General features: G+C 58.0%; 97 protein-coding genes and 4 pseudogenes. 63 read left to right on the top strand and 38 right to left on the bottom strand.

Going from position 1 to position 113,743, the window contains the following annotated elements; genetic code table 11:
* Positions 1-1,212: 1,212 nt before the first annotated feature.
* From Q363_RS32995 to Q363_RS32985, 3 genes are all read right to left on the bottom strand, one after another.
* Positions 1,213-1,956, bottom strand: coding sequence for a class I SAM-dependent methyltransferase (locus Q363_RS32995; protein ID WP_035359045.1), 744 nt, complete (start codon positions 1,954-1,956; stop codon positions 1,213-1,215).
* 74 nt (positions 1,957-2,030) lie between these two features.
* Positions 2,031-3,521: a hypothetical protein gene (locus tag Q363_RS32990; RefSeq protein ID WP_035359044.1), complete on the bottom strand. Its 1,491-nt coding sequence runs from the start codon at positions 3,519-3,521 to the stop codon at positions 2,031-2,033.
* Positions 3,518-4,933, bottom strand: coding sequence for a sigma-54 dependent transcriptional regulator (locus tag Q363_RS32985; protein ID WP_051979665.1), 1,416 nt, complete (start codon positions 4,931-4,933; stop codon positions 3,518-3,520). The genes Q363_RS32990 and Q363_RS32985 overlap by 4 nt, the downstream gene beginning before the upstream one ends.
* A 402-nt stretch (positions 4,934-5,335) precedes the next feature.
* On the opposite strand from Q363_RS32985, the gene Q363_RS32980 reads away from it, so the two are divergent.
* The 10 genes from Q363_RS32980 to Q363_RS32935 all read left to right on the top strand — a co-directional run bounded on the left by Q363_RS32980 (position 5,336) and on the right by Q363_RS32935 (position 15,552).
* Complete coding sequence (locus Q363_RS32980; protein WP_245632638.1) at positions 5,336-6,826, top strand: protein O-mannosyl-transferase family; 1,491 nt, start codon at positions 5,336-5,338, stop codon at positions 6,824-6,826.
* 132 nt (positions 6,827-6,958) lie between these two features.
* Positions 6,959-7,447 carry an A24 family peptidase gene (locus Q363_RS32975; protein ID WP_245632637.1) on the top strand — a complete coding sequence of 163 codons (489 nt, stop codon included), beginning with the start codon at positions 6,959-6,961 and terminating at the stop codon, positions 7,445-7,447.
* Positions 7,448-7,528: 81 nt separating this feature from the next.
* Complete coding sequence (locus tag Q363_RS32970) at positions 7,529-8,722, top strand: CpaE/TadZ family protein (protein WP_245632636.1); 1,194 nt, start codon at positions 7,529-7,531, stop codon at positions 8,720-8,722.
* Between the two features lie 35 nt (positions 8,723-8,757).
* On the top strand, positions 8,758-10,038 hold the full coding sequence (locus tag Q363_RS32965; RefSeq protein ID WP_035359042.1) for a TadA family conjugal transfer-associated ATPase: 1,281 nt from the start codon (positions 8,758-8,760) through the stop codon (positions 10,036-10,038).
* A gap of 17 nt (positions 10,039-10,055) precedes the next feature.
* Positions 10,056-11,027: a type II secretion system F family protein gene (locus tag Q363_RS32960; RefSeq protein WP_035359041.1), complete on the top strand. Its 972-nt coding sequence runs from the start codon at positions 10,056-10,058 to the stop codon at positions 11,025-11,027.
* Positions 11,028-11,036: 9 nt separating this feature from the next.
* Positions 11,037-11,948, top strand: coding sequence for a type II secretion system F family protein (locus tag Q363_RS32955; RefSeq protein ID WP_035359040.1), 912 nt, complete (start codon positions 11,037-11,039; stop codon positions 11,946-11,948).
* Positions 11,949-12,224: 276 nt separating this feature from the next.
* Positions 12,225-12,644, top strand: coding sequence for a DUF192 domain-containing protein (locus tag Q363_RS32950; RefSeq protein WP_084081005.1), 420 nt, complete (start codon positions 12,225-12,227; stop codon positions 12,642-12,644).
* A 30-nt stretch (positions 12,645-12,674) separates the two neighbouring features.
* Positions 12,675-13,547 carry a TadE/TadG family type IV pilus assembly protein gene (locus Q363_RS32945; protein ID WP_169747233.1) on the top strand — a complete coding sequence of 291 codons (873 nt, stop codon included), beginning with the start codon at positions 12,675-12,677 and terminating at the stop codon, positions 13,545-13,547.
* Complete coding sequence (locus Q363_RS37225; protein ID WP_051979664.1) at positions 13,544-13,993, top strand: TadE/TadG family type IV pilus assembly protein; 450 nt, start codon at positions 13,544-13,546, stop codon at positions 13,991-13,993. Before Q363_RS32945 ends, Q363_RS37225 begins: the two co-directional genes overlap by 4 nt.
* Before the next feature lie 11 nt (positions 13,994-14,004).
* Positions 14,005-15,552 carry a pilus assembly protein TadG-related protein gene (locus tag Q363_RS32935; RefSeq protein ID WP_035359038.1) on the top strand — a complete coding sequence of 516 codons (1,548 nt, stop codon included), beginning with the start codon at positions 14,005-14,007 and terminating at the stop codon, positions 15,550-15,552.
* A 311-nt stretch (positions 15,553-15,863) separates the two neighbouring features.
* Here Q363_RS32935 and Q363_RS32930 read toward each other — a convergent pair whose 3' ends face one another.
* Complete coding sequence (locus tag Q363_RS32930) at positions 15,864-17,300, bottom strand: hypothetical protein (RefSeq protein ID WP_035359037.1); 1,437 nt, start codon at positions 17,298-17,300, stop codon at positions 15,864-15,866.
* A 283-nt stretch (positions 17,301-17,583) separates the two neighbouring features.
* Here Q363_RS32930 and cpaB point away from each other — a divergent pair, with 283 nt between their 5' ends.
* The 6 genes from cpaB to Q363_RS32900 all read left to right on the top strand — a co-directional run bounded on the left by cpaB (position 17,584) and on the right by Q363_RS32900 (position 23,798).
* Complete coding sequence (cpaB, locus tag Q363_RS32925; RefSeq protein WP_035359036.1) at positions 17,584-18,432, top strand: Flp pilus assembly protein CpaB; 849 nt, start codon at positions 17,584-17,586, stop codon at positions 18,430-18,432.
* On the top strand, positions 18,432-20,012 hold the full coding sequence (locus Q363_RS32920) for a pilus assembly protein N-terminal domain-containing protein (protein WP_245632635.1): 1,581 nt from the start codon (positions 18,432-18,434) through the stop codon (positions 20,010-20,012). The genes cpaB and Q363_RS32920 overlap by 1 nt, the downstream gene beginning before the upstream one ends.
* Positions 20,013-20,028: 16 nt before the next feature.
* Positions 20,029-20,502: a DUF192 domain-containing protein gene (locus Q363_RS32915; RefSeq protein WP_084081003.1), complete on the top strand. Its 474-nt coding sequence runs from the start codon at positions 20,029-20,031 to the stop codon at positions 20,500-20,502.
* A gap of 253 nt (positions 20,503-20,755) precedes the next feature.
* On the top strand, positions 20,756-20,959 hold the full coding sequence (locus Q363_RS32910; RefSeq protein ID WP_035359035.1) for a Flp family type IVb pilin: 204 nt from the start codon (positions 20,756-20,758) through the stop codon (positions 20,957-20,959).
* A 130-nt stretch (positions 20,960-21,089) separates the two neighbouring features.
* A complete protein-coding gene (locus Q363_RS32905; RefSeq protein ID WP_064742771.1) occupies positions 21,090-22,151 on the top strand; it encodes a glycosyltransferase family 2 protein in 1,062 nt (353 codons plus the stop codon).
* Positions 22,152-23,798, top strand: a complete 1,647-nt coding sequence (locus Q363_RS32900; RefSeq protein WP_035359034.1) for an ArnT family glycosyltransferase — start codon at positions 22,152-22,154, stop codon at positions 23,796-23,798.
* 69 nt (positions 23,799-23,867) lie between these two features.
* On the opposite strand, the pseudogene Q363_RS41770 reads toward Q363_RS32900, so the two are convergent.
* Positions 23,868-24,010 (bottom strand): annotated as a pseudogene (locus Q363_RS41770) (IS3 family transposase); the annotation flags it as partial.
* Between the two features lie 154 nt (positions 24,011-24,164).
* Here Q363_RS41770 and Q363_RS47355 point away from each other — a divergent pair.
* Positions 24,165-24,578: pseudogene (locus Q363_RS47355) on the top strand (transposase); the annotation flags it as partial.
* 205 nt (positions 24,579-24,783) lie between these two features.
* Here the strand turns inward: Q363_RS47355 and Q363_RS32890 are convergent.
* Complete coding sequence (locus tag Q363_RS32890) at positions 24,784-25,527, bottom strand: SDR family oxidoreductase (protein WP_035359030.1); 744 nt, start codon at positions 25,525-25,527, stop codon at positions 24,784-24,786.
* 384 nt (positions 25,528-25,911) lie between these two features.
* On the opposite strand from Q363_RS32890, the gene Q363_RS32885 reads away from it, so the two are divergent.
* The 3 genes from Q363_RS32885 (at position 25,912) to Q363_RS32875 (ending at position 28,483) form a co-directional block, all read left to right on the top strand.
* Complete coding sequence (locus tag Q363_RS32885) at positions 25,912-26,550, top strand: TetR/AcrR family transcriptional regulator (protein WP_051979663.1); 639 nt, start codon at positions 25,912-25,914, stop codon at positions 26,548-26,550.
* A gap of 188 nt (positions 26,551-26,738) precedes the next feature.
* Positions 26,739-27,599 carry an alpha/beta fold hydrolase gene (locus Q363_RS32880; RefSeq protein ID WP_084081002.1) on the top strand — a complete coding sequence of 287 codons (861 nt, stop codon included), beginning with the start codon at positions 26,739-26,741 and terminating at the stop codon, positions 27,597-27,599.
* A gap of 122 nt (positions 27,600-27,721) precedes the next feature.
* Positions 27,722-28,483, top strand: a complete 762-nt coding sequence (locus Q363_RS32875) for an alpha/beta fold hydrolase (protein ID WP_035359028.1) — start codon at positions 27,722-27,724, stop codon at positions 28,481-28,483.
* Positions 28,484-28,980: 497 nt separating this feature from the next.
* On the opposite strand, the gene arsB is transcribed toward Q363_RS32875, so the two are convergent.
* Entirely contained in the window at positions 28,981-30,096 is a 1,116-nt protein-coding gene (arsB, locus tag Q363_RS32870) for an ACR3 family arsenite efflux transporter (RefSeq protein ID WP_051979662.1), read from the bottom strand.
* Positions 30,097-30,099: 3 nt separating this feature from the next.
* Positions 30,100-30,492 carry an ArsR/SmtB family transcription factor gene (locus tag Q363_RS32865; RefSeq protein WP_245632634.1) on the bottom strand — a complete coding sequence of 131 codons (393 nt, stop codon included), beginning with the start codon at positions 30,490-30,492 and terminating at the stop codon, positions 30,100-30,102.
* A 104-nt stretch (positions 30,493-30,596) separates the two neighbouring features.
* Here Q363_RS32865 and arsM point away from each other — a divergent pair, with 104 nt between their 5' ends.
* From arsM to Q363_RS32850, 3 genes are all read left to right on the top strand, one after another.
* Positions 30,597-31,538 (top strand): arsenite methyltransferase, encoded by a 942-nt coding sequence (gene arsM, locus Q363_RS32860; protein WP_035359025.1) that lies wholly within the window; start codon positions 30,597-30,599, stop codon positions 31,536-31,538.
* 64 nt (positions 31,539-31,602) lie between these two features.
* Positions 31,603-32,082 carry an arsenate reductase ArsC gene (locus Q363_RS32855; protein ID WP_035359023.1) on the top strand — a complete coding sequence of 160 codons (480 nt, stop codon included), beginning with the start codon at positions 31,603-31,605 and terminating at the stop codon, positions 32,080-32,082.
* Positions 32,083-32,123: 41 nt separating this feature from the next.
* A complete protein-coding gene (locus Q363_RS32850) occupies positions 32,124-32,540 on the top strand; it encodes an arsenate-mycothiol transferase ArsC (RefSeq protein ID WP_035359022.1) in 417 nt (138 codons plus the stop codon).
* Positions 32,541-33,165: 625 nt separating this feature from the next.
* Here Q363_RS32850 and Q363_RS32845 read toward each other — a convergent pair.
* On the bottom strand, positions 33,166-34,614 hold the full coding sequence (locus tag Q363_RS32845) for a DUF3011 domain-containing protein (protein WP_035359021.1): 1,449 nt from the start codon (positions 34,612-34,614) through the stop codon (positions 33,166-33,168).
* A gap of 593 nt (positions 34,615-35,207) precedes the next feature.
* Between Q363_RS32845 and Q363_RS32840 the strand changes: the two genes are divergently transcribed.
* The gene (locus Q363_RS32840; RefSeq protein WP_211256482.1) at positions 35,208-40,424 is read left to right on the top strand and encodes a beta strand repeat-containing protein; all 5,217 of its coding nucleotides are present in this window, start codon (positions 35,208-35,210) and stop codon (positions 40,422-40,424) included.
* 112 nt (positions 40,425-40,536) lie between these two features.
* On the opposite strand, the gene Q363_RS45145 is transcribed toward Q363_RS32840, so the two are convergent.
* The 12 genes and pseudogenes from Q363_RS45145 to Q363_RS32790 form a co-directional block, all read right to left on the bottom strand.
* Positions 40,537-40,806, bottom strand: a complete 270-nt coding sequence (locus Q363_RS45145; RefSeq protein ID WP_051979660.1) for a GH39 family glycosyl hydrolase — start codon at positions 40,804-40,806, stop codon at positions 40,537-40,539.
* Entirely contained in the window at positions 40,803-41,150 is a 348-nt protein-coding gene (locus tag Q363_RS45140; RefSeq protein WP_245632633.1) for a hypothetical protein, read from the bottom strand. Before Q363_RS45140 ends, Q363_RS45145 begins: the two co-directional genes overlap by 4 nt.
* Before the next feature lie 240 nt (positions 41,151-41,390).
* A pseudogene (locus Q363_RS32830) lies at positions 41,391-41,600 on the bottom strand (outer membrane beta-barrel protein); the annotation flags it as partial.
* Positions 41,527-41,862 (bottom strand): annotated as a pseudogene (locus tag Q363_RS47525) (outer membrane beta-barrel protein); the annotation flags it as partial. The pseudogenes Q363_RS47525 and Q363_RS32830, both read right to left, overlap by 74 nt.
* Before the next feature lie 175 nt (positions 41,863-42,037).
* Complete coding sequence (locus Q363_RS32825; RefSeq protein ID WP_245632632.1) at positions 42,038-45,505, bottom strand: hypothetical protein; 3,468 nt, start codon at positions 45,503-45,505, stop codon at positions 42,038-42,040.
* A 188-nt stretch (positions 45,506-45,693) separates the two neighbouring features.
* Complete coding sequence (locus tag Q363_RS32820; RefSeq protein ID WP_035359017.1) at positions 45,694-47,730, bottom strand: vWA domain-containing protein; 2,037 nt, start codon at positions 47,728-47,730, stop codon at positions 45,694-45,696.
* The gene (locus Q363_RS32815) at positions 47,730-48,617 is read right to left on the bottom strand and encodes a DUF58 domain-containing protein (RefSeq protein ID WP_035359016.1); all 888 of its coding nucleotides are present in this window, start codon (positions 48,615-48,617) and stop codon (positions 47,730-47,732) included. Before Q363_RS32815 ends, Q363_RS32820 begins: the two co-directional genes overlap by 1 nt.
* On the bottom strand, positions 48,617-49,645 hold the full coding sequence (locus Q363_RS32810; RefSeq protein WP_035359015.1) for an AAA family ATPase: 1,029 nt from the start codon (positions 49,643-49,645) through the stop codon (positions 48,617-48,619). Before Q363_RS32810 ends, Q363_RS32815 begins: the two co-directional genes overlap by 1 nt.
* Before the next feature lie 15 nt (positions 49,646-49,660).
* Positions 49,661-51,853, bottom strand: a complete 2,193-nt coding sequence (locus Q363_RS32805; protein WP_035359014.1) for a tetratricopeptide repeat protein — start codon at positions 51,851-51,853, stop codon at positions 49,661-49,663.
* A complete protein-coding gene (locus Q363_RS32800) occupies positions 51,853-52,815 on the bottom strand; it encodes a hypothetical protein (RefSeq protein WP_245632631.1) in 963 nt (320 codons plus the stop codon). Before Q363_RS32800 ends, Q363_RS32805 begins: the two co-directional genes overlap by 1 nt.
* Entirely contained in the window at positions 52,812-55,094 is a 2,283-nt protein-coding gene (locus Q363_RS32795; protein WP_035359013.1) for a glutamine amidotransferase, read from the bottom strand. The genes Q363_RS32800 and Q363_RS32795 overlap by 4 nt, the downstream gene beginning before the upstream one ends.
* Before the next feature lie 35 nt (positions 55,095-55,129).
* Entirely contained in the window at positions 55,130-55,933 is an 804-nt protein-coding gene (locus Q363_RS32790) for a DUF4159 domain-containing protein (protein WP_035359012.1), read from the bottom strand.
* A 170-nt stretch (positions 55,934-56,103) separates the two neighbouring features.
* Here Q363_RS32790 and Q363_RS32785 point away from each other — a divergent pair, with 170 nt between their 5' ends.
* The 25 genes from Q363_RS32785 (at position 56,104) to hypB (ending at position 83,189) form a co-directional block, all read left to right on the top strand.
* The gene (locus Q363_RS32785; protein WP_035359011.1) at positions 56,104-57,534 is read left to right on the top strand and encodes a multicopper oxidase family protein; all 1,431 of its coding nucleotides are present in this window, start codon (positions 56,104-56,106) and stop codon (positions 57,532-57,534) included.
* Positions 57,535-57,559: 25 nt separating this feature from the next.
* On the top strand, positions 57,560-58,387 hold the full coding sequence (locus Q363_RS32780; protein WP_035359010.1) for a DUF4159 domain-containing protein: 828 nt from the start codon (positions 57,560-57,562) through the stop codon (positions 58,385-58,387).
* 458 nt (positions 58,388-58,845) lie between these two features.
* Positions 58,846-60,555, top strand: coding sequence for an aspartate-alanine antiporter-like transporter (locus tag Q363_RS32775; RefSeq protein WP_084080999.1), 1,710 nt, complete (start codon positions 58,846-58,848; stop codon positions 60,553-60,555).
* Between the two features lie 209 nt (positions 60,556-60,764).
* Positions 60,765-62,264: an aspartate ammonia-lyase gene (locus Q363_RS32770; protein ID WP_245632630.1), complete on the top strand. Its 1,500-nt coding sequence runs from the start codon at positions 60,765-60,767 to the stop codon at positions 62,262-62,264.
* A 51-nt stretch (positions 62,265-62,315) separates the two neighbouring features.
* On the top strand, positions 62,316-63,386 hold the full coding sequence (locus Q363_RS32765; protein ID WP_035359008.1) for a type II asparaginase: 1,071 nt from the start codon (positions 62,316-62,318) through the stop codon (positions 63,384-63,386).
* Positions 63,387-63,411: 25 nt separating this feature from the next.
* Complete coding sequence (locus tag Q363_RS32760; RefSeq protein WP_169747232.1) at positions 63,412-64,842, top strand: OprO/OprP family phosphate-selective porin; 1,431 nt, start codon at positions 63,412-63,414, stop codon at positions 64,840-64,842.
* Between the two features lie 335 nt (positions 64,843-65,177).
* Positions 65,178-65,279, top strand: a complete 102-nt coding sequence (locus tag Q363_RS47350; RefSeq protein WP_425387825.1) for a DUF6893 family small protein — start codon at positions 65,178-65,180, stop codon at positions 65,277-65,279.
* Between the two features lie 151 nt (positions 65,280-65,430).
* Positions 65,431-66,474 (top strand): NADH-quinone oxidoreductase subunit B family protein, encoded by a 1,044-nt coding sequence (locus tag Q363_RS32755; protein ID WP_035359007.1) that lies wholly within the window; start codon positions 65,431-65,433, stop codon positions 66,472-66,474.
* Between the two features lie 56 nt (positions 66,475-66,530).
* The gene (locus Q363_RS37210; protein ID WP_051979656.1) at positions 66,531-68,138 is read left to right on the top strand and encodes a PAS domain-containing sensor histidine kinase; all 1,608 of its coding nucleotides are present in this window, start codon (positions 66,531-66,533) and stop codon (positions 68,136-68,138) included.
* 46 nt (positions 68,139-68,184) lie between these two features.
* Positions 68,185-68,835 carry a response regulator transcription factor gene (locus tag Q363_RS32745; protein WP_035359107.1) on the top strand — a complete coding sequence of 217 codons (651 nt, stop codon included), beginning with the start codon at positions 68,185-68,187 and terminating at the stop codon, positions 68,833-68,835.
* A 204-nt stretch (positions 68,836-69,039) separates the two neighbouring features.
* Entirely contained in the window at positions 69,040-70,104 is a 1,065-nt protein-coding gene (locus tag Q363_RS32740; RefSeq protein ID WP_035359006.1) for an NADH-quinone oxidoreductase subunit B family protein, read from the top strand.
* 24 nt (positions 70,105-70,128) lie between these two features.
* Positions 70,129-71,934: a nickel-dependent hydrogenase large subunit gene (locus tag Q363_RS32735; RefSeq protein WP_035359005.1), complete on the top strand. Its 1,806-nt coding sequence runs from the start codon at positions 70,129-70,131 to the stop codon at positions 71,932-71,934.
* A 98-nt stretch (positions 71,935-72,032) separates the two neighbouring features.
* Positions 72,033-72,626: a NifU family protein gene (locus Q363_RS32730; RefSeq protein ID WP_035359003.1), complete on the top strand. Its 594-nt coding sequence runs from the start codon at positions 72,033-72,035 to the stop codon at positions 72,624-72,626.
* Between the two features lie 2 nt (positions 72,627-72,628).
* Positions 72,629-73,291 (top strand): DUF5947 family protein, encoded by a 663-nt coding sequence (locus tag Q363_RS32725; RefSeq protein WP_035359002.1) that lies wholly within the window; start codon positions 72,629-72,631, stop codon positions 73,289-73,291.
* Positions 73,284-73,931, top strand: coding sequence for a DUF6084 family protein (locus Q363_RS32720; protein ID WP_035359001.1), 648 nt, complete (start codon positions 73,284-73,286; stop codon positions 73,929-73,931). Before Q363_RS32725 ends, Q363_RS32720 begins: the two co-directional genes overlap by 8 nt.
* Positions 73,928-74,983 carry a hypothetical protein gene (locus tag Q363_RS32715; protein WP_051979655.1) on the top strand — a complete coding sequence of 352 codons (1,056 nt, stop codon included), beginning with the start codon at positions 73,928-73,930 and terminating at the stop codon, positions 74,981-74,983. Before Q363_RS32720 ends, Q363_RS32715 begins: the two co-directional genes overlap by 4 nt.
* Entirely contained in the window at positions 74,980-75,804 is an 825-nt protein-coding gene (locus Q363_RS32710; protein WP_211256481.1) for a hydrogenase maturation protease, read from the top strand. Before Q363_RS32715 ends, Q363_RS32710 begins: the two co-directional genes overlap by 4 nt.
* A 127-nt stretch (positions 75,805-75,931) precedes the next feature.
* Positions 75,932-76,213 (top strand): HypC/HybG/HupF family hydrogenase formation chaperone, encoded by a 282-nt coding sequence (locus Q363_RS32705; RefSeq protein WP_035359000.1) that lies wholly within the window; start codon positions 75,932-75,934, stop codon positions 76,211-76,213.
* A gap of 72 nt (positions 76,214-76,285) precedes the next feature.
* Positions 76,286-77,419 (top strand): hydrogenase formation protein HypD, encoded by a 1,134-nt coding sequence (gene hypD, locus Q363_RS32700; protein WP_035358998.1) that lies wholly within the window; start codon positions 76,286-76,288, stop codon positions 77,417-77,419.
* Positions 77,347-78,474 (top strand): hydrogenase expression/formation protein HypE, encoded by a 1,128-nt coding sequence (gene hypE, locus Q363_RS32695; RefSeq protein ID WP_084080998.1) that lies wholly within the window; start codon positions 77,347-77,349, stop codon positions 78,472-78,474. The genes hypD and hypE overlap by 73 nt, the downstream gene beginning before the upstream one ends.
* 26 nt (positions 78,475-78,500) lie before the next feature.
* Positions 78,501-79,667: an SIS domain-containing protein gene (locus Q363_RS32690; RefSeq protein ID WP_245632629.1), complete on the top strand. Its 1,167-nt coding sequence runs from the start codon at positions 78,501-78,503 to the stop codon at positions 79,665-79,667.
* Positions 79,654-79,893 carry a Uxx-star family glutaredoxin-like (seleno)protein gene (locus Q363_RS32685; RefSeq protein ID WP_035358996.1) on the top strand — a complete coding sequence of 80 codons (240 nt, stop codon included), beginning with the start codon at positions 79,654-79,656 and terminating at the stop codon, positions 79,891-79,893. Before Q363_RS32690 ends, Q363_RS32685 begins: the two co-directional genes overlap by 14 nt.
* Positions 79,894-82,173, top strand: coding sequence for a carbamoyltransferase HypF (gene hypF, locus Q363_RS32680; RefSeq protein ID WP_035358995.1), 2,280 nt, complete (start codon positions 79,894-79,896; stop codon positions 82,171-82,173).
* Positions 82,166-82,540, top strand: coding sequence for a hydrogenase maturation nickel metallochaperone HypA/HybF (locus Q363_RS32675; protein ID WP_035358994.1), 375 nt, complete (start codon positions 82,166-82,168; stop codon positions 82,538-82,540). The genes hypF and Q363_RS32675 overlap by 8 nt, the downstream gene beginning before the upstream one ends.
* Complete coding sequence (hypB, locus tag Q363_RS32670) at positions 82,506-83,189, top strand: hydrogenase nickel incorporation protein HypB (protein ID WP_035358993.1); 684 nt, start codon at positions 82,506-82,508, stop codon at positions 83,187-83,189. The genes Q363_RS32675 and hypB overlap by 35 nt, the downstream gene beginning before the upstream one ends.
* A gap of 6 nt (positions 83,190-83,195) precedes the next feature.
* Here the strand turns inward: hypB and Q363_RS32665 are convergent, their stop codons facing one another.
* Complete coding sequence (locus Q363_RS32665) at positions 83,196-84,155, bottom strand: oxidoreductase (RefSeq protein WP_245632628.1); 960 nt, start codon at positions 84,153-84,155, stop codon at positions 83,196-83,198.
* A gap of 116 nt (positions 84,156-84,271) precedes the next feature.
* On the opposite strand from Q363_RS32665, the gene Q363_RS32660 reads away from it, so the two are divergent.
* On the top strand, positions 84,272-85,108 hold the full coding sequence (locus Q363_RS32660) for a sulfite exporter TauE/SafE family protein (protein ID WP_035358992.1): 837 nt from the start codon (positions 84,272-84,274) through the stop codon (positions 85,106-85,108).
* Entirely contained in the window at positions 85,105-85,506 is a 402-nt protein-coding gene (locus Q363_RS32655; RefSeq protein ID WP_051979653.1) for a DUF1634 domain-containing protein, read from the top strand. Before Q363_RS32660 ends, Q363_RS32655 begins: the two co-directional genes overlap by 4 nt.
* Positions 85,507-85,540: 34 nt before the next feature.
* On the opposite strand, the gene plsX is transcribed toward Q363_RS32655, so the two are convergent.
* The 4 genes from plsX to tssD form a co-directional block, all read right to left on the bottom strand.
* The gene (gene plsX / locus Q363_RS32650; protein WP_035359102.1) at positions 85,541-86,596 is read right to left on the bottom strand and encodes a phosphate acyltransferase PlsX; all 1,056 of its coding nucleotides are present in this window, start codon (positions 86,594-86,596) and stop codon (positions 85,541-85,543) included.
* 39 nt (positions 86,597-86,635) lie between these two features.
* A complete protein-coding gene (gene rpmF / locus Q363_RS32645) occupies positions 86,636-86,821 on the bottom strand; it encodes a 50S ribosomal protein L32 (protein ID WP_035358991.1) in 186 nt (61 codons plus the stop codon).
* Positions 86,822-86,884: 63 nt separating this feature from the next.
* On the bottom strand, positions 86,885-87,469 hold the full coding sequence (locus Q363_RS32640; RefSeq protein ID WP_035358990.1) for a YceD family protein: 585 nt from the start codon (positions 87,467-87,469) through the stop codon (positions 86,885-86,887).
* A gap of 78 nt (positions 87,470-87,547) precedes the next feature.
* Positions 87,548-88,021, bottom strand: coding sequence for a type VI secretion system tube protein TssD (gene tssD / locus Q363_RS32635; protein ID WP_035358988.1), 474 nt, complete (start codon positions 88,019-88,021; stop codon positions 87,548-87,550).
* Between the two features lie 168 nt (positions 88,022-88,189).
* On the opposite strand from tssD, the gene Q363_RS32630 reads away from it, so the two are divergent.
* Positions 88,190-88,489 (top strand): hypothetical protein, encoded by a 300-nt coding sequence (locus tag Q363_RS32630; RefSeq protein WP_035358987.1) that lies wholly within the window; start codon positions 88,190-88,192, stop codon positions 88,487-88,489.
* A gap of 19 nt (positions 88,490-88,508) precedes the next feature.
* On the opposite strand, the gene Q363_RS37205 is transcribed toward Q363_RS32630, so the two are convergent.
* The gene (locus Q363_RS37205; RefSeq protein ID WP_051979652.1) at positions 88,509-89,084 is read right to left on the bottom strand and encodes a methyltransferase family protein; all 576 of its coding nucleotides are present in this window, start codon (positions 89,082-89,084) and stop codon (positions 88,509-88,511) included.
* Between the two features lie 21 nt (positions 89,085-89,105).
* Positions 89,106-89,612, bottom strand: a complete 507-nt coding sequence (locus Q363_RS32620) for a PadR family transcriptional regulator (RefSeq protein ID WP_084080996.1) — start codon at positions 89,610-89,612, stop codon at positions 89,106-89,108.
* A gap of 38 nt (positions 89,613-89,650) precedes the next feature.
* Between Q363_RS32620 and Q363_RS32615 the strand changes: the two genes are divergently transcribed.
* Both Q363_RS32615 and Q363_RS32610 read left to right on the top strand, forming a co-directional pair.
* Positions 89,651-90,148: a hypothetical protein gene (locus Q363_RS32615; RefSeq protein WP_035358985.1), complete on the top strand. Its 498-nt coding sequence runs from the start codon at positions 89,651-89,653 to the stop codon at positions 90,146-90,148.
* Positions 90,149-90,262: 114 nt separating this feature from the next.
* Complete coding sequence (locus tag Q363_RS32610; protein ID WP_035358984.1) at positions 90,263-90,775, top strand: DinB family protein; 513 nt, start codon at positions 90,263-90,265, stop codon at positions 90,773-90,775.
* Positions 90,776-91,383: 608 nt separating this feature from the next.
* Here the strand turns inward: Q363_RS32610 and Q363_RS32605 are convergent.
* Together Q363_RS32605 and Q363_RS32600 are read right to left on the bottom strand one after the other, a co-directional pair.
* Complete coding sequence (locus Q363_RS32605) at positions 91,384-92,370, bottom strand: NAD(P)H-quinone oxidoreductase (protein ID WP_035358983.1); 987 nt, start codon at positions 92,368-92,370, stop codon at positions 91,384-91,386.
* Between the two features lie 743 nt (positions 92,371-93,113).
* Positions 93,114-93,758 (bottom strand): thiamine phosphate synthase, encoded by a 645-nt coding sequence (locus Q363_RS32600; protein WP_051979651.1) that lies wholly within the window; start codon positions 93,756-93,758, stop codon positions 93,114-93,116.
* 254 nt (positions 93,759-94,012) lie between these two features.
* Here Q363_RS32600 and sthA point away from each other — a divergent pair, with 254 nt between their 5' ends.
* Positions 94,013-95,410 (top strand): Si-specific NAD(P)(+) transhydrogenase, encoded by a 1,398-nt coding sequence (gene sthA, locus Q363_RS32595; protein ID WP_035358982.1) that lies wholly within the window; start codon positions 94,013-94,015, stop codon positions 95,408-95,410.
* Positions 95,411-95,461: 51 nt separating this feature from the next.
* Positions 95,462-96,358, top strand: coding sequence for an ROK family protein (locus Q363_RS32590; RefSeq protein ID WP_035358981.1), 897 nt, complete (start codon positions 95,462-95,464; stop codon positions 96,356-96,358).
* Between the two features lie 91 nt (positions 96,359-96,449).
* Here the strand turns inward: Q363_RS32590 and Q363_RS32585 are convergent, their stop codons facing one another.
* Together Q363_RS32585 and Q363_RS32580 are read right to left on the bottom strand one after the other, a co-directional pair.
* On the bottom strand, positions 96,450-97,406 hold the full coding sequence (locus Q363_RS32585; protein WP_084080995.1) for an aldo/keto reductase: 957 nt from the start codon (positions 97,404-97,406) through the stop codon (positions 96,450-96,452).
* 215 nt (positions 97,407-97,621) lie between these two features.
* A complete protein-coding gene (locus tag Q363_RS32580) occupies positions 97,622-98,809 on the bottom strand; it encodes an alpha/beta hydrolase (protein WP_211256480.1) in 1,188 nt (395 codons plus the stop codon).
* Between the two features lie 173 nt (positions 98,810-98,982).
* Here Q363_RS32580 and Q363_RS32575 point away from each other — a divergent pair, with 173 nt between their 5' ends.
* Positions 98,983-99,849, top strand: coding sequence for an NAD(P)H-binding protein (locus Q363_RS32575; protein ID WP_035358980.1), 867 nt, complete (start codon positions 98,983-98,985; stop codon positions 99,847-99,849).
* A 40-nt stretch (positions 99,850-99,889) separates the two neighbouring features.
* Here Q363_RS32575 and mutM read toward each other — a convergent pair whose 3' ends face one another.
* On the bottom strand, positions 99,890-100,696 hold the full coding sequence (gene mutM, locus Q363_RS32570) for a bifunctional DNA-formamidopyrimidine glycosylase/DNA-(apurinic or apyrimidinic site) lyase (protein ID WP_035358979.1): 807 nt from the start codon (positions 100,694-100,696) through the stop codon (positions 99,890-99,892).
* A gap of 529 nt (positions 100,697-101,225) precedes the next feature.
* Here mutM and Q363_RS45135 point away from each other — a divergent pair.
* On the top strand, positions 101,226-101,819 hold the full coding sequence (locus tag Q363_RS45135) for a YncE family protein (protein ID WP_245632627.1): 594 nt from the start codon (positions 101,226-101,228) through the stop codon (positions 101,817-101,819).
* 180 nt (positions 101,820-101,999) lie between these two features.
* Here Q363_RS45135 and Q363_RS32560 read toward each other — a convergent pair whose 3' ends face one another.
* Entirely contained in the window at positions 102,000-104,147 is a 2,148-nt protein-coding gene (locus tag Q363_RS32560) for a spermidine synthase (protein WP_035359097.1), read from the bottom strand.
* A gap of 153 nt (positions 104,148-104,300) precedes the next feature.
* Here Q363_RS32560 and Q363_RS32555 point away from each other — a divergent pair, with 153 nt between their 5' ends.
* Entirely contained in the window at positions 104,301-106,121 is a 1,821-nt protein-coding gene (locus Q363_RS32555; RefSeq protein ID WP_169747231.1) for a VWA domain-containing protein, read from the top strand.
* A 3-nt stretch (positions 106,122-106,124) separates the two neighbouring features.
* On the opposite strand, the gene Q363_RS32550 is transcribed toward Q363_RS32555, so the two are convergent.
* Positions 106,125-106,784, bottom strand: coding sequence for an NAD-dependent epimerase/dehydratase family protein (locus Q363_RS32550; protein WP_035358977.1), 660 nt, complete (start codon positions 106,782-106,784; stop codon positions 106,125-106,127).
* Positions 106,785-106,896: 112 nt separating this feature from the next.
* On the opposite strand from Q363_RS32550, the gene Q363_RS32545 reads away from it, so the two are divergent.
* The 3 genes from Q363_RS32545 to Q363_RS32535 all read left to right on the top strand — a co-directional run bounded on the left by Q363_RS32545 (position 106,897) and on the right by Q363_RS32535 (position 109,209).
* The gene (locus Q363_RS32545) at positions 106,897-108,207 is read left to right on the top strand and encodes an adenylosuccinate synthase (RefSeq protein WP_035359096.1); all 1,311 of its coding nucleotides are present in this window, start codon (positions 106,897-106,899) and stop codon (positions 108,205-108,207) included.
* Positions 108,208-108,219: 12 nt separating this feature from the next.
* On the top strand, positions 108,220-108,507 hold the full coding sequence (locus Q363_RS32540; RefSeq protein WP_035358976.1) for a putative quinol monooxygenase: 288 nt from the start codon (positions 108,220-108,222) through the stop codon (positions 108,505-108,507).
* Positions 108,508-108,681: 174 nt separating this feature from the next.
* A complete protein-coding gene (locus Q363_RS32535; protein WP_425387827.1) occupies positions 108,682-109,209 on the top strand; it encodes a nuclear transport factor 2 family protein in 528 nt (175 codons plus the stop codon).
* A 68-nt stretch (positions 109,210-109,277) separates the two neighbouring features.
* On the opposite strand, the gene Q363_RS41760 is transcribed toward Q363_RS32535, so the two are convergent.
* A complete protein-coding gene (locus Q363_RS41760; protein WP_157468129.1) occupies positions 109,278-109,580 on the bottom strand; it encodes a hypothetical protein in 303 nt (100 codons plus the stop codon).
* A 31-nt stretch (positions 109,581-109,611) separates the two neighbouring features.
* Positions 109,612-110,220, bottom strand: a complete 609-nt coding sequence (locus Q363_RS32530) for an HIT family protein (RefSeq protein ID WP_051979649.1) — start codon at positions 110,218-110,220, stop codon at positions 109,612-109,614.
* 345 nt (positions 110,221-110,565) lie between these two features.
* On the opposite strand from Q363_RS32530, the gene Q363_RS32525 reads away from it, so the two are divergent.
* Complete coding sequence (locus tag Q363_RS32525; protein WP_035358975.1) at positions 110,566-112,503, top strand: 30S ribosomal protein S1; 1,938 nt, start codon at positions 110,566-110,568, stop codon at positions 112,501-112,503.
* 115 nt (positions 112,504-112,618) lie between these two features.
* Here Q363_RS32525 and Q363_RS32520 read toward each other — a convergent pair whose 3' ends face one another.
* Entirely contained in the window at positions 112,619-113,530 is a 912-nt protein-coding gene (locus tag Q363_RS32520) for a hypothetical protein (RefSeq protein ID WP_035358974.1), read from the bottom strand.
* Positions 113,531-113,743: the final 213 nt, after the last annotated feature.

Here is a 113,743-nt window from a genome sequence, read left to right as displayed (position 1 = left end):
TACTCTAAAGCGAGAACGCCGCATGTCGAGTCACCTCAAACTTGCGCGATGGTACCGACTTTGCTGCTGGGCCCTGGACCCGCTGATTCCTTCTAAAAACGCCACCTGTAAAAGGGCAATATACAGCGAATTATGGCAAATCACTGTGACGCACATCACAGTGCCATGGTGTACGTAGTTTGCGCTGAGCAACCAGCCGCAGTTAGCCGTCCGGATAAGGTGGCTGACGTACCGCGTCACATCGCGGTCTCACCGAAATGCACCCCGTCGGGTCGAGACACAGTGGGACCCTTGGTACGCAGGCGGAGCAGAGCCAGAAGAACTCCGTATCCACCGATCCCCGCTCAACTGCATAGAGAACTCCGGCGTTGAGGGACCTGAACTCTGTGCGGCAGGCAGGATTGACACAGCAACTAACCATGAGCCACCTCTACCGCCAAATCTAGGAGGCTTCGAAAAACAAAGCTGTGATGGAGATCACAGGGCTGCATAGGTTCGGATGCCGGAGTTGATTTGAACGGTTCGAGGGCCGCCCACGCGCCTGGTGAGCTAGATAGAATTCGCAATCTCTTGTCGCATCGGACGCTGCAAGGTTGAGGGAGCCGTGCCAGAGTGCCTCTCGTCGTGAAGATCGGCACCTTTGTCGATGATTGAATGCGCCCGGCTCCAAGCATTGCGTATCGCCCAGCCATGCAGACCTTATACTCCTGAGTTGAGGGACGAATGTCTAAGCTGAAGCTCGCGGCGCCGGCTCCTTTGTTCCCGTGATTAAAGTCATATTTGAGTAAGGTTTTAGGCCTTTAGCGCAGAGTAGAGCCAGGAGAGGCCATGAGCAGGGAAGCGTCGTTGTGGCGAGCTGAGGTGGTGACTACCAGATAGGCGGGCACTTTTCGCGGAGTGTGGCAACTGCGTACCCTGCGAACTCCCGACCGGGCCAGCCATCGTCATGGAGCACTGGTGGCTCCGTTCCGACGGCGCCATCTGGGAGCCCTGCGTCCTGACCCGCTGCGGCCGCAAACAGCGGCGAGGCCAGGGGGAAGCCCAAACACACACAGCAGAAGGATGACTAACAGGCGACTCATAGGTCGATTTGTAGCGCAGGGATGTTGCCTTGCCAGATCTGGTCTTGTGCAGGATGTCAGCATTCTGGTGTATGCTCACGTCGGCGATGAACTTCATAACGCTCGCCAAGGTGATCTTTCGCCCTATCGCTCATGCCTCTACCGTTGATGCTACGCGGTAACGCACCCGCGATAGCCAGGACACCACGCCGACTGGCAGCGGCCGCAATAGGAGTAGTCGAAATTTCCATGCCATATTTCCCGCCTTATCCAGATACTGTGCATCCTGGCACTGGAGCGCTCGTGTCTCTGGAGACAAGCACTTCATGCCAGATGGATTGGCAAAGAGAATCGGATTATAGCGATACCATGGGGAAACCTCCATCTTGTCGACCAGATGTGGCCGCACGCAATCGAATGGAAAATAATTATGACTGCGGAACATCTGCGCCCAATAGGACGGACGCCTCTCATTGATATGTCTTTCTCCCCCCTGCCCAGGCTGCGCCGCCGAAAACAGCACGATATCGCTTAGTTGGCATAAGGAACTGATCAGCTCTTCGGCCGCTGACGGGTGCAGATGCTCGGCTACTTCTAGGCATTGCGCTAAACCAAACCGTCTACCGACCACCAGCGGCTTTTCTAGATCGCAAGCGATAAACCGTTCCGGATCGATTAATAGTCGGGACTTATCGACATAGCTGCCGTCATAGCCGCACACATCACTCAGCCCCATTTCATTCCATATCGACAACCAGCCGCCCTCTCCGCAACCGACGTCAACCACGCTCGGCGGATCGATCGTTTGACGAACAATGGGCAACATGGTCCGAGCCGAAGAGCGGGCTGTCTTGTTCACCCAATCAAAGAACGTCTGATCGTAGACGTGCGCCATTCTAACTCTCCTCTTTGCGGCCTGGACAAATTACCTATTCGTCGAAATAGCTTGCTCAAAGCATCTAAATATATTTATGGAACTCGCACGAATATCGTGGAGTTGTTATCAGAGTAGATAGCTTTCCAGTTAGGCAATAACTGTAGAACAAAAACCATCGGTGAGTTTCTGGACAACAGGCAGAAATCTATGTGGTACTTGTCAAGAAGCAAGTCAGGGGCACCCTTGAGCGTAGCCCATTTTTCAAAGTCTCCGAGAACGCCCGTCTGCTCGAAGATATCGCCGCGGCCGTCAACAAAGACCGGATAATGTGGCGCTGCCCAGATTAGATAGCCGCCATAGACATAGTCGTTTAGCATCCGCCCGGAGATGTCGTGAGTGTTCATGAATTCCACCGCCTTGACAGGACTCTGTTCCTCTATTTGTCGTGTCAGATTCTGACGGTTTGGAAATGCCCAGAAAGTGATGAGCAGAGATATAGCGATCAATACTGCATTTGGCAAAGGGCGATCCTGCGTGGCGTTATACCCGTCCCAAGAGCTTGAGAGGAGACGCGATAGAATCGGCGCAACTAAGATGCCGAAAGGGAAGAGCATGCGCTGATGGCTGGCAGCCAACCAGATGCCCAGCGCAAACAACAGCAACTCATGCCAAAACAAGTTCGATTGGCGAACAATCAAGAGAAGAAAGATTGATCCAATCAGTCCCAGCAATGCGAGACCACGTGGGTCACCTAGCTGCAATGGCTGCCACTCGACGACTTGATTGAGATTGATAGGCAGGTGCAGCATCGTCTCTAAGGGGTTTAATACCTGCTTCACCCCGATGGGATTCAAGAACAGTGCCGCAAGTGACATGACCAGCGCCAACACAAGCATTCGGCGAGAGAGTGGATGCCACCGTTGCGAAACGAGCAGGCCCCACTGAAAATCGAATAGGGAACTGAAGAGGTACGCTCCGGCCACCAAGAGTCCAAGAAAGAAGGAACCATGGCAGTTCACCCAAACGGTGAACAGCGGAGGCAATCCCAGGAACCAGCGCGGATTGCGAGTTTGCCCCAGGTGTATGAGCAGTAACTCGACGACCAACAGAAGATACCCGATCATCTGCGGCCGCACGGCAAGGCCTACTGTCGCAAACAGCCAGATTGTCAGGGCACCGACGAAAGCTACTTTGGCATTTTCTGAATAGAGCCAGCATAGGCCGTACCCAGCGACGAGCAAGGCCGCGGTGAAGAGGCATAACCAGAGCATCAGGCCAGGGTAGCCGCCAAATCGATAGGCACCGTAGATGAACACCTGCGATAGCCATTCGTGCGCTGTATAGGGATGGTGATTGGTGGTGTAAGAAAATAGATCCGTGGTGGGGATTCTATGGGTTGTCCAGATGATCTCACCCATCTTCAGGTGCCACCACGTATCGGGATCATTAAAGCGCGATCGCACCGTCAACGCAGCAAGAGCAACGAGAACCCCAGCCAGCATCGCGGGGAACGAAAAGACCTTTCGCAGGGGCTGAACGCGCGTGCCCTCAATTTGCTCGATGACCAAGGGCAGGGAGTTCATACCGTTTCCATGGCAGACCTATGTGCTTCGACGATAGAAGCGTCTGCTTCAGAAAGCATGTCTGGTTCAGCGATCCGGATCAACCGATGCAGGTATGCGCGAGAGATATTCAGGCTGCGAGCCGCGAGAGTCTTGTTTCCGCGACACTCCCGAAGGGCTGTCATAGCCAGTTTGATCTTGTAATCTCGAAGCTGTCGTTCAAAGGAGTTTGACGGCTGAAAGTCAGCGATGCTAACTACGTTTTGCTCCTGAATACTGCAGGGCAGATCTTCCAACAGCAGGTGGTCGCCGCGGGAAAGGATAATGGCTCGCTGAATCACGTTCTCCAATTCACGCACGTTCCCCGGCCACACATAAGCTTGCAGCGCGGCCATCGCACTGGGCTCAACACCAACCATGGGCTTCTGGTACATATCAGAATATTGCCGCAGAAAGTGTGCAACGATCTGGGGTATGTCCTCAGGATGATCCTGAAGTGCCGGAGCATCGATGCGCATTACATTGATTCGGTAATAGAGATCCTGCCGAAAAGTACTCCGAGTTACCATGTCATCAAGGTTCTGATGGGTGGCAAATATCAAGCGAGCACGCAAAGGGATGAGACGATTACTGCCTAGCCGGCTGAATTCCCGCTGTTGAAGTACCCGAAGAAGTTTCACCTGCGTGGAGAGGCTGAGCTCACCGATTTCATCGAGAAACAGTGTTCCGTCCTCCGCCTGTTCCATGTAACCTACGCGCGTACCTACCGTGCCGGTGAAGGCACCCTTCTCATGTCCGAATAGTTCAGCCTCTATCAGGCTTTCAGGAATGGCTCCGCAGCAAACGGCCACGAAGGGCCTGGGGGATCGAATGCCCATGTTGTGAATGCCATTGGCTATCAGTTCTTTGCCGGTGCCGCTTTCGCCGGTCACGAGCACGGAGGCGTTAATATTGGCGACGCGCTGCATCAGATCATAGACTCGCTGCATATGCGGACTAGACCCGATCAATCGATGGCTGCAGTTGGTTGCTCCGAGTCGTTGCTGTACATTCTGGAGTTCCCGCTTGAGCGAGGAGCTCTCGTATGCTCGAATCAGCATTGTCTTGAGGTCGCGAATAGAGGGTGGTCTTCGACAGTAGCCGTAAGCCCCCAATCGGACAAGCTCGACGGCAGTGGAACGAAGAGCATCACTGGCTATGACGATCAATGGCACTTGAGTTGTAAGGATACGCAGTGAGCACTGCAATCCCTGCTCCAACGATTCCTGATGGGAATCCAGGTCCAGGAGTACTAAGTTGCAATCCCCGATAGACACCATGTGCTTGATTTGGTCTTCGGTTGGAGCCAGAAAGACTTCGAATTCGTTGCCCAAAGCAGATGAAAGAAGTGACTGCAGCGTGCGATCTACAGAAAATAACGCAATTTGGATCATCGATCAGGTTCTCCCCAATTCCGTGAGGTACAACCAGCCCAGAATTAATCCCAAACTTGTGGCAAAGGAGTCGTCATTTCCCAGTCGCTCTTTACCCGTTCGCCAACACAGAAACCGTCATTTGGCTTGAGCTTCGACCGGAAGTGATAACCTTTCGCTACTAAGTCGGTGAGATTATGGAAGTTAGTCGATCCCGCCTGAAATGTCGAGTTAAATCGACAGGTAACTTTGGTAATAGCGGTTCTTTTACGAGTCTTAGTCTCGATCATGTCCGGTTGGTACCTGAGTTGCTGCTTACCAGACATGATTTGGTGGCGGAAGCTAGAGCCCTTGTTATTGGCATGCGCGGTTGCCGTCAGCCGATTCGCATTTCGTAGCCACGATCTCTACGATCTGGATTCAGTGAACTTCGCTCTGGCGATGGAACGCTTCGATCCACGAGTCCACCAACCGCATCCTCCTGGATATTTCCTTTATGTAACCCTGGGCCGCGTGCTGAACTGGGCCGTTCACGACGCCAACCTCGCGCTTGTTATTTTGAGCATCGCCGCCAGTTGCGGGACGATCCTCGTAATCTACAGGCTGGCTATCGAGTGGTTTGGCCTAAGTGAGTCGCGGTTCGCGAGCATCCTGTTCTTATGCTCTCCCATAGGCTGGTTCCACGGCATCGTGGCGTTAACCTACAGCGTCGAAGCCTTCTTCTCGGCGCTTGTAGGCTATTTGTGTTGGCGCGTGAATTGCGGCAACCAGGCATGGGTCGTATCTGCGGGCATTATTTTGGGAATTTCTGCTGGGATCAGGCCTTCTTCTCTGCTGTTTCTAGGTCCGATCTATCTGTATTCACTCCGGAATGCCGGGCCGAAGAGAAGACTAGCGGGGATTGCAGCGCTCGTCGTGACGTTAACCGCGTGGGGCCTTCCGATGATCTCGGCCAGCGGCGGCTTCGCGGTATACTTCGGTGCTTTAGCCTCACTGTGGCGGATGGTTCCTTCAAAGAACACCGTATTTAACTCGTCTCCCGCCACGTCGATCGCGCGTGCCTGTACGATCGTCTTTATCTACCTGCTGAGTTTCGGTGCCGCTTCTCTCGCTGCGCTAGCCGTACTAAAACGCCGGGCTCCGGCAGACGCTGAAAAAAAGCATTTCACGATCGTCTGGGTCGCTCCAGCCCTTTGTTTCTTTACTTTTATCTTTCTCCAATTCGTCAATAGTGGGTACCTGCTGCTGCTGACAGCTCCCGCCTGCATCTGGCTGGGTTTCTGGGCATCCCAGTTGTACAGAGATTGCAGATGGGCGATGCCATTCAAGCTGGCGGTGATTGCAGCTTGTGTGACGATCAATATCCTCATCTTTCTCGAATCGCCGTTTTACTTTTCCTACCGATCGGTACGACAGTTTGAAGCGCAGCTGGAAGATATTCGGAAGATACTTCCTCAACTAGGCGCTGCAGATGAGACCTTGATCGTCAGCTTCGACTCCCATTTCCTCGGCTATCGCCATGCGGGCTACTATCTTCCCGATTATTTGAACATCGAATATCCTGAGGTAAATCTGGGGGAGGGCGCTCGGGTCTTCGCGATGCGTCATCGAGACACCCGCTTGTTTGCGGAAGTGCCGGCTACTCCGTATTCCAGGTTTGTCTTCTTTCCGCTTCCTGGCGGAGATCCTACCTACGATAAGTATCTGGCAAGCGTGAAGCGCCGGCTTCCTGATAGTCGCCTTCGCACCATCCGGGCCGGAGGACACGACTATGTCACCGGGCCGACCGCTTTACTGCCACTGTTGTTTCCAGGGTCGGTCAAGGTGCAGGAGCAGGGTGTATATCCTTCGCTTCACTCCTGGACGTCCGATGTAAACAGACGTGAACACCCGTCCGGCGAGGGGACTCCGTAGTGGCCACCCTAACATCATGAATTCAGAGGCTCACCGTTTCCCGAGGATTTGGATAGGGAATTGCTACCTACCAGTCGTTCGTCAATTTTTTGAGAGAGTCCTCGTATGCACTCCGTCGCTTGGTGGCCAACTTTGATTGTTCTTGCTGTGGCGACGTTCACGGATCTCCGCAGCCGTCGTATCCCGAATTGGCTGGTGCTTCCTTTCTTGCTAGCGGGATTTTTCGTCTCCGGTTGGCTGCACAGCTGGCACGGGATCGTGCAGAGTCTAGCAGGTCTGGGAGTGGGTGCACTGTTTTTCGGCATTCTTTGCTGGATGGGTGGCATGGGAATGGGGGATGTGAAGCTGTGTGCTGCCATCGGCGTCTGGATAGGACCGTCACAGATGCTGACGGCATTGGTGTTGACGGGCATAGCGGGTGGAGTGATCGCGGTCTGCTGGGCCATTGTTGGAGGGTTTGTCGGCGAGATGTTGAGCGGCACGGGAGAGCTTATCTTCGGCTGGAGGCAGCGCAGATTTCGTGCTCATCCAGAACTGGTTCTAAATAATCCTTCGGCGCGAAAGATGCCCTACGCGCCGGCCATTGCCATCGGTACGCTTGTCTCTTTCTTTTCCCGGTAGTGCAGATATGTCGAGTATGCGGCCATGTCAATCTCATTTCAATCAACCGGAAAACTGCAAGGCGCAGGGAGTCAGAAACCCGTGATATCGACTTATTCCAAGGACCCGGACGCGCTCACCAACAAAGTATTGTCGGTTGCATTGATTGGCGCAGAGGACCACAGGCGGAACGCTGTTGCCAAGCTCATTGCGGCGCAGGCCAGTGTAACGCGGGAGTTCTCTTCTTATCCTGAGCTTGACGATGTGCCGCGACTCCTCGAAGCGGATTATGACGTCATCATTGTTGAGCTGGACAGCAATTCCGAACATGCCCTTGACCTGGTGGAAAACATCTGCGGCAACAGTTCGGTCACCGTGATGGTCTATTCGGCTCAGTCCGATTCGGAGATGCTTGTCCGCTGCATGCGGGCAGGGGCGCGAGAGTTTCTCGTCGAGCCCATTGCGATGAGCACGATGGCTGAAGCGCTGGTACGGGCATCGGTCCGCCGGCCGGCGGTTCAACCCGCCAAGAAAACAGCGGGCAAGCTGCACGTCTTCATCGGGGCAAAAGGCGGCTCAGGGGTCACCACCATCGCGAGTAACTTCGCTGTATCTCTCGCCCGGGAGTCTAGTCAAAGCACACTTCTGATCGATCTCAATCTTCCGCTCGGTGATGCGGCGCTCGACCTGGGGATTCAAGCACAGTACTCGACCGCGAACGCCCTGCAGAATATTAACCGTCTCGATTTTCACTTCCTGTCGAAGCTGTTGATCAAGCATAGCTCCGGCTTGTTTGTGCTTGCGGCGCCGGACAAATACACCCAGGTTGAGGAGTCCAATGAGGCGGTTCGGAAACTCCTGAGTATCGCCCGACAAAACTTTGACTACGTTGTGGTTGATGCGGGATCAAGATTCGGAGCGACCGGTAAGGCTCTCTTTGAGGACGGCTCCACTGTGTACCTGATCACGCAGGTCGGCGTCTCGGAACTGCGCAATTCTAATCGCCTCATCTCAGAGTTACTCAAATCGAGCGGCGCAAAGCTCGAGATTGTGATCAACCGCTATACGTCTCGCTCTCTGGGGATCGATGAAGAAAGCATCGCGAAGGCGCTCACCATGCAGCCTCAATGGAAGATACCAAGCGACTATCCCGCCGCTCGGAGTGCCCAGAACACGGCCACTCCCCTCGCATTGAAAGATTCACCCATTTCCCGGGTGATCTTGCAGATGAGCAGAACAGCATGTGGTTTGCCAGCTAACGCGGAAAAGAAGAAGCGGTTCAATTTATTCGGATGAGAGTTCAAGGGCCAGATATTCGGGGGTGAGATCGCGTGGACCAACTAGATTTTGATAAGTTCAAAGCGGAGATACACCGCACCCTAATCTCTAAGCTGGATCTGGAGAAGCTATCGCGGGTGAACTCGGGTCAGGCGCGCCAGGCCGTTGCCGGCATGGTTAATGAAATCATCCTGGGCCAGAAGGTGCCGCTGAGCTTCTCGGAACAGGCAAAGATCGAGGCTGAGTTGCTAGACGAAGTCTTCGGCCTTGGCCCTCTCGAACCCCTGCTCGCAGATCCGACAATCTCCGACATTCTGGTGAATGATAAGAACCACGTTTTTATAGAACGGGCAGGGATGCTTCAGCAGGTGGACACCGCGTTCCGGGACGACCGGCACCTGCTGCAGATCATCGACCGCATCGTGTCACGCGTCGGGCGCAGAGTGGATGAGTCCTCACCGATGGTGGATGCGCGTTTGCCTGACGGCTCGCGCGTCAACGCCATTATTCCGCCGCTGGCGCTCGACGGTCCCGCCCTGTCCATCCGCCGTTTCGGAACGGGTCCACTGGCGGCGAATCAACTCGTCGAGTTAAAAAGCATTTCGGCGGAGATGATGGAGGTGCTGGCCGCTGCGGTCCGCGCGCGCATCAGCATCCTGATCTCCGGTGGCACGGGTGCAGGGAAGACGACCTTTTTGAACATCCTGTCGCAGTACATCCCGAAGACGGAACGCATCGTGACGATCGAAGACGCCGCAGAACTGCGGCTGGGGCTGGACAATATCGTCCGCACGGAGACACGCCCTCCGAACGTTGAAGGAAATGGAGCCGTCCGGCAACGTCAACTGCTCATCAACAGCCTGCGCATGCGTCCTGATCGCATCATCATCGGGGAGGTTCGCGGCGAAGAGGCCTTCGACATGCTCCAGGCAATGAACACTGGTCACGAAGGCTCGATGACCACAATCCACGCCAACACTCCGAGAGATGCTTTGACCAGGCTCGAATCCATGGTCGCGATGAGCAATCTCAACTTGCCGGAAAAGAGCGTGCGTCAACAAATGGTTTCCGCCATCTCGATCGTAGTTCAAGTCTCGCGCATGAGTGACGGCAGCCGCAAAGTGGTCAGCATCTCTGAAATTACGGGGATGGAAGAGAACGTCGTCAGTATGCAGGATATCTTCAGCTTCACGAGGAAAGGGGTCGGTCCCGACGGCAAGGTGATTGGTGTCTTCCAGCCAAGCCGCATTCGTCCCAAGTTCCTCGAGCGGTTGCGCATATCCGGTATCTTCCTGTCGCCTGATCTGTTCGAGCAGACGTTGGAAGTGAACTAGGAAAGGAGGCAAAAGAGATGGCGCTCATCGTCGTGTTGGTGTTCGTGAGCGTGTTCGTAGTGATCACGCTGCTGCTCGTCGCGAGCGGAACGAAGTCCTCTCAGCAGACCGAGCAGGCTCTAGCCAACCTCGATGCAGCTCTGGCTAGCAGCAGATCGGAATCCCGCGATCAGATCGTTGATATTCGTAAAAACGAGATGCTCAGTGCCATCCCATTGATCAATCGGTGGCTGCTGAAGATCGAGTTGGCGCCCCGCCTGCGCACCATTCTTTATCAGGCGGGTCTGAAATGGACGGCAGGTGGACTACTTTTTATGTCCATCACCTGCTTTGCGATCATTGCTTACCTGGTTTATCTGCGGACAGGGGTCGTCATACTTTCCATGCTCATCGGTCTACTGGCAGGTTTCGCGCCCTTGGCTTTCGTCTTTCACAAACGCAACCGGCGCTTCAATCAACTTGAACAGGAGTTACCGGAGTCTCTGGATCTGATGGTGAGTGCCCTTCGTGCGGGTCATAGCCTCGCCGCCGCGCTGCGCCTGGTAGCGTATGAGTCGCCCGAACCCATCCGTGGTGAGTTCCGGACTTGCTTCGACGAGCAGAATTACGGGCTCGAGTTAAGAACTGCCATGGAAAATCTGGTTAACCGGGTTCCTCTGCAGGATCTGAGGATTGTCGTGACAGCCATTCTGATTCAAAAGGAGAGTGGAGGCAACCTCGCCGAGGTGCTCGACAAGGCCTCCTACGTTATTCGGGAGAGGTTTCGCTTGAAGCGGCAGGTTCGTGTGCATACCGCCCAGGGACGCTTGACAGGTTGGATCCTGTCGATCCTTCCAGTGGCGCTTGGAATCGGTTTGTATCTCCTCAACCCTGCCACGATGAGCGTTTTGTGGACACGTCCTATCGGTGTCAAGCTCCTCTACGCATCGGCAGTTATGACCATCTCAGGCGCTTTGATCATTCGGAAGATCGTCAACATGGAAGTTTGAAGGTGAGTTATGGCATTCGCAGCCTTTGCATTTTTCGTTATCTTCTTGCTGATCGCGAGCGGTGGCCTGCTTTTGTTCTATCGCGAAGCCATGCTCCAGCGGATATCGTCCGTGGTGACGCCGCGCGACAAGCAGGGAGTCCTGTTGAGCACGATTCAGCAGACGAGTTCCTCATTTGGCGGAATGATGGAACATCTGGAGCGCATTTTACCGAAGAGCCAGGCAGAAGTCTCCGTTGTGCAGCAGCGTCTGATCCGTGCCGGTTACCGCAGAGACTCAGCTGTAAAACTCTTTTACGGAGCGAAGGTGTTGGTGCCACTGACGCTTGGTTTGCTGGCGCTGGCTACCGATCGCGCGCACGACAACTCTTTTTTTGTTTATGCCCTCGCATTGGGACTTGGATTCCTGGCGCCCGATTTCTGGCTGGGACGACGCATCAAGAACCGTCAAACGCTTATCCGGCGTGGTCTTCCCGATGTGCTTGACTTGTTGGTCATCTGCATCGAGGCCGGACTGAGCATGGATCAGGCGACCGCTCGCACTGTCGAGGAGTTGCGCCTGGCCCATCCGGCGATCTGCGATGAGTTGGGCATCGTCGTCCTGGAGCAACGCGCGGGACGCGCTCGTTCCGATGCCTGGAGACAGTTTGCGGAACGAACGGATGTAGAGAGTGTGCGGAACTTAGTTTCTGTACTCGTGCAGTCGGAACAACTGGGTACGAGTGTCGCCAAGACTTTGCGCGTTCATTCCGACACACTGAGAACCCAGCGCCGCCAAAAAGTGGAGGAGCAAGCGGCAAAGACCACGGTTAAGCTGGTCTTCCCGCTCGTCTTGTTTATTTTTCCCTCCCTCTTTCTCGTAACACTAGGGCCGGCAATGATCATCATGTCGGAGTCTTTTCATAAGTACTTCAACCAGTAAGAAAAGGAGAAGTTGACGTGGACAATGTAACGATTATCCGAGTTGTTTCCGGTGTGTTCTTCGTCGTCGTGCTGTTGTTTCTGATCAATCGCCGCCGCACGCGAGTGTGATGGCTCCGGGCTTCTGTTCCAGCAGAAGCCAACAACCAGACTTATACAGGTGGCATGGGGGGCGTCTTGCATCACATGCCGAGCAATGTCGTCTCCATGCCGCAAGCCTCAAACAATCTGAGTGGAAGGAATACCCGGTAGCCTGACGGTCGCCGAGGGTCGACGGATGAATAGGACATACTGCGTATATAACCAAACGCGCGAATGTTTCCTCAGCCTGAATGTCAAGGCTGCCGATACGATCTTTTCGCGCCTCAGGGGATTGATCGGAAGGCTCAAACTCAGGCCCGACGAGGGCCTGTGGGTGGTGCCTTCCCGCGGGGTTCATACGTTCGGATTGCTCTTTCCTCTCGATCTGATTTATCTCGACGAGCACCATCGGGTGATTCATCTCGTCGAATCTTTCCCTTCGTTTCGGATTGGGCCTTTGAAGACTCATGCTGAAAGTGTCCTCGAACTACCGACCCATACCATCTACTCCACGGATACCCAATCGGGTGATCAGCTCGTGATCTGCGTCGCCGAAGAGATGGAGCAGCGGTTGAAGGCCTCTGAAGCAGTGCACAGTAACGGGCAACTGGATTGAGCAGATGACAGACGACGTGGGATGGACCACATGAAGCCAGTGACGAGTTGGTTCGAGCGGTTATTAGGTCGAGAACGACGCAAGGCTGGGCGAAGGAAACCGGCCCGCCTGATCGCGCACTATTGGGATGGTGCGGCTCCGATGGGCCGTGACATCCGGGATATCAGCCCGACCGGACTCTATCTGCTGACTGAGCAGCGCTGGTATCCCGGCACGCTGGTCACGATGTCTCTGACGCGGGCCGGCGCCCCCGACACTGATCCCGATCGTTCCGTTAGGGTGAACGCTAAGGTCGTCCGCTCGGACGAAGATGGAGTCGGCCTCGCATTTGTCATGCCCGTGAGGCGAGCCACCAACGCTGCACCGGGTGTTCTCCTCGATTGCGCGGATCAAAAGACGTTCACGAGATTCCTGGAGCGGCTCCAGGCGACCGCAGGACAGTCGCTCATCGAGTACGCCCTCTTGTTGCCCATCGTTTTCCTGTTGATCGTCAACGTCGTCAACTTCGCAGGGTTCTTCTACGCCTGGATCACGGTAGCCAATGCCGCGCGTGCCGGAGCAGACTACGCAGTTCTGGGTGGAGCTTCTGTGGGCGGTTTCGGGCGGGCATTGCCAACCGTGGGCAACATCACGTCGATGATTACGCAGGACATCTCATCGCTTCCCAATCGAGCAAGCCTCCAGGTAAATGTCTGTCAGAACCGCCAGGGAGCGCTTGATCCAGCTGGTTGTACCGGTGCCGCTGCTGATCCCGAGAGCCCCTATGCCCTGATCACCATCGACGTGACCTACACCTACGTTCCGTTCATCCCCGCAGGATTTAGCTTCCCCAGTCTCAACGTCTATGCAACCATTCCGCCCACTACGATCCACCGTCGAGCCGTGATGAGGATGATCCAATGAGACTCCGCGACATCCAGCGTTGCAGATCGGACCGAGGCAGTACCTTGATCGAATTCGGCCTCATCGCCCTCATGTTCATGATCATGCTTGTGAGTGTCGTTGAGTTATCCCGCATGATGCTGGTGTTCAACACTGTGGCAAACTCGGCGCGGGCCGGCGCAAGGTACGCCATCGTTCACGGCGCAGATCGAACAGGCGCAGGCGTCAACGGGCCGAGCGGTCCGGGAAACACCACACAGGTAGAGACAGTCGTTCAGAACTTCGCCAAAGCCGGCTTGCTCACCACCGGCAATCTCACCATCACGGTCGCTTACCCGAACGGCAACAATAACGCTGGGTCCCCCGTTACGGTCACCGTGTCGTATCCGTACGATCCGCTTATTCCGTACTTCTCGATGTTAAGCAGAACGGTCGCAAGTACCACCGAGGGAGTGATCACGTTTTGAGGAGGTTTGCCATGCGATTCAAAGAAGAAGATGGTCAGGCGATCTTGATAGTGGCGCTTGCCATGAGCATCTTTCTGATCGGTGCCGTTGGGCTGGCCGTCGATGGCGCACATCTTTACTCGCAGCGGCAGATGGCGCAGTCTGCCGCAGACGCCGCCGCTCAAGCCGCTATGATGAGCATCAAAGACGCCACCAGCGGCGCCGGTGCCAACAGCTTTGTCTCGACCCCGGGAAGCTCCTTCACCTGCGGTACCACCGATGCGAGGACCCCGTGCCTCTATGCGAAGCAGAACGGATTCGGCGGCTCTGCAAGCGACACGGTGACGATCGACTTTCCCACGCCCCCCGCCACGGCGGCTCCCGGAGTCAACTTCTCATCGGCCTTTCCCACCGTCCTCGTCCGTGCCACGGTACAGCGAAATGTGGACGCCACCTTGATCCGGATGGTGGGTGCCGGCGCCACCACCACGGTGACGGCAAGGGCCATGGCGGCGATCGTGGATGTATTTTCGCCGGTTCCCATTCTCGTCAACCACCCGACATTGCCGGGTTCGTTCCATACAAACGGCGGTGTTGATGTCCAGATCTTCGGAGGACCAAGCAGAAGCGTCGAGGTGAACTCCAGCTCCAGTACAGCAGTTACCACCGCGGGCAGCGGAACCGTCGATCTCTCCCACGCCGGGCCAACCTCAAACGGTGCGGATTTTGGGGTGTGGGGCGGCCCCTCACCTAATCCGTCATTTATTTTTCTTCCCGGCACCCTCCCCGGACACTATGTACCCGGTGCTTCGTGGATGCAGGATCCTCTCAAGGATGTCGATCCGCCGGATCCCGCCACACTGACACTGCCAGATGCGCCGCTTCCGGTAACGCTCGACGCGAGCCAGAGTCTTGGCCCGATCACATGCCCGGCATCCGCTGGACCGCATGGCTGCACAGTCTTATCTCCAGGTGTGTATAAGGATGGGTTCACTACTCTTAAGAACACCACTGCACTCTTCAAGCCAGGGATCTACTACATCCGGGGTGGAGGTTTCAAATGCCAAGCCGGTTGCAGTGCATCCATGGTTACGGGAACTGCCGATCCCTCCCCTCCCGATGGGACCGGCACGGGATGGGATGGGACTGAGGCGGGGGGTGGAATGCTCGTCTACAACACTGGACCAACAGGAGACCCCACTAACGCTGACACCTTCGAGCTCGGTGCCAATGGCTCGATCAATCTGATCGGCTCTCCAAGCAGCTCCGCGTACCAAGGGATCTTGTTCTTCCAGGATCGGGCTTCGGATGCGCACACGGGTAACCAAGCGCATAAGCTCGGTGGTGGCGGTGACCTCACTCTCATAGGGACCCTCTATCTAACGAACACACGGGCCACGATGCTGGGCGACACGAACCACTATCAGGAGGTGCAACTCCAGGGCAATCCGGGAAGCGCCACTAACATCACCGGCGAGATCATCGTGGATGTGCTGGGCCTGGGAGGCAACGCAGGCATCACCATGACCCTCAGTCCGGTACCCAGCGTCTTCATCAGTCAAGTTGCGCTGGTTAACTAATAGTCCGTCCGTAGTGGGTGAGACACTTTTGACGTGTCAAGCCCCAGGCAACGAATCCCCGCGCCAATCAAGGAGATTCGCTGCGCAGTAATTTCCGCCAATCTGCTATAGAGTATGGTTCCATAGATCGAAAACGAGAAAAGCCTCCAGTCACCCTGGGGGCTTTTCATTTCTTAAGGACGCAATATAAGACCTTTGTGGTGAATGACTTGCGTTCAAGTCATGTAGAATGAATACTTTGCCATGGAGTACGACCATAACTAACGTATAATGAATACTTTGCGCAAGAAGTGGGAGGGGCCCCAAGGCCGTCACTGAACCTCTTCAGGAATGATCAGTAGCACCTCGACGGCAGTAAGGTTTCCGTTTTGCCGAGCGGCTCTGAACTGCCACTGTTGGAGCGCGTCAAGCAGAAACTTTGCCTGCGCAAACTGAGTAGGGAAGACGAGTGCCAGACGCTCGAACCGGCCGGCCAGGTTCACAAAGCCGTGAACCATGATCGCCTCCGAAGTGTAGTCGTCCGCCACGAGGTTAGGCCGCAGGATGTCGTACGGCCACGGTGCCTCCGGTCGAGTGACGTTTCCAGACGCCGCAGCCTCCTCGGAGCGGGGCACCGTGTACTGAAGAATCCAGTTCTTCCCCAGACCAATGTGTAAGTACACCGTGTAGACCAGCCTGCCACTCCAGACTCCGACCGTCTCCGGATACTGTTCTGCCAGAGAAGATCCCACGACGACGACTCCAAACTGACCGTCCTTCGGCAGGGTGATGTGGACGACAGACGCTTCCCCGCCGACAATCCCGCCGGAGACAGAGCCCTGGTCGGCACCGGACTTCCCTCCGGTCTCCGATCCGGATCCGGGCCCTGATCCTGCAGCCGCAGTGTTTTTCTGTTCCCCTGAGCCGTCGCCAGCGCCAACGCCATTTTGTTTCGCGGCGGGATTGCCGTTGCCGCTCCCTGAGGTATTCTCCGCTCGCGGGGAGACCAGAGACGTTGACGTTTCAGCCTTCGAGCCCTGATTGACGACCGGTATCACGACTGGGCCCTCCGATTGAACGTCAGAGAGTGACAGTACCCGTGCAGGAGTGGGTTGCTGGAGCTGCGCCGCAGCGGTCTCCGGGACCTGCTGGACTGGCTCGGGTCCGCGAACGACCAGGGGAGAGGTGCTTGAGGGCATCGTCGGAGTCTGGGAAGGGAAGCGGGTAGCCGAGATATTAAGGTCCGCCAGCTCCGGCTCGCGATTCGGCTTGACGAACGAAGGTCGCACATTGGTTACGGTGGCCTCTTGCGGAGGCGGCGGGACGATCGTCTTATTGGGAGAGTTCTCAGGAGACCACATCACGATGAGTGGGACGGGGGTCTCTTGCGGGAGCAGGAGATCCGGAGGCGCGTCCGGCTGCACGAGAACTCGAGGCTGAGAGAGCAGTTGAGCCAGCTGCTCCGGAATTGCGGGCGGCGCTGCCGGAGCTCCTCCCGGCGCGAGGTCGTGCGATGCGGATTGTGTCGTCGGTTGCGTGTCGCCACTGTTGCTCGCACGTCGCCTCTGCGTCTCAATCCGGGGCGCATTCAAAAGTCGAACGGTATAGCGTTCGATGACAGATGGTTCAATGCGGGGACTATGCCTGAGAGCCATGACGAGCAAGCCGAATGCGACGCCGTGAATCAGGATCGAAACCAGGAACGAAGATGGGGTGGTGCGCGGGGGAGGCTGCTCTGAAAAGAGCGTAACGATGTTGGAAGACTTCATGAACAGCCCCGGCCTCCTGTAATTTACGCATCCCACGGCTGCAATTCGCAGACCAACCTACATGCCTGTAAGTCGATGCAAATTATCGAGTAACACGTGAAACGTGTCTACACGGCTACACCAGAGAGCGAGCTTGGTATACAAGGGTTCACACTTCTCTTACCGTCATCCCCTAAATCCCTGATTTGTCGTTACAACGGCCTGCCACTTCTTTGGCACAGGAATTGCCATCTGGTGTAGCGAAGGTAGAGCCGAAGTAGAGCCGGCTCAAATAGGTCCGCGAATGAATAAGAGAGTCCTGGTCATCCTTCTGAGCGCTTTTGTCATTGCAACTGCCTGTAGCTATCTCGTCTACCGTGTGGTTGGCAGGCGCCTGATGGCAACGCAGCGGAAGAACACGTCTGTAATTGTGGCGGCCGCCGACATCAAGCTCGGCAGTGTTCTGCGCGATGTCGATCTGGCAACCTCCGAAATTGCAGGCCCCGTACCTAAGGGAGCGATTCTCGATCGCAAGCAGGCCGTCGGTCGTGGCGTGATCTCGAACCTCTACCAGGACGAGCCGATTCTCGAGAACCGCCTGGCGGCACCCGGTTCTGGTGGCGGCCTGGCTGCGATGATTAGTCAGGGCATGAGAGCTTGTGCAGTCAAGGTCGACGAGGTCGTGGGTGTTGCTGGATTTGCAACTCCAGGAATGCGAGTGGATGTTTTGATCTCGGGTAATCCGCCGGGAGCCACCAACACGACTGAGGGAACAAAGGTAAAGACTCTTCTCCAGAACATAGAAGTCCTATCTGCAGGCACAGATATCCAGAAGGACGAGGAAGGCAAGCCGAAGCAGGTGCAGGTAGTCAATCTATTGGTGACTCCCGAGCAAGCTGAAGCTCTGAGCCTGGCCAGTAATCAGACGCGCATTCAGCTCGTCTTGAGAAATCCGCTGGACACCAAGATTGCCGAGCCTCCAGGGACCGCAGTGGCCAACCTCTTCGCCGACAAGAATGCCGCGCCTCCGAAGCCTCGATCCACAGGGACGCCTCATCCTGCTCCCAAGCCAGCAGCTCACGTCTTTTTGATCCAGGTATTCAACGGATCGAAGCGGAGTGAAGAAAAATTTGTCTCGAGTGAGGGGAAATAGTGAGACCGAATCCGGGCATCACGATTGTTTGTCTCTGGGCCGCGTTTTTTGCAACTTGGGCGGGCCCAATACTTCAGGCTCAGACATCGGGCTCTCTTCCCCAGTCGACCGGCGGGGCCAACATTCAAGACTCGGCGAATGACCTGGTCGTGGCGGTCGGCAAATCAGTTCTGGTCGATTGTGCCCGGCCGGTTGAGCGGGTCGCGGTTGGCTCAGGCGATCTCGCCGAGGCCACCGCTGTCAGCCCCTCCGAGATCATGATCAACGGCAAGGCGCCTGGCGAAACAACTCTCATCGTTTGGCAGGTCGGAGGAGGCCGGCAGTTCTTCAATGTGAAAGTCCGTGCAAGCAATCCGGCTGCGAACGATCGCCTGGAGGCACTGCGCCGCGAGTTGAGAACGGAGTTTCCCGGTCAGCCGTTGCATGTCAGCGCTGAAGGAGGTTCCGTCTTCCTTCGTGGTACGGTCAAGGACCTTGAAAGCTCAGATCGCGCCGTTCAGATCGCCTCTACCGCGGGCAAAGTGGTCAATCTCCTGTACGTCAACGTCCCTCCCCCCGAACCCCAGATTCTTTTGAAGGTGCGCTTCGCGAGCCTCGATCGGAATTTGAACAAACAGCTCGCCATCAATATCTTCAGCACAGGCGCGGCAAATACCATCGGATCAATCACCACACAACAGTTTTCTCCGCCGAGCCTTGCAGGCACTGGAACGTCGACAGATCCTAGCAGGTTCACGTTATCGAATCTACTGAACATCTTTATCTTCCGGCCGGATATCAATCTCGGTGCGACGATTCAGGCTCTGCAGACTAACGGAATCCTTCAGATTCTCGCCGAGCCCAACCTGCTGGTGGCCAATGGCAAACAGGGAAGCTTTCTCGCCGGCGGCGAATATCCTTACCCTGTAGTCCAGGGCGTTGGCGGGGGCGCGGGCGGGAACACGGCAATTTCGATCCAATTCAAGGAGTTTGGTGTTCGCCTCAACTTCATCCCGACTATCACTCCCCGCAATACCATTCGTCTTCAGGTTGCCCCGGAGGTCAGCAACCTCGACTTTACAAATGGCCTGACGATTTCGGGATTCACGGTTCCATCCCTTGCCAGCCGAAAGGTGAATACCGAAGTGGAGCTGAGTGAGGGCCAGAGCTTCGCTATCGGCGGATTGCTCGACAATCGAGAGACCAAGAATCTCTCCAAGATTCCATTCATCGGAGATGTTCCCGTGCTGGGTAAGTTGTTCCAGTCGATGTCCAAGATCCGAACTAACACTGAACTCGTTGTGATTGTGACGCCGGAGATCGTAGCTCCCATACCGGCTGGTGTGGCTCCGCCTGAGGTGAAATATCCAGATGAGTTTCTTCCGCCTAACTCCGGCCCCCTGACTAACCCGGGCGCAAATGTTACGGGCGCCAAACCGTTGCCTGCTCCACCAGCAACGATGCCAGTCGAGCAGTTGGTTCAGAGCATGCAGTCTGAGCAGCCGCTGAATACCACTAGCATTTCTCCCGGAACAATCTATACTGTTCCCGCTGCTGGCATGGGTGCGGGTACGACACACCCCGGTCCCACGCCTCCGTAAGGATCGAGTTCGAGCCATGAATCTGACGCGTTGGATATTGGATCATCTGGTTCAACCTCGTTCGGCGAAGCCGGAGGTGTGCCTGAGGATCTCAAATCTGACTCGGCAGTCTGAACTCGCCCACTGCGTAGATGTAGCCGACAGCGGCGCTAAACGCAGAAAGGGGCTCCTGGGTCGCAAGATGCTCTCTCCGGGAGAGGGGCTGTGGATCGTTCCCTGCGAAGCCGTCCATACGTTCGGAATGCAGTTTCCGATTGACCTCGTCTATCTGGATCGCAACAAGAGGGTGAAAAAGGTCAGACATAGTGTGCCGCCCAGCAGACTGTCGGCCTGTCTCTCCGCGCACTCAGTGCTCGAGCTTGCGGCCGGCTCGATCTCGAGGACGCAGACGAAACCGGGGGACAAGCTCGAATTTACCGCATCCCTTCCAGCGAGTGATCGAGCGAGCAGTTCTCATGCGTCCCAGGGCGCTCACAGTCGTAGATCGTAAGAGATCGCCGGGATCATAACTCATAGGACAGCTCATCACACAGTTATTCCAGACCTGGAAGCTGTATAAGCTGTATACGTAACGTACCTTTCCGGATGTGCTTTGTATACAGGCGTTCACATCTTCTACGGAATAGTTTCTTGTAAGTGACTCACTTAGAAGAACAAGAAGATACAACTAAAGTGGAATCCCGCTTGCTTCATAAGAGAATGTCCAGTCACAGGCTGGAGATTATCAATTCATGGAGAGTGAAATGAAAGATCAACTGTGGATGTTGTCCATCAAGATCCAGAACCTGCTGAAGCGCGAAGAGGGTCAGGATCTCATCGAGTATGCACTCGTGGTTGCGCTGGTTGCCTTTGCGGCGACGGCCGGCATGAACTCGTTGGCAACTGGCATCAACAAAGCGTTCGGCGGCATCGCCAACACGCTCAACGGTTACATACCAGCCCCCTAATCCATGCCAGAGATGGCAGGGTAAACGGAAACCGGCTCGATCTTTTCCTCGGCGGGGAGATGCGCATGGCAGCCCAGGTTGTTCCTGCGTACTCTCCCTTGCAAAGTACCGAACCTGGATGGTGTCCCAAATGCTTCTCTCGGTCGTGATTCCGGTGCTGAACGAAGCAGAGACCATACCGTTGATGCTGGAGCGTCTTCGCGGGGCGCTTCGCGGACGGACGTGGGAAGTCCTCTTCGTGGATGACGGCAGCACGGATGCAACACCAGACATTCTTGAACAAGCTGCGTTCGCCGACCAGCGCGTGAAACTGCTCCGCTTCACCCGAAACTTTGGCCATCAGGCGGCCGTGACAGCGGGCCTGGATTTTGCCAATGGAGATGCTGTCGTCGTCATGGACGCGGACCTGCAGGACCCGCCGGAGTTATTACCGCGCATGCTTGCCCTCTTCGAGGAGGGCTACGACGTGGTATCGCCTCAAAGAGTGTCTCGCGAAGCAGAGACCATGTTCAAGCGGTGGACATCAGCATTGTTCTATCGGACCTTGTCACGCATCGCGGATCGTCCGATTACGCCTGATGTCGGTGACTTCCGCTTGTTCAGCCGCAGGGCAGTCATTGCGATTCGCTCTCTCCGTGAACAGCATCGCTATATGCGCGGCATGGTCGCCTGGCTTGGTATGAAGGAAGCGATACTGCCTTTCGAGCGCCGTGCCCGTGCTGCCGGCAAGACGAACTATCCTCTTCTAAGGATGCTGCGGTTCGGCTGGACCGCGATCTCTTCCTTTTCGGCGTTCCCCCTGCGCATCAGCATAGCGGCAGGTTGCATCCTCAGTGGCGCCGGATTCCTATACCTTTTGCGCGTTGTGTACATGGCGCTTTGGACTACGACCCTTGTCCCCGGATGGGCCTCGGTCGTCGCGCTGCAGTGCGCCTTCTCGGGGATGATCTTGCTGGCGCTTGGCGGCATCGGCGACTACCTCGCCAGAACGTATGAAGAAGCGAAACAGAGGCCTCTTTATGTCGTGACGGAGGTCTGTAACATTGCGACGCCCCAGCGATCATTGCCGCGCGCCGTCATTCTGGCGAATCAGGTAACCCCTGCGCCGATCTCGATCGACGAATTTGAGAGACCTCGCCGTATCGCGGAAGAAATTCCTTCGTATGAACCGCTGGCTCGCGCTCGGGGATAAATGGCCGATATGCGAATTGCGGAAGCGGTAGAATCAGGTCAACTCACCTCAACGGACTCCTCATCAGGAGCCAATTCCTTCGGCGACAAGGCAAATCAGGTACAAAGCAGCTACAGGCGGGGGTATGTTGAATACCTTATCTTCACGCTTTGTGCCTCCCTTTATTTGCTTCCATTCATGCGGATTCTCCTGGAAGCGACAGATGAGGGAACCCTCATCAACGGCGCAGTGAGAATAGTTCATGGGCAGGTATTTGCGCGTGATTTTCTTGAGGCCATGGGGCCAGGAACATTTTTTTGGCTGGGTGCCTTCTTTAAGCTGTTTGGCGTCACATTTATAGCGACTCGCATATGCCTGTTCATCACGTCTCTTGGGACAGGCTTATTGGTCTATTTTTTATCGCGAAGAGTTTGTCCTAGATACCAACAGCTGCCCTGCATCATCCTTGTGGGTACGTATTTCAGCGTGCTGTGGCCCACTATCAGCCACCACGTCGATAGCAACTTCTTCGCACTCGCGTCGGTAGCGTGCATGGTTCTTTGGCGGCAGAGGCGCAGTGGCATTCTATTGATTGCCGCAGGTATGTTGGCTGGAGTAACGACGAGCGTTCATCAGCCCAAGGGTGGGCTGCTGTTAGTCGCTATTTTGCTTTGGCTCTGGATGCGGCGTCAAAAAGGCGCTGCGCCGATGGCTGCGCTGGGCCTGGTAACCGCAGGTTATTGTGGCGTTATCGGCATCGTCTTGCTTTATTTCTTGAGCCGAGGCGCGCTCCGGGATCTGGTCTATGTGACAATCGTTTGGCCATACGGGCATTATGGCCCAACGAACGTTGTTCCTTATGCGCAGGGTCTGGCTATCTATTGGGATCGTTTGGTAGCAAAGAGTGGCTTCAATTGGTCTACAGGAATGGCTTCCGTGTTGATAACTCCATTTCTGTTTGTAGCGGCACTGCCTGTATTGCTGCCTATCCTGGCTGCCCGATCCAAATGGAACGCCATGAGACCAGAAGTTGCACTCTACTGGTTGTGTGGGTGGGCGTTGTGGCTGTCGGAGATACATCGCAAGGATATCTGGCATCTCGTGTTTGGGTCGCCACTGCTGATCATTGTAGGTGTGTATCTTCTGATGGAACGCCGTGAGAAAGTTGCAGATCTAGCACTACAGCTTCTCTTAATAAGCGCAGGCTGCCTGGCGTGCTTCAATCTGTTTCTGGCACTCACCGCACATCCTTTGACGACGCGAGTAGGTACGGTAGCCGTGTTCAAAGATGATCCAGTGCTTACATTCTTAGATGAGCATGTAGCTCCAGGCGAGGAGATCTTTGCGTATCCATATTGCCCGATGTATTACTTCCTCTCTTCCACTGTGAATCCAACGCACTACAGTATTCTTTTCTACAACTACAACATTAGCTCCCAGTTTGAAGAGGTCGTCCGAACCCTGGAGCAGCATCGGGTGAAATATGTGATTTGGGACACAGGTTTCGAAGCCAGAGCCGCCAGCACTTTCTTCCCTGAGGCGAAACGCACAAATCCTCATGACTACATCCTTGAGCCTTATCTCGAATCCCACTATAGGGTAGTGAAAGCTGTGAACGGAATCCGCATCATGGAACGAAAGAGCGAAGGCCATCCAGACTACAAATAGATTTCACTATTCGCTTAGCTTAGAGATTTCGGTCGTCGCGACAAATTGGTCTGCCAGTTCTTTTGCACCAGCAAGATTGTTAGTGCTGTGCTCATCGATGAGATTTAACATCCGCGCAGCGTCCTCTCGCCGTGTGTCCTCGCGCTCACGGAATCGTACGACCATACATGGTTCGCATGCTTCGGCCGCAGCCGTACGCACGACCCATCGTGTTATGGACAGGTACGTGCCGAATATATTTCAACGCATACACAGAAGCCCCTTGTTGTGGTCCGTTGATAACGGAGACAGTGCCACGGAGATTAAGTTTCCGCGCGTTGTGATGTCCGGAAGTTTTGAGACCGTCGTAGTGCCTGAGCAAAAAGTGCAGCCGCGCGCATGGCTTTCCTTCAAGAGAGCGAGCGTATACAAGCAAAGGGGCGGAATTATTGTTGTGACCGACTGGGCATTTTTACTCCGGCGCTCATACAAGTGGGATTCCGGCATGTTCCGCGTACCCAGCCCCTGCAAGGCGACCTTCGCAAAGGCTCGAAATCGGTGGTGCCACTGGCCGATCGATCCATTGGGAACCTGCAACAGTGGTTGATCGGGACGTATCACGGCGTGAGTCGCGAACAACTCCAGGTCTACCTGGATGAGTTCGTTTTCCGTCACAATCGCCGCCAGACACCGATGGCCGCTTTTCAAACCCTGCTCGGCCTCGGAGCAGCACGTAGACCCGTGCCCTACATGCAGATTCGGGGCGGCTCTGACCGTCCTATATCGCCCGGAACAGCCTGAACCACAACCCATAGGGGCTCTGCTGAAACAACCAGATAAGCAGAAGTCAGGTAGTCGTGAAGCGCGAAATTCCTTTGACAAAGTCGCGGCGATTGTGCACTAGTATGTCACTCATTAGGACTCTCTTTTAATCCGCTTAATATTGGTGGGCGGTGAACAGTGTCGCCGTCCACCAATACTTTCGGCCTGCGTAAAGCGGAATGTCTTACCATGGTAATTCTTTATTGATTTCGTGGATGAAGCGACCGTTGGGGCTATCGTCTCCAAGCAACGCGACCGCCACTGTGGTCTTTGCTCCGTCAGGCACAGACATCGGCGCCGCGTCCGAGCCAAGAGCGGTTTTGACCCAGCCCGGATGTACGGAGTTCACCTTGATGTTGGTGTCCTTGAGTTCCGCTGCCAGATGAATCGTGAACGCGTTGACCGCGGCCTTGGAGGCGTTGTAAGCGAACTTCCGCAGTGGCGCGATGGGGCTCGGGTCCATTGCCTGAAGTGTCAGAGAGCCGAGGATGCTGGCGAGGTTGACGATCCGTCCCGCTTCACTCTTCTTCAGCAAGGGCAGAAATTCGCGAGTCAAAGCTACCAAGGAAAACAGGTTGATGTTGAAGATGCTCTGCAACTCCGCTTCGGTCGATTCACTCGCACGCAGGCCAATGAGCCCATCTGCCGGCCCTACGCCAGCATTGTTGACCAGAATATCCAGCTTGCCGTAGCGTGACTCGATGAATTTTGCCGCGACAGCGCGATCGGTTGCCTTGGTCACATCCAGTGCAAGTGCCTCTGCTTCGATGCCTTCGCTGCGCAATTTGCTCGCAGCATCTGCAGCTTCGCGCTCCGTGCGTCCGCTGACAATAACCCTTACGCCTTGCTGACCCAACTGCCGTGCAGTCTCAAAACCGATTCCGCGATTGGAACCAGTAACTAAAGCTGCTTTATTTTCGTTTGCCATGTTCGTGGCCTCCTGACTAGTAGATACAAGAGGCATGCGGATGATTCTAATTATTTCCGACCAGTCGGAATATTTTTAACCAGGGGCAAATCTCGGCGGCATAAAGCCATGTTGTAAACGTATCCGACCGGTCGGTGGGAGAATGTGAATCTCCGAAGACGTTTCTGTCGTCTACTCTTTGGAAGGCCAAAATTGTGGCCGATGCAAAAAAACAGTGGTACTAATCCCTGGATCAAATCACTGCATCGGTTTTGAGACCGCTCGGCAGGCTAGGTCAAAAAAGCATCACGGTAATCGTTACCCGCGGAAGCGGCAACGAAGCCGCCGATTTTACCCGCAAGTTACAGGAGAAAGGCCATTGAGGGATTCAGGGAATGCGGAGCTATGACTATAAAAACGAAAGCAGCCGTCACGAAGGGTGAGCGCAGCCGTCAGAAGATCGTAGAAACCGCCGCAGTGCTGTTCAACCAGAAGGGGTTCACTGGATGCTCGATGGGGGACATCGTTGCGGCTTCAGGCCTGGAGAAGGGGACGCTCTACGGCCACTTCTCTACAAAGGAAGAACTGGCACTCCTCGCTTTCGACTATGCGTGGAAGGAGACGAGTGACAAACGACTTCGGAACATCGACACCGTTTCAAATGCGGTAGACAAACTGAAAGTGCACGTAGACAACTATGTCAATACCCCGAGTTTTCCCGGGGGATGCCCTCTTTTAAACTTTGCGGTAGATGCCGATGACGGCAACCTCGCCCTCCGCACAAGGGTCAGAAAGGCGCTGAAGGGTTGGGAGGATCTTTTGGCGAAGATAGTTGAAGATGGCCAGTCAGCCGGACAGATCAACCCGGAGATTGACCCACATTCGGTCGCCAACCTCGTGATCTCCATCCTCGAGGGAGCAACGGTAGTAGCACGGATCAATAAGCGGTCCGCGGCTCTCGACGACGCTCAAAGGCACCTCAGTCTGTACCTGGAGACTGCGGTCAGACTCAGAACTGCCTCACGTGATGGCAAGGGGCAATAGAGGATATCTAATATGAGTACGCTGATTCAGGCAATTCCGGCGCCCGAGGGCGTTCGCAAACCCGGCGCCCTGTGAGGGCGAGAAACTTGATGTTCGCAAACATCGCGAAGGCTTCAGCCCAAAGATCGCTGACAGCACTTCCGAAGCCAGCGGGACCACCTATAACTTCTATGAATAGAGGAGATAGCATGTTATCGACCACTTCGGCTCTGCTTGCCATTGCGCTTATCTGGCCGCCGCCTATAGCGAGCAATGTTTCTTCGGCTCCAGCCTGGGAAACCCTGCCAGCGGAACAACCTCTTTCAGCAGTGGCAGTGGAGGGTTACGTTGATCATGACGGAGCTCGGATCTGGTATGGAACGGCCGGTAAGGGCGAGCCAGTTGTCTTATTGCACGGAGGAATGGAGAGCAGCCTGAGTTGGGGGAATCAGGTTCCAGCTTTGATCAAGACTCACCATAGGGTGATCTTGATCGATAGTCGTGGCCACGGGCGGAGCACACTAGGACCTTATCCGCTTTCCTATGAGAAAATGCAGAGCGATGTCGTGGCCGTAATGGATACGCTACACCTTAAGAAGGTGTCCTTCGTTGGCTGGAGTGACGGAGCAATCATCAGCCTCATCATGGCAATGAAGAATCCAGAACGAGTCAACAGGGTGTACGCTTTTGGCGCAAACATGAATACTGATGCCATCGTATCGGGCGCTTTTACTTCGCCTATCCTCTCCGAAGTGGGAGCAAGGTTGGCGAAGGATTACGCCCGCATCTCACCCACGCCCAACGAATTCGGCACTCTTCACCTGGCACTCGAGACGATGCAGAAGAAGGAGCCCAATTACACGACGATGGAGCTCGCTGCTATCAAAGTGTCTAAGATTGCCATCGCCGATGGCGACCATGAAGAATTCATTACGCGTGCTCACACGGACTATCTTGCGGCCACCATTCCTGGTGCAGAGCTGATCATCCTTCCCAACGTGAGCCATTTTGCCCCTTGGCAAGACTCCACAACATTAAACAACTCAATCATTCGATTTCTCGACAGGTAACTGACCTGATTGGAAATCAACTCTCGCGCGCAACGAGCACACAGTGTTGAGTGTGAACTGGAATGTGAGCATCGTGGCGCTTTGTCAGATAACACGATTCGTACACCAGATAAAAGGAAATTATGAATTCAGAGAAGGAGAAACGTTACTTGGTCGGTGAAAAAGATCTACCAATCGTGGTTGTGCATGGAACAATGGGGAAATCCGAGGACTGGTCGCGGGTAGTCGAAGAGCTATCTAACTCTCGCTCGGTGATTCGTCCAAATTACATAGAGCGAGTCGTTGGAAGGAACTCGATGAATGAACTTGCGATAAAAGATCTCGCGGATGAGGTTGTAGCTGCAGTCAGGACCGAAGGTAAGCAACGCTTTGATCTAGTTGGCGGTTCCCTTGGAGCGGCACTTGCCACATGCATCGCAGCAGAGTATCCGGAGATGGTCCGTTCGCTTGTACTCGTATCAGGTTTCAGCCATGGAAGCGATCCGTGGATGAATCTGCAGTTCAAACTGTGGCTTCGCTTGGTGAGCACAGATAAAGTAGCATTCACAAAACTGCTGCTGGTAAGTGGCCTAAGTCCCGGTTTTTTGTCTGCATTTGACGAACCCACTCTAAACGGAATCATTGAAAACTATATCGCATCGACTGACTGGCGCCCGATCGAGCAGACCATCAGGGTTGACCTTAGTGTGGATGTTCGGGCGTACGCCGCGAGAATTAAGACTCCGACGCTGCTGATTACTGCAAAGCACGATAAGATCGTGCCGCCAGCTTACTCGGAGAATCTGGTTCCTGACGCGAAGACTCTTGAACTCAATTCGGGCCACTTGATCTTTCTGGAGAAGCCAGTCGATCTGGCTTCCGCCATACTTTCTTTCTGCCAATAGCAAGCAGGTCTCGTCTCTTGAAATCAGAACTTTCCCCATGAAAAGGTAGATAAACGTGCGTCAATATTTGAACTTGAAGCGATGGCGGTTGCCTGCCATTGCAGCCCTCACGGCCCTCGCGGGTTGTCGTGACCTCCTCGGAGGCGTTCGCCCAGCAGCCGGGCGAGTCAAGCCACTACACTCCATAAAACGTGGGCGGCCAGGAACTGCAGACGCCGAATTCCTATAGCGAACCCAGAAACGGTGGACACCTCCTTGCGGTGTGGCAGGGCCTTGTGGATGGCGTTTGACAACGGGCATCCCTTCAGGCATGGTACGGCACGGACCTTGTATGCCCTACGAGCTAGTTATCGTGGAGACGACCGGCTCCAGGGAGCGGGAGGCTTCCTAAGCATCGTTGTGACTTGATTCCGTCCGAATACTACCTGTACTCTGCGCTCGTGCGGAGGCATCGGGGGATGGTCGATCTATCTGGCTCGGTCTCGTTGCGGCTACTCTCATGCGCTGATTGCAGCTTTGTCCCTTAAATGGGTGACTTCAGCGAAATAGCGTTTCCGCAACCAGAACGCGACATTCACCAGGCCGATCAGCGCGGGAACTTCGATCAGCGGGCCGATCACGCCAACAAACGCCTCGCCTGAGTTCAGTCCAAAGACCGCTATCGAGACTGCAATCGCCAGTTCGAAGTTGTTGCCCGCCGCGGTAAAGGAAAGAGTGGTCGTCTGCGCGTAATTGGCGCCCAGCTTCCGCCCCATCCAAAAGCTGACCAGGAACATGACAAGGAAATAGACCACGAGGGGTATTGCGATCCGGAGTACATCTAATGGCAGTTTCACAATCAAATCACCCTTGAGACTGAACATCACGACAATAGTGAAGAGAAGCGCCACCAGCGTCAGAGGACTAATGCGCGGAATGAACTGGGTCCTGTACCACTCTTCGCCCTTGACTCGAAGAAATATAAATCGAGTCAGCATTCCGGCGAGAAACGGTATGCCCAAATAGATGAAGACACTCTTGGCAATGGGTCCGATGCCGATGTTTACCACTGAGCCCTTCAGCCCGAACCATGTTGGAAGAATTGTTATAAAAATCCAGGCATACAGGCTGTAGAAGACCACTTGAAACACACTATTCAATGCCACCAAACCGGCGACATAGTCCGTATCTCCTTCCGCAAGCTCGTTCCAAACCAGAACCATCGCAATGCAGCGCGCAATTCCGATGAGAATCAAGCCACGCATATAGGCGGGGTACCCACGCAGGAGGGTGATGGCAAGCAGAAACATCAATGCCGGGCCGATCAACCAGTTTTGGAGCAGAGAGAGTCCGAGCACGCGGCGATTGCGGAAGACCTCGCCCAGCTTTTCATAGCGGACCTTCGCCAGCGGCGGATACATCATGATGATGAGGCCGATAGCGATGGGAATATTGGTTGTGCCCGATTGGAAGCTGTTCACAAGGGCTGCCGAACCGGAAATGAAATGCCCGAGGCCAACACCGATCGCCATTGCGAGAAAAATCCATACAGTGAGAAAGCGGTCAAGAAAGGACAGCTTTTTGCGAGGCATCGGTGCGCACACCTGGCCTTGAGTGTAAGGAATGCTGGACATATTTCACCTCGAAGCGAAAACCGTGGATGATTCAATTGGCACTGGTAAGGGCGCTCCCTGCAAAGTCACGAACTTCTCTGGTGTGCAGCACACCTTGGTGAGCTTAGCCCGATCTGCCTGCATGGCTTTCTCTTCTTTGAACCATTGCAGCGTTTCCCGCAGAACCTTCGCTGCACCCTCATTGGGTGGCATAACGATGCGGTAGTGCATCCACTTGCCGTCGCGCCGGGGGGTCACGATCTTGGCGTTCCGCAGATATGCCAAGTGGCGAGAAATCTTAGGCTGGGGCTGATCCAAGATCTCTACGAAGTAGCAGACGCAGATTTCCCGGTCTCCCATCAGGTTCAGGAGCCGCAGCCGGGTATTGTCTCCAAGCGCCTGAAAGAACCGCTCCATATCAAATGCCTTCTGTCTCGCTGCCATGAAACGATTATATTCGTATTGACATATGTGTCCAGCCCGAAATATATTCTGTTTGGCAGATATATCGGAGGTTCTCTATGACAGAACGGTTGCTCGAATCGGTGCGGTCCAAGTATGGAGCGGTTGCGGAGAGCACGCTCTCCAGCAAAGACGCTGGCGTAAAGGCGGTCGCTGAAGCCTTTGGATACAGTGCGGCGGAGCTGACTTCGATTCCTGCTGAAGCTAATATGGGGCTTTCGTGTGGAAATCCGACGGCCATTGCATCCATACGTCCAGGCGAAGTGGTCGTCGATCTGGGATCAGGCGGCGGGATGGATGTATTTCTGGCGTCTCCTCTGGTTGGGCCTTCCGGGAAGGCGATCGGTGTCGATATGACGCCAGAGATGATCGAGCGTGCTCGAACAAACGCCCAAAACGGGGGTTACCAGAATGTGGAGTTTTATCTTGGGACCATCGACCACCTTCCCCTCGCGGATGGATCGGTCGATTGTGTCATAAGCAATTGCGTCATCAACCTCGCTCCCGACAAGCCCGCCGTCTTCCGTGAGATTGCACGGATTCTGAAACCAGGTGGAAGACTAGCGGTCAGCGACATTGCACTCAAGGCTGAATTGCCGCCTGCCGTGGCACAGAGCATGGCGGCGTATGTCGGTTGCATCGGCGGAGCAATCAAGATAGATGATTACCGCGAAGGGCTGCTCGCCGCCGGCTTTGAACACGTCGAGATTGTGAACAGCGGGGCCGATCTAAACGCCTATGCCAAGGTCGAAAATCAGGCCGGATGTTGCTCCCCAGCGATGGATCCGGGCAATGGCTTGACTGTGCTTGGAGATGCCTGTTGCTCCACCACTAACGCGCCTACACCCGCCAGTCTTCACGAGGATTTGACGAAGCTCCTTTCTGAATATGACGTGAATGCGGCAGCTGCCAGCGTCAAAGTGTACGCGGTAAAACCAGCGCAAAGGGATCAAAAAGCCTGCTGTGGCCCGACCTGCTGCACCGGCACAGTGGCGGTGTGAGACTCGCTTTGCATATCGAGGTAGAGCTGCAAACTCAATTCGTGGACCCGAAGGAAATTGAACAATGCCAGCACACTACAACGTCATGTTTCTTTGCACGGGAAATTCGGCCCGTTCCATCATGGCCGAAGCGATCATGAACCGTAAGGGGCGACCCAACTTCACGGCATACAGCGCGGGCAGCCATCCCGCGGGGCTTGTTCGCCCCGAGGCCCTCAAACAGATCGAGGCTGCCGGACTCAGCACCACAGGGCTCTACAGCAAATCGTGGGATGAATTTACCAAACCTGATGCACCCCAGCCCCATTTCGTCCTTACTGTCTGCGATAACGCGGCCAAGGAAATCTGCTCAGTTTGGCCTGGGCAGCCTCTGACAGCCCACTGGGGAGTACCCGATCCAGCTGCGGCTGTAGGCACGCCGCAAGAGATTGACTGCGCATTTCGTGACACTTTCTCCATCCTCGATCCAAGAATCAGTCTATTCCTGTCTTTGCCTCTCTCGACGCTTGACCAGCTTGCGTTACAGAAGGAATCGACAAGATAGGACATCAATAGACCCGCTTAACAGAAGGAGCTTGACCAGAGATGCGCACTTTCATTTTTGCCTGCGTTCACAATGCAGGCCGTTCCCAGATGTCAGCTGCGTTCTTCAACCAGCTTGCTGATCCTGAATTGGCGCGCGGCATCTCTGCCGGTACCCAACCTGCCGAGCATGTTCATCCGGTGGTTGTGGACGCAATGCGCGAGGTTGGAATCGACCTCAGCGACGCAAAGCCGCAGAAGCTGACGGCAGAGTTGGCAAAGAATGCCGAGATGATGGTCACAATGGGCTGCGGGGATGAATGCCCTTATATTCCCGGCCTGCGACGTGACGACTGGCCGCTGCCAGATCCAAAAGGACAAGGGATCGAGTCGGTGCGGCAGACCCGCGACCAAATCAAGCGACGGGTTATGCAATTACTGGAGCAGGAACAGTTGAGCAGGAACGTAGTACCGGCATAGCTATTCTGCTCATTCCAATGAATTGCGTATGCGAGGGTGCAGAAACCCTTGCCTGACCGATGGACAAGATAGTGGAAGATGCTTTTCCGGATCGCGATCGTTCATCTGTCTCGGGCATCGTATGCGAGATACAGCGCTGACTGTAACGGATAGGCCGTTAAACGAGAAAAGGCGTGTGCCTCACTCTTGGAGAAGGGTGCCCGCAGGCGAAAGGGCCTTCGAGATCGGAACGAATCCTGGCAAGATCTGCGATTTGTGGTTCGTCGAGGATCCGGATCACGGCAGTCGCACGGCCTTCGAAATCCCTTTCTGCGTCTGGGATGTTCGCGAAAGCACTAAGCACCGCGCGAAGCAGTTCGACCCGTAACCCGGCAATTATTAATTCGCTCGAGAGAAGGGGGAGGTTATGAAGCCCTCCCACCCAAAAATAATGGATACCGTGGATACCGTTTTCGTGGAAATTGGTTCTCCAAGGAAGAATCTATAGACAATAAGGAAACCAGAGACTTCAGGGAAACCGCCTAGCTTCAGAGAGTTAAAGCGGAAGTAACTGCGAATTTAGAAACATGGCGGATCACGGGGGGTAGTCTTCGAATCCCCTCCGCCCCGACCATCTTCGATAGCTCTACGGCAGATGCAGCGTCTTCCAGGTGAAGTCGTAGCGGAACCCGAGGGTTGCTGCGTTGTAACCTCCCTTTCCTTGGGCGTCGGTGGAGTCTCCCAGCCTTGATTCAATAAACGCGTAGCCAGATGGCGAGATGTGCCATTCGCCGCCGACGACTGCATATCTGGTCTTGAAGTCTGGGTCGATGAGGGGGCTCAGGTCGAAGGGAATGTAGTCCTCAAAGCCAAGTACCGCTGAAAACTTCCCGAACTTTAACCTGGAATACACCTCGACTCCGTTCGCGGAAAATCCGACGGCTATTGGGGACGGTCCGCCTGCGGGGTCGGGAATGAATGCCAGGTCGCCGTTGCTCTGCCGGACCCAGTCTGCTCCCCATTCAAGGTTGCGCCAAGTGCCTTTGCCTCCAAAGGCCCAGTAATCCGTGCCGCCATGGAGCACCGTAGTTGTAAGAAAATTGTCGAAATAGGTCTTGTTGTAGGCGCCACCGATCTGTAATCCCGGAAGCACTTTCGCTTGCAAAGAGAAGCCGAAGCCGTTGAAGGCCTGCGGCGTGTCTGCGGTGCGCAACTGCCCCTGCGCTCCGAAGTCGAAGTTCTTGGCGAAGTTGAGATGGTAAAGAACCGTCTGATCGGCACGGCCGGTACCTGATTGACCGCCGTCAGTGCCGGCAACATAGGTGGCGGTGGACACGCCGCCGAAGACGTTGAAGCGATCCGTCGTGTAGCTCGTTATGTCGTAGTGGGTGGAAAGCTGCTTGCCATAAGAGAGACGCCCATATTTGCCGAAATCGACGCCAATAGAACCAAGGCGAGCACCGAAGACGGGTTGAGTCGTTGTCTGCACCACGCCGAAGCCGGACGCCGTGGTTGCGCCGGCGTTGAGCGAGGTTGCGCTCTGAACAAGGTTCACCCCCCATTCCGTGATGCCAATTACCCTAATTGGTCCAAACGTTGTGAAATTAATGCCGACGCGGGTGGCGTCGTCTTGTACTTCCGCTTCTCCGTTGGCTGGAACGGAGATGATAGTGCGAAGACTCCCATAGGGCTGGAAGCCACCGGTGTATTTCTGCGTAGGATTGATCCCCGTTGTGGTGGTGTCCATCTGGGTTTTTTCGTCTTCGGACTGAACCAAGGCCGCAGCGGTGGGCGCCGGTGCAGCGGCGCGGGAAGTACTTCCAGTCGCGAAGTCGCCTCCGCAACCTTCCGACACCCAAACTCCCTGATCGTCGTAGCCCCAGTTTCTGCCCAGGAGGCAGGCCGCCTCACCGGTTGGTCGCAACATTACGATGCCCGCACGCGTGTCGGCGGAGCATCGTTGTCGCTCTTTGCCTTTGGAGACGCAGCTTACGACGGACGAAACCGACGCCTCCACAAAGCTCTGTTGAGCGTTTAGAACTGCAGCCCAGCCCAGAGCCACGGCTGCAGACACAAAGCAGCTTATTCGTTTCATGCTCCTCCTTTTGCGGGCTAGAGCCGTCATCATCTGACCGGACCCGCGGCTTTCCCAGGAAGGAGGCCAATCGCCTTGCATGCGTGAGCTATGTCTGGGGAGATGTCTGCAAGGGACCCACTCACATCTTCCCCATGAGCGAAATCCAGGTCGGATCCACGCGTTGTTGTTCGCACCTAGCTTTTCCGCCCAACCATGTTAAGGCCTAAATGCCTTCCCGTAAGAGCCTAAGGTTTCGGAGCCCGCAGGATGGCATGGTAACCGGGGATAACCTGGTTGTCCACTCGCTTGAGGCCAGGGTGTCGATTGCTGCGAAAAATGCGCGTACCGGCCGAAATGGTTGGTTGTTTCGTCTGGGGTCTTACTGACGACTTCAGACGATGCCCGATCACGCCAGCGATATCTCGGAACAACCCGTCTTCGGCGACTTTATGATACGGCTTCTATGGTCCCCCCATGGTCTATCTGGCGCGTTGGGAATGTTGCTGGCCGGATTCAAGCCTTGAACGATTTTTTTTCTTGCCCGCCAACCAGTGTTCCGATAGTCTGCGTTCTCTATGACTAATTTGTCTTCCGGACCACCCCTGGGATTTGTGCGCCTTGCAGTATCTTTCTGTCTTATTGGCACCCTGCTCTCCGGATGCAGCACTGGACCGGCGGCTTCGGGATCGTCCTCCGGCGTAGGAGGCAGCACTACGCCCGTAACCATGCCGCTCGCGATTACGTCCGTTTCTCCCAAGGACATCCCGGTCGGTTCGTCCGCCGTTGCTATCGTCGTGACCGGCGCAGGATTTACCTCGAACTCGGTAATCCAGCTCTCGGGAGCAGCCGTCCCGACAACGTTCGTCAGCAGCACAGAGCTCCGCGCGACGATTCCGGCCTCTCAGTTGCAAACGGGCACGATTCTCAAGCTTGCCGTCGCCAACGGCACCCAGGTAGTCGCCGCCGATACCACCAATAACGTCGCAGTGGACAACCCTGTTCCCACAGTTGCCGCCCTTGCACCGTCGAGCGTTCTCGTCGGTTCGCCTGCGGGAACCATCACCATCACGGGCGACAATTTCGTCCCGGGTATCACCCTCGCGGTCAATGGCAGCCCGCGCAATACCACCTATGTCAGCGCCACGCAGCTTACGGCAAGCCTTACTGCAAACGATTACCTCAGCGCCGCGCCGTTGCTTCTCAATGCTGTCAACCCTCAGCCCGGCGGCGGAGCTTCCGGCACCATCGCTCTTGTTGTTGCGAACCCCGCGCCTGCCATCGCATCGCTCTCGCCGAATGCGCTGAAGGCCGGATCGGCTGCGACGGCGGTCGACATTGTCGGGACCGGCTTTGTTGCAGGCACGGGAGTGCTTGTAAACGGTGCATCGCGTCCGGCAACATTTGTCAGTGCAACGGCGATGAAGGTCGCGCTGACACCGGCCGACCTGGTAAGCGCGGGCTCACTTGGCATCACGGCGGTCAATCCGGCACCAGGTGGAGGCGTCTCGGCATCATCTGCTATCGCGATTGACAACCCGGTTCCGGGTGCGATCACTCTTACTCCGGCTTCGGCCATCACCGGAACCGGCACTGCTCAGATCACCATCACCGGGTCGAACTTCGTTCCAGCAACCGTGGTCTACGTGAACGGCCAACCGCGCACAACGACTTATGTGAATGCCACACAGCTGATAGCTTCCCTGACTTCAGCCGATCTCGCAACGGCAGGTGCTCTCGCTATCGTTGCTACAAACCCAGGTCCCGGCGGCGGCAGCACGGCCCCGGCTTCGCTGCCTGTGAATAATCCCGCTCCGGGCTCGATCACCGTGACGCCGAACCTCGTAATGACCGGTACGGCGACCGAGACTCCAATTACCATCACGGGCGCGAATTTCGTCCCCTCGACTGTAGTGCAGATCAACGGCACAGCACGTCCAACAACCTACATCAGCTCGACGCAGCTGCTCTCGTCTCTCACCGTTGCCGACCAGGCCACGGCAGGCAGTCTCTCCGTCAATGTATTCACGCCAACCCCTGGCGGCGGCACGTCCAGTGCTGCATCTATCGCGATTAACAACTCGGCGCTCGGGGCCATTACCCTGTCGCCATCAACTGTGCCTGCGGGCAGAACTACCAGCACGGTCATCAACGTAAGTGGTGTGGGAATGGTGCCCGGCACCGGCATCCAGATCAACGGTTCTGCGCGGGCAACCACCTACGTGAGTGCGAATCAGGTCACCTTCGTCCTGCCGCCTTCCGATGTTGTAACGGCTGGAAGACTCAATGTCACTGCGGTCAATCCGGCACCGAACTACAGCGTCTCTCCAGTCGCAACTCTTACAGTAGCGACCCCGACTCCAACGCCGGTAATAACCTCATTGAATCCGACCTCGGTAATTGCGGGATCACCTGCGCTTGCCTTGTCGGCGATGGGAACCGGGTTCAGCACTGGCTGCACACTTCAGTGGAATACCACGGCTCTGACCACGAGCTATTCGTACGGCACCATCTATAACCCGTCGACTGGTACCTATACCACTGGCTACAGCCTTTATGGGGCGGTTCCAGCTTCGTTGCTGACCACGAAGGGGTCAGCAAGCATCACCGTAAGCTGTCCCACGGCAATCACTCCGGTCTCGAATGCTGTCACCTTCAATATTACTGACCCACCGGTTCCCACTCTGTCATCCCTCTCCACGGCAGCCGGTCCCATCGCCACGGATACGAAACTCACCATCTACGGCACGGGCTTCACCTCGACGTCCACCGTTTCCTACAACGGGCAGGCGCTTCCAACCACTTACACGAACTCTGGTTCCCTAAGCGCGACCGTACCTGCCTCGCAATTGCTCTTCCCTGGTACAGGAAACATCACGGTCACAACGCCGGCGCCTGGCGGAGGCACCTCGAATGCTCTCGTGTTCACGGCGTATGTGCCGATCGTCAGCAACAGCATGGTCTACAACCCGGTGAATGGCCTGCTCTATCTGTCCATTCCCGCCAGCGTCGGAGCTCCATACGGGAACTCGATCGTCTCCATGGATCCGGCGACAGGTGCTCTTGGTACACCAATCCCGGTTGGAAGCGAGCCCAATAAGCTGGCTCTTACTCCGGATGGAAGATATCTCTGGGTCGGTCTGGACGGAGCCTCGGGAGTGCGAAAGGTCGATTTGACGACCGGAATAGCGGGCCTGCAGTTCGCTCTGAATGTCACGAACAACAATAATGGTCCACAGGTGGCGCTCAATCTCATTGCACTTCCGGGCGCAACAGACTCTGTTGTCGTTCTGCAGGGTACAAGCGGCTACTACGCAACTGCGTTGGGAATTTACGACAGCGGCGTCGTGCGCGGCGCCCTCACTACCCAGAACTACTATTCACAGTACGCCTTGCAGGTCGATGCGAGCCGAACGGAGATCTACGTTGGCGGGTCCGGCCTCTATACGTACACCTACAGTGCGTCAGGTCTAACTGCAAAGGTCACCAACACAAACTCGAACATCTCGCTTGCGGGCAGTTCGTTCGATGAGATGCAACTGGTTGGCGGCAAACTCTACGGCGATTACGGCAAGGTATACGATGCCGAGGCGGGAACTCTTCTCGGAACGATGTACCAGACTGGAACGACGATCGCCCAGGGGCCAACCCTTGCAGATACCGCCCTGAACAAGGTTTTCATTCTGGATAACTCCTCCTGCTGTTCTGGTTATAGCCAGATCCAGATCTTCAATCCTGACGACTTTACTGCCACAGGTGCGACGATTCCGATATCGGTGCCGTACTCCATCTATAACAGCACGAACCAAACTTACATCTATTTCAATCCGAACCGTCTCGTTCGCTGGGGAAGTAGCGGATTGGCCCTGCATACAAATGCCGGGATCTTCACCCTGCAATCGAACAAGGTAAAAGACCTCTCTTCCACCGTTGCAGATCTGGGCGTTACGGCCACGGCGTCCCCGGATACAATCACCGGCGCGACTTCCACCTACACGGTGATGGTGACGAACAACGGCCCATCGACCGCGACAGACGTTGCACTTGCGATCCAGGTTCCCTCTACAGGAATTCTGGTTTCGGCAAGCACTACATCCGGTGCCTGTGCAACCTCAACGAGTGGCTGCAATCTAGGAAGGGTTTCAAGCGGATCCACAGTCACTGTCACGATTACTATCCTGCAGACCTCCGCAGGAACGGCTACGCTAAACGCTCGCGTCAGCAGCTCTTCGACCGATAGCAACAACACGAACGACTCTGGCTCAGCGTCGCTCTCCGTCACAGGCAGCGACTACAACCTGTCGCCGACGCTTAGTTCAGTTGCCCCGAATGCAATCCGGAGTGGCAGCGTGGACACCACCATTATGGTGACGGGAACGAGCTTCGTACCTGGGTCGACGGTCATGCTCGGTACAACAACACTCAACACGACCTACACCAGTTCGACCCAGCTCTCGGCGACGGTGCCAGCTGCGCAGTTGACAGGTATGGGATGGGCTTCTCTCTCGGTCGCTTCTCCATCGCCTGGCGGTGGCACGTCGAACTCCGTGCCGTTAACGATCTACTCCGTCCTCTCACTCGGCGTAAATCACATCGTCTATGATCCCTACAGCCGCAAGCTGATGGCGAGCGTCTCGACGGGATCGTCTACAACTGCCGGAAGCTCACTTGTGGCGATCAGCCCAGAGACTGCCGCCGTCGGAACGCCACTACCGCTCACCAATATTCCAACGAAGCTCGCGCTGAGTGACTCCGGTCAAACGCTCTATGTTGCAAACAGCACGGCTTCCAGCGTTGTTCGTTACGACATGTTGACCGGAACGACCGACACGATTGCCATCCCAACAAGTGGAACCCCGTACTACACTCCATACGCCCTGGAGCTTACGGTCCAGCCGGGATCAGAGAACACGCTGGCTCTGTCGCTGGGAAATTACTATTACGGCAGCGGCATCTACGACTATTCAACAAGCACCAAGACAATGACCCAGCGCTCAAGCTACCTGAACTACAACAGCTACCCCTGTATGCGGTTCCTCGATGCGTCGACGCTCTTTGTCACCGGCGACTCGAACTACCTTACGTTCTTCGGGGTCAACGCTAACGGGTTCACCTCCACCACCGGAACGACAACTCCACTCGCACGGTTCAATTGCTTCAAAATCGTGGGAGGCAAAGCCTTCGCATCCGGCGGCGGAGTGGCTGCATTGTCCTCTGGCGGTGGTGTCACGCAGCTTGGCAGCTTTACACTGCCATCGCAGTACACCTACTCAGGTGGCATGCCGGTTGCCGCGCCCGATACTTCGCTCGGTCGCGTCTTCTTTCCTGGAAACACGGCATCCACGTCGTATGGATACACAGACGGTCTGCTCTCTTACGACTCCGGCAATTACCTGCGGACGGGTTCCATCTCTCTCAACATTCCAACTATCGAAGGTTCCACCAACTTCTCCATGCAGGACCTCGTACGCTGGGGCGCGGATGGATTGGCCGCAGTCACCTCAACCGGACACATCTATCTGGTCCGCGGACCGTTTGTTGCTCCGCAGCTGCTCAATACCAACACCACGGCTGCAGTGCTGACAGGTTCCTCCGCTTCCACGATCGCCCATGGTGCCGGAAATATGCTGCTTACCCTCACGGGAAGCAACTTTGTTCCGGGGATCGCCGTGAACTGGAACGGAGACTACCGAACCACGACAATCGTGGATGCAACGCATTTGACGGTTGCCATCCCCGCCTCAGATCTTGCAACCGCCGGCACGGCATCACTCACAGCCGTGAATCCCGGTGCCTCAGCTTCATCGGCGCTCACAATCACGATCCAGTAAGACATGGTTCTCTGAGCTATGTAATAACAGAGTTCAGAGAGCTATGTAATTTACGCTTCCGATCGGCCTCGCACGCACTCTTGCTTTTTGTTTCGGGCTGCCTCCGCAAGCTTCACTGAACCGTCTTGGTGGAAACAAAAGCAGGCGATCGCAAAGCCGACAAGAAGAACGGTAACGTTAGTTGCAGGCCCGCGACGGACTGCAGCTGCGCGTACTGCTCGGTGGTGGGCTGCTGCGGTGAGCCCATCGCCTTCCACGCCGTGTAGGCGTTGCTACATGTGTCGTCGATGCGGTAGTGCTGCAGGAGTACTCGGCGGACGCTGGTGGGGAAGCCGCTGAGTCTGATGGTCATGGGTGTGGCGCGGCGGCTGGTCGGCGTCATGGTAGTTCCAAGCAGGACGGCCGCCTTGTGTCGTCGATGGAGGCCATGGCGTCGACGTCTGCCTTGTCTCGAACGCCTGTGCTGATGAGTGTGTCGAGTGACACGCTGGCGTCGCTGTTGGCGGCGACGCGTGTGCCGCTCATCAGACCGAACATACGGAAGAGGTTGAGAACCGGCTTGTTTATTCCGTTTGTCGACAGCGAACGGAAGCCTTCGAAGTAGTCTTTGTCTTCGAGCTCGAAGGACCAGCTGAGCATGGAGAGCAGGTTGACCTTGTGCCTGTCCTGCAGCTCAAAACGGCGCCTTGTAGGCTGCAGCGGTGTAGGCCGGATACAGCGTGCCATTGCGGTAGTTGTTGGCCGGGTTCACGCGCAAGGAGCAGGCGGCCAGCCTTCGGGAGCGGCCTCGACCTCGAAGTACCACTGGAGGACAGTTGGCCGGTTCGAGGAGATGATGGGCGTGTAGGGGCGTTCCGCTGCGAACAACGAGGACAGTTTGCGCCTGCGAGCCGCTAGGATCGCATCCACGAAGCCATTCGTGTTGTTCAGATACTTGCGGCGGTGACCGAAGGGAAGCTAATAGCTTCACTGATGGCGACGTTGTGCGGTATCGAACGGGGCAAGGGCATACTCATACGCCGTATTGCCGCCAAGTACGTGGACCTGATTGTATTGCAGCACCTTGGAGAAGGTGTAGGCGACCAGAGTGTTGAAGCCGTAGCTAAAGCGATGCTCGAATTTTGCCTGCAGCGAGTCGTAGTGATTGGACATGTTCTGCGTCTGGTAGGCGATGCCGCTCCAAAGAGGAAGGGCCGGCGGGCCTAAATGGCTCCAGGCCGGGTATCAGCGGGACGTTGGCATCGTTGGTCGCGCTGAGGTGCACGCCGCGATTGCCGACGTAGCCGATCTCGAGTAAGTCGTGATCGAAGAACTGATGCTGCACGTTCATGTTGTAGTCGATGTTGGTTCCCATGCTGAGGTGCACGCGCGAGGGGTTGATCGACGGCGTGGAAGAAGCTGATCCCAAGGGGGAGCCCAAAAAGTAGTTCGCCAGGGTTCGTGTAGGCGTGACGTTCTGGGTCTATGACCCCGGAGGTCTACCGTACAACGGACTTTGTGATTCTCCTGCAAAACCTAACCAAAGCGGTGCTGAGTAGCAGGAAGTGACGACCCCCTCAGACGTTCTAACATCGTCTACCAGGGACGAATCAGTTGAGCTTCCAGAGATCCGATCATTTCCACTCACTTTTGCTTAGTCGGCGATAGTAGTCAGCCACAGTTTCCTCGTAGCCGGCTGGTATGGAAGCAGGTTTTCCGGATCTCGCCTCTGCGGTAGCCCCATGGTTCATCAACTGAATTTCAATGCGGTCCATAGAACTAAGCATCTCCCGATGCAACTGTTCGACAAGCGCAGGGTTCCCAGGAAAGCGTTTCGGATCAAGGTTTCGCATTCGCTGCGTCAACTCCCTGATCTCCTTTGTGAGAGTGGGATCACCTTGCACCATCTGGTTTAGTTGGCCAAGCTCCCGTAATTGCTGTAGGTAGACTTGTTCGGTGTCCCGCGGATTCCCGGATGCATCGGTAGGCACAGGCCCTACCGCTCCGGATGCGTAGGTATTATTGCCAGTGTTTATATTTCCCCAGGCAGCTCCATCGCTGCCTCCTCCTCCAGTACGCACCTCGCCGTTGCTATTCGCTGTCTGCGGGCTGTTGGACTGCTGTCCGGGACCATTTCGTTGGAGCTGACCATTCTGAGCTCTGAGATCCGATGGGTTTTGCCCCTGTCCTTTGCCTCCACCGGGCTGCTGGCTACGATCTCCCGCACCATTCTGCGTCGCCTGACTATTTGGAGCTCTACCGCTCGGGTCAGTCATCTGCTCAAGCTGTTGACGTAGTCGACGGACCTGCTCTAGTGCGGCCGTCTGATCGCCTGAATTAGAACCTGTGCGTGGCCCCGGCTGTCCTGGACGTATACTCTCTTGCGCCTCACGAAGTTGTTGACTCAACCTTTGCAGGCCTTGCGCGATCTCAGATTCAGTTCCGTTGGAGTTTGGATTTATCCCGCGGCGCAGCCAATCCGCCGTTCGCTGCATATGATTGTCCAGGTCGGACTCATCCATCTCTGTGAGTGCCTGGCGTAATTTTTGTGCTGTCTCGGGCTGGTTGGGAGCCATCATGCGCGCCGTGTCTCGTAAGTTCTTCTGTAGTTTGGAGAGGGCATCAGAGAGCTGTTGTCTCTCCGCAGCCAGCTGATTCCGCTGTTGTAAGCGGGCCTCCATGCTGTCGCGGCTCATCGGATCGACTGGGGCTTGGCTGGCAAAGCGATTGATCTGGTCCGTCTGAGCGCGCTCTTCCTGTGCGATGCGATCAGCTTCCTGAGACAGCGACCCCAATTTTCCTGAAGCAACTTGTTGCTGCCTGGCGCCGAGAAGGTTCTTCGCTTCTTGCAACTTGTCGGCCGCCTGACGGGCAGTTTCAGCGCTCTGTTGCTGGCCGCCGTTCCGTCTCATCGTATCGGTCGCCTGCCTCAGTCGGCTGAGTGCTTGTTGAATGTGCTGATCTTGAGAATTACTGCCTTGAGAGGAGGCCGAATTACTGCTGGATGATGAACTCTGCTGTTGAGAGGACTTGCCAATGGAGTTTGACGCAGAGTTTTGTTGACTCGATTGCTGCGCGCCATTGCTCTGCTGGCCGTTCTGTGCAAGCTGTTCCATCTCGCGTTGAAGCTGCTCGGCCTCACGTCGCAGCATCTCCTGCTGCCAGCGATCTTGAAAGCTTTGCTGTGGGTTTTTCTGTTGCCTGGCAAGTTCTTCCTGTCGCTTGGCTAGAGCGTCGAGTTTAGCCAATACGTCATCGATTTCCTTCTGCTGTTTCTCTGCAGGTGAAGTGTTCTGAGCAGTCTCGTACTGATTCTTCTCTGTATCCAGTTCAAGATCAAAGAGGCTTGCGAGATCGCGCCCTGCTGAGTTGGCGGCACCGCCGCCGCCACCCTGTTGACCGAATGCAACCTGAATCTGACGGAATGTTGCTTCAGCGTGTAACAGAGCCTGTAAAGCTTTTTGCTCGAAGGGTAAGGCGTCTTTCCACTGCGTCCCCTTCAGTCTTTCGGCTGAAGGTGCCATCGCTGCGGCGGCCTGTTGCATATCTTTCTCAAAACTGCTGAACTCGTCATTTGCTTCAGAGAGGTCGCGGCTCTGCATACGGGCAGAGAGCGCCATGACCTGATCACGCAATTTGCTTTGCGCGTCGGAAAGGAACTGTCCGGTCACTGCGGCATCTTTCGGTGTAGTCGATTTGTCGTTCTGCTGTTTCCAGGTGGCCGCAATAATTTCCTTTTCGCGCTTCGACATATCCGTCTGGTTGTTCTGGCCGCCTGCGCCTGCGCCACCCCCGCCGGTTTGCTGTGACTGTGAAAACTCTCGCTCAAACGGATCGATTTGTACAAAGCTGATGCCAGTGCGAGTCTCGGCATGCCCATCTTTGGCTGTGGCATACAGGCTCACAAGATCGCCAGGAACTAGCTTGTACTCTTCAAGTTGCAACGTATGAGAACCGTCGACGCTCTTGACGCCCTGAGCTTTCAACATATTCACGTCGTGGTCAGGGCCGCCATTCACGGAGTAGTGGAGATGCAGGTCACGAAGCCCAAACTGATCTGCTCCCTGAACACCTATAGTTACTTCTTCGATCGGAGATGCACGGTAGTCTCCGCCAGGCCTGGTGATACTTACATCAGGCGGCTCCGCTTTATCAGTCGCGATGAAGTAATCTTCTGAAAGCCGAACGGTTTGGCTCTGGTCGAGTGCGGCGATGTGGTAAGAGCCGTCCTTGCTCATGTGAATCGTGCCGGTGTATTTATTCGCACTTCCGCCCGACAGTGCAACCGTCTGATTGTCATCGAGAGCGAGCCGTCCATTGGTGAGCGGCTTATCCATCTCGACCTCGATTGTCGCGTCAGTTCCTTCAATCGCGCGCAGGTCGCCCAACTGTTCCTGTGTCACAGGCTTCATGCCTGTCCATCGGGGATACTGATATGTAACCTGAATCTTCTTTACCGAAGGTAGATCGACCACATGCACGTTATAATGCTGCGAGGTCAAAGGACCTGCGGTGACGTAGTACTCCACATCTTCAGGTAAACCTGCAAGCATAAACTGATAGCTCGTCGCGCCACCCAGATCTGGTTGCGGCTGCATGGTGACGGGCTCCCAATTCTTGGCACTTTGGTAGTGCGCGAAGATCTGAACTTTCTCTGGATGCAAGCCAGTAACATGCGCTGTGATCAACTGATCACTATGGCGTCGGACTGTGACGTTACCCGGAGTGACACGGATGCTATACAGAGGAACTGCGTCCTTGTGTTCTCCAGTCCACAGAAGGGCCGCTCCGTAGCCTATGAAGCCTGGCCTTGCTGCGATCGTCCAGATCAGGGGGCAGAGACAACCGAGTCCGATGCCGGCGAGCCCAAAGAGTCGATTGCTCGGCGCCATCGATGACGGCGGCGCATCTTGAGCGTGCGAGAGTGTATCAGCTGCAAGTAGTTCGAGAAATGGGTCATCGCCTGGTTGTTGGCGCTCGTGGAATGTAGTAAGTCGCTGCTCGAGGACTGGGTGCAAAGCTTCTGCTTTGCGCACCGCTCGAGTAGATGTAAGTCGTAACAGCGGCACGACAACGCCGAGTGCTGCGACAATGGCAAGCACAGCAAAGAGGGCGAGCCGCGCGCCTTTTACTCCGGTCGGAGGAAACGCAAAATGGTTCAGTATCAGGACAAGCGCACTCGTAGTTGCGAGGGCTGCCAAGGTAAGGATTGCAGTGCCTGAAATCCAGGCATGCAGTCGCAGCCTGGATTTCAGTTGCGAGATGTAGGAGTTGAGCTCGCTTTGCTTGCTCATATATCCTCCCGCCGCGTACCCAGGTAGCGGCTTGAGAGCAACGTCTCGGCGACAGCCACCGTGAATGCAAGTAACATAATGTACCACCACAGGCTTAAGTTTTGGGAGTCTGGGTTGGAGGCAACCACTCTCTCGCTGCCCCGGCGGCTATCGTCGCTCCCGATCCATAAGCTCTGTATTTCTGGTGAGATCGGGGTCAAATCCGATTCTGTTCGGTCAGGATTCACTCCAACAACAGTATCGCGTCCGTTCGCGAACCGAATCTGATAGAAGCCTGCCTGTCCAAGGCGAAAACTTTGAGCGATGCTGGCCTCACTTAGTGAAAGTGGGCGTCGTCCCTCTGGGTCGATGACCTCCACATTTGCTGCTTTCCCAGGAGCTACAGATGATGCCCGAAGCTGCACAAATGAGTCGACGATCCTCGATCCACTGAGCTGCTCGCTCCCGGAAAGGTATCGAGTCATCTTATCCACAAAGGGGACAAAAACGGGTTGGATAGGCAGATCGTTGGTCAGATTTTCGAGACCTGAGGTAAACAAAAGTACACGCCCCTCCCCGACTTGTCTTTCCAGTAGGAGTGGCGTGCCATCGCTTAGCCTCGCGGTGACGCGCGCACCCTTAGAATCGACAACCGCTGCATACAGCACTTTCGTTGCTGCCCATCCTCCGTTGTCGCGCCCCGGCTTGTCTTGCTCGAGCGGAGGGAAAGTGAAATCGACGATGCCGATTCCCACCGCTCCTGAAGGCCCGAAGGTGTGAGCTTGCTCAAGTGAACTCGACCACAACGGGATATGTTTGCGACGTTCCGCGTCAAGACCGAGAGCAATAAAGACATTCCCTCCCTTCGACACGTACTGCTCCAACGTATGTTCGAAGATCGAAGGAAGACTGGTGGCATCAGACAACACGATAAACGCAAATTTCGCCGGCTCTAAATTGGTCGTCTGTTCAACCACCATAGGTTGCAATCCAAAGGCTCCGTGGGTGGCTGCGTTCAGTGCTGCACCGAAGTACGCCGGTGACCGCAGATCGGCTGCGCTATGAACAAAGAGAACCCTCTGCGGGTCAACGCGGCGGATAACAAACCTTGCCGTGTCGTCTGCGGGTAGGGAGTCGCTGCCCTCTATCCGTATCTCGCAACGGTTGAAGCCATAGTTCACGTCAATCGGCGCAAACTCGATTGGAGTTCGACCGTTCTCCGGAACGGTGATGGTCCGGCTGGCAACAGGTCTTCCATTTACGACAAGAGAAATGGTTTTGTCTGCTTGCGGTGAAGTAAAGCCAGCAACGACCGCCTTCACACGCGAGTTCGTAGAATCCTTGGGGTCTGTTAGCTCGGCTGGCGCACTTAGACTCTCAATGGTCCAGTTCGGAGATGCGGAGTTACCAGAGACCGAATGGAGCGTTAGTTTGACATTCGCAGGCAACACCGCGTCAGCAAAGTTATCGGGCATCGCAGTGCTTTGCATGTCGCTGAAGAGATGAAGGTCCATAGGGACCGGCGACGATTCGCTCAGGGCGTGAACAGAACGCCCGAGGCCCGCAAAGCTCGCGTGTCCATCTCCAACGTCAATGTTGTCGAGCGCAGTTTTCAGTTGTTCTGAATCCGAAACAGGTTGGGTCAAGAGCTGAACCTGTCCACCAAGAGCGATGACCTGTGCTCGTTGCGAGCGGGGCTTTGAAGCGAGTGTCTCGAGTGCCTGCCGTTTCGCATCCATAAACCGGTTTCCCGCGCGCATGCTAAACGAGTTGTCGAGCACGATCAGCAGAAGACTCCCGTTTGCATTTGCAGGACGACGGAGATACGGATTTGCGAATGCGAGAACGATTAGCAACACAAGCAGCAAACGCAGTGCGAAGAGTAAGAGGTATCTGAGGCGCCTGTGACGTGTCGAACTTTGCGTACCGCGTTCGAAGAACATCAGCGAGCTGACCGGGCGGGGAATCGTGACATGCTTACGCAACAGATGCACAAAGGTGGGAATCCCCAGCGCCAGAAACCCAACAAGAAACCATGGCGCAAAAAAGCCCATTACGCACCCGCCTTCCGCAGTGACAGATACTCACGCAGCACCCTATCCAGCGGCTGGTCAGTGCGGATTAGCTCATACTCCAGCCCCGCGGCCTTTGACCGTGAGCGAAGATGCTCGATGTGGGAGTGCATCTTCTGACGATAGGTAGAGTTGACATACTCCGGCGTGACTTCGATCTTCTGATCAGACTCAAGATCTACGAAGATCGCCGGATTTCTCAATTCCGGTCGAATCTCCTGGGGGTCGAGCACATGAAACAAAACAATGTCATTACCCTTGAACCGGAGGAATTCAAATGCTCGTATGATTGCATCGGGCTCTTCGTAGAAATCGGAGATTACGATGACAATTCCGCGCCTATGCAATAGGGTCTGCAGGTGTTTCAGGGGTTTAAAGAAGTCGGTTCGCGCTCGTGGCTCGGCACGATCGAGCGTAGCAAACAATCGTGCCAGTTGCCCCTGACGGGTTGAAGGTTGCACGTAATCGCGGACCTCGTCGTCGAACACAACAATCCCGGCAGCGTCACGTTGGTTGCGGATGGCCATGTAGAACAACGATGCTGCGATGTAACGGGCATAGTCGGCCTTAGCAGGCTTCCTCGATCCGTACTGCATTGAATTGCTGGCATCGAGCAGGACCATAAGCTGGCTGTTCGTCTCGCCTTCGTAACGTTTCAGATAGCAGCGTTCCGTTCGCGCGAAGAGATTCCAATCAACATGGCGAAGGTCATCTCCCTGCGTGTAGGCACGATACTCCGCAAACTCCTGGCTAAATCCGAAATCGGGAGATCGATGCAATCCAGAGATGAAGCCATCGACGACCGTCTTCGCTACCAGATCGAGCGAAGAGATGCTGGCCAGTATTGCAGGATCAAGAAAGCGCTGCATCAGATCTCCCTTGGGGGCGGCATGTGCCTTAGCAGGCGTCTCAGAATCTCGTCGGTATCGATTCGCTCCGACTCAGCGTGGAAGTTCAACAGGATGCGATGACGCAGTACAGGAATGAGCAGTGAAGTGATGTCCTCGTAGGTTACGTGATATCGCTTTCGCGAAAGCGCTCGCGCCTTTGCGGCTAGAACCACGAACTGTGCGGCGCGTACGCTGCCGCCATAGTTAACATATTTCTTCACGAAGTCAGGTGCATTGTCACTCTTGTGACGCGTTGCGCGCACAAGATCGATGACATAGCGCGCCACTGAATCGGCAATCGGGACCATCCGTACCAGTTGCTGAAAATCGAGCATCTCTTCAGCGGAAGTTACAGCCTGCACGTTTGGTCTACGCGTGGTCGTCGTCAGGCTTAGGACCTTCAACTCCTCGTCCGGCCTGAGGTAGTCCAGTGTTGCGTTGAACAGGAAGCGGTCCAACTGCGCCTCCGGAAGCGGATAAGTGCCTTCAAGCTCGATCGGATTTTGAGTTGCCAAGACGAAGAACGGTGCGGGCAGAGGATAACCCTGTCCTCTTACCGTGCACGAATGCTCCTGCATTGCCTCGAGCAACGCGGCCTGAGTTTTAGGCGGCGTGCGATTGATCTCGTCAGCAAGCAGAATATTGCCGAAGATTGGGCCTGGAACGAAGGTCCATTTGCGGTGACCTGTGGCCAGATCTTCTTCAATGATGTCAGTGCCGGTAATATCAGACGGCATCAAATCGGGGGTAAACTGGATGCGACGAAATTCGAGGCCGAGCGCCTCGGCAATGGTTCGCACCATCAGCGTCTTCGCTGTTCCAGGCATGCCTGTCATCAAACAGTGACCGCCAACAAATAGCGCGATCAAGACCTGATCGAGGACTTCGTCCTGACCCACGATGACCTCGCGTACCTGGGTGACTATGTTCTCTCGTACCGAGTGAAAGCGCTCGACGCGCTGCTGGAGCTGAACTGCATCTTGATTGACGTCGGCGAAAGTAGCCATGAGATGATGCCCTCACTATTTGTCAGGTGATTGATGTAGTTCCAGTAATAGTTTTTGCGCGGGGACATACCCCGGCGCAATTTCAAGAGCTGCCAGCACACTCTCTTCAGCTTCATTCTTATGCCCGGCTGCCAGGTAGGCCTTCGCGAGCAGGAACTGTGCTCCTGCCTTATCTACCGGGTTCGACGCTACTGTAGCGGCGTACTCGCGTGCAGACTGATCGTAGAATTGTTGGTCATACAGCAGGTCTCCCAGATGCCGGTGGAGTTCGGCATCGTTCACGGGATAGATGTAAATTACCCGCGAAAGTGTCTCTGCAGCTTCGCGCTTGTTTCCGTCATGTTCTTCGATATCCGCCAGGTGCTTCAGGAGTGCCGGGTCCTGGCCCCCAGCGCGCTGATAAGCAGATAGAACTCGCGCCTCAGCTTTGGTGTCGTTTTGCGCTCGGTAGGCATCAGCTAGAAGCTCATATATGCTACCCTCGCCTACATATTCAGGATAGAGGGGAAGTGCTATCGTCGCTTCCTTGATGACCGTGTCCCATCGTTTCTCGCGCGCGGCGGCCAAGATTGCTTTCAGACTCTCCCGCCATTGATCAAAGTGAGAGACCTGAAAGGCATATCGTTTATCGATCCACATCAGATACTGTCTGTCGAATTCCTCTGGCGTGATATCGAGATTACTTTTGATCATCTCTGGCGTGGTCTTCCGATCAGCATAGGAATGGACCATCTCAAGCAGCTTTGATTCACCCCACTTTTCTTTTACGAAGTCGCAGATACTACCTGCCTGAAAGTAGGAGACGACCACTTGTGATGGATATTCGGGATAGACGAAACCTCGGTCCAGCTTGAGTACGGGTAACAGCTTCTTTTCTCGAATAGCGATGATTACCTCAGGTGTGATGCGATTAGCCCACTCTGGGGAACGCTCGCCTTCTTCGTGTACTGCGAGCCCCTCCGTAAACCATCGCGGAACGCGGTTTTTTGTTGCTGTAAGCACGTAGACGTGGCTCATCTCGTGCCATAACGTCGCTCCCCAATTGAAGTCTCCAGGTTTTCGCGCGGATGGACTGTCGATGGCAATGACTTCGCCGAAGGTCACACCGAGCGCCCCCAACCCGGGCATTCCCATCGTCCTGACTGCGAAGTCTTCATGGTCGGGATAGGCCTCAACCTGCACCGGCCCCGGTAGCGTTAATCTGTATTTTGTGTTGTAAGCCGCGATGATTCGGTGCAGTTCGTCCTGAAAGTATGGGCGTAAGAGATCAGCCTCCGTCTTCTTAAGTATCAAAATCGTGGTTTGGTCGCGGACGGTAATGTAGTTCTTATAGCTGTCGAGCAAACGCAGACTGTTGACGGTAGCGGCGTCACGATAGCCGTTGTTGTAGCTCAGTTCGAGCTCCTTCTGCGCCTCTTCCTGCTGGCCAAGTCTCATGAGACCAATGCCCAGATCGGAGTGCGCTGACCAGAGGCGGGGATCCGCTGCGATCGCCTTGCGGTAGTAGGTCACCGCGTCATCCTGGCGATAGTGAAGCTCAAGCTGGCGGGCTATGTGTGAATACGCCGCTCCGTAGCGAGGATTGATGGCTCGCACCCTCGCAAGCCAGGAGTCGGGCGAGTGTTCGTTGAGCAGGTCGATCGCAGCATGAACAGACATGGCGTCGAGTGCATCGCTCTCAAGATCAAGTGCCTTGTCCGCCTCGGCGGCCGCGAGATCGCGATCGTCATTTTCGAGAGCGAGGCTAGCTGCAAGCTCATGGGCCTTTGCTCGTTTCGGATCAAGAGTGAGAGATTTGTTGACATAATGCAAGGCTTTGCCATCGAAGCTATCTGCCGATACGATAGCGAGGCCGAGATAAGCGTCTGCGTTCGACGGATCCTTAGACAGCGCCTCACGGAAGAGATCCGCCGCGTCTTTGTCATTGAAGCGCTCGTGTAGCAGCATTCCCCAACGAACCTCGATCTCAGGCCCGCTATTTGTTGATTGGGTTGCGAGGCGGAATTGCTCATTTGCCCGGTCCCATTGCTCAAGACCCCAGAATCCCTCGGCGCGAACGGCCGCTTCTCCGTTTTTCGTCAATAGTTCGAAACACGATTGCGATTCGCGTTCCTGTCCGTGCTTACGCAATCGCCAGCAGTCTGCTGGGGCAGCGGCGAGCACTGTTGCATTTAGCAGCAAGGTCGCAATGAGTGTGGATATCCGCATCACTTGTCCAACTCCTGCTGCACCCGCGCCAGTTCCAACAACATCGCTGTGAGTTGCTTTTTGTAATCAGCCGGATCCATTGCGGCTTTCTGATACTTCAAGGCATCGATGTTCCGTTCGAGTTCCTCCTTCTTCGCAAGAAGCGCAAGCTTGGCAGGGTTGTTTGCGGCCTGTTGGGTACTCCCAAGCCGAAGTAAGGTGAAGTTCGACAGGAGAGCGCCCTGGCTGGCACCTGCGTCGCGAACAGGCTCGCCGCTAGCGTCGGAGAAGACGGCATGCTCTGTCGCGAGCCGCCTCTGCGACTCATAGAAGGTGGCAGTCTTCTTCGTGGCGTAAGTAAAAGCCTCGAGCGCACTGATCGAATCGCTCTTATCTGTATCGGAAGACGTGTCCTGCAAGGCCTCGACCCAGTACCGTGCGAAGACCGTCGCGTTCTTCTCCGTACCTGATTTTGTCGCGGTGACGATGGCTCGGCCTGGGTGCCGAAGCGCAGCAATTGCGCCACCGCTCGCGCTCGAAGTATCAACGATAAGCTGTCTTTGAGACGGAATGCGATTGCACAGCTCTGCGATTTCTTCATCGCTTACATCCGGTCCAACCAGGTTGAACTTGTAAACCATGCCATCAAAAGATCCGTGGCCGATCAGTATCAAAACAAAGTCATCCTCCGGCTTGGAGGAGTGGGCGACTGTGCTTAAAGTGTCTCTTAATCGTACGGCAGTGGCGTCCTGTCCGATCAGCGTATAGATCTGCGCATTAGGCCCAGAGGCTTTGAATATCTTCTCGAGGTCTTTCGCCTCGGCGGTGAAGCGCTGTTGGTATTCCGGTTCGCCTCCAAGCCCTGCCACGACAACGTAGTATGCCGTGGCGTGAGCACAGATGAGGGGGAGGCACAGGGTCGCGCAGAATATTCCCAGATGAAATATTGGGCAGCGTCGTCTTTGCCCCTGTGACCTCTTCATACTATTCCCCATCTGCGCCGCAATAACCACTCCGCGCTGAGCAGGCTTAGAAGCACCAGAAAGACAGTGGGCATATTCCACAGAGGGTTGGTCGTGCGAACAGAGATGCCCGCCTCGGAATAGGAGATGTTGTTAGGCAGGTCCTTGATTGCATTGGGCTCCCAGTAGCGACCGCTCGTCTCGTTGGAAAGCAATTGCAATAACTGGCGGTTTTGTTCGGTGTGGAAGTTCTCTGCCACACCGTCCTCGCGGCGAAATGTTAAGGTGTCACGTCCTAACTCCTGTTTCGATGCGTTGTCTGTGGCCATTATCTCCGCTAGATAGCCGCCGGGCTTTTCGGCGTTCCACAGTGCCGTGTACTTGCCTGGGGTCTCCTGCGACGGAGACAGATCGATGAACGAATTAACCCCTTGAGGTCCGAGGATATGCGCCACAACGAGCGAACTGACTGCTGGCTGAAACTGAAGATCGCGGACCACGGCGGCCAGCTGAATCTTTTCGTCGTCCATCAGCAGGTGTGACGATACAGAAGCGGTAACCCTACCCGGAGAATCGGCGACGAGCCAACGGATCAGCTGTTGCCAGAAGAGGTTATGCGAGGGATCGCCCAACGCTTCACTCATCTGCCAGCGCCATGTCCCTCCCGTTGCGAGAATTGCAGTACGACCATGCCCATAACTCTGAGTTACGAGCAGCGGAAGTTTTCGTCGTCCGACGTTCATCTGCGCAAGTACGAGGGCGCCCGGCTTTGGCGATCCGGCGTTCTGATAATCCGCGAGATAAGTCAGCTTCCTCCACCGTTCCATGTTCTTGGCGGGGTCGTCGAGTAGCCGTGTGATGGGTGACTCTGCGCCGGCCGGAGTCAGCTCAACAGTCGCCGCATTGCGATGAAAGCTATTGCGCCCGGGGGGTAGAAATGTCGGAAGCATTTCGTTGATACTCGACGCGCCCCATCCTCCGTCACTCAGTGCCATCCGCCCTCCAAGGAAGAGAACACCACCGCCTCTCCGGTCCACATATTCGCGCAGCAGCTCACGCTGCAAGGGTGAGAAATAATCCGCGTCCACCGAGCCGATAATGATCCCGTCGTATCCGAACAGGTCCTCCGGTCGCGTGGGAAAGCCGTTGGCAAGTTCACCCGGATCATTAATCCCCTGGCGATAGATCTTGTTTTCGCTGGTCCTCAACATGGAGACCAGCTGAATGGTCGGGTCGTCCTCCTCGGCACGCCGGATGAACTTGAACTCCCATCGAGGCTCTCCTTCTACATACAGGACACGTCGCTTGACGTCGTTTACAAGAACCGATCGTGTCATCGCGTTGTTCTTAAGGTTCTCTTCCTCAGGCAGAGGCTCTACGGCGAACCGAAGATCCCGCGCTCCGGCATTGCCCGCTGAGAAGAAGAGCGATTCCGTTTGAAGAACTCCGTCCGGGTCAAGCTTAACGTCTCTTGTTGAGAGAGTTTTTTCTCCATCCTTAACTGTTATCTTCGCCGTCTGCCCGGCAAAGCCATGCTGCATAAAGCTCAACGCTGCGGACAACCGGGAATTGATCACTGCAGAAGGAGCTACGCTAATATTCTCCAGTTCCAGATCATGCGCAAGCTGTGGCCGTCCAAAACCAATCGTGTGAACAGGCAATCTCCGATTACGCAAGGCCTGCAAGGTGTCGGGTGAAACCCCCGAGTCCCCCATTTCGGCTGAGTTCTGTCCACCGTCGCTCAGCAGAAGAATCGCACCAATCGGCAGGTCCGTAGTGTCCTCCGCAAGCTTGCTAAGCGCCCCATTGATGTTTGTGGCGGCATCCTGGGGCTGAAGATTCTGGAGTCCATCGATCCGCGTGACGCTGGCGCCCAGGCGATAGAGGCGCACCTGAAATCGCTTTTGAATCTGGGATATCAAGCCGTTTTCAAGAATGTTGAGCGCCGCTGACTCACGGGTCTTGCCATCGCTATCTGCTATTGCCATACTGCGCGAATTGTCTACGACCACAGCGATGATATTCTGCTGCGAGGTCAAGGCGGCCACCACCATCGCAGGTTGCCACAACAGGAGGAGAACCAAGGCGATGAAACCGGATTGGATAGCCCACAAGACCCAGACTCTCCAGGTCTTCAATTTAGGCGCAGCGGTTGAGATCTTCCGATAGGTCACCAGCGCCAGTGCGGCCGTGAACACAGCAATGAGTACTGCCAGCATCCACCCAGGCCACGTCGAGAGCAGCACAAGGCGGCCCTTCGTGAACACTGGACTTGGATATTTGAAGAGGAACTCAAACATGCCTTCAGGATCCCTGGGATGTTTCGTTAGCCGAACTAATGAGTCATGTCGTAAATGATGTAATCGAGGCCTACGCGAAAAGCCATGGATGCAAATACTTCTGGATAGTTCGGATCATCGGCCCACTCCCAGGCGTCGCCCAAATGCATGTTGTGGCAGATTGCCACCATAATCCGCCCCTTGGTATCGCGGATCGCGCGCCACTTCGGCTGATACCCATCTTTCTCGTAAGTGCGCCGCGTGCGTACAAAGTGTTCTCCAGGAATCTGCATCTTGTCGTCGATGTCATAGAGACTGTGGAATATCTCATCACCACTTTGAAGGTCTTCCACGGGAAAATCTGGAAGAACCTGGCGCATCCCATTCATGAAGTTTTCCCAGTCTTCCGTTCCGTGAAAATCGTCCACCATCAGAAATCCGCCCTTCAACAGGTAGTCTCGGAGTTTCTGCGCCTCTTTGTCCGTGAAAGACCACATTTGAACCTGCACGGCGTAGATCCATGGATAGTTGAAGATATCGTCGGAGTCCAGAGTGACCACCTGCTCCGTGGGCCGGCCGTCGATCCGGGTCAACCGATGCATCGCAATCAGAAACTGCCGGTCTGCTTTGGGATAGTCCCTGGACCACGCATTCCTGCGCCAGTAGCCATATCCCCCAAAGCTGCTCATTCCCTGCAGATTGGAGGAAAACGCCAGTCGAGACCAATAAAACTCGGCCTTTATATTGGTTGGCGAGTCGTCATTCCCAAAGCCAAGGTCGGCAACTCGCTGGTACGCTCGCAGTCCGACGCAGCCAACTGCTGCTATGACCGAGGCGACCGCAACCCGCGAGAGCTTCATCAGAACCTCCGAATGAGGTGGCGTGATGAGGAGAGTACCAGAAACGGTTCGTGCCCTGTCTGATAGACAGGTAGACGAACCAAACAGAAATTTGTAGCAGGAAATCATTGATTTTGATGACGCCCTTGCCATAAACCGCGCTGGAGGACAAAATCGGGAGCGACAGGTTCATGAAGCGACGCGATCTCCTCAAGCTCGGAGCACTCGGGGTGGCCCATGCCGGAGCTTCGCGGGTCGCCCTGCTCGGACAAACCGCACCGGTGCCTCCTGCGGCCGCAAAAGCCGATTACACCCTCCGCATCTCACCAGTCACGGTTGAACTGGACCGCTCCCGCATCATCTCCACCATTGGTTACAACGGCATGGCGCCCGGACCGGTGTTGAAAATGCGCGAGGGGAAGCCCGTAACCGTCGACATAATCAACGACACGGACACACCGGAACTGGTGCACTGGCACGGGATGCTCATTCCGCCCGAGGTGGACGGCACCCAAGAAGAGGGATCGCCTTTCGTTCCGCCGCACGGCCGGCAGATCATCCAACTCACCCCCGGTCCCGCGGGCAGCCGGTGGTATCATTCGCACGCGATGGCCATGGACGATCTTCACCGCGGCTCGTTCACGGGTCAGTTCGGATTCGTCTACGTCGAAGGCCCAAACGACGGAGGGAAGTACGATCAGGAACACTTCCTGGCTCTACGAGATTGGGAACCGTTCTTTACCAGCACGATGGAAGATGACGACGACGATACGCACAACGATCCGATCTTCGAACAGCCATTAACCGTCAACACCGACCCAAACGGCCTCGAAGTTGCCTCGATGACCTACTCCATCAACGACAAGATTCTGGGGTCGGGAGAACCGATTCGCGTCCGCGAAGGCCAGCGGTTGCTCCTCCATCTTCTAAACGCCAGCGCTATCGAGAATCGGCGTGTGGCGCTCGCTGGCCACAAGATGAATGTGATTGCACTCGACGGCAACCCCGTGCCAAAGCCGCAGTCAGTCGACTCTGTCTTTCTCGGTGCAGGCGAACGCGCCGACGTCATCGTCGAGATGACTAACCCCGGTGTCTGGATACTCGGGGGGACCGAAAAGATAGTCCGTGAATCGGGACTTGGCCTCGTTGTCGAGTACGCCGGTCAGCACCGCCAGCCTCAGTGGATTGATCCTCCCCGCCGCTCCTGGGATTACACGATCTTTGGAAACGCCGTCTCGACCTCTCCACCACCGGCCAAGACGATTGAGATGATCTTCGAGAAGATTCCCGGCGGGTCGGGTAAGTTCAACACCTGGCTGGTAAACGGCAAACCTTATCCTCACGAGCGTGAATTCGTCTTAGAAAAAGGAGTTCGATATCGTCTGGTCATGCGCAATCGTACCGACGATGCCCATCCAATGCACCTTCATCGTCATCTTTGGGAACTGATAGAGATCAATGGAAAGAAGACAGCTGGCATCATCAAAGACACGGTCGTCGTTCCTTACTTTGGTCGCGCCGTGGTCGACTTTACAGCCGACCAACCCGGCCTCTCGCTGTTTCATTGCCATCTGCAGCAGCACATGGACTACGGGTTTAAAGCCCTGTTTCGTTACGCTTGATCGATGCTCTCCATGAGGTCTCGCAATGAAGCATCTGCGAAGAGCGCTATGGTGCGTTGCCGTGGCTGGTGTAGTGGCCGGTGGGGTCTTCGCGCAGCAGCGCTTCCGCGAGTACCCTTCCGTCGAATATGGCGAGCACATGCCGCTCCCTCTGGACTGGAACCGTTCAAGCGAGTGGACCTTTGCCCGCCTGATGTTTCCTCCGGGCCCCCTGGACGGGTACCGCGGACGCTTCGACGGTCCCTGGCAGGAGGGACTTTCTCTGTGGACGCAGGACTATCCACGTGCTGACCGGGCGATGGCGAACGCCGTCAGGCGTCTCACGAACGTTGATGCCAGGTCCGTGGAACAGTCGGTAAGCCTCGACGATGGAGACGAAATCTATAACTGGCCCTGGCTCTATGCGGTGCAGGTAGGGGAGTGGGGACTAACAGAAAAACAGGCGGAGAAACTGCGCGACTACCTGCTACGCGGCGGCTTCTTCATGGCGGACGACTGCCACGGATCCCAGGAACAGGCGTACTTTGAGAAGACGATGAAGATGGTCTTCCCCGAGCGTGATCTCGTAGACATACCGAACGACGACCCCATCTTTCACACCTTCTTCGATCTCGACGATCGCTTCCAGATTCCAGGCGCTGCGCATTTGGCCACTGGACACAAAAAAGACGGGTACGTTGCCCATTGGAAGGGCATTTATGACGACAAAGGAAGAGTGATGGTCGCACTCTCCCTAAACTCCGATATCGGTGATTCCTGGGAGTTTCTCGATGATCCGAGCTATCCCACAAAGTTCTCCGTACTCGGAACAAAGATCGGCGTGAACTATGTCATCTACGCGATGACCCATTGATTGCAAGGTCGTCCCTCTTTCCTCCCGTCACACTTCCGTGTGACAGGTTTAGGCGACGTTGCAGGTATGAGAAGGATAAAGGAGTGTGGTCCCGAGCAATCGCACTGCTGAACGGATGGCAACTATGTCCTGGTGGCTACTGTCGAGGAGGTTTCTCACTCGACTAACTGCCGCCGCCATTTTCCCTACCAATGGAATATCTGTTTTAGGGGGTCTATCCCAAAGTATCTCTGAGCGATGCGTGCAAAAAGCCGGATGGGCAGGGGCGAAGTTGATATCCATGGCCCGGTATCGCCGCATGGCGGCTCCACTTTGCTTATTCATGAAATAAGGGATTTCACTAGTTGTCTACACCCATTCTTCGCGATAGAAGTGTTCCGGAGATCTAGGTACAGTTTGGCCGCCAAGGGGGGTCGAATCATCTCTTCCGCTAAAGGGAGAAGAGGAGCCAGTCGAAAATGACAAGGGCGATCGAATGGATACGAGTTGCTCTGCAAAGCCATTCTGAATTGGCCCTCTTTCTCGCGTTGGCTGCCGGTTATTTCCTCGGGCGGGTTCGGATAGGGTCTTTCCAGTTAGGACCGGTCGTCGGATGCCTCCTGGCGGGCGTTGCAGTTGGGCAGCTTGGCATCACGATCCCAACTGCGCTCAGCAGCGCCTTCTTTCTTTTGTTTCTATTCTCTGCCGGTTATAAAGCAGGGCCTCAGTTCTTCCGAGGCCTGCGCCGAAATGCGCTTCCCCAGGTGGTCCTTGCCATCCTGTTTGCTGGAACCGGATTGTTGACGGTATATGCGGTAGCGCGTGTCCTTGGATTCGATGCTGGAACGGCAGCGGGGCTCCTCGCTGGAAGTGGCCATTCATCAGAGACGATGGGAACGGCGAATGATGCGATCGGAAAGCTGGCGATTGGCGATGATTTGCGTCACGCCTTTACCGAAGACATGACCGTGGCTTTTGCGGTTACCTACCTGGTCGGGCTGTTTACAACATTTGTAGTCCTCATTCGAATGGGTCCTTGGATGCTAGGGATCGACCTTCGCGCCGAATGCCAAAAGTTGGAGCAGGAGTTGGGCATGAAGACGGAGGAGCCCGGAGTGGTTTCCGCCTACAAGCAGTTTGTTATGCGGGCCTACAAGCTCCCGGAGAGCATGCATGGTGAGGTCGTCGCCGAATTGGAGCACGCTTTCTCGCCTGAACGCGTGTTCGTAGAAAGGGTGAAGAAAGAGGGGGAGATAATAGATGCCAACCCCCATCTTCGACTTGAGGCGGGGGATCGTATCGTTTTATCGGGACGCCAGAAGGTACTCGGAAGTTCCAGCAATCCGTTGCAGCGTTACGAGATCGACGAGCCCGCATTATTGGATGTTCCGGCGATAGCACTGGATCACGTGCTGGAGCGGAAGGATCTGCAGCATCGGACCTTTGCCGAGATTGTTGCCGTTCTGGAGAAGGAAGTTCCCACCAGGGGAGTCTTCATTCGCAAGGTAACGCGCGGGGGAGAAGAACTGCCCCTTGGAGAGGGGGTTGTACTCGAACGTGGCGATGTTTTGACGCTGATCGGTGCCCGGCGACACGTCGACCGCGTGGCGGAGCGCCTCGGTTCCGTCCAGCGCGCGTCCAATGTGACTGATCTCGCGCCGCTTTGTCTGATCATCGTGATCGGAGGACTGATCGGTTTACCTGCATTGCATGTGGGAAAAGTCAGCCTTGGATTCGGCCTCCCTGTCGGGGTTCTCCTGGCTGCGCTTGTTATGGGGTGGGTGCAGTCGCTACGGCCTGTCTTCGGCAGAGTACCCGAACCAGTAGTGTGGTTATTGGATTCGCTTGGCCTGGCAGCATTCGTCGCCTCAATTGGGATCAACGCTGGCCCGGGCTTTGTACACGGAGTCCGCACAACCGGTGTGGTACTTCTCATTGCTGGCGTCCTGTCATGCGCGGTTCCATTCATCATCACGATCTTCACCGGTCGTTTTCTCTTCCGATTGCATCCAGGCATCCTGCTCGGCATCTGTGCAGGAAGTTCTACGTCCTCTCCTGCTTTAGCGGCCCTTCTGGAGAAAGCCGAAAGTCGCGTGCCGGTTCTCGGCTATGGCGTAAGCTATGCAGTCGGCAAGGTGTTATTCGCGCTGTGGGGTTCGATCATTGTGCTCCTGGTGCATAGGAGCTAGCGATCTAGCCTCTATCTCAGTCTTTCTGGGCGAACTAGGGATTTCACTAGTTGTTTTGATCTGCCCTACCCGGTAGAAGTGTTCTTGCAAAGTCAGGGCCGGATAGTCCAATAACGCGATGGTCGCGCTCCGGAACGGAGCTATTGGTGAGCTTGCGTTAACAGATGAGTGGGTCGAACAGGAGGCGTATGCGAGCGTCCCTTTTACAAATGCTAAAGGTTTCCGCTGTAGTTGCGTTTGCTGTGTCCAGCATGAGCAATTTGCTGTGGGCCCAGCAGACAACGCCATCGACTGCAGGCAAGACGCGGACAGAGAAGGACCTTCTGGGAGAAAAACAGGTTCCAGCCGACGCTTATTATGGCGTGCAAACCCAAAGAGCTCTCGAGAATTTTCAGCTCTCAGGCGTGGCAATCAATCACTACCCGGGCTTCGTTGAAGCGTGGGCTCTGGTGAAGCTGGCGGCGGCGCAAGCAAATTATGACGTGGGGGCTATGAAAAAGGAGAGGCTGGATGCGATCGAGAAGGCATGCAATGCTGTGCTCGCCGGAAAATATCATGACCAATTTCAGGTGGATTGGTACCAGGGAGGCGCCGGCACCTCGACGAATATGAATGCGAACGAGGTGCTCGCCAACATCGGTCTGGAGCTGTCAGGTCACAAAAAGGGCGAGTACCAGTTTCTTGAGCCGCACGATGACCTGAATATGTCCCAGTCCACCAACGATTCGTACCCTACAGCAATCAAGGTGGCGTTCATTCTGCGAAACGGCAAGCTGATTGAAGAGCTGCAGAAGCTTTCGGCGTCATTTCGCGCGAAGGGAAATGCGTACATCGAGATCGTCAAGATGGGCCGCACTGAACTGCAGGATGCCGTGCCCATGACGGTGGGACAGGAATTTTACGCCTACGCGTCATCACTAGACAATGAGATTCAGTTGCTGCGGGATTCCGAGAAGGCTTTGTACACGGAGAATATGGGGGCGACTGCGATTGGTACGGGCATCAATGTCCCGAAAGGCTACGATCAGAAGTTTGCGGAGCATCTGTCGAAGCTTCTCAACAAGCCGATCGTACCCGCGCCTGACATGTTGGCCGCTACCTGGGACCAGCAAGGGTTCGTCATCTACTCCTCTGCGCTGAAGAGCCTTGCTATCAAGCTTTCAAAGATCTCGAGTGACCTGATTCTGTTGACATCGGGACCGCGCGCAGGATTGTTCGAGATTAACTTACCGGCGTTGCAGCCGGGCTCTTCGATCATGCCCGGAAAGGTGAATCCGGTCGTTCCCGAGGTGATGAACCTGGTCGCGTTTCGCGTGATGGGCAATGATTTTGTCGTAACGCTGGCCGCTCACAGCGGACAGTTGCAGCTCAACGCGTACGAACCGGTCGAAGGTCTTGCGGTCATTGAATCGCAAAGCCTGCTCTTCAATACCTCAATCCTTTTCCGCACGAAGTGCGTTGACGGCATCACGCTGAACGAGAAACAGTTGGAGCACTACATGGAGACGACGGTGGGCATCGTCACTGCGCTCAATCCTGTTCTGGGCTACGACAAGGCGACTGAACTGGCACAAGAGGCCTACTCGAGTGGCAAAGGCATTATCGAGATCATTCGGGAGAAGCACATCCTTACCGACGCTCAGATCAAAGAGCTGCTGGACCCGGCCAAGCTGACCAATCTGGATAAATCCAAGTACAAACCGAACTAGTTCTGGATTAGAAGAGCATTTGCGCCGCCGTGCGCTTCGGAGGGAGTGGTTATGAAGCGATCCTACAGACACTGGGCGTTGTTCCTTATTGTGGTCATCATCGTTCCTTGCCAGCAGGCTGTGACCCAGGGTAAGAAGCCGAACATCGTCATCCTCGCAACCGGTGGCACGATTGCAGGTGCCGCCGCCACCGGCACGCAATCCGCTTACACCTCTGGAGCCGTCACGATTGATGCGATGGTGAATGCCGTTCCGGGGATCAAGGACCTCGCCAACATCAAAGGTGAGCAGATCGCAAACGTCGGATCGCAGGATATGTCATTCGACATCATGTTGAAGGTCGCCAAACGCATCAATGAACTTCTGCCGACCAATGATGTCGACGGCATCGTGATCACTCACGGCACAGACACCATGGAAGAGACGGCCTACTTTCTCAATCTGGTCGTGAAGAGCGACAAACCGGTTGTCCTGGTGGGCTCCATGAGACCGTCGACGGCTGTCAGTGCTGACGGTCCGCTCAATCTGTATAACGCTGTGGCCGTGGCCGGTGATCCCAGGGCCAAAGGTCGCGGAGTCCTTGTGATCATGAATGATCATATTCACGCAGCACACTCATTGACGAAGACCAGTACCACCGACGTTCAAACCTTCTTGTCCCCCTTGCGCGGACTGGTCGGTGTCGTCTCTTACGGTAAGAGCGATTTCTATAACACTCCACCATGGAAGCACACGACGGCTAGCGAGTTCGACGTCGCTCAAGTCACTAAGCTTCCCCGCGTCGACATTATCTTTGCCGATGTGGATATGTCTCCAGATCTGATTGACGCCAGCGCCGCGAATGGCGCCAAAGGCATTGTTATCGCCGGCGTCGGCAACGGAAACATGAATAAAGTTTCCGTGGACGCCGCTGCGCGGGCGGTGAAGAAGGGTGTCGTCGTAGTTCGAAGCAGCCGAGTGCCCACAGGACTTGTTGGCCGCAACGTGGAGTTGAATGATGACGAACTTGGCTTTGTCGCCTCGGATGAACTGAATCCACAGAAGTCGCGCATCCTTCTGTCGCTAGTGCTGCTGAAGCCGCGTCCGGCCTCGGAGATTCAACAGATCTTCACTACGTACTAAGTGGAAGAACGTCAGGGCGATGTTTATGAGTGTCATCATAAGGGCGCTTTTGCTGACACAGTTTGCGATCGCTGTCATGGCTGGACCGCAGCCCTCCCACGCTCAATCCTCCGACGGTCCACGTCCTGCGCCGGCACTCGATTCAACGGAGGAGCCGGCTCAAGACACAGCTCAGAGTTCGACCCAGGCGCCTCCTCCCACTACTCCAGCGCAGACCACTACTCCAGCGCAGACCACGGCTCAGAACCCCACTCCAGCGCAAACCCAGGGTCCCCCGCCCAATCTCGAGAACCAACTCGAGGCAGCCGAGCCTCTACTGCGGCGGCGAGAACTTGTGCATTGGAATGAGTATCACGGGCCACACTTCACCATCCGGGTCGGCGCCGGCTTTCTAGTTGATTACGCGGCGTTCGCTCAGGACCAGGAGAGCAAAGAACAGATAAAACTCTCCCCCGACGGGAAGCTCCGTGATTTTCGTTTCATTATGGGTGGAAAACTCCCCAGTATCGAGCTGCCCACAACCTGGTGCGCAGGGGTCATGTACGACGCCCCCACTCACTCCTGGTTTCTGCGGCAAACAGGTGTCATGTTCGGAGTTCCGAAGATCTTGAGCTATTTCTTCATTGGGCGTCAAAAAGAGGGGTTCTCTCTCAACAAGGTCATGGTCGGCTATGACGGCTGGACGATGGAGAGATTCACGATGAGCGACGCGAGCATCCCGCTGCTGGCCGACGGTATCAAGTGGCTTGGTTATTCTAAAAAGCATGGCTTTCTGTGGAACATCGGCTACTTCAACGATGTCGCGTCTAAGGGACAGTCGTTTTCCTCGTATTCCAGCCAGGAGGTCGTACGACTTGCGTGGCTTCCGGTGCATTCAGAGGAGGAGGGCACGCTGTTTCACATTGGCTCTAACTTCCGCTATGGCAAGCCTGTAGATGGGCAACTCAGACTCAGATCACGGCCCGAAGCATTTATCGCGCCATATTTCATCGATACGGGCTCATTCCCCGCAAGCAGCTCACACAGTCAGGGATATGAGGTCTACTACCGTAGAAGGTCTTTGCTCCTGGGTAGCGAGTACTACTTCCAGAATGTCGCCTCCAAGTCAGCAGGCGATCCTATGTTTCATGGAGGCGACGTGGTTGCGACGTGGTTGGTAACCGGGGAGACGCGCCCCTACAACACCGTCGGTGGTTATTTCAAGGACATAGATCCGTTGAGGACCGTGTTCAGCGGAGGACCAGGGGCCTGGGAATTAGTGCTCCGATACTCCTATACCGATCTTAACGGCGGCAATGTGCATGGAGGCACGTTCGGGAGAGTCACACCGATGGTCAACTGGTACCTTTCCGAAAATGTGCGGCTGGAGATGGCCTATGGCTATGGACGCCTTGACCGATTCAATCTCAAAGGCAACACGCAGTTCTTCCAGACCCGTATTCAATTACAGTTTTAAAAATCTCGTGAACCTCGAGGCACAGTGAGTTCTACCCGGTAAGCCGAAAGGCAACATCCAGTTCTTTCAGACTCGGTTCCAAATTTCAGTTCTGAGATTGGGCCGAAACCTGACGAAAAAAGTCGATTCAGAACAACCTGGCACCCCACGATGCTCCGGCCGGAAGTCTCGCTCTCCAAGTCAGCGAATTGTCTGTGTTGCCGATGAGCGTGTAGTATTCCGCTCTTCGGGACGCGTTGTGCAAAGGTTGCTGTCCCCTCAGAATGTCTGAGATTTTCTCGAATACAACGGGGCTTCCTTTTATTCGGAATCTATCGAGCTATGAGGTGTATGGGATGAAGAGAGTAATTATGGCGATGGCTTCGTTTGGCATGATCTCCCTGCTGGTTGCGATGGCGCCGGATATTCGCCGCTATCTCAGGATGCGTTCGATGTAAGTGGTGACTCTGCCAGAGGAGCGGCTTCGACGATCTGAGGATGATCCGGTGAGGGTCTGCCCGGTATTGCGTGAATTGCGCTTGGGGCGGAAGATAGACGCGTGATTTCGATGCGACAGTGCCTCGGCACTGAAAGGACGCCATCCAGGTTATGGGACCTCCTCGTCGCGCAGAAGACAGATCGCAACCTATCGCTGAGATCGATGTTCTGTGGATCACCGCGGGACTGGGCTGCGATGGGGACACGATCGCGATGACGGCCGCGATGCAGCCGAGCATCGAGGACATTGTTATGGGAGCGCTGCCGTGGATTCCGAAGGTGCGATTTCATAATCCGTTTCTCGCCCTAGAGAATGGGGAAGAGTTTGTGAAGGCCTTCCATCTGGCGGCGGAGGGGAAGTTGCAGCCTTTCATGCTCGTGTTGGAAGGTTCTGTGCCGGATGAGGGCAACAAGGATGAGGGCTACTGGGCGTCGATGGGCACGGACCGGACGACGGGGCAGCCGATTACGACGTGCGAATGGATTGACCGGCTGGCACCGAAGGCGTGGGCGGTGATTGCGGCGGGAACCTGTGCGACGTATGGCGGGATTCATGCAATGGAGGGGAATCCGACGGGATGCATGGGGTTGCCGGACTACCTGGGCTGGGGATGGCGCTCGAAGGCGGGCATTCCTATTGTTTGCGTACCGGGGTGTCCGGTGCAGCCGGATAATTTTATGGAGACGCTGTTGTATCTGCTGAACATGGCGGCGGGGCGGGCGCCGATGATTCCTCTGGATGATGCTCTGCGTCCGGCGTGGCTGTTCGGCAGCACGCTGCATGAAGGGTGCGACCGCGGGGGGTACTACGAGCAGGCGCAATTTGCCGAGGAGTATGGTTCGCCGCTGTGCATTGTGAAGCTCGGATGCTGGGGGCCGGTGGTGCAGTGCAACGTGGGCAAGCGCGGCTGGATGGGGGGAATTGGCGGATGCCCGAACGTTGGCGGCATCTGCATTGGATGCACCATGCCGGGATTTCCGGACAAGTTTATGCCGTTCATGGATCAGCCTCCGGGCTCACTTTTGTCGTCGGCGGCGGTCCAGACGTATGGGCGCGCGATCCAGGCGCTGCGGCGGTTTACGCAGGCGTCGCTGAATAAGGAGCCAAGCTGGAGGAATCGGCGCAACTCTGCGGAGACGCGTGGCGACGCTTGAGACAACGCGGTGATGGGGGAGACCCGGTCAAAGAAACAGGACGGCTGGAGCAGGCGATGTCCTCGTTGGTTCAAACAAGGCAGGGGCGGCGAAACAGAAGCAGCGGGCCGGAGCCGCGCAACGCAGAGCCGTGCAAAGCGGCGGGTGAGGGGTTGCCGGATCTTGCTGAAGCAGAGTCGGTGCTGCTGGGGCTGGCGAGTATCTTTTCCGATCCCGCTACGGGGCGGGGTCGTGTGCTGAAGGAGTTTTCCGTGGACGGGGATGGGCGCGCGCCGAACCTTGAGGCGAAGTATCGCGCGTTGCTGGAGCAGATACCGGCGGTTGTGTTTATGGCTTATCTCGACCGCGGGATCAGCGAGGCCTATGTGAGCCCGCAGATCGAGGCAGTACTCGGGTACTCGCGCGAGGAGTGGCTGGAGGACCCGGTGCGGTGGTACCAGCACATTCACCCCGATGACAAGCAACGGTGGAGCCTGGAGGCGGCGGAGATGTTTCTCTCTGGGAAGCCGCTGCGCTCGGCGTATCGGGTGATTGCTCGCGATGGACGCGTGATCTGGTTTCACTGCGACGCGAAGATGATGCGAAGGGACGACGGCAGGCCGTGGTTCATTCATGGGGTGGCCTTCGATATCTCGGATCTGAAGCGGATCGAGGAGGAGTTGCAGGAGGAGCGCAACTTCGTCTCAGCGATTCTCGACACGGTGGGAGCACTGGTGGTGGTGTTGGATACAGAGGGGCGCATCCTACGATTCAATCCGGCGTGCGAGGTTACGACGGGATATTCGATGAAAGAGGTTCAGGGTCGATGCCTTTGGGATCTGTTTCTGGCGGGAGAAGAGGCTCAGCGCTTCAGGCAGACCTTCGAAGTGATGCGTACGGGCCTTCTTCCGCAGGAGTACCAGAGCTGCTGGATGACACGGCATGGCCATCAGCGGCTGATCGCGTGGACGAGCAAGCTGCTGCCGGGCAGTGGAGACACTTCGAACTACATTATTGCGACGGGCATCGACATCACGGAACGGAAGCAACTGGAGAAGGCGATTCTGGATATCAGCGCGCGAGAGCAACGGCGGATTGGGCAGGATCTACATGATGGGCTCGGCCAGCATCTGACGGGGATCGCGTTTATGGCCAAGGTGCACGAGGCGAAGCTGGTGGAGAAGAATAGAGCGGAGGCGGAGGAGGCGGCGAAGATCGTAAAGCTGGTGAACGAAGCGATTCATAAGAGCCGCGAGCTGGCGCGGGGTCTGCTTCCAGTGGTCTCCGATTCGCAAGGTTTGATGTCGGCGTTGCAGCTTTGGGCAGCTGAAGTCGAGGATTTGTTTGGTGTATCCTGCCGGTTTCAGTGCGAACGGCCTGTGCTGATCGGGGATGACTCGATGGGTACGCATCTTTATCGCATTGCGCAGGAGGCGGTGAATAACGCGATCAAGCATGGTGCGGCGCAGAACATTACGATTCAGCTGGCTGCGGAGCAGGGCCGCGGCACGTTGACGATCCGGGACGACGGGAGAGGCATCGTGGAAGGCGCTGCGAGTTCACAAGGAATGGGGCTTCACATTATGAAGTACCGGGCCGGCATGATCGGCGGGACGCTGGATGTGCGGCGATACGCGGCCTGCGGAACAGTTGTGACCTGCATCTTTCCTGTGAAGGAGGAATAGTAGCGTGCGGGCTGGTGAGTCGACGAATCCGCATTCGAGTGCGCGAGTGAGGAAGAAGACTGTCTTCGTGGTGGACGATCATCCTTTGCTGCGCCAGGGGCTGGCGCTGATGATCAACCGGGAGCCGGACCTGGTTGTCTGCGGCGAGGCGGAAGAGTCGCAGTCAGCGATGAAGGCGATCGCAGCGAAGCGACCGGACATCCTAATTGCGGACATCTCACTGAACGGCCCCGACGGGCTGGATATGCTGAAGGAGCTTCGCGGGCTATATCCGGACCTTCCGGTGCTGATTCTCTCGATGCATGAGGAGTCGATCTATGCGGAACGCGCGCTGCGGGCAGGAGCAAATGGCTACATCATGAAGCAGGAGGCCACGGAGAAGGTGCTGGTGGCGGTGCGGCGCATTCTGAATGGGGAGATCTACCTGAGCGACCGAATGGCGAACAAGCTGCTACACGAGTACATCAGTGGCGGCTCGACCGCGAAAATGAACTCCGAGTTTTCGACGCTGTCGGATCGTGAGCTTGAGGTGTTTCGCCTGATCGGCGAGGCGCGCAGCACACGGCAGATCGCCGAGAAGCTGCACCTAAGCATCAAGACGGTGGAGACCTACCAGGCGCACATCAAGGACAAGTTGTCACTCCGCAGCGGGCGCGAGCTTGTTCAGCATGCGATTCAATCCGCGATCCGGGAGTGAAGGACTGGGTTTGCTGCTCTGTGCCTATCAGGGATTCCCCGGTAGCGGCATGAGTAGTTCTCTGAAGACAAAATAGGGTCTGTCCTGCTTGTGAATGGACTTCCGCGTCTGTTGTTATGGCTCGTTCGATCGTGCGGCTTGTGTCCGGAGCTGCGCCGTCGATGTCTGCGAACACGAGGCAGGTCTCGAGAGGAGAGCCAGCTTATGACAGCGGAACGTGTGCCTTACGGGCGGATCACTCAGAAGGAGCCAGCGGTGGCGGAGGTCCACATCGTGTGGATTACGGCTGGGTTGGGGTGCGATGGTGATTCGGTATCGGTCACTGCGGCGACACAGCCGAGCATCGAGGATGTGCTGCTGGGTGCAATCCCAGGACTTCCGAAGGTTCATCTGCACAATCCTGTGCTGGCGTACGAGAACGGTGGCGACTTTTTGAACTTCTACTATCTCGCCGAGCAGGGAAGGCTGGATCCGTTCGTTCTCGTCGTGGAAGGCTCGATTCCAAACGAGAAGATCAAGCGAGAGGGCTACTGGGCGGCAGTGGGGACGAATCCGAGCACGGGCCAGCCGATTACGACGACGGAGTGGATTGATCGGCTCAGTCCGAAGGCGCTTGCTGTTGTGGCTGCCGGCACGTGCGCAACGTATGGCGGCATCCACGCGATGGAGGGCAATCCGACCGGGGCGATGGGGCTGGCCGATTATCTGGGCTGGGACTGGAAGTCAAAGGCAGGGCTTCCCATCGTGAACGTTCCGGGGTGTCCGGTGCAGCCGGACAACTTCATGGAGACGGTGCTGTATCTGCTGTACCAGGTTGCCGGCCTTGCTCCGATGATTCCGCTTGACGATCAGCTGAGGCCGACGTGGTTGTTCGCCAAGACAGTGCATGAGGGCTGCGATCGCGCGGGGTACTACGAGCAGGGTGACTTCGCTGAATCGTATAGCTCGCCCAAGTGCATTGTGAAGCTTGGGTGCTGGGGGCCGGTGGTGAACTGCAACGTGCCGAAGCGCGGCTGGATGGCGGGTCTGGGCGGCTGTCCTAATGTGGGTGGCATCTGCATTGGCTGCACGATGCCTGGCTTCCCCGATAAGTTTATGCCGTTTATGGACGAGCCGCCGGGCTCGAAGATATCGAGCACGGTGGTGGGAGCGTACGGCAAGGCAATTCGCGCTCTGCGGACGCTGACAAATGACACGGTGAACAAAGAGCCGAAGTGGCGGCATCCACGCGCCGAGCTGACGACGGGATATCACCCAAGTTCCTACTGAAGGAAGACGGAAAAGGAGCCAACGATGGGCACGCTTGCTGCGGAAGAGAGACAAGTCGCCGAGAAGCATGGGCAGTTAGTGGAGATGAACTGGGATCCGATTACACGGATTGTGGGGAGCCTCGGAATCTTCACGAAGATCGACTTCGGCACGCGCCGCGTCGCGGAGTGCCACAGCACGTCTTCGATCTTTCGCGGATACAGCATCTTTATGAAGGGGAAGGACCCGCGAGACTCGCACTTCATTACGAGCCGCATCTGCGGCATCTGTGGGGACAACCACGCCACGTGCGCGACGTATGCGCAGAATATGGCGTTTGGCGTGAAGCCTCCGCCGATTGCGGAGTGGATCGTGAATCTTGGCGAAGCGGCGGAGTACATGTTCGACCACAACATCTTTCAGGACAACCTGGTAGGCGTGGACTTCTGCGAAAAGATGGTGAAGGAGACGAACCCAGGCGTGTGGGAGAAGGCGCTGAATACGGAGTCGCCGCATGCGAGCCTGCATGGCTATCGCAAGATCTCGGACATCATGACTGCGCTGAATCCCTTCACGGGAGAGTTCTACCGCGAAGCGCTTCAGATGAGCCGCATGACCCGCGAGATGTTCTGCCTGATGGAAGGGCGTCACGTGCATCCTTCGACGCTTTATCCCGGTGGAGTAGGTACGGTGGCGACGGTTCAGCTCTTCACTGACTACATCGTGCGGCTAATGAAGTATGTCGAGTTTATGAAGAAGGTTGTGCCGCTGCATGACGATCTGTTCGACTTCTTCTACCAGGCGCTTCCGGGGTATGAAGAGGTCGGGCGTCGGCGAATTCTGCTTGGGTGCTGGGGTTCGTTCAACAACCCGGATGTGTGCGACTACACGTACGCGAAGATGACCGACTGGGGCCGGGGGATGTTTGTCACTCCCGGGGTCGTTGTGGATGGGGAGCTGGTGACGACGGACCTGGTGGACATCAATCTGAATATCCGCATTCTGCTGGGCAGTTCGTACTACGACGACTGGCAGAACGCAGAGACCTTCGTGAAGAACGATCCGCTGGGCAATCCGGTGGATCAGCGGCATCCGTGGAATCAGAGTACGTTTCCGAAGCCACAGAAGCGGGACTTCGCGGGCAAGTACACGTGGGTGATGTCGCCGCGGTGGTATGACAAGCGCACGAAGGACTATCTCGCGCTCGACACGGGCGGCGGGCCGATTGCGCGCTTCTGGGCGACGGCGCTGGCCGGCGTCGTGGATATTGGCTATGTGAAGGCCACAGGGCAGAGTGTGAAGATCTACCTCCCGAAGACGATGACCCTGCCAGAAGTAGAACTGGAGTGGAAGATTCCCCAGTGGAGCAACGCGATTGAGCGCGATCGCGCGCGCACGTACTTCCAGGCCTATGCGGCGGCTGCGGCGCTTCACTTTGCGGAGAAGGCGCTTGCTGAACTCCACGCCGGAAGAACGAAGACCTGGAGCGACTTCAAGGTTCCGGAAGAGAGTATCGGATGCGGCTTCCACGAGGCCGTTCGCGGCGTGTTGTCGCATCATGTCGTTATTCGCAATCACAAGATCGCGAACTACCATCCGTATCCTCCGACGCCGTGGAACGCGAGTCCGCGCGATATTTATGGAACTCCCGGACCGTATGAAGACGCGGCACAGAACACGCCGATCTTCGAAGAGAACGGGCCGGACAGCTTCAAAGGGATCGACATCATGCGGGCGGTGAGGAGCTTTGATCCTTGCCTGCCTTGCGGTGTGCATATGTACCTGGGGAATGGAAAGGTCCTTGAAACGCATCATTCTCCGATGTTTGGGCAGCATCAGCAGCAGCCCTGACTTGAATGCGATGAGCGTGAAGTGTAGGCCTGAGATGTGTTGTTTGATTCATCGGGAGCTGCGTTCTCGTTCTCGTCGAAGCTCTAAGAAGGAGTGACGTGGCTGGCGAAAGGGAGTTCCAAGAGAAGGTTCGGCAGCTTGGGGCGCTGGTCGGTGAACTCGATCCGATGCAGGAGAGCGGTTCGCGTGTATCGGCGCGGAAGCTGGTTCAGCTGCTGATGGAGGTTCACGGCACGGGGCTGGAACGGATGATGGAGATCGTCTTCGACTCGGGAGCAGAGGGTGAGGCGATGATTGCGAAGCTGGGACGCGATCCCATTGTTCGGAGCCTGCTGCTGCTGTACTCTCTCCACCCGGAAGACATCGAGACGCGCGTGTTGCGTGCGCTTGAAACTGTTGGTTCGCGCCTGCGCAAGTTCGACAGTAGGGTGGAGCTCGTCAGCGTGCGTGATGGGGCTGTGCAGCTTCAGCTGCAAACATCCGGCCACGTGCACGGCTCAGCAGCTAAGAATCTGCGAGCAATTGTGGAGGAAGCCATCTACGAGCAGGCGCCGGATGTTACGTCGCTGATGATCCTGGGGTTGGAAGACGAAGATGTCTCCGGCTTCGTTCCGCTGGAGCGTCTGCTGAAACAACCCGCAGAGGCGCCGGTGCTGGTTGCTGCCGATCTTGAGGAGGATGGTGCCCGCTGACCATGCCCACTGAGACCACGTCGACGATGGATCGGACGTTCGCAGCGCTTCGGCAGTTCGCGCGCCCGCGACGCGTTCAGGAACGCTGCGAGCTGTGCAGCGCTGGCCTAGCGCAGGAGCATCCGCATCTGGTGGAGATTTCCACAAGACAGATCGTTTGCGCCTGCGAGGCGTGTGCGACGCTCTTTGACGGAATGGCGGGAAGCAGATACAGACGTGTTGCGAGACGCGCAAAGTTTCTGCCGGGCTTCCGAATGACTGACGCACAGTGGGACGGTTTGCTTATCCCGATCAACATGGCGTTCTTCTTCCGCTCGAGCACGGAAGATCGAATGGTCGTGCTCTATCCGAGCCCGGCCGGAGCGGTGGAATCGCTGCTTTCGCTCGATGCGTGGGAGGAGATTGCGGAGGAGAATCCGACTTTGAGAGAGCTGCGGCCCGACATCGAGGCGCTGCTGGTGAACCGTGTCGGGCATGCGCATGATGTGTCTCGTGCGGAGGAGTACTATATTGCTCCGATCGATGACTGCTATCGGCTCGTGGGGCTGATCCGGGCGAATTGGAAGGGGCTCTCTGGCGGCTCCGAAGTCTGGACCGAGATTGCGCGGTACTTCTCCGAGTTGAGAGATCGCGCGGATATCGTGGGTGGAGGGGGCGATGCCTGACCTGAGCTTCAAGGTCGAGGAGGCGGTGGTTGTTCCGTATGCTGCAGCGCCTACGCTTGCGTTCCGGCTGCGCATTGAAAGCGCTCGTGCGGCAGAGAGGATTCACTCGGTTGTGCTGCGTTGCCAGATCCAGATTGATGTGACGCGGCGACGCTATACAGAAGCCGAGCAGCGCCGGATGCGCGACCTCTTTGGCGAGCCGGAGCGCTGGAGCCAGACGCTTCGCAGCCTGCTGTGGACGCACGCGAACGTTGTCGTGCCGGGATTTCAAGGCTCCACCCTTGTCGAGCTTATGGTGCCCTGCACGTTCGACTTCAACGTAGCGGCGACGAAGTATTTCGAGGGCCTCACGGAGGGAGAGATTCCGCTTCACCTGATGTTCAGTGGGATGGTCTTCTACGCCGGCACGGATGACGTCCTGCAAGTCGCACCCATCTCGTGGGAGCAGGAGACGAAGTTTAGGCTGCCAGTCAAGGTGTGGCGCGAGATGATGGACGCGTACTATCCCAACAGCGCTTGGCTGAATCTGCGTCGCGACGTGTTCGAGCGGCTCTATCAATACAAGACGCAGCGTGGAATACCGACTTGGGAGCAGGTGCTTGAAGAGATGTTGCCGGTGGAAGATGTGGTGCGGCGATGAACCTTGCCCGTGTGGAGAAGATTGCGGAGGCCGTGCTGTACGAGGGCTACATGCTGTATCCGTATCGTGCGTCGGCGGTAAAGAACCAGCAGCGCTGGAACTTTGGGGTTCTTTGCCCGCGGCCGTACAGCGAATCGCAGAGTGGCTCAGAGGAATGGTGGATGCAGACAGAGTGCCTCTTTGAAGGCGACTCATCGGCGCGGCTCGGCGCGAAGGTGCGGTTTCTGCAGATCGTCAATCGGTCCGTTGGAAGGCTTGGCTCTCCCGTTCGCGAACTTTGTGAGGTGATGGAGCGTGGATTTGAGGAAGTCGGGAACCTCGACGTCAATGGGCAGACGTTTGTGACTTGGCAGGAGGCGGTGGAGCGGGAGGTAGTCGCTCCCACTCAGTATGGAACTCCAGACCAGCAGTCGACGTCGTTCGAGTTTCCCTCGGGGAGAGAGCTTGAACCTCTGCGCGATGAGGACGGCTGGATCGTGGGCATCGTGATTCGTGCGTGGGAGACGGTGTCGGGTTCGCTGAATATTGATTGGAAGCACTGTGGCCAGGGAGTGTTCAAGGTTGCAGCAGAGGTTCAGAATCTAACGTCCTTTGAACCTCAGCAAGGTGAGAGCCGGGCGGATGCGTTGATGTATTCGCTTGTGTCTGCGCACACGATCCTCACATTGGAAGGCGGGAAGTTCCTCTCCATGCTCGATCCTCCGGAGGCGATGCGGGATTTGGTAGCTGAGTGTACGAATCGGGGCACGTGGCCGGTGTTGGTGGGCGAGGAGGGAGACCGCGATACGATGCTGTCCTCACCGATCATTCTTTATGACTATCCGCAGATCGCGCCAGAGAGCACGGGCGCATTGTTCGACGGGACGGAGATCGACGAGATTCTTTCACTGAGAATTCTGACGATGACCGAAGAAGAGAAGCGCGAGGCGCGGCAATCGGACGATCGCGCGCGCTTGATACTGGAGCGCACAGAGGCCATGTCGCCTGAGCAGTTTATGAAGCTGCATGGCGTGCTGCGAGGACTGCATCCTGTGAGCAAGGAGGCGCCATGAACGAGTGGGAGTGGCAGCTGCTCGAGGATAAGACAGTCGTGGATCGCGTAATGATCTCCGGCGTTGAGATAAGACCGGGGGATCGCGTGCGGCTTCTTCCCCGCAAGGGCGGAGATATTCTCGACATTGCGCTCGAGGGACAGATCGCGACGATCGAGAGCATTGAGCAGGACTATGAAGGAAAGGCGCATCTGAGCGTGGTGCTCGAGGATGATCCTGGACGCGACCTGGGGATACTGCGGCAGCCAGGCCATCGGTTCTTCTTCGACCTATCGGAGGTGGAGCCGCTTTCGCCGGAAGAGCAACGCCGGAAGGAGACTGTCGCGAAGCCCAGTATCCTTGTCGCGGGGATTGGCAATATCTTTCTTGGAGATGATGGCTTCGGGGTCGAGGTAGCGCAACAGCTCTCGCAGGTCGGCCTGCCGCCAGAGGTGCGGGTGACGGACTTTGGCATACGAGGCCTTGACCTTGTATATGCACTCCAGGACGGCTATGAGACGGCCATTCTGATCGACGCCTATCCGCATGGGAAGATCCCGGGAACGGTTTCGGTGATAGAGCCGGATCTGAGCGAGCCCGCAGCGTCGCTCAGCGAGGGAGGCTTCCTGGAGCCTCATGCGATGAATCCAGTGAAAGTGCTTCGCATGGCGACGGCTACGCAGGGCAGTTTGAAGCGTGTGCTGTTGGTTGGGTGCGAGCCAGCGACGCTTGGGGGCGATGAGGGAGTGATGGGCCTAAGTGCTCCTGTCGAAGCGGCGGTGAGTGAGGCTGTGAAGGTGGTCGCGAACCTGGTGGAGAAGGCGTTGCATGAGGTCGTGTGATCACAGCGAACGAATAGGCGCAGGTGAAAGGAGATATGCCGTGGCGATGGAACTGGTCAAGGGGAGAACGGGGAGAGATGCAGGTAGTCTTAGGAAGTAGGGAGTATTCTGTGCTGGAGATGCCTTCATGTGTCTAGCTATTCCAGGTAAGATCGTCGAACTCTCTCAGGATCAGCCGCACCTGGGGACTGTTGAGGTTACGGGTGTGCGCCGCAAGGTGGACCTGGGTCTGCTCGTGGAGGACATGCCAGTCGTTGGCGACTGGGTGTTGATCCACGTAGGCTTTGCCATGACGAAGATCAGCGAGCAGGACGCACTGGAGCAGATGCAACTGCTGGCGATGCTGGGAGAGAGGGAACAGGCGATCGAGGAGGTTCGCGGGTATGGCCTAGAGGACGGCCGGACGTGAGTGTGAGGGGCAAGGGCTTCGTCTTCGAGGGGCGAAGCGCATTCTAATCGAACGCCGGAGGTGAGGTTCGACATGCGATACGTAGATGAATTCCGAGACCCTGACCTGATCGTGAAGGCATCCGATGAGATCCATCGTCTGGCGGACTCAGGACGGCACTATCGCATTATGGAGGTCTGCGGCGGTCACACTCACGCGATCTACCGCTTTGGTCTGAAGGACATCCTGCCGTCGAACATTGAGCTGATTCACGGGCCGGGCTGTCCTGTTTGTGTGTTGCCCATGGGAAGGATCGACGACGGGCTGGCTGTCGCAAGGAACGAAGACGTGATCTTTGCGGCCTTCGGAGATATGATGCGTGTTCCGGGCACACGCGGCAGTCCACTGGAGCACAAGGCCAAGGGGACGGACGTGCGCATTGTGTACTCGCCGGCTGATGCACTTCAGCTTGCGAGGAAGAATCCCGAGAAGCACGTCATGTTCTTTGCGATCGGGTTCGAGACGACGGCGCCTTCGACCGCGCTTACTCTGATGCGTGCGAGGGCGGAGGGCGTCAGGAACTTCTCGGTGTTTTGCAATCATGTCACGATCATTCCGGCGATCCGGGCGATTCTCGACTCGCCTGATATGCGACTCGATGGCTTTGTCGGGCCGGGGCATGTCTCCACTGTGATCGGCTGCCGTCCTTATGAATGGATTGCGAAGGCAGAGGGCAAGCCGGTGGTCACATCGGGCTTCGAGCCGCTGGATCTGCTTCAGTCCATCGTGATGTTGCTTCGGCAACTGAAGGTCGGCGAGGCGCGCGTGGAGAATCAATACAAGCGCGTTGTGCCGTGGGAGGGCAATCGCGCGGCCCTCAAGGCGATGGCGGAGGTCTTTCAGCTTCGGCCGTATTTTGAGTGGCGCGGCCTTGGATTCATCTCGCAATCGGCGCTCAGGATTCGCGACGAGTACGCGGAGTGGGACTCGGAGAAGCGCTTCCCGATTCCGGGAACTCGGGTTACCGATCCGAAGGCTGCACAGTGCGGAGAGGTTCTGAAGGGCGTGCTGAAGCCCGCGCAGTGCAAGTTATTTGGCAGGGAGTGCACTCCGGAGCATCCAGTGGGAGCACTGATGGTTTCGACAGAGGGCTCATGCGCAGCATATTACAACTACGAACATCGGAAGGCGGCGGCGCTGGTGACAAGCATCAGCTCGGTAGCCTGAGCGGACCGGCAGCGGTCGAAAGCATTCGGTCCGCGATACGCTTTCGCGACTCGCAGATCGAGATGGCGCACGGAGCCGGCGGCAAGGCGAGCCGCAGACTTGTCGAAGGTCTCTTTGCTCCTCTTCTGTTTGAAGACGCGAGAGCGCCGCTGGGCGATGCAGCGCACGTCGCGATCGACGGCCCATCGATCGCGATTACGACGGACAGTTTTGTCGTGCGGCCGCTCAAGTTCCCCGGCGGTTCCATTGGCGAGCTTGCGGTCAATGGAACGATGAACGACCTGGCTGTCTCAGGAGCGCAGGGGCAGGTGATGGTCGTCACTTTTGTGCTAGAGGAAGGGCTTGCCACATCGGTTCTTGAGGGCGAGGTTCGCGCGATGGCGGCGGCGCTGCGCCGCGCGGGTGTGGCGATGGTCGGAGGGGATACGAAGGTCGTCGAGCGCGGCAAGGCCGATGGCATGTACATCACGACGACTGGTATCGGCCGCCGTATGCCTCAGCTGGCCGTCGATGTGCAGTCGGTTCGTCCCGGCGACAAGGTTCTGCTCTCCGGTCCCATTGGTGATCACGGCATAACGATCCTCCTTGCCCGTGGCGAACTCGATCTCACGGCGGACTTATTCTCCGACACGCGCTGCGTTTTGCCTCTTGTGGAGGCGATGGTCGCGGAGGCAGGGCCGGGAGTTCGCTGGATGCGCGACCCGACCCGCGGCGGCGTTGCGACGTCCCTCAATGAGCTTGCTCGCGACTGCGGACTTGGCGTGGTGTTGTCGGAGGAGGAGATACCGATTCGCGATGAGGTTCGCGGAGCCTGCGAACTGCTCGGACTCGACCCCCTGCACATCGCGAACGAGGGCCAGTTTCTTGCGGTCGTCGCTGCGGAGTATGCCGATGCTGCGCTGAATGCGTTGAACAGAATGGACGGCGGTGAGGATGCGTGCATCATCGGCGAGGTGCGGACGGAGCCGGCATGCGGAGTGCTTGTGACGACACGGTATGGCGGCAGCCGAATTGTCGACATGCTTGTGGGCGATCCCTTGCCGCGGATTTGCTAGGGTTTGCGATGGAGACAGCTTGCACATTGACGACGCAGATTGAAGAACGGCTCCTCACTCGAAATGGCACCATCGAAGGTTTCTTTGCGCGAGAGGCGAGGCGTCTGGCTGAGGCATGCCGTGAGATGTCGGAACGATTTTTGCAAGGAGGCCGCCTTCTGGCTTTCGGACGTGGCGCATATGCGACGGATGCGCAGCATGTCTCGGTTGAGTTCGTGCATCCGGTGATCGTGGGGAAACGAGCGCTTCCTGCGCTTGATCTCTCGATGGCCTTTGAGCCGTGGCTGCACGCAATCCTCAGACCGGAGGATATCGTGATGGCGTTCGGCCCTCCGGAGGGCGACCCTGAAGTGCTGGCCGTCCTGGCGTGGGCTCGTTCCCGTAGTGCAATGACCTTTGCGCTGCCGGGGCCTGAGGGCTCGTACGCGCTCCACCCCGCCACCGCAGATCCATTCATTCATCAGGAGATGATTGAGATTCTGTATCACACGCTCTGGGAGACGGTGCATGTGTTTCTGGAACACCGTGAGCTCGGGCAGGATGTGGGGCAAGCGGAGTTTCTCTATCCGTTCCTGGGTCAGAGGAAGCAGGAGACAACCGACATCCTCGAAGACGTTGCCGCTTCGATCCTGATGAAGGCGCATGACGACACGCTGTTGCGAACGCAGCTGGCCAGCGAGCAGGCAGAACAGATTGGCAATGCAACCCGTGCTATGCATCAGCGTCTCTCGCGAGGCGGCAAGCTTATTCTCTTCGGCAACGGAGGGTCGGCGACAGACGCCAACGACTGGGCGCTGGATTGCGTCATGCCGCCTTCAGGTTATCGCTCCATTCCCGCGGTATCGCTTTCGATGGAACCAGCCAACATAACGGCTCTTGCGAACGACATCGGCACAGAGGTGATCTTTCTGAGGCAGTTGATCGCACAGGCGCGGCTGGAGGATGTTGCGATCGGTATCTCGACCAGTGGAGGCTCACGCAACATCGTCATGGCTCTTGAGGAGGCGCGGAAGCGTGGATTGTTGACGGTTGCGCTTCTTGGATATGACGGCGGAGAGATCTATCGGCGCGCGCTCACAGACTTTCCAATCATCGTTCGCAGCGACTACATTCCCCGCATTCAGGAGGTTCAGGCCTCGGCCTACCACGTTATGCGCGAGGCCCTGGAGGTGCTCGGTCATGGCGAAGCTTGAGCTTTATGGCACGGCAAGCTGTCCTTACACGCAGGAGTTGCGTGAGTCGCTGGAGTGGAATCGATGCGAGTTTCAGGAGTACGACATCGAGGCCGATCCAGAGGCGAGAGAGCGCCTGCGCGCTTTGGACAGCAGCGTTCGCGCGGTCCCGGTTCTGGTGGAGGACGGCAAGGTGATTCAGGTAGGCTGGCAGGGCCGCGGGTGCGTCGTGGGTTGGGGATCGTAAATGGCGAGTGCCTGCTCCATTCGTGTTCGCGGAGTCGTACAGGGGGTTGGCTTCCGCCCCTTCGTGTACCGACTGGCTCAGGCGAATGCGCTTGCAGGATGGGTGCTCAACGACAACCAGGGCGTTGAGATTCATCTCGAAGGTGTCGAGGAGGATCTTGCGACGTTCGTTCGAGAGATAAGGTCGAGAGCGCCTGCTGCTGCCGCTATCGCCGAGATTGAAGTGGAATCAGCATTGTGCGAGGGCCTGAACGACTTCACGATCCGTGAGAGCGAGCAGGTTGATCAGCCAACCGTTCGTGTGTCGCCGGATCTGCCCATCTGCGATGAGTGTCTTGCAGAGTTGTTCGATCCAACGGACCGGCGTTTCTGTTACCCGTACATCAACTGCACAAACTGCGGTCCGCGTTATAGTGTGATTCTCGCGCTTCCGTACGATCGGCCCAACACTACCATGCGTCGCTGGCCGATGGACGATTACTGCAGCGACGAGTATCACGTCCCGGCGAATCGGCGATTTCACGCGCAGCCTGTGGCGTGTCCCGGCTGTGGACCGAAGCATTCTCTCCTCGAAGGGTCCACGACGATCGCAGAGGATGCAGGCGCGGTTGCGAGAACGGCAGAGCTTCTTCGGGAAGGCAAGATCGTCGCGATCAAGGGCCTCGGAGGCTATCACCTGGCCTGCGATGCGCGAGACCCGAAAGCTTGCGCAGCGCTGCGCGAGCGAAAGTTCAGGAAAGAGAAGCCGTTCGCGCTCATGACGAAGGATCTCGAGACGGCGTGTGATCTTGTTCAACTCACGCGGGATGCGGAGGAACTGCTCACTTCTGTGGCGCGGCCGATTGTGCTTGCGCCGAAGCGGCTAGAGCTGGCGGAGGTCGCTCCGGAGAACAGCGAGCTTGGTGTGATGCTGCCGTACACTCCGCTGCAACATCTTCTCTTCGCGGCGGGCGCTCCGAGCGTCCTGGTGATGACGAGCGCGAATCGTTCGAGCGAGCCGATTGCGTATGAGGATCACGATGCGCTCGAGCGGCTCTCCGGGATTGCCGATGCGTTCCTTATTGGTGAGCGCCCGATTGCGCGTCGTGTCGACGACTCGGTCGCACGCGCCGGCATCTTCGGTCCCATGATCCTGCGACGCGCGCGCGGCTACGCTCCCGGGGCCGTTGCGATGCTGCCGACGCATCGCCCGATCCTGGCTGTGGGCGCGGACCTGAAGAACGCCATCACTCTTGCCGTGGATGGTCAGGCGTTTGTCAGCCAGCACATCGGGGACCTCGAACACTATCAGGCGTTTCGTGCCTTTAAAGAAACAGTGAGAGACCTGATGGAGATGTACGACGTGCAGTGGGACGAGTTGCTTGTCGCCTACGACAGCCACCCTCAGTATGCATCGACGATGCACGCTCTTGAGTTGCCGTCTCCAAGCATATGCGCCGTGCAACACCATCGTGCGCATATCGCGTCCGTCCTTGCCGAGCGCGGCGCGTGGGAGGAGAAGGTCGTTGGCGTAAGCTTTGACGGCACAGGGTACGGCGACGACGGAACGATATGGGGCGGCGAGATTTTTGCTGGAAGCGTGGCACAGGGCTTTGAGCGTGTGGCGCACGTGCGTCAGGCGGCTCTTGCAGGAGGCGACGCGGCAGCGCAGTATCCGATACAGGCCGCTGCGGGATTTCTCGCGCAAGTGGATGACTTGCCGAATATGACTGCTGCGCCATTCTGTTTCGGCTCTCGCTTCCACAATTCTCTGCGGCTGATCGATCGCGGAGTTCGCACGTTTTCGACGACATCCATGGGAAGACTCTTTGACACTGCGGCGGCGCTGATTGGTTTTGTGAGAAAGACGACCTTCGAAGGGCAGGCGGCGATGTGGCTGGAACAGATGGCGACAGGTGCGCAGACAGTGGATGGGTATCCATTTCCGTTCATAAGCCATGAGCTGGACTTTCGTCCGCTGCTTCAGTGCGTGATCGATGACCGAATGCGCGGCCGTTCGATGCGCGAGATCGCGCGCGCATTTCAGCTGGGAATCGCGCATGGCTTGTGTGCTGCGGTTTCTACGGTCTGCGAGGAGCAGGGAATCTGTACGGTTGTTCTCTCTGGAGGCGTCTTCCAGAATGAGCTTCTGCTGGAGGATGTGAAGCCGCTTCTCGAGAGGGAGCGGCTCCAAGTGTGGACAAACCACGCTGTCCCCCCGAACGATGGTGGCATTAGTCTTGGGCAGGCAGCTCTCGCAGCGTTTGGACAACCGGCAAGCGATGGAGCGAAAGGTGCATGAGCTTTCCATAGCGATGAGCATTGTGGAGATGGCGCAGGAGGAGGCGGAGCGTCGCGACGTCAGGATCGATGCGGTTCATCTGGAGCTTGGGCCGCTCGCCGGCGTCGTCGCAGAGGCGTTGCTGTTTTCCTACGAGATGGCCTGCGGCGGTACGCAGCTGGAGGGCTCGCGGTTGGTTATTAAAGAAGTGCCGATCGAGGTCTACTGTGGGGCATGTGACGCGCAACGAACGCTGAGCTCGATGCAGTGGTTCTGTTGCCCGGTGTGCGGTACGCCGACGGCGAAAGTGATTCATGGAAGAGAGCTTGTCATTACAGCTTTGGAGGTACGAGATGAGTGCCCAACCGCGCCTGTTGGAAGTGCGTAAGAATGTCCTGAAGCAGAACGATGTGATTGCGCGGGCGCTGCGCGAGCGCTTTCGCGCGCAGGAAATCTTTGTCGTGAGTCTAGTCTCAAGCCCGGGCGCGGGCAAGACAGCGTTCCTCGAAAGAACGCTTACGCTGCTGAGGCCGCAGTATCGTGTGGCGGCGCTAGTTGGGGACCTTGCAACGGAGAACGACGCGGTCCGACTGGCGCGGAGTCAGGCTCCAGTAAAGCAGATCACCACTGGAACTCTCTGCCACCTTGAGGCTGCGATGGTCGAGAACGCGCTCGCTGGATGGGAGGTCGGCGAACTCGACTTTCTCTTTATCGAGAATGTCGGCAACCTGGTTTGTCCTTCATCGTACGACCTAGGAGAGGATCTTCGGCTGGTTCTGCTCTCCGTCACGGAGGGCGAGGATAAGCCGCTGAAGTATCCCACGATCTTCAACAGCGCGGATGTCGCGGTGATCACGAAGATGGATTTGGCAGAGACGGTTGAGTTCGACGAGGAGGCCGTGAAGGCGAACATTCAGGCTGTGCGGCCGGGAATGCGCCACTTCGCGGTCTCGGCAAAGACGGGTGCGGGGATGAACGGGTACCTGCAATTCCTCATCGCACGGCTGGGCGAACTGATGCAGAGGACGACCGTGTGAAGAGCTCTACGGATAGCGCAGTCCAGTCAGCTCTTCGCAGATATGCCAGAGCCGTTGCGCTGCGGGCTGGTCGAGGGCCTGCGGGGCTATCTTTGCGGGGCCGACTGTCTCGCCGCGCATCTCACCGAAGCCCTGCGGACCGTAGTATGCACCATCTTTCGCTGTGGGAGCGGTCGCCGCGAAGAGCGTAGGCAGCGCGCCTTCGGCATCGGTGTTGAGCAGAATACCGATCGCCCGACCGATGACTGCGCGAAGCGCCTTCGCGGCGGCGGAGCGATCGTCGGTGCGGAAGATCGCTGTTGAGGCGACTCCGGGGTGCGCTGCAACGCTGATCACAGACGAGGTCACAACTCGCAGGCGGCGGCTGAGCTCAAGGGCGAGCATCAGATTGGCGAGCTTGGACTGCTGGTAGGCGCGTAGCGGCGAGTACGCCTTGACGGACTGCAGATCGTCGAGGTCGAGATGCGTTCGCTTGTGAGCCAGCGAGGCGATGGTGACGACGCGCGGAGGCTCGGGCGAGGCTGCTGCGGTTCGCTGAAGCGCAGGCAGCAGCAGGCCGGTGAGCGCGAAGTGCCCGAGGACGTTGGTGCCGAACTGCATCTCGAATCCGTCGGCGGTCGGGGTGCGGCGTGGGACGGCCATGATGCCTGCGTTGTTGATCAGCACGTGCAGCGGGCGCTCGCGAGCCAACTCCTCAGCGGCAAACGCTCGCACGGAGGCGAGCGAGGCCAGGTCGAGGATGGCAAGCTCTGTACGCGCTCCCGGAGCCTCTTCGCGCAGTCGCGCCATCGCCTCTTCACCTTTGCGGCGATCGCGGCAGGCGAGGATCAGATCGGCGTCCTTGCGGGCAAGTTTGAGTGCGGCATGGAAGCCGATGCCGCTGTTGGCTCCCGTGATCAGGATGCGTCTTCCTGTCTGCATCGGAATGTGCTCTGCCTTCCAGGTCTCATTCATGGTCTCGCTCATCGATGAAGTAGATGCTCCCGCGGAGGTAGATGCTCCCGCGATCGGTGAAGAAGCAATCTTATCGCTTCCTCCATCTCGTTACTCCGCGGAGATGCCTCAGTCTAGAATGAGTCACAATGACGGTGCTCGTCTTCACGCTTCTGGTCTTCGCCGGCTCGACGGCCGCAGGGTTGCTGGGAGCGCTGACGGGCCTCGGCGGCGGAGTGGTATTGGTTCCACTGCTGACGCTTGCGTTCCATGTCGATCTTCGATACGCCATTGGAGCCTCGTTGATCTCGGTGATCGCGACCTCGTCGGGCTCGGCGGCGGCGTATGTGCGCGAGGGCTATTCCAATGTGCGGATCGGGATGTTCCTCGAGATTGCGACGACGCTGGGCGCGTTGCTCGGCGCTTTTCTGGCCGCGAGGGTTCCGACCCGCGCGCTGGCGGTGATCTTCGGTACGGTGCTGATCTATTCGGCGTGGCTCTCCTGGCAGAGTGCACCAGCGGATACCGAGGCGAAGGCGAACCCATGGTCGGGCCGGTTGCGGCTCTCCGGTTCGTACCCGGGCAGGACGGGCGAGACGATCGAATATAAGGCCGATCGAATTCCGGCGGGCTTCGTGACCATGTTCGGCGCGGGAACGCTGTCGGGACTGCTGGGAATCGGCTCAGGAGCCGTGAAGGTGCTGGCGATGGACCGCATCATGCGTATCCCATTCAAGGTCTCGACGACGACGAGCAACTTCATGATCGGCGTCACGGCGGCGGCGAGCGCGGGGATCTATCTCAAGCGCGGATATATCGATCCCGGACTCGCGGCTCCAGTACTGCTGGGCGTGCTGCTGGGATCTCTGGTGGGCGCGAGGCTGCTTACCCGCGCGCGTGTGGCCGTGCTGCGGGCGGTCTTCGCGGTAGTGATCCTGAGCCTTGGGATTGAGATGATTGCCGGCGGATGGACGGGCAAACTATGAAGCCGCCTGCTGTCGTAACAAAGGAGCGCCGCTTTGACGATCGCCGCATGGAGACGATGATGGGGCGTCTACTGCAGGCTGGCGTGCTGGTGGCCTCGGCGGTGATTCTGGTGGGAGCGGTGCTCTACCTTGCGTCTCGGCATGGGAGCGTGGCGGACTACCGCGTCTTTGTGAGCGAGCCGGAGGCGCTGCGCGAACCTGCCAAGCTGCGCGCGGAGGTCGTTCACGGAGACGCTGCCGCGCTGATTCAGCTTGGTGTTCTGCTGCTGATCGCCACTCCGGTCGCGCGCGTGGTCTTCGCCGTTGTTGCGTTTCTGATGGAGCGCGATTGGCTGTATGTCGCAATCAGCCTGATTGTGCTTGGCGTGCTGATCTTCAGCCTGACTCACTCGGCCTGAGTATCACGAGGCGAGACGGTGCGTCGCGCCTCGCCTAGTCGGCCGGGATGGATTCGCGAAGGGCGGCTTCGATGCCGGAGTTGACCTCGGCGTGTGCGAACTCGGCGGCGACGCGGATGCCGTTCATAATGGCCTTCTCGTTCGATGAGCCGTGGCCGACGATGCAGACTCCGCGCACGCCAAGCAGAGGAGCTCCGCCGTACTCGGAGTAGTCGAGGCGCTTCTTGAAGTCGTCGAAGGCGCGGCGGGAGAGCAGCGCGCCGACTTGCGAGGTGACGGTGGATTTGAGCGCTTCGCGCAGGGAAGTGCTGACGAGCTTGGCGATGCCCTCGGAGGTCTTGAGCGCAACGTTGCCAACGAAGCCGTCACACACGCTGACGTCGCAGTGGCCGTTGAAGAGGTCGCGGCCTTCAACATTGCCGATGAAGTTGATCCCCTTGAGCGCGCGCAGCAGCGGCAGCGTGTCGCGGGTGAGCGTGTTGCCCTTGGAGTCCTCTTCTCCGATGGAGAGCAGGCCCACGCGAGGGTTCTGGATCCTGAGGACGTTCTGGGCGTACATGTGGCCCATCACGGCGAACTGGACGAGGTTGTCGGGGTCGGAGTCCACATTGGCTCCTACGTCGAGAAGCAGCGAGGGGATTCCGCGAATCGTCGGGATGATGGTGGCGAGCGCGGGGCGGTCGACGCCGGAGAGCATGCCGAGCACCATCTTGGCCGTCGCCATGGCGGCTCCGGTGTTTCCGGCGGTGAAGAAGCCGGCGGCCTGTCCGGGACCGTGCTTGTGTGAGGGGTGCGAGGCGAGGCCTTCGCGAACCATCTTCAGGCCGACGCGCATGGTGGAGTCGCGCTTGGTGCGGACGGCCTGCGCAGCCTTGTCGTCCATGGTGATCCACTCGGACGCTGGCGTGATGAAGACAGGAAGGTGCTGCTGGTGCTTCAGGTGCTGGCGGAGGATTGGACGCAGGATATCTTCGGGGCCAGCGAGATGGGCCCGGACGCCGTAGTGGCGCGCAGCCAGAATGGCCCCGCGAATCTCTGGCTCAGGGGCTTTATCGGAACCCATCGCGTCAACGACGATGTCTATCGGCATCAGCACACGATAACAGGGTTTTTATTGTCAGAAGCTTGACTAGCTGGCTTCCTTGACCGTGAGGACGTCGCGGCCCTTGTAGGTCCCGCACTTGCGGCAGGCGCGGTGAGGCAGCTTGCGCTCGTGGCAGTTCGGGCACTCGGAGAGGCCGGCTGGGGTGAGGAAGTCGTGGCTGCGGCGCTTGGCGGTGCGCTGCTTGGAGTGGCGCCGTTTTGGATTAGGCATTGCAGTATCCCTTTCGATCGCCCGCATCCGGCGCGAACGCGGGAGACGGAGCAGAAACTTTTGTTAGTGCTTGACCTCGAGCTTGTCAGCCAGACCCGCCAGCGCATTCCAACGCGGATCAGACGGTGTCTGTTCGCAGGAGCAGGTTGCTAGGTTCCGGTTCTGACCGCAGCGAGGGCAGAGGCCCTGACAGTCCGGCTTGCAGAGGGTTCGGGTCGGCAGGGTGAGCAACACCTGCTCGCGCACGACATCCTCAAGCAAAAGACCGCTCTCCTCATAATACCCGATTTCGGTCTCGTCGGGGGTAATTGCGTGCTCGCCGGTCTCGGCGTCGATGCCGGTGGGGCGGAAGATGAGGTCGAAGTCTCCGGAGAGCGTCTGAGGGACGGGCTCGACGCAGCGGGCGCAGAGAATCTCGAACTCGCCCGCGTAGGAGGCGCGGAGGCGGATGTCCTGAACCTGATTGTGGCCTTGAGAATGGCTGCCGCGCCGTTCGCCGCTGTGGTGCTCCACGATGAGGTCGGCCTGACCCTTAACCGGCAGCGGGGCAACCTGGCGGATGTCGGGGCCGTACTCCAGGACGCCGGGAGCGATGGATTCGTCGATCGGGAGAGGCTCGTCGAGGAGCTGAACGGGAGTAATAAGCACGGAATTAAGCGTAGGACTTTGCCGGGGCGAGGTCAAATAGCCCGGACGAACGGTATCGGCCGCTTCGGTGGTGACGTTTCAGGCATCGGCGGCAGATGTTCCGCCGGTGAGGCTGGTGATCTCGATCTTCTGGAAGGTGAAGGCGATCGCCTGCAGCTCGCGCGAGTCGATAACCGGGCCGCCGGCCTGCGGGAGATTCAGCGACTGGTCGATCTCGATGATGGTGGCGTTGGTGAGTTTGATGGTGTGGTCGACGACCTGTGTTCCTGTCGGCGAGGTGGAATAGAACTCGAAGAGGACGGTCGGCAGGACCTCGTTGGTGTAGGCCGCGGCGTAGAACTGCGGTGAGGAAGCGCCCCACTCCTTGGTGAAGACGACGGGATTGTGCTGGCGCTTGCCAGTGACCTGGCCGGAGGCGGCGTCGCGGGGGACGGCGACTCCGTAGGCGAAGGCCACGCCGGCAATCTTGCCCTCGCGGCCCTTCTGGGGGGACTCGCCCTTGAAGGCTCCCTGTTTGGCTCCCGTAACGGTCGCGAAGATCTGGGTTGGCATGTGGTCCCTCTCCTGTGCAGTGCTCTTGGGGCCCGATGACTGTGACGGGATTTTACCCCGGTTCGGCGTCGGAAATTAGCAAAGACCCAACTTTGGGAACAGAAAAGAAGGCAGAACATGCCTATAATCGCTGGCGTACTCCGGGCCCGTGAGAGGTGGAGACTAACGATGGCACTTACTCTGATCAACGATTATGAGGTGATGTACTCATCCAACACATTTCCGCCGCGGATATGGCTGATGAGTGGAGGCAAGTTTATTGGCCAGCTGATCTTCCATCCCGACGGCACGCCGCTGCCGCCGGACAACCACATCGGCGGGCAGGCGCAGCTGAACTATCACCGGTCAGACTACGAGAACTGCGCGACGATGCTCAGGACCGAGAAGACGGTGTATCTGCTCTACAGCGGCTCGGGCCCGGGCAATGAGAATGGACTGATGACGTCGCAGCTTCTGCCGGGAACCTGAGCGTCACTAGGAACGTGGTCTAAACGTGGGCTAGGCGCGGAAGCAGAGCGCCGGTGCGTTCGCGATAGGCGGCGTAGGCGGGGCCGAACTCTGCCTCCAGCAGCCGTTCTTCCCGCGCGGCCTTCAGCAGAGTAAAGGCGAGCGCGAAGAAGAAGCCAGTCAGCGCCCCGAGATCTCCCACAAGAAGCACCATGCCGGCGATTCCAGCGATGATTCCGGTGTAAAGCGGATGGCGAACGTAAGCGTATGGGCCCGACGTGATGAGCTGGTGGCTGTCCTGAATGATCACGCGTCCGCTCCAGTTGCGGCCCAGCACATCGCGCGCCCACGCTGCGAAGGCCAGTCCCAGGACGACGAGCACGAAGCCGGCGGTCGCGATGGCAGAACTCGTGTGAAACGGCCGCGCAAGAATCGAGAGGTGGAGACGAGGGAAGAAGACCAGTCCCACTCCAAGAATCGCGCAGAGGCGTTCGACGGAGAGGATCGAGATGACTCCATTTCGTTTGACTCGTACAGGACGATACTGCGTCAGGAAGTAGAGGGCGAAGAAGAGCCAGAGCGAGTTGGCGTAACGGAACAGCGGGGAAAAGCGCATAAGACCTCCTTGCTGGTTCGTTCAGGATTCGATCTGCGCGAACATCTTGACGATCCACTCCCGCTCGCGCTCAATGCTGGAGACAACAAAGTTGAAGCTCTCGGCAGGCCAGCCGGAGATCGTGCGCGAGTTGCCGATCGCCTCCAGGCGCTTGAGCCGGGAGACCAGGCAGCGTTCGCGAAGGTCGAGAATGCGGCGGCGCGTGGCGACGTCGAGAAGATCGAAGAGTCCGACGCGCATCCGGAATGCGCCCTCGTTATCGGCATCGGTCTCGGTGAACTCGGCCAGAGTCTTGACGAGATGCTGTCGGCCGTTGGGGGTGAGCTCGTAGAGAAGACGCGTCTGCCCGCGTTCCCCTTCTCCTTCGCGCTGCGAGATCAGTTTCTCTTGAAGCAGGCGGCTCAGCAGGGGGTAGATCGTGTTGTTATGGAACTGCTGCTTCGCTCCGAACATCGCGGTCTCCTGCTTGAGGCGGTAACCATGTTTGGGGCCTTCCAGAAGAAGGGTAAGGATTATTAGGTCATTCATGACAGTGTCATAATTTACCTATTAGTACGGAGTTGTCAATGGTCCGGTTCCGTGTTCTTGCGATTTTCTTGATGGTCGTGCTAACCGCAGGCGCGGTGGCTCAGCGGGCGGCGGCGCGGCCGGACCTGAACGGCGTTTGGCGGCTGAAGGTCGCGGAGAGCGATTTTGGGCAGGTTCCTCCGCCCGAGAAGCAGAGCGAGACTGTGACGCAGGCCGGCGAGGAGATGGCGATCGCGGTGGCGATCGAGCGGCCGGAGTCGAAGCAGAGCTACACGCTGCGATTTCGCGTGGGCTCGGGCGAGACTCCGATGGGCATGCTGTTTCCGGCCGATGCTCCGTTTCGCATCCTGAGCGTTAAGGGCGAGTGGAAGGGCGCGGTGCTGGTGGTGACGGAGCGCGTGCGGTTTCAGGGCGCGGATGGAACAATCGAGGCGAAGTATCAGCTCGCGAGCGGCGGGAAGAAGCTGCGGAAGGCGACGCATGTCACGATGCCTGCGGGCGAGTTCGATACGACGACGGTGTATGACCGCGAGTAGCAGCAGTGCTCCTCAGTGCTCTTCGTCACATTTCACCGTCTGGTTTCAACTCCTGACAGGAGGGTGTCAGGAGGATGTCGGTAGGCTCTCTGCAGGTAAAGGAGGATCTTCGAGATGAGTGTGCCGCTGAAGGACCTTTTTCTGGACGAGCTGAAGCGCGAGGAGGCAGGGACGCGAAAGGCGCTTGAGCGCGTTCCCGAAGGCCAGAACGACTGGGCTCCGCATGAGAGGTCGATGAAGCTGGGCTATCTGGCCTCGCTGGTGGCTTCGATGCCGGGCTGGATCGACGCGATGATCAACCGCGACGAGCTGGACTTCGCTCCCGCCGGCGAGAACAAGGACAAGCCGAAGGAGTGGACCAAGACACCGGAGCTTCTGGCGATCTTCGACGAGAGCATGAAGAAGGCTCGCGCGGCGCTCGAGTCGACGGCCGATGAACACCTGATGACGAACTGGAGGCTAAAAGCCGGCGGACGGCTGATTACCGATGAGCCGCGGTATGTGAATATCCAGAACGGCGTGATCAACCACTGGGCACACCATCGCGGGCAGCTGACGGTGTATCTGCGGCTGAATGAGGCGGCGGTTCCGGCGATCTATGGGCCTTCGGCGGATGAGCGGTTCTAGGCCCCCCCCCGGGGGGGGTGTCTTGTAAACGTTTTATTTTCTTTAGGTTATGAGTTTTCAGCAGGCTAAAATATTCGATTAAAATGGTTTAGAGGTAAAAATATTGAATCGCAAGGACTTACGTGCGAAAGATAAAAAGCCCCGGGATCCCGGAGCTTTTTATCTTTCAGTTTCTATTTTAGCGAGGTGAGTGAAATTAATCGGCGCTCTTTGGAGGATTATTTTTGGCCGGAAGTTATTGATATTACTGTGTTTGACGGCAGCAACAGTGTTTCGGGGGGCTTGACATCGGATTTTGCGGGGTGTGGGCGCGGAGCGATCTGGAATTTGTACCGGTGTGGAAGGTTGGGATTGGGCCTTCGGCAGAGCGGTTGCGCCTTGGGCGCGGCTTTTTGGTGCCCGGGCTGAAGCCCGGGCCTACCTCAGAGGCAAAGGCGAGGGCGGATCGTGCTTCGCACGATTGTTCCCAATCATGAGATGAAGCCGCGTGAGTGGATGTTCCGGCATCCCGCGAACCCATGTCTCAGAATCGAGACACGGGGCACCCGGCACTCGGCGCTGGGTGCGCTGGGTGCAGAAATGACCTTTATGGATGTTGGGTTGTAGCTTCAGTCAATGGTGAGAACGACCTTGCCTACGTTGCCGGAGGCTTCCATGGAAAGATGCGCTTCGGCGGCCTGCCCCAGAGGAAATGTGCGGGCGACGAGCGGGACAAGCTGGCCTTGCGCGAAAGACTCAAGCCAGCGGTCACGAAATCGAGTTGTCATCGCCTGCTTGTCTTCAAAGCTCCGGGATTTCATTACGGTTCCAATGATTCGCAGGTGGTTGTGGATGATGAGACCGAACGGCAGCCTGGCATCTTCGCCGTCCAGCAGGCCAACTTGAACGAGCCGTCCACCCGGGACAAGCGCCCGCAGGTTGCGATCGAGATAGGAACCGCCAATAAAGTCGACAACTACGTCGACCCCACGTCCGCCGGTCGCCTCAAGCGCGACAGCGAGAAAGTCCTGGTTCTTGTAGTCGACGCCAACAGTGCCACCCACTTCGTGCACGCGCTGGATGCGATCCTGACCAGACGCGGTAAAAACGCTACGGGCACCAAGCGCATGCGCCAATTGCACAGCAGCGGAGCCGACACCGCCTGCGGCGGCGTGAATGAGGGCCCAGCCGCCCGGGGCAAGTTCTCCGAGGTGAAGGAGAGCTTCGTGCGCGGTGACGAAAACTTCAGGGACAGCCGCAGCCTCGGGGTATGTGAGCCGACTGGGGACGCACATGGCCATGCGGTAGTCGACACGGGCGTATTCGGCATAGCCGCCACCGCCGACGATTGCCATGACGCGGTCGCCGGGACGAAAACCCATCACGGCGGGTCCGGTTTCGACGACTTCGCCGGCAATCTCCAGACCAGGAAGCAGGGAGTCGCCGAAGTCCGGATTTTCGCCGTAGTAACCCTGCCGCTGGATAATGTCAGCGCGGTTGATTCCCGCGGCCTTTACCCGAACCAGAAGGTCGTGCGGCCGGAGCGTCGGTTGGGCCTCCTCTACCAGCTTGATTACTTCCGGACCACCGGCCCCTTCAAATCGAATCGCACGCATATTATCTTTTCTCCGATCGCGCTCGGCATGTTGAGCGTTCATACGCCTATATCAAATATTGCACACTGCCCAATTTATGGGCTGGAGGACGCTCCTGGGAGAGGGGCGAGCGATCATGCGCCAGTTTGTGTTGCAGACGGATGATCTGAAAGCGCAGGTTGAAGCCTGCGCGATTGGTGCATGACAGCGGCTTGAACTCAACGGTGTGCGGTTCTTCCGCGGGAACGTGGCGCGACCCAGGCGAAATACAGGGATTCTTCGCTCCGCTGCGCTGCGCTCAGAATGACGGATTGGGAGAGGGCCGGCGGTGGCCGATTCAGGGGGCTTGACATCGGATTTTGCGGGGTGTGGGCGCGGAGCGATCTGGATTTTGTGCCGGTGCGGAGGTTGGGATTGGGCCTTCGGCAGAGCGGTAGCCGCTTTTCACCCCAGCCAGCAAGCTGGCTGGGGACCCCGACTTTCGCGGCGTGCTTGAGAGACCCGAGGCTAAAGCCTCGGGGTACCCAGAAGCAACGGCAAAGGTGGATCGTGCTTTGCGCGATTGTTCCCAAATCATGGGATGAAGCCGCGTGAGCGGACGTTCCGGCATCCTGCGAACCCATGTCTCAAAATCGAGACATGGGGCACCCGGCAGGACCAAGGCAAATGCAGGTCCTTCGCCTTCGCTGCGCTCCGCTCAGGATGACAATTCTCCTGGTCGGGCGGCGTTCGGCAAAACGCTATGCACCTGTTTGGCTGGGGGATCAGGTGGTGGAGGGTTTGGTCTGGTCTGGGGTGAGGGGGTTGTAGTTGTGGAAGATGCGGATTCCGGCGATTCCGGCGGCTCCGGCGTTGAGGCACATCTGGGCTCGGCCGAGGGTGACTCCGCCGAGGGCGAGGACCGGGATGGGGCTGGCGGCCTGGCAGGCCTCGCTGAGGGTTCGGAGGCCGGCGGCGGGAGTGACGGTCTTGCCGGCGATGACCTTTCCGAAGACGGGGGCGAAGAGGATGGCGTCGGGGGTGTGGACGCTGGCGCGGCGGATTTCGTTGAGGCTGTGGCAGGAGATGGTGATGATGGGGTCGGGGAGGCCGGCGGCGGAGAAGCGGCGGCGGACCTCGAGTTGGGAGATGGCTCCGTGGTGGGAGCTGATGTGGACGCCGGGGGCGCGGGCGGCGATGGCGGCCTCGACGGAGGTGTTGATGATGAGGATGGAGCGCGAGGAGGCGATGAGCTTGAGGATCTGGCGGGCGATGTCGGCGATATCGGAGGCGGGGAGGTCCTTTTCGCGGAGCTGGATGATCTCGATGCCCTGTTGGGACCAGAGGGAGGCCTGGTGGATGAGGGCGGCGATGCGCTGGTCGTCGTCGCCGGGAAAGATGGTTCGGTCGGTGATGGCGCAGCGGAGCATCGTCGATAAGTGTAGACGGGAGTGTATCGCGGTCGGAGTCTAATCTGGCGGGCCGTGGCTGTGTGGTAGTTTTGGCATAGAGACGTGTTCAGGGGACTGGCCGGTGCGTGCTGGATCTTTTGTGAACGATTCGAGATACGGGGATAGAGCTGCGCCGGTCCGAAAGGGCGGGCATTTGCTCTGCCGGCTGACAGGGAAGAGGCAGTTTCGCTAACCGAACCGCGGCGGAAGACGCGCGAAAGAGTCTGGAGTCTATGAGCGGTGTGTACGATCTGATCGTAATCGGGTCCGGCCCGGCGGGGCACCGCGCGGCGATCTATGCGGCGAAGCTGGGCAAGAAGGTTGCTCTGGTGGAGATGCGCGAGGTGCTGGGCGGCGTCTCGATCAACACGGGCACGATTCCTTCCAAGACGATGCGCGAGGCGGTGCTGCATCTGTCGGGGTACAACTACAAGTCGATCTATGGGATGAACTACCGGGTGAAGGAGCGGATCACGATGGCGGATCTGGCGTTCCGGGTTCAGCACGTGATCAAGACGGAGATCGACGTGACGGAGGCGCAGCTCTCGCGCAACAACGTCGAGATGCTGTCGGGGATAGCAAGCTTCGAAGACCCGACGCACCTGAAGGTGACGAACTCGCGCGGCGCGACGGTGTATGAGACGAAGAGCACGCTGATTGCGACGGGAACGAAGCCGGCGAGCTCGGACAAGGTTCCGATCAACGGCAAGACGATCATCAACAGCGACCAGGTTCTGGAGCTGGTGAACCTGCCGAAGACGATGATTGTGGTGGGCGGCGGCGTGATCGGCGTGGAGTATACGTGTATGTTTGCGGCGCTGGGCGTGCGGGTGACGCTGATCGAGCGGAGGCCGCGTCTGCTGGAGTTTGCCGACCAGGAGATTGTGGAGGCGCTGAGCTACCATCTGCGCGATTCGCGGGTGACGATGCGGCTGGGCGAAGAGGTGGAGTCGGTGGAGGAGATCGCCGAGGGCGGCGTGGTGGCGAATCTGGAGAGCAAGAAGAAGGTCCAGGGAGACGCGCTGCTGTATGCGGTCGGGCGGCAGGGCAATGTGGACGAGCTGAACCTGGAGTGCGTGGGGATCGAGGCGGACAAGCGTGGACGCATTCCGGTGGACAAGGACTTTCGGACGAAGGTTGGGAACATCTTTGCGGCGGGCGACGTGATCGGGTTTCCGTCGCTGGCGTCGGTCTCGATGGAGCAGGGAAGGATTGGCGCGGCGCGGGCGTTTGGGGACGACACGGTGGTCTCAAACCCGAGCTTCTATCCGTATGGGATCTATACGATTCCGGAGATCAGCTTTATCGGAAAGACCGAGGAACAGCTGACGGAAGAGGATGTTCCGTACGAGGTTGGTGTGGCGTACTATCGCGAGATTGCACGCGGGCAGATTCGCGGGGATACGACGGGAAGGCTGAAGCTGATCTTTCACCGGGAGAATCATTCGATCCTGGGTGTGCACGTGATCGGCGAGGGAGCGAGCGAGCTGCTGCACATCGGGCAGGCCGTGATGGCGCTGGGCGGAACGATCGAATATTTCGTAGATACGGTGTTCAACTACCCAACTCTGGCGGAATGTTATAAAGTGGCGGCTTTCAACGGATTGAATCGCGTGAGCAAGTTCGAGTAAGAGAGACGGGCGAGAGACGCGATTTGACGATGGTCCGGATGCGAGGTCGAGATGGCGAAGTCAGTTGGGGTGACGTTATCGGAGCAGATTCACACGGGGCTTGTGGTGGACCACAAGCTGGTGGACGGGCTGCGCCGCTTTCCTGAGGATGAGGACGACTACGGCGCGCTGGTGGAGATGCACACGGATGCGCTGGTGGAGACGATCTGCGAGCAGATTGTGCAGGCGGCGAACGGAGAGAAGAATCTCGACGCAGTGGGGGTTGCGGTTCCCGGACTGGTGAAGAGCGGCGTGGTGGAGGAGGCTCCGAATCTTCCGCAGCTGAAGGGAACGCGGTTGCGGGATTCGATCAGCATGAAGCTGCACGACCACGGGATTGCGTGCCCGGTGACGCTGCTGAACGATGCGGACGGCGTTGCGGCGGGGCTGGCGGCTCGGCATGGAAAGCTGGACGCGATGATCCAGGTTTGGACGGTGGGGATGGGGATCGGGTATGGGAGGTATCCGTTCACTCCGGGAGTGTGGGAGGGCGGCCACACGGTGGTGACGCTGGACGAGAAGGAGACGTTCTGCGGGTGCGGGGGACGCGGCCATCTTGAGGGCATCATGGGACATCGGGCGATGCGGCTGCGCTTTCTGGACATGGAGCCGGAGGAGGTCTTTGCCGGGGCGAAGAAGGGCGACGCGCGGTGCGTGGAGTTCAAGAAGCTGTATCACAAGGCCCTGGCGGCGGCGACGGCGACCTCGATCCATATGTCGGGGCCGGGGAAGTTCTTCCTGACAGGGACGTATGTGAAGAACGTCGATCTGCCGATGCTGAAGGAGTACACGCAGCAGATGGTGAAGATGAGCCCGCTGCAGGGCTACTCGTTGGAGATCGTGGAGGAGAGCCCTGAGGTGCGGGTGATCGGGTCGGCGGTGAGCGCGGAGCAGGCGGCAGGGGTTTAGAGGCGGCAGGTTGAGTCTATGTCTCGGCGGGAGCTCGAAACGTGAGGTTCTGCTCTCTTGAGAGGCGACCGCGTCGCGGGCCGATCGGACGCTATACGTGGTTTCCGAGATGGAAGATCGGCTCGACGCCGGTTGCCCGCGAGAGAAGTGCCTGCTTCTCATGGTGTTCGAGAGGTTTGTAGCTCTGCGCCACGTCCATCGCCAGGCGGAAGTATCTCTCGTCGCCGGGAGGGAGCGCGGCCGTGACCGGATGCCCGAGCGTCCAGCGCAGCCCCAGTGATGCCTCGTCAGGGAAGGCAGCAGGCTGATACCAGCACTTCGGCTCCGGGTGGTTCTTCTTCTGGTCGGCAGACCATACGGTCTTCGCCATCGCCTTCAGGGCCAGGATGCCCATACCCTTTTCCTGCGCACGCTTGAGGATTTGCGGGCCGAAGTTGGCCTGCGAGAAGAGCACAAAGTTTACCGGGAAGAGCACGGTATCGAAGTGGTAGCGGTCCATCGCCGCCAGGGCTGTCTCCGCCGAGTGCACCGAGAAGCCGATGTAGCGGATCTTGCCTTCCTTTTTCGCAGCTTCCATTGTCTCCATTGCTCCGCCTGGACGCATGACCTCCTCCAAGTCGGTCATCTTTGTCAGGGCATGGAACTGATAGAGATCGACGTGATCGGTCTTCAGGAGTCGCAACGATTCTTCCAGCTGCTTGCGCGAGTCCTCTTTTGTGCGCCCTTCGGTCTTGCAGGCGAGGAAGCAGTTCTTGCGATAGGGTGCCAGGGCCGGGCCCAGACGCTCCTGCGCGTCGCCATAGCTGGGCGCGACGTCAAAGTAGTTCACGCCGCGGTCCACCGCCTCCGCCACGATATTCTTCGAGTGACTGGTGTCCTCGTTCATGACCACAATGCCGCCAAAGCCGATGATCGAGAGATGCTCTCCGGTCTTGCCCAGAGGGCGGCGCGCGATGGGAGTGGTCGGTGTTACGGCAGCTGAGAGTTTGGTGCTGGCGGCGGCAGCGGCTGTCAGTGCGCTCTGCTTCAAGAAATCACGGCGTTCCATTGTGGACCTCGTCAGGGGAGAATCTAAGGTCGAGCCAGTGCGTTAAGAGCATTTTCCCAAAAGTTGAACCATGTGACCAGTCGTGTCCGTTGATGCATCATCGCCAACCTGCTTCGCTTCGCCTGATTGACTCAGGAAGACCGCTTCCGGATCGTAGATACTGAACAGCGCCTCAATATCACCCCTCCGCCATGTACTGTTTGAAAACTCTGGGTTCACGGAGCTGCGTCGCCCGCCTTCTCTGCGATCGGCCGGGCGTAGCGCAGCAGGGAAAGGAGGAACTTTCCGGATTCCTCGGTCATCGGCATGTGTGCCGAATGCTCGAACCAGACGATCTGCTTTTCTGGCGCTTTCACCGTATCGAACCACGCGGCAGCGACTTCTGAATTCACGGTCTTGTCGTGGCGTCCCTCAAAGAGGATCAGCGGAACTGCGAGTTTGTTGGTCGTAGTGAGATCGAGCGCGACCACCTCGGGGAGCAGATAGGGGGTGGCGAACTTATTGCCATCCCAAATGTGGGCGATCTCCTGGTCGCTGTAATCTGGGGAAAGTTGGGCGAGCGCGCTATCAGCGGAGTTGTCGCGTCGATAGGCCATCACGCCGCCGTAATAACTTACCCATTTGCGCTCGACGTAAATGTTCTTGATGGGGAGGGGCTGGCCGGGAGAGCCATAGGGGGCGATTGCCTCGAGCTCGCGCACCGCCTCGGCATTGCCTGCGTGGCGCGAGGCTTCCATGGCGAAGCGCCAGCCTCGACGCTCGCTCTCCGGTCCGTCGATCAGCTGGCAGACGCCGATGTAGGCATACAACCATTCGGGGTGACGCTCCGCGAGTTGCAAGCCTAGAAAACTGCCGTAGCTGTGGCCGAGAACGAATATCTTGTTCTTGCCAAGCTGCCGGCGGACCCAGGCAGCCATCTCCTCGGCGTCAGCGATCATGCGCTCGCGTGTGAGGGTCGGCGCGATCGTGGCAGGATCGCTAAGGAGATAGGTCTTGCCGGCGGCGCGCTGGTCCCACTGCACAACGGTGAAATACTCCTCCCAGCCGCGGGAGAACCACCAACTCATCGGCATCGTGACGTACCCCGGCCCGCCGTGGATCAATAGCAGCACCGGGTTCCTGCGGTTGGCGCCACGAATGGAAACCCATTGATCGATCCCGCCGATCCGCACTTTCTCCAACTGTTCCAGGCCATTTGGCGTCACGATTTTGCGCGCATTTGCGATGATCGCGGTCGCCTCAGCGCGGCTGACTTCTTTGGCTGGCTCCTGCGCCCGAACAGGAATCGTGGCGAGTACCGCGACAAATATGAGCAGGTTCGGGATCCCCCTTCTGGGGGCATTGACGCAGTAAGGATAATCATTCCTGCCGGATGTCCGAACGTCATCCATGATTCTCACCATGGTGCTTCTTCGCCCTGGCGTGCCCCAGCGGGCTGACCCGGGTTCAATTTTAGTGCAGCGTGGGCCTGAAGGGCTTCGCTTTGGTAGCAAGTCACGGAGGCTGGCAAAGTATTGGCCGTCCTGCCTACAATAACCGCCATCAAATATGAACGAACGGGAAGGAGGAACAAATCATGCCGAACAACAAACCGACCCTGGTACTGGGAGGCACTGGCAAGACGGGGCGAAGGGTCGCCGAACGGCTTACTAAAAGAGGCCTGCCGGTCCGTATCGGTTCGCGATCCGGCGAGCCGCCGTTTGACTGGGACGACCCTGCGGCGTGGCCAGCCGCGCTGAAGAACGTTGGAGCGGTCTACATCTCTTACTATCCGGATCTCACGGCGCCGGGTGCAGCCGAGGCCATCCGCTCTTTCACAGAGCTGGCCGTGAAGAGCGGCGTGCCTCGCCTGGTCTTGCTCTCGGGCCGGGGCGAGGCCGAGGCGCAGCGCTGCGAACAGATCGTGCGAGACTCCGGGGCCGAATGGACACTGGTGCGGGCCAGCTGGTTCAACCAGAACTTCAGTGAAGACTATCTTCTGGAGCCAATACTGGCCGGAGAGGTCGCGCTGCCGGTGGGGGATGTCGGCGAGCCCTTCGTCGATGCCGATGACATCGCGGATGTTGCCGTCGCGGCCCTTACCGAAGACCGCCATGTTGGACAACTCTATGAGGTTACAGGACCCCGGTTGTGGACGTTCGCCAATGCGATCGCCGAGATCGGCCGCGTGACACAGCGCAACATCCGTTACGTCCAAATCTCCATGGAGGAATACGCCTCCATGCTAAAAAGCGCGCAACTGCCGCCGGAGTTCGTGACCCTCATTACCTATCTCTTCACAGAAGTACTCGACGGCAGGAATGCCTCGGTAGCGGACGGGGTTACACGCGCATTGGGACGAGCTCCTCGCGACTTCAGTCAGTATGTTCATGACACCGCCGCGACCGGGGTGTGGAACGTGGTGCGCGAGGGACGAGCCGACAGTACAATCTCTGCCGCCTGACAGTTGATGGGAGAGTCGGCATGGGCGAGGCGAAGATAGATTATCGCTGGCAGGTGGGGCAGAAGTGGGTGCTACGGCCGGCGATGACGATGCGCTCGATGGGGGTCTTGCAGGTTCGGCAGGGTTGGCCGGTGCGGGAGTAGACGCGGTGGTGGAGCTGGAAGAAGCCGGCTACTCCTTCGGCGTCGACGTAGTCGGAGACGGAGGAGCCGCCTAGTTTGATGGCTTGTTTCAGGACCTTCTGGAGTGCGGTGCGGAGGCGGGTGAGCTCGTCACGGGTGAGGCGGCCGGCGTGGCGGCGGGGTCGGATGCCGGCGTGGTGGAGGGCCTCGTCGGCGTAGATGTTGCCGACGCCGTGGAGAAGGGACTGGTTGAGGAGTGCGGCCTTGATGGGAGTCTTGCGGTTGCGGAAGAGGGTGATGAAGTCCTCGAGCGGGATGGTGAGGGGCTCGCGGCCGGGGCCGGTGTAGGGCTCGCGCAGGACCCAGAGTCGGCCGAAGCGGCGGGGGTCGACGAAGCGGAGCTGCTTGCCGGAGCTGAGGGTGAGGATGGCGTGGGTGTGGGGCGGGACAGGGGTGTCGGGGGTGGAGACGAGGAGGCGGCCGGTCATGCCGAGGTGGACGAGGAAGTGGGCCGGATGGCCGTCGCGGCTGAGGTCGATGGCAATAGTCTTGCCGACGCGGTGGACGCGGTCGATGCGCGAGCCGGTGAGGACTTCGGCGATCTCGGCGGGAGGGGACTTGAAGGTCTGCGGCTTGTTGCTGGTCTCGACCGAGAGAATGGTCTGGCCGTGGACGCGCTGGTGGACGCCGGTGGCTACGGTTTCGACCTCGGGGAGCTCGGGCATGTCTTTTGAGTATAGGGTTTGGGGGCCGCGAGATTTTAGGAGGGCGCGAGCAAACGCAGATCCTTCGACTCCGCTGCGCTCCGCTCAGGATGACACCTTCCCTTCGCGTAGATGTGCTCAGGTGGCTATACTTGCTGCGCTATGAAGAGACTAGTTTTTGTGTGCGCGGCGGTGTGTGGCGTTATGGCGAGTGCGGGTGCTGAGACGCTGGTGGTGGTGAATCAGCATGAGTCGAACGTGAGCCTGGTGGATACGGCCTCGGGCAAGGTGGTGGGGTCGGTGCCGGTGGGTGGGGTGACCGGGCACGAGGTGGCGGTTTCTCCGGACGGGAAGCTGGCGTATGTGCCGATCTACGGAGACGCGGGCGTGGGGCGGGCGGGAACCGATGGGAGCGAGATGTCGGTGATCGACCTGGCGAGCCGGAAGGTGGTGGGCAAGGTCGACTTCGGGCATGGGGTGAGGCCGCACTGCGCGGTGTGGGACCGGCATACGGGGATGCTGCTGGTGACGACGGAGGTCGGACAAGACGGTGAGCGTCGTCGATCCGAAGGTGCTGAAGGTGGTGGGGACGGTTCCGACGGGGCAGGAGCAGTCGCACATGCTGGTGCTGTCGGCGGATGGGAAGCGCGGGTACACGGCGAATGTGGGGCCGGGGACGGTGTCGGTGCTGGATATTCCGGGGCGGAAGACGGTGGCGGTGATTCCGATCTCGGGGGGGACGCAGCGGATTGCGATCTCGCGCGACGGGTCGATGGTGTTTACGGCGGACCAGACGAAGTCGCAGCTTGCGGTGATCGATACGGCGACGAACAAGGTGAAGACGTGGGTGGAGCTGCCGGGGGTGGGGTATGGGACGGCGACGACTCCGGATGGACGGTGGCTGATTGTGTGCCTGCGGACCTCGAAGAAGGTGGCGATGGTGGACCTGAAGACGCTGAAGGTGACGAAGACGCTGGATGTGGGGGATGGGCCGGCGGAGGTGCTGGTGTCTCCGGATGGGAAGAAGGCGTATGTGGCGTGTAACTTCTCGAACCAGGTGGCGGTGATCGATCTCGGCGGGTGGACGGTGGAGCGGATGATCGAGGCGGGGAAGTTTGCGGATGGGCTGGCGATGGCCCGGTAAGGCGGGTCGCGCTTCGCGCGTGCATCACCGATGCGATGACGCCGCGCGCGAGTTTGTGGCGCTACGGGCAAAAATGCGGGGGTTCTTCGCCTTCGGCTCAGAATGACGAAACAAAGAGCGGTCTTGCGATCTATGACGAACAAAGAGCGGTCTTGCGACCTATGACGAGCAAAGACTGATCTAGTGGCCTGTGGGTTGGAGGATGGGGAGGAGGCTGGAGTAGTCGTCGGTCCAAAGGCGGAGGTTGGGCCGGGGCGTGATGCGGTCGGCGAGGGTGGCGATCTCGGGCTGGGTGAAGAAGGTGGGGTCGGAGGTCATCAGGACCCATGAGGCGCGGAACTCGCCGCGGGAGTCGAGCGAGCCGGTGATGACGTTGCGGGCCTCGAGGTGGGCGCTCTTGGCGAGGAGGGCGAGCTGCGGGGGGAGGTCGAGGTACTGGTTGGAGACGTGGAAGGCGAGGATGCCGGTGGGGGTGAGGCGGTGGAGGTAGAGCCGGAGCGCCTGGGTGGTGAGCAGGTGCAGGGGGATGGCGTCTCCGGAGAAGGCGTCGATGACGAGGACATCGAAGCGCTGGGGTGGGGTGTTTGTAAGTCGGTCGGCGGAGCGGGCTGTGGACTGGTCAGGGGCTCGGTCAGCGGCCAGTTCGGCGGCGAGTGAGGTGCGGGCGTCGCCGGGGACAATGGTGATGGCGGCGGGGGAGTCGCGGAGATAGGTGAAGAGGTTGCGGGCGATGGGGGCGACCTGAGGGTTGATCTCGTAGAAGCGGAGGCGGTCTCCGGGGCGGCCGTAGGCGGCGAGGGTTCCGGCGCCGAGGCCGATGACGCCGATGTTTCGCGGGCGCGCTGGATCTGGATTGTCATGGTCGCGCTCGTTGCAGCAGAAGCGGAGGGCGAGGCCGATGCCGGAGTCGGTGGCGTAGTAGGTGGTGGGGGTGCGGCTGAGGTCGGGGGAGAAGATCTGGGTTCCGTGCTGGATGGCTCCGTGGAGGAGGGTGCGGATAGGGACGTGGTGGGTGGGCTCGTCGGTCTGGGTGACGCGGAGGCTGCCGTAGAAGTTGCGCATACGGGCGAGGGAGTTGCGGGCGAAGGTGCGGTGGAGAGCGAGGGTGAGGACGAAGAGGAGGACGGTGGCGGTGGTCCAGAGGAGGCGCTGGGGCCAGCCGTCGCGCCATGTGGCGGCGATGGCGAGCGCGGCGGTGGCGAGGAAGGCGAGGGCGAGGTCGTAGTCGGCGGAGAAGAGGAGGGGGAGGGCGATGGCGATGAGGAAGGTTCCGGATGCTCCTCCGGCAGCGATGAGGAGATAGAAGAGGGTGGCCTCGGAGGCGCGCTGCGGGCGCAGGGCGTAGGTCTCACCGTGGCAGAAGAGGCAGGCGACGAAGCACTCGAGGAGGAAGAAGGCGATGGTGAGGATGATGGGCAGGGAGAAGTCGGTCTTCGAGAGCGCGTAGCCGAGGCCGGCGAGCATAACGACGAGGACGCGGATGACGAGCGGGCGGGGATAGAGGGCGGGGCGATCGAAGGCGAGGATGAAGGTGAGGAGGTAGGCGGCGAGCGGGAGGATCCAGAGCAAAGGGATGGCGGCGATGTTGGACGTGATGTGCGCGGTGACGGAGGAGAGCTGCATGGCGGCGGCCATGGGCAGGAGGAACCAGAGCCAGCGGTGGAGGCTCGGGGTGGGTGGGGCTTCGTCGTTTTGAGGGGCGGCGGCGATGGATGGACGCGGCTGCACGGTGACGGTGTGGAGGAGGATGGCGGCGAGGATGAAGCCGGCGGACCAGAGGATGCGCTGTGTGCGCAGGGCGAGGTGGGGTTCGATGAGGGTGGGGTAGGCGAGGAGGGCGATCAGCGAGCCGGCGTTGGAGAGAGCGAAGAGGCGGTACCAGACGGTTGCGGGTTCGCCGGTGGGGGTGGATTCGCGGTGCGAGAGCCAGAGCTGAAGCAGAGGGCTGGTGGAGGCGAGCAGGAAGAAGGGCAGGCCGATGGTGCGGGTGAGGGTGAGGAAGATGGTGAGGATGGGGTGAGTTGCGGTCCGTACGCCGGAGCCGAGGGCGATGCCCAAGGAGAGCGCGATGAGGGCGAGGGTGATGACGAGGGTGTGGGTTCGGCGCTGGAAGGCGAGGTCTGTGGCGCGCGGGCCGCTGGTGAGCCAGTGGGCGTAGAGGTAGCCGAGGAGGAGCGCGGTCTGGAAGAAGACGAGGCAGGTGAGCCAGACGGCGGAGGAGCCTCCGAGGGTGGGGAGGAGTTGCTTGGCGGCGAGCGGCTCGATGAGGAAGAGGAGGAAGGCGGCGAGGAAGGCGGCGGTGCCGTAGAGAAGGCGGGTTGAGGGCATGAATGAGGGTCCGGCGGGGTCTTGGGGAAGCATACTTCACGGCTGTTCCGGGAGGGGCAGGAAAGGCGAGGGCTCGGTGATTTCGTACAGATGCGGGACACCGGAGGCGAGTACACTTGCGGGGCAGGACGTGGCTTGCAGGTGGAGGCGGTTATGGCCATCGGGCGGGTTGTGGCGGCGTTGAGCTTCGCAGCGGTTGTGCCGGTAGTGTTGTCGCAGCAACCTCAGAACCAGGGTGGCGAGGTCACGACTCTTCGGCAGACGAAGCAGACGGTGATTGTGGATGTGGTGGTCGGGGATCGCTATGGGACGGCGGTTGCGGGGCTGAAGCAGGAAGACTTCACAGTACTGCAGGACGGCAAGCCGCAGCCGATCACGTTCTTTGAGGCGCACGGTGGAGCACCGATGCGGGTGGGGACGCTGCCGAAGCTTCCGGAGGGGATGTACTCGAACTTTCCGGTGCCGACCGCGAGCGATGCGATCAATGTGGTTCTGCTGGACTCGCTGAATACGCCGCTGGTGGACCAGGGGATGGTTCGGAGGGAGATGATCTCGTATCTGCGGGCGATTCCGGCGGGAACAAAGATTGCGATCTTTACGCTGGGCTCGCACCTGAGGATGGTGAGCGGATTTTCGACGGACCCGGCGGTGCTGTTGCAGGCGATGCGTGACAAGAGTGTGGGGATGGAGCTGTCGTCAATTCTGATTACTCCCGAGGCGCAGCAGAACGAAGAGAAGCGGCAGGATCAGCTGCTGACGACATCGAACATCGGCGATCCAAAGAGTTCGGCGTCGGCGGAGCAGAGGCAGGCGATTCTGGGCGGCATCAACCAGATGCGTCAGTTCGTCTCCGACACTGCGTCATTTAGCGACGACTACCGGGTGAAGGAGACGCTGGCGGCGATGGACGAGATGGGCCGTTATCTGAAGCAGTTTCCGGGGCGGAAGAACGTGATCTGGTTTTCGGCTTCGTTTCCGATCGGCGTGGATCCGGACTTCAACCAGACGGATGCGTACCGGATGATGCGGGACTACTCGATGGACATACGGGCGACGACGCAGCGACTGGCGGCGGCGCGGGTTGCGATGTATCCGATCGATGCGCGGAGGTTCTTTCAGAATCCGGCACTGCAGGCCTCGAGTGGCGGCGGGAGCAAGACGCGGAACGGGTACTATCGCGACCAGTCGATGGATCTTGCGTTCGATGAGGTGACGAAGGAACACGACACGATGGAGCAGATCGCGAGGGGCACGGGAGGGAAGGCGATCTACAACACGAACGACCTGAAGGGGGCGCTGGCGGATGTGATCAGAAACGGCGATGACTACTACACGCTGGCGTACGACCCGAGCGGAGTGAAGCAGGACGGGAAGTTTCACAAGATCGAGGTGAAGTTCAGGCAGCCGGGGTACAGCCTGCTGTATCGCCATGGATATGTGGCGGAGGATGCGAGTGCGTCGGCGAAGGCGAAGCCGCCGGGCAAGCAGGAGAGCAGCCGCGCGGCGAGCCTGTTTCGCGCGGAGATGGAGCCGGGCGCGCCTCCGGCGTCGGAGCTGCTGTTTCGCGTGCAGGTGCTGGCTGAGGAGAAGCAGCGCGGGGCTGGCGATGCTCCCAAGGGCGACAACGCGAAGGTGGTGAAGCCGGTGACGCGATATGCCTTTGGCTATGCGGCGGGTCTGGGGAACGCAAAGCTGATTGAGACGGAGGACGGGGTTCGCCATGGGATGCTGCTGTCGATGGTGATTGCGTATGACAGGCAGGGGCGGCCGCTGAACTCGGTGCTGAACACGCAGACGCTGAGCCTGGATCCGAAGGTGTATGCCGATGCGCTGAAGACGGGGCTGCCGTTCTACCAGGAGCTGGATATTCCGCAGCAGGACGTGATGATTCGGGTGGGAGTGTACGACGTGGGCTCGGGGGCGATGGGGGCGTTCGAGTTTCCGATGAGCGTGAAGCAGGTGGCCGTGAAGTGAGGGCTAGAGGCGGTTGATGTCTTCGGGGTCGAGGATGGGTTTGGGGTAGCCGCTCTTTGCGACGTGAATCATGGCGCGGCCGAGCTGCTCGGTGGTGGTGAGGAATTTGGGGAGGCGGCCTTTGAGGAGCGGTATTACGGGAGTGAGCAGGTCGTAGAAAAGCTGGTAGAGGCGGGTCTTCGAACGGATGCCGTGGAGCGGCTGGATGAAGCCGGGGCGGAACATGAAAGCGGCTTTGAAGGACAGGCTGAGCAGGGCGTTTTCGGTGCGGCCCTTGACCCGCGCCCACATGGAGCGGCCCTTCTCGGTGGAGTCGGTTCCTACCCCGGAGACGTAGACGAAGGTCATCTGGTGGTTGAGGGACGCGAGGGTGTGGGCGAAGGAGAGGGTGAGGTCGTAGGTGAGTGCGGTGTACTTCTCTTCGGACATTCCGGCGGAGGAGACTCCGGCGCAGAAGAAGCAGGCATCGAAGCCGGTGAGTTTGGACTCGTGGCCGGAGAGGTTGGCGAGGTCGGGGATTAGGAGTTCGCGGAGCTTTGGGTGCTGTTGATGGAGCGGGCTGCGGGCGACGGAGAGGACTTCGGTGATCGAGTCGTCGAGAAGACACTCGCGGAGAACGCCCTGCCCGACCATGCCTGTGGCTCCGGTGAGGATGATTCGCATAGGGTGATGATAGCGAACGCGATATGATGGTTGAGGCGCTTATGCGTCCGGAGCCATCCGGTGAGCGTGCGTCATCCGGCCAGCAACCATCCTTTTGGAGAACATATTCGTCGTGAGTCAACCGAAATCTGCGGTTATTTTGGGTGCCCAGTGGGGCGATGAGGGTAAGGGCAAGATTGTGGACGTGCTGTCGGAGAGGTTCTCCGTGGTGGCGCGTTACGCGGGCGGCCACAACGCGGGGCACACCGTCATCATCAAGGGCAGGAAGTTTGTGCTGCAGCTGATTCCGTGCGGCGTTCTGCGGCCGGGGTGCAAGGGAGTGATCGGCAACGGCGTTGTGTTCGATCCAACGGCGTTTCTGGGCGAGGTGAAGAAGCTGAAGGAGGCCGGCCTGCCGGTGGGCGGGCAGCTGTTTGTCTCGAACCGGGCGCAGGTGATTCTGCCGTACCACCGGATGATCGAGCTGGCCGCGGAGACGGCCCCGGGACGCACGAAGATCGGGACGACGCGGCGCGGGATCGGGCCGGCGTATGAGGACAAGGTGCATCGCAACGGGTTGCGTGTGGTGGACCTGTTGAATCCGGCGCTGCTGCGGACGCACATCAAGAACGCCTGCGACGAGAAGAACACGATCGCGCATGCGCTATTCGGAACCGAGCCGCTGGACCCGAAGGGGATGTATGAGGAGTACGCGAAGCTGGCCGAGCAGGTGGCTCCGTTTGTGACGGACACGGCGGTGCTGCTGAACCAGGAGCTGGACAAGGGCGGCAACGTGATGTTCGAGGGAGCGCAGGGAGCGCTGCTGGACATCGATCATGGGACGTATCCGTTTGTGACGTCATCGTCGGCGACGGCGGGCGGCGCGGTGACGGGCACCGGCGTGGGGCCGACGCGGATCGGCACAGTGATTGGCGTGACGAAGGCGTATGTGACCCGTGTCGGCGAAGGGCCGTTCCCGACGGAGGTTCATGACGGCTCTGCCGACCTGCTGCGCGCGCGCGGGCAGGAGTACGGCGCAGTAACGGGGCGGCCGCGGCGCTGCGGATGGCTTGATCTTCCGCTGCTTCGCTACAGCAATATGATCAATTCGACCGAGTGGCTGGTGGTCACGAAGATGGACGTGATGGATGAGTGCGACGAGATTCCGGTGTGCACGCACTACAAGATCGACGGCAAGCTGACGGACGTGATTCCGGCGGACATGCTCGGGTTCGAGTCGATTGAGCCGGTGTACACGACGCTGAAGGGCTGGAAGGAGTCGACTGAAGGGATCACGGAGTGGGAGAAGCTGCCGAAGCTGGCGCAGGAGTATCTGCGGTTCCTAGAGAAGGAATCGGGTGCGAAGATCGGCATGGTTTCGACGGGGCCTGATCGGGAACAGACGATGACGCTGCCGGAGTTCGACGCGGCACTGAAGGGATAGGGGGCGGACGCGATGGTGAGCTTTACGGTACGGATGCGCTTTGAGCCGGGCGACCGGGAAGAGATTGCGGAGACACTGCGGAAGCTGACAGAGGGCTCGCGCAAGGAACCCCGGTGCGTGAACTACACGGCGCACTTTGTGGAGGGCGAGCCGGCGACAGTGGTCATCTACGAGCAGTATGCCGATGAGGCTGCGCTGGACGACCACCGCAACACGCCGCACTTCCAGCAGTACGCGATCGGCGGGTTGTACCAGAAGATGCTGGAGCGGCAGGTGGAGAATCTGACGGCGGTCTGCTGAGGATCTCTCCTTTGATTTGCGCTGCGTGGTCTAACATTGATCCGACGGCGCAGCGTCTACAACGAAAGTTATTTTGACTCGAGGCGGCGACGCGGTCTAGTATCCGGTACGCCTATGGTTCGCCGAGTTTCATCTCGTAGTGGTTCTACCTCTTCTGCCCTCTCCTCCTCAATGATGATCGCAGTGGTTCTGCTGACGTGCTTCGTTGCGCTGATGAGCGCACAGCAGGCGCATGCGGGGCAGAAGCATGAAAAAAAGCATGATGTAAAGAAAGAGGTTGAGGCGCTCGAGGAGCAGTGGCGCAAGGCTCAGCTGGCCGGCGACGTGGCGACGATGGACCGGATGCTGGCGGAGGACTTCATCGGCATCTCGATGTCGGGCCAGGTGAATACGAAGGCTCAGCAGTTGGAGCGCGTACGGTCGCGCAAGCTGGTGCTGAGCAGGATGGACCTGAGCGACATGAAGGTGAAGCTGGTGGACTCGGTGGCGATCGTGACCTCGCGGGCGTATGTGGAGGGAACTAGCGAAGGCGCTTCGGTGAAGGGAAATTACCGTTACACGCGGGTGTATCAGCGGCGACCGTCGGGAGAGTGGAGGATCACGAGCTTTGAGGCGACGCGGATTCAGCCGAAGAGATCGGCCGGAAAGAAGGCTGCGAAGCCGGTGCCCGGCGCTCGAACCGAGGAGCCGCGATTTGGGTGAAGTCTGCGGACTCAAGCAAAGAAGGCCCTGCCATTTGGCAGGGCCTCTGATTTTGTAAGAGTACCGTCTCAGGCGATCTTACCGAAGCTGGTCTGGGTGGTTTTTTTGACAGTTACCGACTCGGCGACAACCACGGGGAGGTTCAACGCGAGCAGCCTGCGATAGAGTGAGCGCGTTGCACCGGTGAGGCGAGCATCCTCGGACTCGTGGGGGAAGAGCGGGAGTGTATGTTTTTCCTGAAGACCAGATCGTCTGATGGCAGACGGAATGAGATAAGGACGAGGCTCAGGGAAGCGTGTACCACTGGTGTTGGGGGACATCGACGGCCCAGGCCGGACGGCAGAGGGAGGCATTTTAGGAAAGAGTGTCATGGTTACCCTCTCGATTGCGAATTTCCCGTTTTTATGGAGGGTTTGATGTATCGCGCGGCTGCAACGTTGCACTCATATGAAGCGTCTCGCGCAGTTTGTTCCATGTGGTGTCGAGGGGCTCTGGAAGAACGCGGGTCTCGGCGGTGGTGGTCATGAAATTGGTATCTCCCATCCAGCGTGGAAGGACGTGGAGATGAATGTGTCCGGCGACGCCGGCTCCGGCGGCTTCACCGAGATTCATGCCGAGGTTGATACCGTGGGGCCGGTAGATGTGTTTGAGCGCGAGTTCGATGCGCTGAGCCAGATCGATCATCTCGTGGGCCGCCTCGGGAGGTGCTCCGGCGAGGGTGTCGGTGTGGAGGTAGGGCAGGATCAGGACGTGTCCGGTGGCGTAAGGGTAGGCGTTGAGGCAGATAAAGCAGTTCTTGCCGCGGTGGACGATGTGCGAAGCGCGTTCGGCATCATCGGAGGGCATGCCGTGGGCGATGGCGTAGTCGGTGGCGGCAATCATGTTGCAGAAGATGCAGTGCTTGTCTTCGGCGGCGGGCCAGGCGGCGAGCTCGGGAGGGACGCCGGTGCGGGCCTGGGGGTCGCTTCGCGTGACGTAGGCATAGCGCCAGGGGGTCCAGAGGTGATCCATACGGTTGAGGCGAGTATAGCGGCAGGGGAGAGGAGTTCCGGCGAAACAGGCTGTTGTGCAGTTAGAGGCGCACTCCCGGAGCCCCGGATGAAGTAGCGATGAAATCGCTCTCTTCGGGGGTGGTTCGGTTGACGTATCGGGATCGAAGTTCTATCGTTAAATACGAGCCTCTGCGTGTGGGACCCAAGTGCAGCCGCTCCTTCTGCTAGAAGTAAATTCCTTCCCTGCCTGCGAGCTCGATTGGGAATTGAAGATTGGCCATCTTCCTGGGATGGCTGAGCGTTCCTGAAAAGAGGCGTCGCCCGTGATGGAACGAATTACTTGGGTTCTGGAGTCCGCATACACATGGTAGACAACCATCAATCCGAACAAACCGAGAGCAAACCCCTGACCACCGAACTGGAAGTCCTGGCGCACGAAGCGACGGCCGAGCATACCGAGCCGTCTTCTGAATTCACCTCCAACCAGCAGCATGAGATCGCCCAGCCGGCACCGAGCGAGACCAGCGCGCAGACCGAGCAGCCCGCCGCGGTTGCAGTCGCCGCCGAGTCCGCCGAAGAGCCCGACTACGACGCAGCCGACTTTGCCGAGGCACTCGCCAACTTCGACCGCGAACAAGCGGCCGATGCGGCAGCGGCGCAAAGCCTGACAGCCGAAGAGGTCATCGTCACCGGCACGGTCGTCAAGATCACCGACAAGCATGTTGTTGTCGATATCGGACTCAAGTCCGAGGGCCTCATTCCGCTGGAGCAGGTGCTGGACATTCATGGGCAGCCGAAGTTCCAGGCGGGCGATCAGGTGGAGGTTGTGGTCGAGCGCGAGGAGCAGGAGGGCGGCTACCTGGTGAGCTACGAGAAGGCCCTGCGCCACAAGGTGTGGGACAAGCTCGAGGCCGCTGCCAACGAGAAGACTCCGGTGAAGGGCATGGTGCTGAGCCGCGTCAAGGGCGGCCTGACGGTCGATATCGGTATCAAGGCGTTCCTGCCCGGCTCGCAGGTGGAGATTCGCCCGGTGCGCAATCTCGACGGCTACATCGGAACCGAGATCGAGGTCCGCGTCATCAAGCTGAACAAGAAGCGCGGCAACGTCGTCATCAGCCGCAAGGAGCTACTTGAGGAAGAGCAGAACGCCAAGAAATCCGTAACGCTCGCCACGCTCGAAGAGGGAAGCGTTCTGACCGGAACGGTGAAGAACCTGACCGACTACGGCGCGTTCGTCGACCTGGGCGGCCTGGACGGCTTGCTGCACATCACGGACATGAGCTGGGGCCGGCTGACGCACCCCCGCGACCTGGTCAACGTCGGCGACGAGATCCAGGTGAAGGTGCTGAAGTTCGACAAGGACAAGCAGCGCGTCTCGCTCGGCTTCAAGCAGCTGACGCCTGATCCGTGGCTGGACGCGACGGAGCGCTACCCGATCGGTGCGCAGGTCCGCGGCCGGGTGCTCTCGGTCACCGATTACGGCGCGTTCGTCGAGCTGGAGCAGGGAATCGAAGGCCTGGTCCACGTCTCCGAGATGACCTGGTCGAAGCGGATGAAGCACCCGTCGAAGCTGGTGAAGCCGGGCGACGAGGTCGACACGATCATCCTGAGTGTCAACCCGAACGACCGCCGCATCTCGCTGGGCATGAAGCAGCTGCAGGAGAATCCGTGGGAGCAGCTCGAGGACAAGTACCCGACGGGCGCTGTCATCGAGGGTCGCGTTCGCAACCTGACGGACTTCGGCGCCTTCATCGAGATCGAGGACGGCATCGACGGCCTGGTGCACGTGTCGAATCTGAGCTGGACGAAGCGCATCAAGCATCCTTCGGAGGTCCTGAAGAAGGGCGAGAAGGTGAAGGCTGTCGTTCTCGGCGTCGAGCCGGAGAACCGCCGCCTGTCACTAGGCGTCAAGCAGCTGCAGCCGGATGTCTGGGACACGTTCTTCGCGCAGCACCGCGTGGGCGATGTGATCAAGGGCAAGGTCCTGCGCACGGCGCAGTTCGGAGCCTTCGTCGAGATCGCTGAGGGAGTCGAGGGCCTGTGCCACGTCTCCGAGGCGGTGGACGAGAGCAACACGCCGGTGAAGCTCGAGGTTGGCGATGAGCACGAGTTCCGCATCGTGAAGATGAATCAGGACGAGAAGAAGGTCGGCCTGAGCATCCGCGCTGTAGGCGAAGAGGCCAGCCGCGCCGAGGTGGAGAGCTACAAGGATCGCGATCACAAGAGCTCCTCTTCCTCTTCGTCGAGCGGCACTACGCTGGGCGACCTCATCAACTGGAAGCGGTCGGAGTTCGGCGAGTAACGCTTCGCACACCGCAATCCAAGCAAGCAGAAGGGCCGCCCTGTGGGCGGCCCTTCTGGTGTCTGGATTCGATTCGCTTGTCTGGATTCGATTGGCCTAATCGAGCGCCGAATCGCTAGGCAGAGATGGAACGCATCGTGGCCGGTGCGGGCGTTTCGAGCTCCGGGGTCATCTTGGCAGAGGCGCGCTTCATGACCTCGAGCTCGGCCGGAGCAAAGAGCTCGGGCGGGATGCCGCCGATGGCGACATAGCCCGGCTCGTCGCCGAGCGCCATCGAGATCTGGTTCCAGCGAAGGAAGGGCGAGGTGGTGGGGAGCACGATGATGCGGCGCTTCGGTTCCGGGAAGGTGAAGTAGGCTGACCAGATGGACAGGGTCAGGCAGATGGCGAGGCCGTTGATGATGCTGAAGGTCGAGAACATATCCGCGTAGTGGGCCAACCACGCTGCCTGCACAAGGTTTGCCGCCGCGAGAAATCCTAGGCCGAAGCTCACGCCGAAGATACGGCTTCTGTAGGAGAGACCCATCGGGCGGATGGCGAAGCAAACGAAGAGCAGCAGGCAGAGTGTAAGGATGCTGGAGGTCTGCTGAAGCTGGGTGACCATGGCGACCATGAACTTGGCTCCGGTGAGATGAGGAGTTAGAGCCACTCCAATCGCGACCGCGATGGAGATGGCTGCTACCCAGCGGAATACAAGCATGCCCAGGGTCTGCAGACCCTTAAGGGGGGCCATAGCCAGCCTAAAGATGCTGTAAATGACGAGCAGCGAAAGAACCGCTTCTAGAGCGTAGCTCGTCCAGTACACATAGAAGTAAGTCTGATATGCAACGTGGCGTTCAATACCGTTGTGTGCCCCAAGGTAGAGCAGAGGCAGACTGATTGCCGAGGATGTGATCTTCACGCTGAGCAATAACGCCAGATAGATGTACTTCGTGGCCGTCTTGCTCCGGATGAGCATTGCCAGCACTAACGCGCAGAGCAATGGCTCGAGATAAGAAAGCACATCAAGTGATACGTCCAGTGTCATAGATCCGTCTCCGTTCGACGACTAACCTCAGGCTAGCCGAACATTGAGAGGGACACAATCTTTATTTTCCGGAAGATGCAAAAAGATGCCGTTGGCTTCCCACGGATCTTTTGGGTTACCGGGGAGCGCCAAGACCACAGGCATTCGCATCATCGGGAGCGCACATGGGAACGGGAAGAGCGCTGTTGCGGGCGACGGTGATCTTGGAGGTGG

The sequence above is a fragment of the Edaphobacter aggregans DSM 19364 genome (assembly GCF_000745965.1).
GTDB classification, from domain to species: domain Bacteria; phylum Acidobacteriota; class Terriglobia; order Terriglobales; family Acidobacteriaceae; genus Edaphobacter; species Edaphobacter aggregans.
Note: the sequence above shows the minus strand (reverse complement) of the source record. Positions and strands in the feature narration are given on the sequence as shown.

Coding starts and splice junctions, on each gene's coding strand:
- plsX (WP_035359102.1), bottom strand. CDS start 86,596: ATGCCGATAGACATCGTCGTTGACGCGATGGGTTCCGATAAAGCCCCT.
- Q363_RS32555 (WP_169747231.1), top strand. CDS start 104,301: ATGGCCATCGGGCGGGTTGTGGCGGCGTTGAGCTTCGCAGCGGTTGTG.
- arsM (WP_035359025.1), top strand. CDS start 30,597: ATGACAGAACGGTTGCTCGAATCGGTGCGGTCCAAGTATGGAGCGGTT.
- Q363_RS32795 (WP_035359013.1), bottom strand. CDS start 55,094: ATGTTTGAGTTCCTCTTCAAATATCCAAGTCCAGTGTTCACGAAGGGC.
- Q363_RS45145 (WP_051979660.1), bottom strand. CDS start 40,806: ATGACGCCGACCAGCCGCCGCGCCACACCCATGACCATCAGACTCAGC.
- Q363_RS32935 (WP_035359038.1), top strand. CDS start 14,005: ATGCGATTCAAAGAAGAAGATGGTCAGGCGATCTTGATAGTGGCGCTT.
- Q363_RS32665 (WP_245632628.1), bottom strand. CDS start 84,155: ATGAGCGAGACCATGAATGAGACCTGGAAGGCAGAGCACATTCCGATG.
- Q363_RS32520 (WP_035358974.1), bottom strand. CDS start 113,530: ATGACACTGGACGTATCACTTGATGTGCTTTCTTATCTCGAGCCATTG.
- Q363_RS32900 (WP_035359034.1), top strand. CDS start 22,152: ATGGCCGATATGCGAATTGCGGAAGCGGTAGAATCAGGTCAACTCACC.
- Q363_RS32790 (WP_035359012.1), bottom strand. CDS start 55,933: ATGAAGCTCTCGCGGGTTGCGGTCGCCTCGGTCATAGCAGCAGTTGGC.
- Q363_RS32590 (WP_035358981.1), top strand. CDS start 95,462: ATGGCGAAGTCAGTTGGGGTGACGTTATCGGAGCAGATTCACACGGGG.
- Q363_RS32865 (WP_245632634.1), bottom strand. CDS start 30,492: ATGGAGCGGTTCTTTCAGGCGCTTGGAGACAATACCCGGCTGCGGCTC.
- Q363_RS32780 (WP_035359010.1), top strand. CDS start 57,560: ATGAAGCATCTGCGAAGAGCGCTATGGTGCGTTGCCGTGGCTGGTGTA.
- Q363_RS32785 (WP_035359011.1), top strand. CDS start 56,104: ATGAAGCGACGCGATCTCCTCAAGCTCGGAGCACTCGGGGTGGCCCAT.
- Q363_RS32715 (WP_051979655.1), top strand. CDS start 73,928: ATGAACCTTGCCCGTGTGGAGAAGATTGCGGAGGCCGTGCTGTACGAG.
- Q363_RS32885 (WP_051979663.1), top strand. CDS start 25,912: ATGACTATAAAAACGAAAGCAGCCGTCACGAAGGGTGAGCGCAGCCGT.
- Q363_RS32845 (WP_035359021.1), bottom strand. CDS start 34,614: ATGAAACGAATAAGCTGCTTTGTGTCTGCAGCCGTGGCTCTGGGCTGG.
- Q363_RS32615 (WP_035358985.1), top strand. CDS start 89,651: ATGGTCCGGTTCCGTGTTCTTGCGATTTTCTTGATGGTCGTGCTAACC.
- Q363_RS32720 (WP_035359001.1), top strand. CDS start 73,284: ATGCCTGACCTGAGCTTCAAGGTCGAGGAGGCGGTGGTTGTTCCGTAT.
- Q363_RS37210 (WP_051979656.1), top strand. CDS start 66,531: ATGTCCTCGTTGGTTCAAACAAGGCAGGGGCGGCGAAACAGAAGCAGC.
- Q363_RS32945 (WP_169747233.1), top strand. CDS start 12,675: ATGAAGCCAGTGACGAGTTGGTTCGAGCGGTTATTAGGTCGAGAACGA.
- mutM (WP_035358979.1), bottom strand. CDS start 100,696: ATGCCCGAGCTCCCCGAGGTCGAAACCGTAGCCACCGGCGTCCACCAG.
- Q363_RS32950 (WP_084081005.1), top strand. CDS start 12,225: ATGAATAGGACATACTGCGTATATAACCAAACGCGCGAATGTTTCCTC.
- Q363_RS32775 (WP_084080999.1), top strand. CDS start 58,846: ATGACAAGGGCGATCGAATGGATACGAGTTGCTCTGCAAAGCCATTCT.
- Q363_RS47350 (WP_425387825.1), top strand. CDS start 65,178: ATGAAGAGAGTAATTATGGCGATGGCTTCGTTTGGCATGATCTCCCTG.
- hypE (WP_084080998.1), top strand. CDS start 77,347: ATGCGCAGCATATTACAACTACGAACATCGGAAGGCGGCGGCGCTGGT.
- Q363_RS32710 (WP_211256481.1), top strand. CDS start 74,980: ATGAACGAGTGGGAGTGGCAGCTGCTCGAGGATAAGACAGTCGTGGAT.
- Q363_RS32960 (WP_035359041.1), top strand. CDS start 10,056: ATGGCGCTCATCGTCGTGTTGGTGTTCGTGAGCGTGTTCGTAGTGATC.
- Q363_RS32610 (WP_035358984.1), top strand. CDS start 90,263: ATGAGTGTGCCGCTGAAGGACCTTTTTCTGGACGAGCTGAAGCGCGAG.
- Q363_RS32530 (WP_051979649.1), bottom strand. CDS start 110,220: ATGGATCACCTCTGGACCCCCTGGCGCTATGCCTACGTCACGCGAAGC.
- Q363_RS32910 (WP_035359035.1), top strand. CDS start 20,756: ATGAAAGATCAACTGTGGATGTTGTCCATCAAGATCCAGAACCTGCTG.
- Q363_RS32535 (WP_425387827.1), top strand. CDS start 108,682: ATGATCGCAGTGGTTCTGCTGACGTGCTTCGTTGCGCTGATGAGCGCA.
- Q363_RS32985 (WP_051979665.1), bottom strand. CDS start 4,933: ATGATCCAAATTGCGTTATTTTCTGTAGATCGCACGCTGCAGTCACTT.
- arsB (WP_051979662.1), bottom strand. CDS start 30,096: ATGTCCAGCATTCCTTACACTCAAGGCCAGGTGTGCGCACCGATGCCT.
- hypF (WP_035358995.1), top strand. CDS start 79,894: ATGGCGAGTGCCTGCTCCATTCGTGTTCGCGGAGTCGTACAGGGGGTT.
- Q363_RS41760 (WP_157468129.1), bottom strand. CDS start 109,580: ATGACACTCTTTCCTAAAATGCCTCCCTCTGCCGTCCGGCCTGGGCCG.
- Q363_RS32740 (WP_035359006.1), top strand. CDS start 69,040: ATGACAGCGGAACGTGTGCCTTACGGGCGGATCACTCAGAAGGAGCCA.
- Q363_RS32550 (WP_035358977.1), bottom strand. CDS start 106,784: ATGCGAATCATCCTCACCGGAGCCACAGGCATGGTCGGGCAGGGCGTT.
- Q363_RS32655 (WP_051979653.1), top strand. CDS start 85,105: ATGAAGCCGCCTGCTGTCGTAACAAAGGAGCGCCGCTTTGACGATCGC.
- tssD (WP_035358988.1), bottom strand. CDS start 88,021: ATGCCAACCCAGATCTTCGCGACCGTTACGGGAGCCAAACAGGGAGCC.
- Q363_RS32755 (WP_035359007.1), top strand. CDS start 65,431: ATGGGACCTCCTCGTCGCGCAGAAGACAGATCGCAACCTATCGCTGAG.
- Q363_RS32930 (WP_035359037.1), bottom strand. CDS start 17,300: ATGAAGTCTTCCAACATCGTTACGCTCTTTTCAGAGCAGCCTCCCCCG.
- Q363_RS32685 (WP_035358996.1), top strand. CDS start 79,654: ATGGCGAAGCTTGAGCTTTATGGCACGGCAAGCTGTCCTTACACGCAG.
- Q363_RS32890 (WP_035359030.1), bottom strand. CDS start 25,527: ATGGCAAACGAAAATAAAGCAGCTTTAGTTACTGGTTCCAATCGCGGA.
- Q363_RS45140 (WP_245632633.1), bottom strand. CDS start 41,150: ATGGCACGCTGTATCCGGCCTACACCGCTGCAGCCTACAAGGCGCCGT.
- Q363_RS32560 (WP_035359097.1), bottom strand. CDS start 104,147: ATGCCCTCAACCCGCCTTCTCTACGGCACCGCCGCCTTCCTCGCCGCC.
- Q363_RS37205 (WP_051979652.1), bottom strand. CDS start 89,084: ATGCGCTTTTCCCCGCTGTTCCGTTACGCCAACTCGCTCTGGCTCTTC.
- Q363_RS32915 (WP_084081003.1), top strand. CDS start 20,029: ATGAATCTGACGCGTTGGATATTGGATCATCTGGTTCAACCTCGTTCG.
- Q363_RS32540 (WP_035358976.1), top strand. CDS start 108,220: ATGGTGAGCTTTACGGTACGGATGCGCTTTGAGCCGGGCGACCGGGAA.
- rpmF (WP_035358991.1), bottom strand. CDS start 86,821: ATGCCTAATCCAAAACGGCGCCACTCCAAGCAGCGCACCGCCAAGCGC.
- cpaB (WP_035359036.1), top strand. CDS start 17,584: ATGAATAAGAGAGTCCTGGTCATCCTTCTGAGCGCTTTTGTCATTGCA.
- Q363_RS32800 (WP_245632631.1), bottom strand. CDS start 52,815: ATGAAGAGGTCACAGGGGCAAAGACGACGCTGCCCAATATTTCATCTG.
- Q363_RS32815 (WP_035359016.1), bottom strand. CDS start 48,617: ATGCAGCGCTTTCTTGATCCTGCAATACTGGCCAGCATCTCTTCGCTC.
- Q363_RS32990 (WP_035359044.1), bottom strand. CDS start 3,521: ATGAACTCCCTGCCCTTGGTCATCGAGCAAATTGAGGGCACGCGCGTT.
- Q363_RS32620 (WP_084080996.1), bottom strand. CDS start 89,612: ATGAATGACCTAATAATCCTTACCCTTCTTCTGGAAGGCCCCAAACAT.
- Q363_RS32810 (WP_035359015.1), bottom strand. CDS start 49,645: ATGGCTACTTTCGCCGACGTCAATCAAGATGCAGTTCAGCTCCAGCAG.
- Q363_RS32765 (WP_035359008.1), top strand. CDS start 62,316: ATGAAGCGATCCTACAGACACTGGGCGTTGTTCCTTATTGTGGTCATC.
- Q363_RS32955 (WP_035359040.1), top strand. CDS start 11,037: ATGGCATTCGCAGCCTTTGCATTTTTCGTTATCTTCTTGCTGATCGCG.
- Q363_RS32905 (WP_064742771.1), top strand. CDS start 21,090: ATGCTTCTCTCGGTCGTGATTCCGGTGCTGAACGAAGCAGAGACCATA.
- Q363_RS32525 (WP_035358975.1), top strand. CDS start 110,566: ATGGTAGACAACCATCAATCCGAACAAACCGAGAGCAAACCCCTGACC.
- hypD (WP_035358998.1), top strand. CDS start 76,286: ATGCGATACGTAGATGAATTCCGAGACCCTGACCTGATCGTGAAGGCA.
- Q363_RS37225 (WP_051979664.1), top strand. CDS start 13,544: ATGAGACTCCGCGACATCCAGCGTTGCAGATCGGACCGAGGCAGTACC.
- Q363_RS32705 (WP_035359000.1), top strand. CDS start 75,932: ATGTGTCTAGCTATTCCAGGTAAGATCGTCGAACTCTCTCAGGATCAG.
- Q363_RS32805 (WP_035359014.1), bottom strand. CDS start 51,853: ATGCGGATATCCACACTCATTGCGACCTTGCTGCTAAATGCAACAGTG.
- Q363_RS32725 (WP_035359002.1), top strand. CDS start 72,629: ATGCCCACTGAGACCACGTCGACGATGGATCGGACGTTCGCAGCGCTT.
- Q363_RS32875 (WP_035359028.1), top strand. CDS start 27,722: ATGAATTCAGAGAAGGAGAAACGTTACTTGGTCGGTGAAAAAGATCTA.
- Q363_RS32660 (WP_035358992.1), top strand. CDS start 84,272: ATGACGGTGCTCGTCTTCACGCTTCTGGTCTTCGCCGGCTCGACGGCC.
- Q363_RS32850 (WP_035359022.1), top strand. CDS start 32,124: ATGCGCACTTTCATTTTTGCCTGCGTTCACAATGCAGGCCGTTCCCAG.
- Q363_RS32995 (WP_035359045.1), bottom strand. CDS start 1,956: ATGGCGCACGTCTACGATCAGACGTTCTTTGATTGGGTGAACAAGACA.
- Q363_RS32760 (WP_169747232.1), top strand. CDS start 63,412: ATGAGTGTCATCATAAGGGCGCTTTTGCTGACACAGTTTGCGATCGCT.
- Q363_RS32880 (WP_084081002.1), top strand. CDS start 26,739: ATGTTATCGACCACTTCGGCTCTGCTTGCCATTGCGCTTATCTGGCCG.
- Q363_RS32855 (WP_035359023.1), top strand. CDS start 31,603: ATGCCAGCACACTACAACGTCATGTTTCTTTGCACGGGAAATTCGGCC.
- Q363_RS32575 (WP_035358980.1), top strand. CDS start 98,983: ATGCCGAACAACAAACCGACCCTGGTACTGGGAGGCACTGGCAAGACG.
- Q363_RS32580 (WP_211256480.1), bottom strand. CDS start 98,809: ATGGTGAGAATCATGGATGACGTTCGGACATCCGGCAGGAATGATTAT.
- Q363_RS32735 (WP_035359005.1), top strand. CDS start 70,129: ATGGGCACGCTTGCTGCGGAAGAGAGACAAGTCGCCGAGAAGCATGGG.
- Q363_RS32585 (WP_084080995.1), bottom strand. CDS start 97,406: ATGGAACGCCGTGATTTCTTGAAGCAGAGCGCACTGACAGCCGCTGCC.
- Q363_RS32770 (WP_245632630.1), top strand. CDS start 60,765: ATGCTAAAGGTTTCCGCTGTAGTTGCGTTTGCTGTGTCCAGCATGAGC.
- Q363_RS32600 (WP_051979651.1), bottom strand. CDS start 93,758: ATGCTCCGCTGCGCCATCACCGACCGAACCATCTTTCCCGGCGACGAC.
- Q363_RS32630 (WP_035358987.1), top strand. CDS start 88,190: ATGGCACTTACTCTGATCAACGATTATGAGGTGATGTACTCATCCAAC.
- Q363_RS32605 (WP_035358983.1), bottom strand. CDS start 92,370: ATGCGTGCGATTCGATTTGAAGGGGCCGGTGGTCCGGAAGTAATCAAG.
- hypB (WP_035358993.1), top strand. CDS start 82,506: ATGAGTGCCCAACCGCGCCTGTTGGAAGTGCGTAAGAATGTCCTGAAG.
- sthA (WP_035358982.1), top strand. CDS start 94,013: ATGAGCGGTGTGTACGATCTGATCGTAATCGGGTCCGGCCCGGCGGGG.
- Q363_RS32820 (WP_035359017.1), bottom strand. CDS start 47,730: ATGGGCTTTTTTGCGCCATGGTTTCTTGTTGGGTTTCTGGCGCTGGGG.